Source organism: Pseudomonas sp. (assembly GCF_048265905.1).
Classification (GTDB): domain Bacteria; phylum Pseudomonadota; class Gammaproteobacteria; order Pseudomonadales; family Pseudomonadaceae; genus Aquipseudomonas.
The window spans coordinates 1-115,343 of the sequence record NZ_JBLXAP010000010.1; the positions used below are offsets into that span (position 1 = coordinate 1).

Annotated in this window: 97 protein-coding genes and 1 tRNA gene (1 of these 98 running past the window's edge); 64 read left to right on the top strand and 34 right to left on the bottom strand. The window is 54.1% G+C overall.

Annotated elements, in window-relative coordinates; translation table 11 throughout:
- The first annotated feature begins 178 nt into the window (after nt 1–178).
- Nucleotides 179–255: transfer RNA gene (locus tag ACN0UH_RS13985), tRNA-Asp, on the top strand.
- 260 nt (nt 256–515) lie between these two features.
- On the opposite strand, the gene ACN0UH_RS13990 is transcribed toward ACN0UH_RS13985, so the two are convergent.
- Both ACN0UH_RS13990 and ACN0UH_RS13995 read right to left on the bottom strand, forming a co-directional pair.
- Entirely contained in the window at nt 516–1,559 is a 1,044-nt protein-coding gene (locus tag ACN0UH_RS13990; protein ID WP_417662629.1) for an AraC family transcriptional regulator, read from the bottom strand.
- Nucleotides 1,550–2,683 carry a nitrilase-related carbon-nitrogen hydrolase gene (locus ACN0UH_RS13995; RefSeq protein WP_417662630.1) on the bottom strand — a complete coding sequence of 378 codons (1,134 nt, stop codon included), beginning with the start codon at nt 2,681–2,683 and terminating at the stop codon, nt 1,550–1,552. The genes ACN0UH_RS13990 and ACN0UH_RS13995 overlap by 10 nt, the downstream gene beginning before the upstream one ends.
- 266 nt (nt 2,684–2,949) lie before the next feature.
- On the opposite strand from ACN0UH_RS13995, the gene ACN0UH_RS14000 reads away from it, so the two are divergent.
- From ACN0UH_RS14000 to ACN0UH_RS14020, 5 genes are all read left to right on the top strand, one after another.
- Nucleotides 2,950–4,983: an FAD-dependent oxidoreductase gene (locus ACN0UH_RS14000; RefSeq protein WP_417662631.1), complete on the top strand. Its 2,034-nt coding sequence runs from the start codon at nt 2,950–2,952 to the stop codon at nt 4,981–4,983.
- A 27-nt stretch (nt 4,984–5,010) separates the two neighbouring features.
- Nucleotides 5,011–5,424 carry a nuclear transport factor 2 family protein gene (locus ACN0UH_RS14005; protein ID WP_417662632.1) on the top strand — a complete coding sequence of 138 codons (414 nt, stop codon included), beginning with the start codon at nt 5,011–5,013 and terminating at the stop codon, nt 5,422–5,424.
- A 370-nt stretch (nt 5,425–5,794) separates the two neighbouring features.
- Nucleotides 5,795–7,165 (top strand): chromosome partitioning protein ParA, encoded by a 1,371-nt coding sequence (locus ACN0UH_RS14010; protein ID WP_417662633.1) that lies wholly within the window; start codon nt 5,795–5,797, stop codon nt 7,163–7,165.
- A gap of 6 nt (nt 7,166–7,171) precedes the next feature.
- Nucleotides 7,172–8,095: a 1-aminocyclopropane-1-carboxylate deaminase/D-cysteine desulfhydrase gene (locus ACN0UH_RS14015; protein ID WP_417662634.1), complete on the top strand. Its 924-nt coding sequence runs from the start codon at nt 7,172–7,174 to the stop codon at nt 8,093–8,095.
- An 87-nt stretch (nt 8,096–8,182) separates the two neighbouring features.
- The gene (locus ACN0UH_RS14020; protein ID WP_417662635.1) at nt 8,183–9,379 is read left to right on the top strand and encodes a lytic murein transglycosylase; all 1,197 of its coding nucleotides are present in this window, start codon (nt 8,183–8,185) and stop codon (nt 9,377–9,379) included.
- A gap of 109 nt (nt 9,380–9,488) precedes the next feature.
- Here ACN0UH_RS14020 and ACN0UH_RS14025 read toward each other — a convergent pair whose 3' ends face one another.
- Nucleotides 9,489–10,448 (bottom strand): DUF1853 family protein, encoded by a 960-nt coding sequence (locus ACN0UH_RS14025; RefSeq protein WP_417662636.1) that lies wholly within the window; start codon nt 10,446–10,448, stop codon nt 9,489–9,491.
- Nucleotides 10,449–10,656: 208 nt separating this feature from the next.
- On the opposite strand from ACN0UH_RS14025, the gene ACN0UH_RS14030 reads away from it, so the two are divergent.
- The 10 genes from ACN0UH_RS14030 to ACN0UH_RS14075 all read left to right on the top strand — a co-directional run bounded on the left by ACN0UH_RS14030 (nt 10,657) and on the right by ACN0UH_RS14075 (nt 25,116).
- The gene (locus ACN0UH_RS14030; RefSeq protein WP_010483042.1) at nt 10,657–11,547 is read left to right on the top strand and encodes an NAD(+) kinase; all 891 of its coding nucleotides are present in this window, start codon (nt 10,657–10,659) and stop codon (nt 11,545–11,547) included.
- Nucleotides 11,548–12,522, top strand: coding sequence for a metallophosphoesterase (locus ACN0UH_RS14035; protein WP_417662637.1), 975 nt, complete (start codon nt 11,548–11,550; stop codon nt 12,520–12,522).
- Entirely contained in the window at nt 12,519–13,385 is an 867-nt protein-coding gene (locus tag ACN0UH_RS14040) for a rhomboid family intramembrane serine protease (protein ID WP_417662638.1), read from the top strand. The genes ACN0UH_RS14035 and ACN0UH_RS14040 overlap by 4 nt, the downstream gene beginning before the upstream one ends.
- 182 nt (nt 13,386–13,567) lie before the next feature.
- Nucleotides 13,568–13,831, top strand: a complete 264-nt coding sequence (locus ACN0UH_RS14045) for a YeaC family protein (RefSeq protein WP_010483048.1) — start codon at nt 13,568–13,570, stop codon at nt 13,829–13,831.
- Between the two features lie 21 nt (nt 13,832–13,852).
- On the top strand, nt 13,853–14,683 hold the full coding sequence (locus tag ACN0UH_RS14050; RefSeq protein ID WP_417662639.1) for a DUF2797 domain-containing protein: 831 nt from the start codon (nt 13,853–13,855) through the stop codon (nt 14,681–14,683).
- A 97-nt stretch (nt 14,684–14,780) separates the two neighbouring features.
- Nucleotides 14,781–17,441, top strand: a complete 2,661-nt coding sequence (gene pepN / locus ACN0UH_RS14055; protein ID WP_417662640.1) for an aminopeptidase N — start codon at nt 14,781–14,783, stop codon at nt 17,439–17,441.
- 544 nt (nt 17,442–17,985) lie between these two features.
- Nucleotides 17,986–19,947: a DUF1302 domain-containing protein gene (locus tag ACN0UH_RS14060; protein WP_417662641.1), complete on the top strand. Its 1,962-nt coding sequence runs from the start codon at nt 17,986–17,988 to the stop codon at nt 19,945–19,947.
- 107 nt (nt 19,948–20,054) lie between these two features.
- Complete coding sequence (locus ACN0UH_RS14065; protein ID WP_417662642.1) at nt 20,055–21,425, top strand: DUF1329 domain-containing protein; 1,371 nt, start codon at nt 20,055–20,057, stop codon at nt 21,423–21,425.
- 223 nt (nt 21,426–21,648) lie between these two features.
- Nucleotides 21,649–22,737 carry a WD40/YVTN/BNR-like repeat-containing protein gene (locus ACN0UH_RS14070; protein ID WP_417662643.1) on the top strand — a complete coding sequence of 363 codons (1,089 nt, stop codon included), beginning with the start codon at nt 21,649–21,651 and terminating at the stop codon, nt 22,735–22,737.
- A gap of 18 nt (nt 22,738–22,755) precedes the next feature.
- Nucleotides 22,756–25,116: an efflux RND transporter permease subunit gene (locus ACN0UH_RS14075; protein WP_417662644.1), complete on the top strand. Its 2,361-nt coding sequence runs from the start codon at nt 22,756–22,758 to the stop codon at nt 25,114–25,116.
- A 124-nt stretch (nt 25,117–25,240) separates the two neighbouring features.
- Here the strand turns inward: ACN0UH_RS14075 and ACN0UH_RS14080 are convergent, their stop codons facing one another.
- The 7 genes from ACN0UH_RS14080 to ACN0UH_RS14110 all read right to left on the bottom strand — a co-directional run bounded on the left by ACN0UH_RS14080 (nt 25,241) and on the right by ACN0UH_RS14110 (nt 32,790).
- Nucleotides 25,241–25,774 (bottom strand): DUF2780 domain-containing protein, encoded by a 534-nt coding sequence (locus ACN0UH_RS14080; RefSeq protein ID WP_417662645.1) that lies wholly within the window; start codon nt 25,772–25,774, stop codon nt 25,241–25,243.
- A 126-nt stretch (nt 25,775–25,900) separates the two neighbouring features.
- On the bottom strand, nt 25,901–27,544 hold the full coding sequence (locus ACN0UH_RS14085) for a BatD family protein (RefSeq protein WP_417662646.1): 1,644 nt from the start codon (nt 27,542–27,544) through the stop codon (nt 25,901–25,903).
- Complete coding sequence (locus ACN0UH_RS14090; protein ID WP_417662647.1) at nt 27,541–29,346, bottom strand: VWA domain-containing protein; 1,806 nt, start codon at nt 29,344–29,346, stop codon at nt 27,541–27,543. The genes ACN0UH_RS14085 and ACN0UH_RS14090 overlap by 4 nt, the downstream gene beginning before the upstream one ends.
- Nucleotides 29,343–30,374 (bottom strand): vWA domain-containing protein, encoded by a 1,032-nt coding sequence (locus ACN0UH_RS14095; protein ID WP_417662648.1) that lies wholly within the window; start codon nt 30,372–30,374, stop codon nt 29,343–29,345. Before ACN0UH_RS14095 ends, ACN0UH_RS14090 begins: the two co-directional genes overlap by 4 nt.
- Nucleotides 30,367–30,861, bottom strand: coding sequence for a DUF4381 domain-containing protein (locus tag ACN0UH_RS14100; protein WP_417662649.1), 495 nt, complete (start codon nt 30,859–30,861; stop codon nt 30,367–30,369). The genes ACN0UH_RS14095 and ACN0UH_RS14100 overlap by 8 nt, the downstream gene beginning before the upstream one ends.
- Nucleotides 30,858–31,799 (bottom strand): DUF58 domain-containing protein, encoded by a 942-nt coding sequence (locus tag ACN0UH_RS14105; RefSeq protein ID WP_417662650.1) that lies wholly within the window; start codon nt 31,797–31,799, stop codon nt 30,858–30,860. Before ACN0UH_RS14105 ends, ACN0UH_RS14100 begins: the two co-directional genes overlap by 4 nt.
- A 4-nt stretch (nt 31,800–31,803) precedes the next feature.
- On the bottom strand, nt 31,804–32,790 hold the full coding sequence (locus ACN0UH_RS14110) for an AAA family ATPase (RefSeq protein WP_417662651.1): 987 nt from the start codon (nt 32,788–32,790) through the stop codon (nt 31,804–31,806).
- A 741-nt stretch (nt 32,791–33,531) separates the two neighbouring features.
- On the opposite strand from ACN0UH_RS14110, the gene ACN0UH_RS14115 reads away from it, so the two are divergent.
- On the top strand, nt 33,532–38,382 hold the full coding sequence (locus tag ACN0UH_RS14115) for an NAD-glutamate dehydrogenase (protein WP_417662652.1): 4,851 nt from the start codon (nt 33,532–33,534) through the stop codon (nt 38,380–38,382).
- Nucleotides 38,383–38,467: 85 nt separating this feature from the next.
- On the opposite strand, the gene ACN0UH_RS14120 is transcribed toward ACN0UH_RS14115, so the two are convergent.
- Complete coding sequence (locus tag ACN0UH_RS14120) at nt 38,468–39,349, bottom strand: DUF6685 family protein (RefSeq protein ID WP_417662653.1); 882 nt, start codon at nt 39,347–39,349, stop codon at nt 38,468–38,470.
- Nucleotides 39,350–39,489: 140 nt separating this feature from the next.
- On the opposite strand from ACN0UH_RS14120, the gene ACN0UH_RS14125 reads away from it, so the two are divergent.
- Entirely contained in the window at nt 39,490–39,711 is a 222-nt protein-coding gene (locus ACN0UH_RS14125; RefSeq protein WP_417662654.1) for a DUF2835 domain-containing protein, read from the top strand.
- A gap of 146 nt (nt 39,712–39,857) precedes the next feature.
- On the top strand, nt 39,858–40,886 hold the full coding sequence (locus tag ACN0UH_RS14130; protein WP_417662655.1) for a quinone-dependent dihydroorotate dehydrogenase: 1,029 nt from the start codon (nt 39,858–39,860) through the stop codon (nt 40,884–40,886).
- Nucleotides 40,887–40,979: 93 nt separating this feature from the next.
- Here ACN0UH_RS14130 and rmf read toward each other — a convergent pair whose 3' ends face one another.
- Nucleotides 40,980–41,195 (bottom strand): ribosome modulation factor, encoded by a 216-nt coding sequence (rmf, locus tag ACN0UH_RS14135; RefSeq protein WP_010483083.1) that lies wholly within the window; start codon nt 41,193–41,195, stop codon nt 40,980–40,982.
- Between the two features lie 429 nt (nt 41,196–41,624).
- Between rmf and rlmKL the strand changes: the two genes are divergently transcribed.
- Nucleotides 41,625–43,871, top strand: coding sequence for a bifunctional 23S rRNA (guanine(2069)-N(7))-methyltransferase RlmK/23S rRNA (guanine(2445)-N(2))-methyltransferase RlmL (gene rlmKL, locus ACN0UH_RS14140; RefSeq protein WP_417662656.1), 2,247 nt, complete (start codon nt 41,625–41,627; stop codon nt 43,869–43,871).
- Between the two features lie 74 nt (nt 43,872–43,945).
- On the opposite strand, the gene dacB is transcribed toward rlmKL, so the two are convergent.
- Nucleotides 43,946–45,388, bottom strand: a complete 1,443-nt coding sequence (gene dacB, locus ACN0UH_RS14145) for a D-alanyl-D-alanine carboxypeptidase/D-alanyl-D-alanine-endopeptidase (protein ID WP_417662657.1) — start codon at nt 45,386–45,388, stop codon at nt 43,946–43,948.
- A gap of 242 nt (nt 45,389–45,630) precedes the next feature.
- On the opposite strand from dacB, the gene ACN0UH_RS14150 reads away from it, so the two are divergent.
- Entirely contained in the window at nt 45,631–45,972 is a 342-nt protein-coding gene (locus tag ACN0UH_RS14150) for a YggL family protein (protein WP_417662658.1), read from the top strand.
- A 108-nt stretch (nt 45,973–46,080) separates the two neighbouring features.
- Here ACN0UH_RS14150 and ACN0UH_RS14155 read toward each other — a convergent pair whose 3' ends face one another.
- The 6 genes from ACN0UH_RS14155 to ACN0UH_RS14180 form a co-directional block, all read right to left on the bottom strand.
- Nucleotides 46,081–49,038 (bottom strand): HD domain-containing phosphohydrolase, encoded by a 2,958-nt coding sequence (locus ACN0UH_RS14155; RefSeq protein ID WP_417662659.1) that lies wholly within the window; start codon nt 49,036–49,038, stop codon nt 46,081–46,083.
- Nucleotides 49,039–49,132: 94 nt separating this feature from the next.
- Nucleotides 49,133–50,188, bottom strand: a complete 1,056-nt coding sequence (locus tag ACN0UH_RS14160) for an FUSC family protein (protein ID WP_417662660.1) — start codon at nt 50,186–50,188, stop codon at nt 49,133–49,135.
- A gap of 2 nt (nt 50,189–50,190) precedes the next feature.
- Nucleotides 50,191–51,522, bottom strand: coding sequence for a deoxyguanosinetriphosphate triphosphohydrolase (locus ACN0UH_RS14165; protein ID WP_417662661.1), 1,332 nt, complete (start codon nt 51,520–51,522; stop codon nt 50,191–50,193).
- A gap of 116 nt (nt 51,523–51,638) precedes the next feature.
- The gene (locus ACN0UH_RS14170; RefSeq protein ID WP_417662662.1) at nt 51,639–51,968 is read right to left on the bottom strand and encodes a hypothetical protein; all 330 of its coding nucleotides are present in this window, start codon (nt 51,966–51,968) and stop codon (nt 51,639–51,641) included.
- The gene (locus tag ACN0UH_RS14175) at nt 51,965–52,348 is read right to left on the bottom strand and encodes a phage holin family protein (protein WP_417662663.1); all 384 of its coding nucleotides are present in this window, start codon (nt 52,346–52,348) and stop codon (nt 51,965–51,967) included. Before ACN0UH_RS14175 ends, ACN0UH_RS14170 begins: the two co-directional genes overlap by 4 nt.
- 17 nt (nt 52,349–52,365) lie before the next feature.
- Nucleotides 52,366–52,680, bottom strand: a complete 315-nt coding sequence (locus ACN0UH_RS14180; RefSeq protein ID WP_339510316.1) for a YqjD family protein — start codon at nt 52,678–52,680, stop codon at nt 52,366–52,368.
- A 371-nt stretch (nt 52,681–53,051) separates the two neighbouring features.
- Between ACN0UH_RS14180 and ACN0UH_RS14185 the strand changes: the two genes are divergently transcribed.
- Nucleotides 53,052–54,260: an ammonium transporter gene (locus ACN0UH_RS14185; protein ID WP_417662664.1), complete on the top strand. Its 1,209-nt coding sequence runs from the start codon at nt 53,052–53,054 to the stop codon at nt 54,258–54,260.
- 56 nt (nt 54,261–54,316) lie between these two features.
- Here the strand turns inward: ACN0UH_RS14185 and ACN0UH_RS14190 are convergent, their stop codons facing one another.
- Nucleotides 54,317–55,585: an OprD family porin gene (locus ACN0UH_RS14190; RefSeq protein ID WP_417662665.1), complete on the bottom strand. Its 1,269-nt coding sequence runs from the start codon at nt 55,583–55,585 to the stop codon at nt 54,317–54,319.
- 379 nt (nt 55,586–55,964) lie between these two features.
- Here ACN0UH_RS14190 and ACN0UH_RS14195 point away from each other — a divergent pair, with 379 nt between their 5' ends.
- Nucleotides 55,965–56,201, top strand: coding sequence for a glutaredoxin family protein (locus ACN0UH_RS14195; protein ID WP_010483096.1), 237 nt, complete (start codon nt 55,965–55,967; stop codon nt 56,199–56,201).
- Nucleotides 56,202–56,244: 43 nt separating this feature from the next.
- Nucleotides 56,245–57,129, top strand: coding sequence for a chemotaxis protein (locus ACN0UH_RS14200; RefSeq protein WP_339510308.1), 885 nt, complete (start codon nt 56,245–56,247; stop codon nt 57,127–57,129).
- 51 nt (nt 57,130–57,180) lie between these two features.
- Here ACN0UH_RS14200 and ACN0UH_RS14205 read toward each other — a convergent pair whose 3' ends face one another.
- Both ACN0UH_RS14205 and mobA read right to left on the bottom strand, forming a co-directional pair.
- Complete coding sequence (locus tag ACN0UH_RS14205) at nt 57,181–57,402, bottom strand: YgdI/YgdR family lipoprotein (protein WP_339485713.1); 222 nt, start codon at nt 57,400–57,402, stop codon at nt 57,181–57,183.
- A gap of 87 nt (nt 57,403–57,489) precedes the next feature.
- Nucleotides 57,490–58,074 carry a molybdenum cofactor guanylyltransferase MobA gene (gene mobA / locus ACN0UH_RS14210; RefSeq protein ID WP_417662666.1) on the bottom strand — a complete coding sequence of 195 codons (585 nt, stop codon included), beginning with the start codon at nt 58,072–58,074 and terminating at the stop codon, nt 57,490–57,492.
- A 68-nt stretch (nt 58,075–58,142) separates the two neighbouring features.
- Between mobA and moaB the strand changes: the two genes are divergently transcribed.
- Together moaB and glp are read left to right on the top strand one after the other, a co-directional pair.
- Entirely contained in the window at nt 58,143–58,682 is a 540-nt protein-coding gene (gene moaB, locus ACN0UH_RS14215; RefSeq protein WP_417662667.1) for a molybdenum cofactor biosynthesis protein B, read from the top strand.
- Nucleotides 58,679–59,893, top strand: coding sequence for a gephyrin-like molybdotransferase Glp (gene glp, locus ACN0UH_RS14220; protein ID WP_417662668.1), 1,215 nt, complete (start codon nt 58,679–58,681; stop codon nt 59,891–59,893). Before moaB ends, glp begins: the two co-directional genes overlap by 4 nt.
- Here glp and ACN0UH_RS14225 read toward each other — a convergent pair.
- Together ACN0UH_RS14225 and ACN0UH_RS14230 are read right to left on the bottom strand one after the other, a co-directional pair.
- Nucleotides 59,890–60,915: an AraC family transcriptional regulator gene (locus tag ACN0UH_RS14225; protein ID WP_417662669.1), complete on the bottom strand. Its 1,026-nt coding sequence runs from the start codon at nt 60,913–60,915 to the stop codon at nt 59,890–59,892. The two genes, glp and ACN0UH_RS14225, sit on opposite strands and share 4 nt — an antisense overlap.
- Before the next feature lie 119 nt (nt 60,916–61,034).
- Nucleotides 61,035–61,733, bottom strand: coding sequence for a pirin family protein (locus ACN0UH_RS14230; RefSeq protein WP_417662670.1), 699 nt, complete (start codon nt 61,731–61,733; stop codon nt 61,035–61,037).
- Nucleotides 61,734–62,036: 303 nt separating this feature from the next.
- Here ACN0UH_RS14230 and yegS point away from each other — a divergent pair, with 303 nt between their 5' ends.
- Both yegS and ACN0UH_RS14240 read left to right on the top strand, forming a co-directional pair.
- Nucleotides 62,037–62,933 (top strand): lipid kinase YegS, encoded by an 897-nt coding sequence (gene yegS, locus ACN0UH_RS14235; protein ID WP_417662671.1) that lies wholly within the window; start codon nt 62,037–62,039, stop codon nt 62,931–62,933.
- A 139-nt stretch (nt 62,934–63,072) separates the two neighbouring features.
- Nucleotides 63,073–63,999, top strand: coding sequence for a chemotaxis protein CheV (locus ACN0UH_RS14240; RefSeq protein ID WP_417662672.1), 927 nt, complete (start codon nt 63,073–63,075; stop codon nt 63,997–63,999).
- Between the two features lie 22 nt (nt 64,000–64,021).
- Here the strand turns inward: ACN0UH_RS14240 and ACN0UH_RS14245 are convergent, their stop codons facing one another.
- Complete coding sequence (locus ACN0UH_RS14245; protein ID WP_417662673.1) at nt 64,022–64,507, bottom strand: DUF1499 domain-containing protein; 486 nt, start codon at nt 64,505–64,507, stop codon at nt 64,022–64,024.
- On the opposite strand from ACN0UH_RS14245, the gene ACN0UH_RS14250 reads away from it, so the two are divergent.
- Nucleotides 64,506–65,312, top strand: coding sequence for an MOSC domain-containing protein (locus ACN0UH_RS14250; protein WP_417662674.1), 807 nt, complete (start codon nt 64,506–64,508; stop codon nt 65,310–65,312). The two genes, ACN0UH_RS14245 and ACN0UH_RS14250, sit on opposite strands and share 2 nt — an antisense overlap.
- A gap of 63 nt (nt 65,313–65,375) precedes the next feature.
- On the opposite strand, the gene ACN0UH_RS14255 is transcribed toward ACN0UH_RS14250, so the two are convergent.
- Complete coding sequence (locus ACN0UH_RS14255; protein ID WP_417662675.1) at nt 65,376–67,304, bottom strand: transglycosylase SLT domain-containing protein; 1,929 nt, start codon at nt 67,302–67,304, stop codon at nt 65,376–65,378.
- A 317-nt stretch (nt 67,305–67,621) separates the two neighbouring features.
- On the opposite strand from ACN0UH_RS14255, the gene ACN0UH_RS14260 reads away from it, so the two are divergent.
- Entirely contained in the window at nt 67,622–69,544 is a 1,923-nt protein-coding gene (locus tag ACN0UH_RS14260) for an ATP-binding cassette domain-containing protein (RefSeq protein WP_417662676.1), read from the top strand.
- A gap of 108 nt (nt 69,545–69,652) precedes the next feature.
- Nucleotides 69,653–70,339 carry a DUF6901 family protein gene (locus ACN0UH_RS14265; protein ID WP_417662677.1) on the top strand — a complete coding sequence of 229 codons (687 nt, stop codon included), beginning with the start codon at nt 69,653–69,655 and terminating at the stop codon, nt 70,337–70,339.
- Between the two features lie 54 nt (nt 70,340–70,393).
- Here the strand turns inward: ACN0UH_RS14265 and ACN0UH_RS14270 are convergent, their stop codons facing one another.
- Nucleotides 70,394–70,834 (bottom strand): universal stress protein, encoded by a 441-nt coding sequence (locus ACN0UH_RS14270; RefSeq protein WP_417662678.1) that lies wholly within the window; start codon nt 70,832–70,834, stop codon nt 70,394–70,396.
- 88 nt (nt 70,835–70,922) lie between these two features.
- Between ACN0UH_RS14270 and ACN0UH_RS14275 the strand changes: the two genes are divergently transcribed.
- A complete protein-coding gene (locus ACN0UH_RS14275; RefSeq protein ID WP_417662679.1) occupies nt 70,923–71,360 on the top strand; it encodes a hypothetical protein in 438 nt (145 codons plus the stop codon).
- 110 nt (nt 71,361–71,470) lie between these two features.
- Here the strand turns inward: ACN0UH_RS14275 and ACN0UH_RS14280 are convergent, their stop codons facing one another.
- Nucleotides 71,471–72,292, bottom strand: a complete 822-nt coding sequence (locus ACN0UH_RS14280) for a hypothetical protein (protein WP_417662680.1) — start codon at nt 72,290–72,292, stop codon at nt 71,471–71,473.
- Between the two features lie 478 nt (nt 72,293–72,770).
- On the opposite strand from ACN0UH_RS14280, the gene fadB reads away from it, so the two are divergent.
- The 6 genes from fadB to ACN0UH_RS14310 all read left to right on the top strand — a co-directional run bounded on the left by fadB (nt 72,771) and on the right by ACN0UH_RS14310 (nt 80,177).
- A complete protein-coding gene (fadB, locus tag ACN0UH_RS14285) occupies nt 72,771–74,918 on the top strand; it encodes a fatty acid oxidation complex subunit alpha FadB (RefSeq protein ID WP_417662681.1) in 2,148 nt (715 codons plus the stop codon).
- Nucleotides 74,919–74,947: 29 nt separating this feature from the next.
- Entirely contained in the window at nt 74,948–76,123 is a 1,176-nt protein-coding gene (gene fadA, locus ACN0UH_RS14290; protein WP_417662682.1) for an acetyl-CoA C-acyltransferase FadA, read from the top strand.
- A 130-nt stretch (nt 76,124–76,253) separates the two neighbouring features.
- Nucleotides 76,254–76,490 (top strand): DUF1653 domain-containing protein, encoded by a 237-nt coding sequence (locus ACN0UH_RS14295; protein ID WP_417662683.1) that lies wholly within the window; start codon nt 76,254–76,256, stop codon nt 76,488–76,490.
- 115 nt (nt 76,491–76,605) lie between these two features.
- The gene (topA, locus tag ACN0UH_RS14300) at nt 76,606–79,218 is read left to right on the top strand and encodes a type I DNA topoisomerase (protein ID WP_417662684.1); all 2,613 of its coding nucleotides are present in this window, start codon (nt 76,606–76,608) and stop codon (nt 79,216–79,218) included.
- 129 nt (nt 79,219–79,347) lie between these two features.
- Nucleotides 79,348–79,866: a DUF6586 family protein gene (locus tag ACN0UH_RS14305; protein ID WP_417662685.1), complete on the top strand. Its 519-nt coding sequence runs from the start codon at nt 79,348–79,350 to the stop codon at nt 79,864–79,866.
- A gap of 77 nt (nt 79,867–79,943) precedes the next feature.
- Complete coding sequence (locus ACN0UH_RS14310; protein WP_087517423.1) at nt 79,944–80,177, top strand: hypothetical protein; 234 nt, start codon at nt 79,944–79,946, stop codon at nt 80,175–80,177.
- Nucleotides 80,178–80,223: 46 nt separating this feature from the next.
- Here the strand turns inward: ACN0UH_RS14310 and sulA are convergent, their stop codons facing one another.
- Nucleotides 80,224–80,697 (bottom strand): SOS-induced cell division inhibitor SulA, encoded by a 474-nt coding sequence (gene sulA / locus ACN0UH_RS14315; protein ID WP_417662686.1) that lies wholly within the window; start codon nt 80,695–80,697, stop codon nt 80,224–80,226.
- A gap of 10 nt (nt 80,698–80,707) precedes the next feature.
- On the bottom strand, nt 80,708–81,316 hold the full coding sequence (gene lexA, locus ACN0UH_RS14320; RefSeq protein ID WP_417662687.1) for a transcriptional repressor LexA: 609 nt from the start codon (nt 81,314–81,316) through the stop codon (nt 80,708–80,710).
- 269 nt (nt 81,317–81,585) lie between these two features.
- On the opposite strand from lexA, the gene ACN0UH_RS14325 reads away from it, so the two are divergent.
- From ACN0UH_RS14325 to ACN0UH_RS14340, 4 genes are read left to right on the top strand one after another with little or no spacing between them, the layout of a single operon-like run.
- A complete protein-coding gene (locus ACN0UH_RS14325) occupies nt 81,586–82,293 on the top strand; it encodes a TetR family transcriptional regulator (protein ID WP_417662688.1) in 708 nt (235 codons plus the stop codon).
- A gap of 48 nt (nt 82,294–82,341) precedes the next feature.
- Nucleotides 82,342–82,866: a L,D-transpeptidase family protein gene (locus tag ACN0UH_RS14330; protein ID WP_417662689.1), complete on the top strand. Its 525-nt coding sequence runs from the start codon at nt 82,342–82,344 to the stop codon at nt 82,864–82,866.
- A gap of 21 nt (nt 82,867–82,887) precedes the next feature.
- On the top strand, nt 82,888–83,886 hold the full coding sequence (gene nagZ / locus ACN0UH_RS14335) for a beta-N-acetylhexosaminidase (RefSeq protein ID WP_417662757.1): 999 nt from the start codon (nt 82,888–82,890) through the stop codon (nt 83,884–83,886).
- A gap of 8 nt (nt 83,887–83,894) precedes the next feature.
- Complete coding sequence (locus ACN0UH_RS14340; protein WP_417662690.1) at nt 83,895–84,632, top strand: S-methyl-5'-thioinosine phosphorylase; 738 nt, start codon at nt 83,895–83,897, stop codon at nt 84,630–84,632.
- 80 nt (nt 84,633–84,712) lie between these two features.
- Here the strand turns inward: ACN0UH_RS14340 and ACN0UH_RS14345 are convergent, their stop codons facing one another.
- Together ACN0UH_RS14345 and mfd are read right to left on the bottom strand one after the other, a co-directional pair.
- A complete protein-coding gene (locus ACN0UH_RS14345) occupies nt 84,713–85,240 on the bottom strand; it encodes a CsiV family protein (protein WP_417662691.1) in 528 nt (175 codons plus the stop codon).
- A gap of 17 nt (nt 85,241–85,257) precedes the next feature.
- A complete protein-coding gene (gene mfd, locus ACN0UH_RS14350; protein WP_417662758.1) occupies nt 85,258–88,695 on the bottom strand; it encodes a transcription-repair coupling factor in 3,438 nt (1,145 codons plus the stop codon).
- Nucleotides 88,696–88,827: 132 nt separating this feature from the next.
- Here mfd and ACN0UH_RS14355 point away from each other — a divergent pair, with 132 nt between their 5' ends.
- From ACN0UH_RS14355 to sthA, 10 genes are all read left to right on the top strand, one after another.
- Nucleotides 88,828–90,294 carry a glyceraldehyde-3-phosphate dehydrogenase gene (locus ACN0UH_RS14355; protein WP_417662692.1) on the top strand — a complete coding sequence of 489 codons (1,467 nt, stop codon included), beginning with the start codon at nt 88,828–88,830 and terminating at the stop codon, nt 90,292–90,294.
- A 412-nt stretch (nt 90,295–90,706) separates the two neighbouring features.
- Entirely contained in the window at nt 90,707–92,044 is a 1,338-nt protein-coding gene (locus tag ACN0UH_RS14360) for a Na(+)-translocating NADH-quinone reductase subunit A (RefSeq protein WP_417662693.1), read from the top strand.
- A 2-nt stretch (nt 92,045–92,046) separates the two neighbouring features.
- On the top strand, nt 92,047–93,258 hold the full coding sequence (locus tag ACN0UH_RS14365) for an NADH:ubiquinone reductase (Na(+)-transporting) subunit B (RefSeq protein ID WP_417662694.1): 1,212 nt from the start codon (nt 92,047–92,049) through the stop codon (nt 93,256–93,258).
- The gene (locus ACN0UH_RS14370; protein ID WP_417662695.1) at nt 93,251–94,039 is read left to right on the top strand and encodes a Na(+)-translocating NADH-quinone reductase subunit C; all 789 of its coding nucleotides are present in this window, start codon (nt 93,251–93,253) and stop codon (nt 94,037–94,039) included. Before ACN0UH_RS14365 ends, ACN0UH_RS14370 begins: the two co-directional genes overlap by 8 nt.
- Nucleotides 94,036–94,710 carry an NADH:ubiquinone reductase (Na(+)-transporting) subunit D gene (locus ACN0UH_RS14375; protein WP_177313036.1) on the top strand — a complete coding sequence of 225 codons (675 nt, stop codon included), beginning with the start codon at nt 94,036–94,038 and terminating at the stop codon, nt 94,708–94,710. The genes ACN0UH_RS14370 and ACN0UH_RS14375 overlap by 4 nt, the downstream gene beginning before the upstream one ends.
- Nucleotides 94,710–95,318 (top strand): NADH:ubiquinone reductase (Na(+)-transporting) subunit E, encoded by a 609-nt coding sequence (gene nqrE, locus ACN0UH_RS14380; RefSeq protein ID WP_087517411.1) that lies wholly within the window; start codon nt 94,710–94,712, stop codon nt 95,316–95,318. The genes ACN0UH_RS14375 and nqrE overlap by 1 nt, the downstream gene beginning before the upstream one ends.
- Before the next feature lie 12 nt (nt 95,319–95,330).
- Complete coding sequence (gene nqrF, locus ACN0UH_RS14385) at nt 95,331–96,557, top strand: NADH:ubiquinone reductase (Na(+)-transporting) subunit F (protein WP_417662759.1); 1,227 nt, start codon at nt 95,331–95,333, stop codon at nt 96,555–96,557.
- 2 nt (nt 96,558–96,559) lie between these two features.
- Nucleotides 96,560–97,585 (top strand): FAD:protein FMN transferase, encoded by a 1,026-nt coding sequence (locus ACN0UH_RS14390; RefSeq protein WP_417662696.1) that lies wholly within the window; start codon nt 96,560–96,562, stop codon nt 97,583–97,585.
- A complete protein-coding gene (gene nqrM, locus ACN0UH_RS14395; RefSeq protein ID WP_339485670.1) occupies nt 97,582–97,809 on the top strand; it encodes a (Na+)-NQR maturation NqrM in 228 nt (75 codons plus the stop codon). The genes ACN0UH_RS14390 and nqrM overlap by 4 nt, the downstream gene beginning before the upstream one ends.
- Before the next feature lie 106 nt (nt 97,810–97,915).
- Nucleotides 97,916–99,310, top strand: a complete 1,395-nt coding sequence (gene sthA / locus ACN0UH_RS14400; protein WP_417662697.1) for a Si-specific NAD(P)(+) transhydrogenase — start codon at nt 97,916–97,918, stop codon at nt 99,308–99,310.
- A 149-nt stretch (nt 99,311–99,459) separates the two neighbouring features.
- Here sthA and ACN0UH_RS14405 read toward each other — a convergent pair whose 3' ends face one another.
- Complete coding sequence (locus ACN0UH_RS14405; protein WP_417662698.1) at nt 99,460–101,055, bottom strand: GMC family oxidoreductase; 1,596 nt, start codon at nt 101,053–101,055, stop codon at nt 99,460–99,462.
- Nucleotides 101,056–101,188: 133 nt separating this feature from the next.
- Between ACN0UH_RS14405 and ACN0UH_RS14410 the strand changes: the two genes are divergently transcribed.
- From ACN0UH_RS14410 to argR, 9 genes are all read left to right on the top strand, one after another.
- A complete protein-coding gene (locus ACN0UH_RS14410) occupies nt 101,189–102,196 on the top strand; it encodes an AraC family transcriptional regulator (RefSeq protein WP_417662699.1) in 1,008 nt (335 codons plus the stop codon).
- 215 nt (nt 102,197–102,411) lie between these two features.
- Nucleotides 102,412–103,293: a DMT family transporter gene (locus tag ACN0UH_RS14415; RefSeq protein ID WP_417662700.1), complete on the top strand. Its 882-nt coding sequence runs from the start codon at nt 102,412–102,414 to the stop codon at nt 103,291–103,293.
- Nucleotides 103,294–103,493: 200 nt separating this feature from the next.
- Entirely contained in the window at nt 103,494–105,455 is a 1,962-nt protein-coding gene (gene acs, locus ACN0UH_RS14420) for an acetate--CoA ligase (protein ID WP_417662701.1), read from the top strand.
- 557 nt (nt 105,456–106,012) lie between these two features.
- Nucleotides 106,013–106,792 carry an ABC transporter substrate-binding protein gene (locus tag ACN0UH_RS14425; protein WP_417662702.1) on the top strand — a complete coding sequence of 260 codons (780 nt, stop codon included), beginning with the start codon at nt 106,013–106,015 and terminating at the stop codon, nt 106,790–106,792.
- A gap of 151 nt (nt 106,793–106,943) precedes the next feature.
- Nucleotides 106,944–107,633, top strand: a complete 690-nt coding sequence (locus tag ACN0UH_RS14430; protein ID WP_087517401.1) for an ABC transporter permease — start codon at nt 106,944–106,946, stop codon at nt 107,631–107,633.
- A 16-nt stretch (nt 107,634–107,649) separates the two neighbouring features.
- The gene (locus tag ACN0UH_RS14435; protein WP_417662703.1) at nt 107,650–108,348 is read left to right on the top strand and encodes an ABC transporter permease; all 699 of its coding nucleotides are present in this window, start codon (nt 107,650–107,652) and stop codon (nt 108,346–108,348) included.
- A 10-nt stretch (nt 108,349–108,358) separates the two neighbouring features.
- Nucleotides 108,359–109,471 (top strand): succinylglutamate desuccinylase/aspartoacylase family protein, encoded by a 1,113-nt coding sequence (locus ACN0UH_RS14440; RefSeq protein ID WP_417662704.1) that lies wholly within the window; start codon nt 108,359–108,361, stop codon nt 109,469–109,471.
- 26 nt (nt 109,472–109,497) lie between these two features.
- A complete protein-coding gene (locus ACN0UH_RS14445) occupies nt 109,498–110,262 on the top strand; it encodes an ABC transporter ATP-binding protein (RefSeq protein WP_417662705.1) in 765 nt (254 codons plus the stop codon).
- Nucleotides 110,263–110,332: 70 nt separating this feature from the next.
- Nucleotides 110,333–111,322: a transcriptional regulator ArgR gene (gene argR / locus ACN0UH_RS14450; RefSeq protein WP_417662706.1), complete on the top strand. Its 990-nt coding sequence runs from the start codon at nt 110,333–110,335 to the stop codon at nt 111,320–111,322.
- A 67-nt stretch (nt 111,323–111,389) separates the two neighbouring features.
- On the opposite strand, the gene ACN0UH_RS14455 is transcribed toward argR, so the two are convergent.
- Nucleotides 111,390–111,929 (bottom strand): DUF1523 family protein, encoded by a 540-nt coding sequence (locus tag ACN0UH_RS14455; RefSeq protein WP_417662707.1) that lies wholly within the window; start codon nt 111,927–111,929, stop codon nt 111,390–111,392.
- A 625-nt stretch (nt 111,930–112,554) separates the two neighbouring features.
- On the opposite strand from ACN0UH_RS14455, the gene ACN0UH_RS14460 reads away from it, so the two are divergent.
- The 3 genes from ACN0UH_RS14460 to ACN0UH_RS14470 all read left to right on the top strand — a co-directional run.
- The gene (locus tag ACN0UH_RS14460; RefSeq protein ID WP_417662708.1) at nt 112,555–113,550 is read left to right on the top strand and encodes an ATP-grasp domain-containing protein; all 996 of its coding nucleotides are present in this window, start codon (nt 112,555–112,557) and stop codon (nt 113,548–113,550) included.
- A gap of 92 nt (nt 113,551–113,642) precedes the next feature.
- Nucleotides 113,643–114,782: a trypsin-like peptidase domain-containing protein gene (locus ACN0UH_RS14465; protein ID WP_417662709.1), complete on the top strand. Its 1,140-nt coding sequence runs from the start codon at nt 113,643–113,645 to the stop codon at nt 114,780–114,782.
- Nucleotides 114,783–114,853: 71 nt separating this feature from the next.
- Nucleotides 114,854–115,343 carry the 5' end (the start) of a phosphoribosyltransferase domain-containing protein gene (locus tag ACN0UH_RS14470; RefSeq protein WP_417662710.1) on the top strand. 638 nt of this gene lie beyond the right edge of the window, so only the first 490 of its 1,128 coding nucleotides appear in the window; the start codon lies at nt 114,854–114,856; the stop codon falls past the right edge of the window.

A 115,343-nucleotide genomic window follows, 5' to 3' on the forward strand; every position in this document is an offset into this window, starting at 1 on the left:
CAGCGGTAGTTCAGTTGGTTAGAATACCGGCCTGTCACGCCGGGGGTCGCGGGTTCGAGTCCCGTCCGCTGCGCCATATTTTCCATGACGAGTTTACTCGGCATGAGGTAAGCACAAGCCAACGCGGTTGTACTACCAGATGAAGTAACGTGTTTTAGGGTGCAAGCCCAAATAACATGCAGCGGTAGTTCAGTTGGTTAGAATACCGGCCTGTCACGCCGGGGGTCGCGGGTTCGAGTCCCGTCCGCTGCGCCAAATACGAAACCCTCAGATAGCAATGTCTGAGGGTTTTTTATTGCCCGCGATTTGCTGTCATCCAAGCGTCATCTTGGCTTTTTAAACTGCGCCTACGCGGTGGTTACGCGTCAATAAGTGTAGTGGAGGGTAAGGCTATGGAAGACTATCAAGAAGAGTTGCTGGAAGCGCAGGCCGTCGAGCTGGATGTCCCCGAGCTGGCGGAAGATGCAACAGAGCTGTAACGCAGTCTACGGGTTGGCGTGGTCCCGTAGTCTCGCTCAACTGTTCAGCCGCTGCGCTCGGCGAAATTCGCCAGGGGTTTGCTGGTTCCAGCGTTTGAATGCGCGCTGAAAGGCTTCCGCAGAGGCAAAACCAAGCAGGTAGGCAATCTCACCAAAAGCCAGTTCGGTGTCGCGAATATAAGCGACAGCCAGATCATGGCGTGTCTCGTTGAGAATGGCGCGAAACTGCGTGCCTTCCTCGGCCAATTTGCGGCGCAAGGTCCAGGTTGGCATTTTTAGGTGTGCGGCCACTTCCTGCAAGTCTGGCTCGCGACCATGTAGCAGCGGCCCTAATAATTGAATAATGCGCTCACGCAAGCTGCGCGTGCGGGTCAATTGTTCCAGTTCACGCTCACACAGCTCTTGTAAATGCAGCCACGTGCTTGGGCAATGCTGTGGGTTGCGCAGGTTGAGCGTGGCTTGGCTTAGGCGCAGTTGATTGTGCTCTGCGGCAAACTCAACAGGGCAAGCCAGTGCGGGAGAATATTCATCGCTGTAGCTCGGCGCAGGGAACTCAATGTGCGCGCGTTCGGGGGCGAGCAGCTGTTGGGCGACGTGGCCGAGTTGCTGAGCCCAGCCTGCGAGTACTGAATCGATTACAAAGCGGTTGTAGCCGTTGTAAGGGCTGATCGAGTAAAAACGCAGCCACGCGCCTTGATTGTCCTCGATGAAGTTGGCGTGGCCGCGATAGTTCGATGCGTACAGCGGTTCATACCGAATCAGGCTGCGTGCTGCTTCACGCACTGTAGGCGCTTGGGCTGCGGTCACCCCGGCGAGTCCGAGTTGGCCAAGACGGCTGAGTTTACCCATCATCAGGCCAAGGCCCGGTTGTTTGGTTTGTTCAATGGCTGCGTGGCCCAGGCGCATATAACGCGGAATCGAAAGGCGTGCGCGGGGTGTAGCCAGGCGAACAGAGTCGAGCCCGTAGCCTTCGAGCAGTGCCACTGGATCTTGGCCGTAGCTGCGCATGGCCTCGGCGAGGCTGTCAACAAAGCCTACAGATAAATCGCCAAGGCGGATGCGCGGGCTTTTTACAGCCATAGATTGACGAGTTGAGCGCTGCGCGAATCACTGGCAATGGCATGTTTTTGACCGTCGCTTACCACGCTGCGTCCATCAATGCCCATGCGCCACAATTGCCCGCGCATAAACACCATGGCGCCAGCGCGCGCGCCACTTTTTTGCAGTTGGTTGGGTATTGCCAACTGCTGCCAGGCTTCGCCTTCGCTGACGCTTTTATCAGCCAGTGTTGGTGTCTGCGGCTTGGTTGCGTGCTTGTAACCTTTCCACGGTTCGTTCCACTGCATCTTGCCTTTGACAAAACCGGGAACAGCCAGCAGTTCGGTGTTGAGTTTGGCCAGCGCCGTGTAGCTGGCCGGATACCAGCTGTCTGTGCCGATGAGTACGGCGAGATTTCCGGCGGGTGTGGCGAATGTGTGTAACTGCTCAAGGGGCGCGGCGGCGATAATGCTGCGCTCGCGGCTCGATGGATAGACTTTGCGCTGTGGCTGGCCAAGCGCTTTACCGTCGGCGCCATAGACCACGCTGATGTTGTACAGAGGCCCCTCGCCAATCTGCAGAACGCCATTCTCGTTGCGCGGCTCTGGCAGCACAATCGAGCCTGCAACCAAGGTGATGCCAAAGTCCCTGGCTAAACCGCTGAACAGATTTTGGTAGTCGTCGGCCATTTGCGCAGCCTTCAAGCGAAACAATGCATCGCTGAAATCTTTGTTGCTTGGCGTGCTGAGCAGAGCCTGTGGCACGCTCAGCGGGTGGCTCGCGGCGAGCCATTTGACGGCTTCTTGCAGGCTGTCGCTTTTATAGAACTCGGGTTTTTCACCAGCAGCGACCAGCCAGGTGCCAATGTGCTCGGGCAGGATGGCGATGGTTTTGGCGTTGAGCAGGTCTTCGTCGCGGGCTTTTTCAAAGTAGGCCGCAAGCTTTAGGTGCAGCGTCTCGCGGCTCTGATAATCACTGGCAAACAACAGCGGCTGGACGCCGAGAAGATTGCCGCGATCAGAAGGCTGGCCCTGGTTGACGCTGATTTCGCTGCTCAGGTCAGACAGGATAATGCCGACATCGGGGCGTTGTTGCGCCCAATAGACATAACCACCGGCGCTGCCAAGCAGGATGATAAGAATACTGATCGTAATAAATAGGCGCATGGTCATTCGGTGTTGAGGGTTTGTTGCTCAGGGTAGGTGAGCTAACGCCTGTTGCCAAGGGCTGCTGCGCATTTCGATCAATAAGTTGTTAGTTAGGGTCATTGAGCTGTGCGCTTGGGCTATTTATCTTGGTTCGCATACCGATCGTGATTCAGATGCAGGTGGCTGACCTGACGCACTGGCAATTTGTAGCGCAGCCAATAGTCATCCCTGTTTATAGAAATCGCGACATACCGTGAATGTTATTGCTTGATGTGGAGACTTCCATGACCGCTCTGTACCCGAATCTGCTGGCCCCGCTGGATCTTGGTTTTACCACGTTGAAAAACCGTACTCTGATGGGGTCGATGCACACAGGTCTGGAAGAGAAGCCGGGTGGATTTGAGCGCATGGCTGCTTATTTCGCCGAGCGTGCCCGCGGCGGTGTTGGCTTGATGGTTACCGGCGGTATTGGTCCGAACGTTGAAGGTGGGGTTTATTCCGGTGCGGCTAAGCTGACCACGGTTGAAGAGGCCGAACAGCACAAGATTGTGACCCGCGCCGTGCATGAGGCCGACGGCAAGATCTGCATGCAGATTCTCCACGCTGGCCGTTATGCCTACAGCCCCAAATCAGTGGCGCCGAGCGCGATTCAAGCGCCGATCAACCCCTTTAAACCCACCGAGTTGGATGAAGAGGGCATCGAAAAGCAGATTCAAGATTTCGTCACCTGCTCAATGCTGGCGCAACAGGCCGAGTATGACGGTGTTGAGATCATGGGCTCCGAAGGCTATTTCATTAACCAGTTCCTGGCTGCCCACACCAACCAGCGCGCCGACCGTTGGGGTGGCAGCTACGAAAACCGCATGCGTTTGCCGGTAGAAATCGTCAGTCGCGTGCGTCAGGCCGTTGGTCCTAACTTCATCATTATCTATCGTTTGTCGATGCTCGATCTGGTCGAAGGCGGCAGCACTTGGGAAGAAATTGTGCAGTTGGCCAAGGCCATCGAGCAAGCCGGCGCAACGCTGATCAATACCGGTATTGGCTGGCACGAAGCGCGTATTCCAACGATCGCGACCAAGGTTCCGCGTGCGGCGTTCACCAAGGTCACGGCCAAGCTGCGTGGTTCGGTGTCGATTCCGCTGATCACCACTAACCGTATCAACACCCCGGAAATCGCCGAGCAAGTGTTAGCTGAAGGCGATGCTGATATGGTTTCGATGGCACGTCCATTCCTGGCTGACCCTGACTTTGTCAACAAGGCTGCTGAAGGCCGCGCTGATGAAATCAACACCTGTATCGGTTGTAACCAAGCCTGTTTGGATCACACCTTCGGCGGTAAGTTGACCAGTTGCCTGGTCAACCCGCGTGCTTGTCACGAAACCGAATTGAATTACATTCCTAGCACCCAGGTTAAGAAAATTGCCGTGGTTGGCGCAGGGCCAGCAGGCCTTGCGGCAGCGACTGTTGCCGCCGAGCGCGGACATCAGGTCACGTTGTTTGACAGCGCAGCCGAGATCGGCGGCCAGTTCAACGTTGCCAAGCGTGTACCAGGCAAAGAAGAGTTCTTTGAAACCCTGCGTTACTTCAAGCGCAAGCTGGAAACCACTGGGGTTAACCTGCAGCTGAATACTCGGGTTGATGTTGATGAGTTGGTGGCTGGTGGCTTTGATGAGGTGATTCTGGCAACAGGTATTGCGCCGCGTACACCGGATATTCCAGGTATCGATAACGCCAAAGTGATCAACTACCTCGACGCAATTCTGCAGCGCAAGCCTGTCGGCGAGAAGGTCGCAGTGATTGGTGCGGGTGGGATCGGCTTTGACGTTTCTGAATTCATCACCCATGCCGGTACGGCAACCAGCCTTGATCGCGACGCGTTCTGGAAAGAGTGGGGCATTGACGGCCAGTTAGAAGCACGCGGCGGTGTCGCGGGTATTACTGCTGAGCCGCATGCGCCAGCGCGCCAGGTTTTCCTGTTGCAACGTAAAAAGACCAAGGTGGGTGATGGTTTGGGTAAAACCACTGGCTGGATTCACCGTGCGGGGCTGAAAAACAAGCAGGTGCAGATGCTCAATAATGTGCAGTACCTGAAAGTCGACGATGCAGGTTTGCATATCAGCATTGCCGACGCCGAAGCGCAGGTATTGCCAGTCGACACCATTATTGTCTGTGCTGGGCAGGATCCGCTGCGTGAGCTGCACGAGGGATTGCAGGCGGCGGGTCAAAGCGTGCATTTGATCGGTGGTGCAGATGTCGCCGCTGAACTGGATGCCAAGCGTGCAATCAATCAGGGTTCGCGACTGGCTGCTGAAATTTAATCGATAAACCCTCAGCGAGGTAGAGTAATGACAGCGTTAGCGGTTAAGCCGAATATTGCCCCAGCCATGCAGCAGTGGCATGCGATGATTGCCAGCAAGGACCTTAGTGGTCTACCTGCATTACTCCACCCGGATGCTGTGTTTCGTTCTCCGATGGCGTTCAAACCCTATGCTGGCGCAGGTATGGTAGCGATGATCCTCAATACCGTAATCAAGGTGTTTGAGGATTTTACCTATCACCGCGAGTTGGTGTCGGCAGACGGCTTGAATGTGGTGTTGGAGTTCAGCGCAAAGGTGGCTGATCGCGAGTTGAAGGGTATCGATATGGTGCGCTTCAATGAGCACGGCCAAATCATTGAGTTTGAAGTCATGATCCGCCCGATGAGTGGCCTGCAAGCATTGGGCGATGAAATGGGTAAGCGCCTGCGCGGCGCGGTTTAGTGCGTCACAGTGCCTGAGCTGATCAGGCGCTGGTAATGACCGCTTGGTTGCAGCATAAGTCGCCGCCGCAACTGACATAAAATGTCTGATGCTGACGTTTTGTACCAATCCCATCACACTTTTGCTGTGCAGTTGCATCGGATTGTTCCTACTGAAAGACGACTGCCAACCCAGTCACATTGCTGGGCTTGGCTTTTCCCCTAGACTTGCTCAAACGGTCGCTATGCGTCTGACTGCCGGTGCGCGTCAATTACTGGCCTGTATTTACACCTGTAAACATCGTTCTAAAGTATTCGATCCTTCTGGTTGGAGGTTCGTCGCCAGAGGCGAGCTCGGGTGGGTGCCGTTAATCTAGTTTTGAGGGAATCGGATGAGCATGCAGAACAAGCCGCAGATGACCGATGCCGTGATGTTCTTCAGTGAACACGGTGGTGTCTGCAAGCAAATGTTCTTCACTGAGTTTGAGGCCCTGCTCGATGGCATGGTCAATATGCCTGAGTTCGCTGACCAGCAAGTGCGGGCGGCATATGTGATGATCAACCCACGGTTGATGATCCGCTCCGTGGTGTTTTTCTACCTCGACTTCGATGAAAAGGGCGCGCCGGACAACGGTTGGAATATCCCGTTGCAGCATTTGGCCGAGAAATCAGGGCGCGGCCCTGACATGGGAGCCGGACCGATTCGCTTGGCATGCCGCAGCCAGTGTCCGGTTTCATGGCACCAAATGCATCTGTGGGACCCGAACCTTGCGCCGGGGCAGAATGATCTGGTTATCCTGCGTGAAGTGGTTAAAGCCAATCATCTCGGCTTGCTGATTGAGGATGAGAGCGTTCAGTCTGTAGCTCCAGAGCGCTTGCAGATGGTTTCTGATGACAAGTGGTATTCCGCTGATCCTGCAGCCGAAGATGCGGAAAAGGCTACAGAAAAGCTGAATCAGGAGCAGCGCCTCAAAGCTGCTCAATTGATCAAGCAGCAGCGTTTGCGTATCGGTAGTCTGACGCTTCAGCACGAAGAAGAGTTGGCAAAGCTCAAACTGGCCAGTGAGCAACACAGCAAGACGCTTGAAGCAAAAATTGCGCTTATTCAGAAATCCTTGGCTCAGCAACAAGCACTCAATGCTGATCTGAAAAAGCAGCTGGCAGAACAAGCGGCAAGCTTCCAGTCGTCGCGCGAGAAAATGACCGAGCAACTGCGCACTCTGCAAAGCAGCGGGCGCAGTGAGATTGATCTTATGCGTGCGCAGTTCGACGGTGAAATGCAGGCGAAAATTGCCTCGGCTGTGGTTGAGTACAAAGAACAGATCGCCATTCGTGATGTTGAGCTGGCCTATCGCCAAGAGCTCGACGGCAAGCTCCAGCAGGAGATTGAGCGGCTGAGCAGCGAGCGCGAGCAGTTGACTGGGCAAAGTGGGGACCAGATACTTGAGCGCCTGTCCAACTTGGGTATGGTCTTTGTGGTTTATCACCCAGGCGCTGGGCACTTGACCGTCGCGCTACAAGACATCGCTCGCTATCAGGAAAATCCGTTTGCCTATGCAGCGTCCAAATGCTTTGTTTCTGAGGAACAATACACACAGTGGCTGGCGCACTACCAGCAACCCAGCTGTGAAGCATTGCTGGCCAATGGTCAGCGCTGTGCGATTCCAATTGATCGAATTGATGCCCCAAGCCGTTTCAAACTTAATGACTCCAACTGCTGCGCCCGTCATAAAGAAGCTCTGCGGGTACGCACCGTCGGTTAGCTTGCATTGATTTTTACCGATTGGGCGCCAACTGCTCCTTTGCAGTTGCTAAACCTGTATTGGTTGACCAACTCAGGGGTTGAAGTGGCTGTTTTGCGCCTCGATCTGATTGATCAGCAAGTCAGTGGCAATAAATGGTTCAAGTTGGCGCCCTACATCAAAGTCGCAAACGAGCAAGGTGCTCAAGGACTCATCAGCCTCGGCGGCGCCCACTCCAATCACTTGCATGCTTTGGCCGCCGCTGGAAATCGCTTTGGTTTTCAAACAGTCGGTTTAATGCGCGGAAACTCGCAGTCGACGCCGACTGCGCTCGAACTCGAACAACTCGGTATGCGCTTACATTGGCTGGGTTACGGCGGCTACCGAGCGCGTAACCTTCCAGGCTTTTGGCAGCCTTGGCGATTGCTTTATCCTCATCTACAACCAGTTCCTGAAGGTGGTGGCGGCTTGCTCGGCGCGCAAGGCTGCCAGCCTTTGGTCGAATTGGTGCGCAGTCAGCTTAAACAGATCAACTGGTCCGACTATCACGCTTGGTGGCTGGCGGTGGGCACGGGCACGACTCTGGCCGGTTTGGTCTTGGCCGAGGCAGGCGCGCACCCGGTTTATGGTGCGTTAGCCGTTCCGGCACAACACGGAGCCGAAAAGCAGATTTCCAGTGTGTTGGCTCAGGCGCAACAGACCGACCAAGGTTATCGGCTGCTGGATGCGGCGCGTGGTGGTTTTGCCAAACTTGATGCGCAACTGCTGGACTTCATGCAGGCCTGCGAGGCCGAGTCCGGCATGCTGTTTGAGCCGCTGTACACGGCTAAAGCGCTATTGGCGTTGCGTGAGCAAGTCGAGCAGGGCGCGTTTCCCCGCGGAACACGGCTGATTTTTGTCCATACGGGCGGTTTGCAGGGCCGTGCAGCTGCATTGGCTAAAGGCTTGTAACGGAACTGCTGCGACTAACCCGTCTCTGATCATTACACTGTCTGTATTTCAGGCTGTGCGGACTGTTTCAGTATCAGGGAATATGCGATGAATAAAATGATCACCCGTTTAGGTGCAGTTCTGCTCGGTGTAGGCGCGTTGGCCCTGCAGGCAGAGGCTGCCTCGTTCCACCAGTGCCTCGCAGGTTTGCGCGGCAAAGCTGCGGCCAAGGGCGTATCTGGTGCGACCTTTGACCGTTACACGCAAACGCTTGAGCCTGATATGAGCGTGCTCGAATTACTCAACTCGCAACCAGAATTCAGCACACCTATCTGGGATTACCTGGCTGCGCTGGTTGATCAACAGCGCGTTGATGAAGGTCAGCAGATGCTTAAACAGCACGCCGATACCCTGGCCAAGGTATCGCGCACCTATGGTGTTGACCCTGCAACGGTGGTGGCGGTCTGGGGTGTTGAGAGCGATTACGGTAAAACCTTCGGCAAGCGTCCATTGCTTACCTCACTCGGTACATTGTCTTGTTATGGCAGACGTCAGGCGTTCTTCCAAGGCGAGTTCTTTGCGACCTTGAAACTACTGCAATCCGGCGATATTCAGGCGCAAGAGCTGAACGGTTCGTGGGCGGGCGCGTTTGGTCATACTCAGTTTATGCCTTCGACCTATCAGCGTATCGCCGTGGATGGCGACGGTGATGGCCGTCGCGACTTGGTGGCGAGTATCCCCGATGCGCTGGCATCAACCGCCAACTACCTTAAACGTTCGGGGTGGCGCACCGGTCAGCCTTGGGGTTACGAGGTCAAGCTGCCCGCCGGGTTCAACACCTCGGCTAGCGGACGTAAGAACAAGCGCCCGTTGAAAGACTGGGTCGCCCGTGGCGTGGTCAAGGTCGATGGCTCGGCGATCACGCCAAGTGATACGCCCGCCGGTATCTTGCTGCCCGCCGGGGCCAAAGGCCCAGCGTTTATCGTGATGCGCAATTTCGATGCAATCTATTCCTACAACGCGGCTGAAAGTTATGCACTGGCGATTGCACATTTGTCCGATCGCCTACGCGGGGGTGACGAGATCGTCACGCCGTGGCCAACGGATGATCCGGGCCTCAGTCGTATTGAACGCAAACAGTTGCAGGAGTTATTGCTCGCCCGTGGCTACGACATTGGCGAGGCGGATGGCTTGATTGGTACCAATACCCGCAAAGCCATTGTCGAGGAGCAAAAACGTCTGGGCCTGCAGCCGTATGACGGCCGTGCGGGCAAGAAAATCCTCAAGGCGATGCAGGCCCAGTAAGGCGCTGTATAAACAATTGGTAAGGCGGATAACGCATTTTTAACCGCCACTGAACGTCATGCTGTAGCGCGATGCTGGACAAGCTTCGCGTTGTCGCACCCTACGGCCTTTAGCGATAGGGCCTGAGTGTTTCCGGCCAGCTATCACTGACCAGAAATACGCGCTGTTGCTCGAGCCAATAGCCGTCTGGGCTTTGTTCCAGACGGACTAGTAATTGCGCATTGGTATTGGCTTCGAGGGTGGCGAACCAAATTTGCAACTGGTCGTTGGGCCAGTGATTGGCTTGGCTGATTCGCGCAGGTGCCAGCCAGTCATGACGCGGCAATATTTGCCAGCTGGCAGATGGGTATTCAGCAAGCAGTGCTGGCCAGTCGCGTTGATGTACCCAACTGCCTCGTAAATGCTCGGGGTGAGCACCCGCAGGGGGTAAGCAACCATTTGGCCATGGGTAAAACAAATAACCGGCGACCCACATCGAGGCTTGTACCGTGTGACTGTTGATCCCTTCCTGGGCCAAAGCACTGAGTGCTTGTTCGGTTTTTGACAGGGGCAACTGGTGCTCAGTGATATGGCTGAGCTTCAAGTCCAGTCGGTCACGGCTACCCGGGCCAAGCCAGTGCTGATTAGCGGTTCCGCTGGAAGATTGCTCGCCGAGGTAGAGCTTGATTGCCAGCTCAAGGTGATGCAGGCCTTCATCGTCATTGAGGATTAAATCCAGCTCACCGAGGGTATGTCCTTCGTGGCGAATTGGCAGGTTGGCGGCAAGAATCGCCACATCGGGCGCTGCATTCAGGGCGAATTGCCAGAGCCGTTCGTAATATAAGCCCAGCCGACGTACCGAGCGCTCGGCCAGCCAGTGAGTCAAGCTTGAGCAGTCTTTATCCAGTTGTAACAACCAGTCAGCCAGCAACTGCGGCTCCGTACTCCAGCGACTAGCCGTTAAAGGGTGGCGTTGGGTTGTCGGTGTATCGCTCAGTAGCGGCGGGGCAAGTATGACCCACGCCAAGTCGCGCACCGCAGGTTGGCGCAGGCGCTGAGGGAGATCATTTAGTGAGCGCAATGAGTTCATGCGACGAGCATAGCGTTATTTACCCCGTAGCAAGCAAGCGCTGTAACCTGTCAAGCGCTTGAAATTGGCGCAAATGCACCCATCTGTATTGTTAGGTCAGTTTGTTTAACGGTTGCCCGGTTAACTGTGTTTACCCGCTCAAGTTTGCTGCACTTGCAGGCTTTCGACCATAATCTAATTCTCTAAAGATTCAGCCTGCGGGAGCACCATGGAGCAATTTCGGAATATCGGCATCATAGGTCGCCTCGGCAGCACGCAGGTGCTCGACACTATTCGTCGACTCAAGAAGTTTCTGCTCGACCGCCACACCCATGTCATTCTCGAAGACTCAATCGCTGAAGTCCTGCCGGGCCACGGCCTGCAGACCTCTTCACGGAAGAATCTCGGGGAAATCTGTGACTTGGTGATTGTTGTCGGTGGCGATGGCAGCTTGCTTGGCGCTGCCCGTGCATTGGCGCGCCACAAGATCCCGGTGCTTGGGGTTAACCGTGGCAGTTTGGGTTTTCTGACGGATATCCGCCCTGACGAACTTGAAGTCAAAGTCGCTGAAGTGCTGGATGGCAACTATTTGACTGAAAATCGATTTTTACTCGAAACCGAAGTACGGCGGAACGCGGAAGCCATTGGCCAGGGTGATGCGCTTAACGACGTGGTTCTGCATCCGGGTAAGTCGACGCGGATGATTGAGTTTGAGCTGTTTATCGATGGGCAGTTTGTTTGCAGTCAGAAAGCTGATGGCTTGATTGTCTCAACCCCAACCGGCTCAACGGCTTATGCCTTGTCAGCTGGTGGTCCGATCATGCATCCCAAGCTTGATGCAATCGTAATCGTTCCCATGTATCCGCACACCTTGTCGAGCCGGCCGATTGTGGTCGATGGCAACAGCGAGTTGAAAATTGTCGTGTCCAAGGATCTGCAGATTTATCCGCAGGTTTCCTGTGACGGTCAGAATCACTTCACCTGTGCGCCTGGTGATACCGTCACCATTCGCAAAAAGCCGCAAAAGTTATGTTTGATCCATCCGCTGGATCACAATTATTACGAGGTCTGTCGCACCAAGCTAGGGTGGGGCAGCCGCCTTGGTGGCGGGGGCGAGTAAATGCGCCTGGACCCTGAGCGAAGTTACGATCTGATTGGCGATATCCATGGCTGTGCGCGCACGCTTGCGCGATTGTTGGATAAGTTGGGTTATCGGCAGGAGGCAGGCGTCTGGCGTCACCCGACGCGTATGGCCATCTTTCTTGGCGACTTGGTTGACCGTGGCCCGCGCATTCGCGAAGCCGTCAACCTGGTGCGCGCCATGGTCGATGCTGGGTCTGCGGTGTGCATCATGGGTAACCATGAATTTAATGCGCTGGCGTGGACGACACCGGCAAACCCGGGCAGTGGTCGTCAGTTTGTCCGTGAGCACAACGCCCGGCACGCGCGCATGATCGAGGAAACCCTCGAGCAATACGCTGCGTATCCGACAGAGTGGCGTGAGAGCCTTGAGTGGTTCTATCAGCTGCCGCTGTTTGTGGATGGCGGACGTTTTCGCGCAGTGCATGCCTGTTGGGATGATGAGTTAATCACCCCTTTACGTGCGCAGTTCCCAGATGGGCGGATCAACCAAGCGTTCGTTAAGGCGGCTGCGGAGCACGGCAGCTTTGCCAATACCGCGTTCAACCGCTTGCTGCGTGGCACCGACATGCGCCTGCCGCACGGTATGACGCTGACCAGCGATGACGGCTTCACCCGCTCTTTCTTCCGCACTAAATTCTGGGAAGAAAATCCGCAAACATACGGCGACATCGTGTTTCAGCCTGATGCGTTACCCGAGTTGGCGGCGCAAACACCCTTGTCAGAAATGCAAAAGAACGAACTGCTCAGATACGGCGCAGATCAACCCATACTATTTGTCGGCCACTATTGGCGCAGCGGCAAGCCTTCACCTATTCGCGCTAACCTGGCGTGCCTGGACTACAGCGCCGTGATGTACGGCCGCTTGGTCGCTTATCGCCTTGATCAGGAGCATCGTTTGGATTCGAGTAAATTTGTCTGGGTCGAAGTTGAAAAGCCGGAGGCACCGAAATGAGTGCTGTGGCGGTTTTACGCTTACCAACGCAAACCAATCTGAGCGGCTTCATTGCGTTACTGCAGCGCCTGGAAGTACCGCATCGAGTCAGTGAAGAAGCGGGTCAGCAAGTATTGTGGGTGCCCGGCGAGTCGTTAGCAGAACAGGTGCGAGAGCTCTATAGCCGCTATCCAGAGGGTAATGATGACGCACAGCTTGAGACCTCGGCTGTGCCAACCGCAACACGTCCCGGGTTTGTCCAGCAGATCAAAAACAACCCGATGACCAGCGCAGTAATGCTCCTGACCTTTATTGTCGCGGCGGTTACTTTGTTGGGAGATAACTTTTCGGCGATTCGCTGGCTGAGCTTTGTCGACTTCAAAATTCAAGGCCAGTACATCTATTTCAGCTCGGCGGAACAAACGCTACAGGGCGGCCAGTGGTGGCGCCTTATCACACCAATGCTGATTCACTTTGGCTGGTTGCATCTGGCGATGAACAGCCTGTGGTACTGGGAGTTAGGGCGGCGCATTGAGTCGTATCAAGGCGCGTTGGCGCTGTTGGGCTTAACCTTGGTGTTCAGCCTGGCATCGAACGTGGCGCAATACAGCTTTTCCGGGCCGTCACTGTTTGGTGGGTTGTCAGGCGTGCTTTACGGGTTGTTGGGCCATTGCTGGATTTACCAGCGACTTGCGCCAAACGCTGCATACCGTCTTCCGCCAGGCGTGCTGGTAATGATGCTGGCCTGGCTGCTGATATGCATGACCGGCGTCTTTGAGTTACTGCAATTTGGCTCCATTGCCAATGCCGCTCATGTTGGCGGTTTGGTGGCAGGTTGCCTGACTGGGTTGTGTAGTGGGTTGTGGCAGCGCGCCCGTCACTAACAGGCCGTTGAAAAACTACCTACGTTGCCATCGCGGCGTTAAAAACAGGCTCAAAATGCTCATTTACAACACGTAAACTCCGCTTTTTCGCCTGTTTTTGCCTTGCGCTGGCTGCCTCGCCTACATTTTTCAACGGTCTGCTAACAGCCTGTTAAAATATTGGTTTTATGTGGAGGCGGGTTATGTCGTCGTTTTTGCAAACTATTGAAAACATCACCCCCGAGATCTATCAGAGCCTGAAACTGGCGGTAGAAATTGGCAAATGGCCAGATGGCCGCAAGCTGACTCAAGAGCAAAAAGAGTTGAGCTTGCAGGCGCTGATTGCCTGGGAAATCAAAAATCTACCGGAAGACCAACGCATTGGTTACATGGGGCCGCAAGAGTGCAGCTCCAAGTCTGAGCCGGTGCCGAACCTGTTGTTCAAGTCTTCCGATACCTTGCACTGAATTTGAGAGTAGCAGTTGTTAATGAATGAGTTGGGGCGCGGTGCGCTGAGCAAAATGTCGGCGCGGTTGGAAAGCCCGGTGCAGTATTCCTTTCGTCTGGATGATCAGTTGATTGCAGTCAATCCGCTGATCGGCAAGACCCTGCGTTTGGAGTTTTTGGGGGCAATTCATTGCAGCCATTGCGGACGCAAGACCAAAACCAGTTTTAGTCAGGGGTATTGCTATCCGTGCATGCAGAAGCTCGCCCAATGCGATATCTGCATCATGAGCCCGGAGCGCTGCCACTATGACGCGGGCACCTGCCGTGAACCGAGTTGGGGTGAGCAGTTCTGCATGACTGACCACGTGGTCTATCTGGCCAATTCGTCCGGGGTGAAAGTGGGTATTACCCGCGCCACGCAAGTGCCAACACGCTGGATTGACCAGGGCGCAACGCAAGCGCTGCCGATAGTACGTGTTGCAACGCGTCAGCAGTCGGGGTTTGTCGAAGACCTGCTGCGCAGCCAGGTTGCTGACAAGACTAACTGGCGTGCGCTGCTCAAAGGCGATGCCGTGCCAGTTGATCTGGAGGCCGTGCGCAATGACATTCTCAGCTCTTGCGCCGAAGGCATGCAGCAATTGCAACAACGCTTTGGTATTCAGGCGATTCAGCCGTTGAGTGACGCGCAAGCGCTGCAGATTGGTTATCCGATTGAAGCCTATCCGCCAAAGATCACCAGCTTCAATCTGGACAAAAATCCAATCGCCGAAGGTACGTTAACCGGTATCAAGGGCCAGTATTTGCTGTTTGATACCGGCGTTATCAATATTCGTAAATACACGGCTTATCAGTTGTCTGTGAGCAGTAGCTGAGGCTGTAGCCGATACAAACCGTGCAAGCCTGGCTGTATTAACCCGGGCTTTGGCACAATCAAATTCTTTGCAAGCGGCTCAATCAAGAGAGGCGACCATGCGCACCGAACAACCGAAGATGATCTACCTGAAAGACTACAAGGCGCCGGATTATCTAATCGATGAAACGCACCTGACCTTCGAGCTGTTTGAAGACCACAGTCTGGTGCACGCCCAGTTGGTGATGCGTCGCAACCCGGCCTTGAGTCCAGAGCTCCCGGCACTCGAGCTTGACGGCCAAGAACTTGAGTTGATCTCGATTGCGCTCAATGACCGCCAGCTCACGGCTGCGGACTATCAATTGACTGATGTATCACTGACCCTGCAGCCAGACAGCGCCAGTTTTGTGATCGATACCACGGTCAAGATTCACCCGGAAAGCAACACCGCGCTGGAAGGCTTGTACAAGTCCAGCGGCATGTTCTGCACCCAGTGCGAGGCCGAAGGTTTCCGCAAGATCACCTATTACCTCGATCGCCCGGATGTGATGAGCAAGTTCACCACTACGCTGAGCGCACAGCAGCATGATTATCCGGTGTTGCTCTCGAACGGCAACCCGATTGCCAGCGGCAGTGAGGAAGATGGTCGTCACTGGGCGACGTGGGAAGATCCATTCATGAAGCCTGCGTATCTGTTTGCCTTGGTTGCTGGCGACCTGTGGTGCATCGAAGATACCTTCACCACCATGAGCCAGCGTGAAGTGGCGCTGCGCATTTATGTCGAGCCTGAAAATGTCGACAAGTGCCAGCACGCTATGGACAGCCTGAAGAAGTCGATGCGCTGGGATGAACAAACCTATGGCCGTGAGTACGATCTCGACATATTTATGATTGTCGCGGTTAACGACTTCAACATGGGCGCAATGGAAAACAAGGGGCTGAATATCTTCAACTCCAGCGCCGTTCTGGCCCGAGCTGAAACAGCGACAGATGCGGCCCACCAGCGCGTTGAAGCGATTGTTGCACACGAATACTTCCACAACTGGTCGGGTAACCGGGTGACTTGTCGTGACTGGTTCCAGCTGTCGCTGAAAGAAGGTTTCACGGTTTTCCGTGATTCCCAGTTCAGTGCCGATATGAACTCGGCCACAGTCAAGCGCATTGAAGATGTTGCCTACCTGCGCACCCATCAATTTGCCGAAGACGCTGGCCCGTTGGCGCATTCGGTACGCCCAGACGCATTTATTGAAATCTCCAACTTCTACACCCTGACCGTTTATGAAAAGGGTTCAGAAGTGGTGCGCATGATTCGCACGCTGCTCGGCGCTGAAAACTTCCGTAAAGGCAGTGACCTGTACTTTGAGCGCCACGATGGTCAAGCGGTTACCTGTGACGACTTCATCAAAGCCATGGAAGATGCCAGCGGCGTCGACCTGACTCAGTTCAAACGCTGGTACAGCCAAGCTGGCACGCCACGTTTGGCGGTCAGCGAGTCTTACGATGCAGCCAATAAGCGTTACCGCTTGAGCTTCAAGCAAAGCTGCCCGGCAACGCCAGGACAAACTGAAAAGCTGCCATTTGTTATTCCTGTTGAATTGGGTCTGCTGGACGCTAAAGGTCAGCCTTTGGCGTTACAGCTTGAGGGCGAGCAGGGCGCTGGTGATTCAGATAGCCGGGTGTTCTCGATTGATCAAGCCGAGCAGACGCTGACCTTTATCAATGTTGCTGAGCAGCCATTGCCATCATTGTTACGCGGTTTCTCGGCGCCAGTGAAACTGAACTTTCCCTATAGCCGCGACCAACTGATGTTTCTGATGCAGCACGACAGCGATGGCTTTAATCGCTGGGAGGCGGGTCAGCAATTGTCGGTACAAGTGCTGCAGGAGCTGATTGCGCAGTATCAGCGCAGTGAACCACTGGTTATGGATCAGCGGTTGATCAGTGCACTGCGCACGGTACTCGATGATACGCGTCTGGATCAGGCCATGGTTGCGGAAATGCTCTCTCTGCCAGGCGAAGCCTATCTGACCGAAATCAGTGAAGTGGCAGACGTAGAGGCGATTCACCATGCCCGTGAATTTGCTCGTAAACAGCTGGCTGAAGCGCTGCATAATGCACTTTGGACGCGCTACCAGAGCAATCGCGAAATTTCGCGCAGCTGTGAATACGTTGCCGAAGCAGAGCACTTTGCTCGCCGTAGTTTGCAGAATATTGCCCTGTCTTACTTGATGCTAAACGCGACGCCAGAGGTATTGGCGGCGTGTATGGATCAGTTTGAAAACAGCGACAACATGACCGAGCAATTGACCGCGCTGGCGGTGCTGGTCAACTCACCGTTTGTTGACGAACGGGCGAGGGTGTTGGCGAGCTTTGCCGAGCACTTCAAGGACAATGCTCTGGTTATGGATCAATGGTTCAGTGTGCAGGCGGCCAGTGGTTTGCCGGGCGGCTTGGAGCGGGTGAAAGCGTTGATGGAACACCCAGCGTTTACCCTGAAAAACCCAAACAAGATTCGAGCACTGATCGGCGCGTTTGCCGGGCAAAACCTGATCAACTTCCACAAGGCTGATGGCAGCGGATATCGCTTCCTGGCGGATCAGGTTATTACGCTAAATGCGCTCAACCCGCAGATCGCTTCGCGCTTGCTGGCACCGTTGACGCGCTGGCGTAAGTATGCGCCTGCTCGTCAGGCGCAGATGAAAGCTGAGTTGGAACGCATTGTTGCCTCTGGCGAACTGTCGAGCGATGTGTATGAGGTGGTTAGCAAAAGCCTTGCATAAACTGTCGAAGCCCGGTTTAGAGCAATTCTAACGGGTCCAATGCCGTGCTCACACGGTATTACATGAGTCAATCTGGAAGTGTTACCGGCGCAAGCTGGTAACACTTTTTTGTTACTCAAAGGAATGAAAATCCCACTTTTTATATTCGGTGGTTAATAAAACGACCTGTTTTGAAATTTTCCAGCAGATACTTCTTTTTAATTCGATACGTCTAGATCGGTGCTTTAGTGACTATTCGGGCCAGATTGTAGGACGCGACTGAAAAATAGCGCCTTAAATCTGACGATTCACGAAGTGGCTATGTAGTCACGAATCGAAACAGGATGGCAATGTGCTTTTAAATAATACGACTGTTTGAATTGGCATCATGGTTGCACTGGTCGTAAAGATTTGGCCGCGCAATCGAATTTCTTGCGAATTGCGGGCGTGAAAACAGATTGAGGCATTGAGCTTTTCCGGTTTTACAAAAGCCGTCATCAGTACGGCTAAACCTCGCCCTGAAGCGGGCGTAATAAAAAGAATGATCTGCCAGGAGTAATTTTCGATGGATATCAAGTCTCGCCATCCACGGGTGTGCTTTGCACCGGTGAAGGCTGGTTTTGCCTTTGCTGGAATTCTGCCGCTGCTCGTAGCCGCTCAAGCGCAGGCTGTTGAGTTCAGTTTTGCCGATAACGAAATCAACGGCTCCATCGACACCACAGTGTCTTACGGCCAGTTGTGGCGTGTTCAAGGTCAAGACAAGAGCAACGACGATATCAACGGTAACGACGGCAACCGAAATTTCGACACCGGCCTGGTTTCGGAAGTTTATAAAGTCACCTCGGATCTCGGTGCTACTTATAAGAATTATGGTTTGTTCGTCCGTGGTACGGCGTTCTATGACACCCAGATCATGGATAAGCGTAACGATTTCTACGATGCGAGCGGCCCTGCTCAACCTAGCCAAAACTTTCCGCGTGACGATAGCTTTACCTATGAAACACGGCACAAGGCTGGCCGTGATGCGCAAATTCTCGACGCCTACGTGTATGGCGATTGGGATGTTGCCGAGATGCCGGTCACTGCGCGTTTGGGTAAGCAAGTATTTAACTGGGGTGAGGCGCTGTTCTATCGCGGCGGTGTTAACACCACTAACCCGGTCGACGCGGCGAAGTTCCGGTTGCCAGGCGCGGAGCTGAAAGAAGTGCTGGTGCCGGTCGAAGCGCTGAACTTCAGTGTTGGCTTGACGGACAACCTGTCGCTGGAAACCTTCTACCAGTTCAACTGGAAAGAAACCGCGATTGATCCTGCCGGCACCTTTTACTCTGAGACGGACCTGTTCGCCGATGGCGGTAATACTGCTTACAGCACGCAATCAGCTTTGGCACCAGTGCGTGGCCTGTATCAGCAGTTGAGCGCGGGTAACTTTGCCGGCTTGCAGGGCAATGACTATTTCGACGAAAACGGCGTGATCAAGGTGGCCAACATTGGCTCTGACATCAATGCTAGAAACGACGGTCAGTTTGGTGCTGCGCTGCGTTATATCGCGGAAGACTTCAATAGCACCGAATTCGGGTTCTATTTCGTCAACTATCACTCGAAAGAGCCACTGATCAATGCTGACCTGAACAGCACCTACGCAGGTCTTGATATTGATCAACTTGCCGGTCTCGGTGGTTTCGCCAGTTACAACGACCTGCAAAATGCTGCCGCCAGCGGTAACGCCGGAGCAGGGCAGATTCTCGGTTTGGTTAACGGTGCTGCCGCGGTCGATGTGGCTAACCAGGTTAATGCGCGTCGTGAGTATGTTGAAGACATTCGCATGTACGGCTTGAGCTTCAACACCACTGTGGGTCTGGCTTCGGTATTCGGTGAGTTGTCCTATCGTCCGAACCTGCCGATTGGTATTTCGACCACCAACGACCTGCTCGGTGACCTGCTGACTCAAGCGGCGCCATTGGCCGGTGGCCAGAAAATCAATATCGCCGGTCAACAAGTTGGCCTGGAAGATGAGATTCACAACTACGAGCGTGTTGAGGCATTCAATACTTCGCTTGGGACTATCTACAACTTCGGCCCGTCGCTGGGTTTTGACTCGCTGTTTGGCGTGGCCGAGTTGGCTTCCGAGCACCTGCGCGGCAGTGACCTGCAATACACCGCTCGTGACGGATCAACCCGTTATTACTCGGGACGCGGTAACAGCGCCTATATCGATGACAACGACCGTAATGATCAGGTCAATAAAAACGCCTACGGCTACACCCTGGTGCTTTCCGGCACCTGGAACGACGTTTACGCAGGCGTGAACCTTTCGCCATACGCGGTTTACCGTGAAGACTTCGAAGGTAACTCTTACCAGACCGGTAACTTCATCGAGGGTCGCAAAGCTTACACCCTGGGCGTCAAAGCCAATTACCTCAACAGTCTTGAAGCGGAGCTTGCCTACACCGAGTTCTATGGTGCTGGCGGCAACAACTCGTCCCGCGACCGCGACAACATTGGCCTCAACGTTAAGTACTCGTTCTGATAGCCGTGCCTTGTTGCAGTGCGCTGCAACAAGGCGGCTGCGGCTCTAAAGACAACTGAGCTGAGCGCTCAAGAGCGCTCAGTCACGAATTACCATGGAGAGATATGATGCTGAAGAAGCACTCGTTGATAGGTGCAGCAATTGCGCTGGTGCTGTTTACCGGTAGCACATGGGCAGCCGTTTCTGCTGAGGAAGTAGCCAAGCTGGGCACTACTCTGACCCCGTTTGGCGCTGAAAAAGCCGGTAACGCTGCCGGGACTATTCCCGCCTGGACCGGTGGTATTACTAAAGTACCAGCAGACTACAAAACCCCGAGCCAGCATCACACCGACCCGTTTGCCAGTGACAAGCCGCTGTTCACTATTACCAAGGCTAACCTGGACCAGTACAAGGCCAACCTGACGCCTGGTCAGATTGCTTTGTTCAATACCTATCCAGAAACCTATCAGATGCCGGTTTACCAGACTCGTCGCTCAGGCTCGGCGCCGCAGTGGGTATATGACAACACCCGCAAGAATGCGGCAACTGCCAAGCTGCTCGATGGTGGCAACGGTTTCTCTGATGCGTTTGGCGGGATTCCGTTTCCAATCCCTCAGAACGGTGTCGAAGCATTGTGGAACCACATTGCTCGTTATCGCGGCACCTATATCGTGCGTCGCGCTTCGGAAGTAGCGGTGCAGCGCAACGGCAGTTACTCGCTGGTCACCTCGCAGCAAGAAGCCCTGTTCAAGTACTACGACCCAAAGGGGTCGTTCGCTGATCTGAACAACATCATGTTCTATTACCTGTCGTTCACCAAAAGCCCTGCGCGTTTAGCGGGTGGTGCGGTGCTGGTGCATGAAACGCTCGATCAGGTCAAAGAGCAGCGTCAGGCTTGGGGTTACAACGCGGGTCAGCGTCGCGTGCGCCGCGCACCAAACCTGGCTTACGACACGCCAATTTCTGCGGCTGATGGGCTGCGCACCGCCGATGACACCGATATGTTCAACGGCGCGCCAGATCGTTACGACTGGAAGTTGCTGGGTAAAAAGGAAATTTACATTCCTTACAACAACTACAAAGTTACCAGCCCGGACGTGAAATACGATGATCTGCTCAAAGAAGGTCATCTCAACCCGGTATACACCCGCAATGAGTTGCACCGCGTATGGGTTGTCGAAGGCACGCTGAAGAGCAGCGCGCGGCACATCTACTCCAAGCGTACCCTGTACCTTGATGAAGATAGCTGGCAGGCAGCAGTGGTTGATCAATACGACGGCCGTGGCGAGCTGTGGCGCGTATCGGTGGCTTATCTGAAGAACTATTATGAGTTGCCGACCACCTGGTCTGCATTGGATGTATTCCACGATCTGCAGGCGCGTCGTTATTACGTGCAGAATTTGGACAACGAAGAGTCGAGCACTATCGACTTCAGTCAGCCGATTCCAGATGACGGTTACTTCAAGCCGGCAGCCTTGCGCCGCCGCGGCACACGTTGATTCTCGTGTAGTCTTATTCAAAAGCCGCTACAGTCGTAGCGGCTTTTGTACATTGGTGAAACCTATAGAGCGTCAATCACGCGGGTTTGCTTTAACAAAACATAACGTCATGCTCATTGTCAGCGCCTTCAAAAGCTAAGTAGCATAGGCAAACTGCTAAGGGCCTTAGTTTTACGAGGTTCCTTAAATTGCAGGAACTATAAAAATAAAAGGGGGAAGGTTTATGAGTGAGCCCATCATGCGGCGCACCATGTCCGGTGGTTTTGTGACGTCTAGTCGCACACCGGTGTCGCGCATTAATTCGCCGCTGGGTAAAGCGCTCTCGCTGTGCAGTCTGCTGTCGGTACTCGCGTTATCTATTGCGCCACTGACTGTTCAGGCCGTTGAGCCGGCCAGCCTCTCTTCAATCGAATCAACTCAAGCACAAAGCTCGCTGTTGATTGATATCACCGCAGCCGGTAAACGCTTAGTTAGTGTCGGCGAACGCGGTCATATCCTTTATTCCGATGACAATGGTTCTACTTGGACTCAAGCCAAGGTGCCTACTCGCCAGTTACTAACGGCTGTGTATTTTGTCGATGACAAGCACGGCTGGGCAGTGGGGCACGATGCTCAAATCATTGCCACCACTGATGGCGGTCAGACTTGGGTCAAGCAATTTGAAGATCTGTCGCGCGAAGCTCCGTTGCTGGACATCTGGTTTAAAGACGTTCAAACAGGTTTTGCGGTTGGCGCCTATGGTGCTCTGCTCGCGACAACCGATGGTGGCGCTAACTGGGAAGATATTAGCGAACGGATGAACAACGAAGACGGCTATCACCTCAACGCAATTGTCGCGGTGAAAGACTCGGGCTTGTTTGTTGTGGGTGAGCTAGGCGTGATGTTTCGCTCAGCCGACTGGGGTCAGACATGGGAAACCGTAGAAAGCCCTTACGATGGTTCGCTGTTCGGTGCTGTGGCAACTAAAGAACCAGCAGCCTTGTTGGCTTACGGTCTGCGCGGTCACTTGTTCCGCTCCACCGATTTTGGCACCACTTGGCAACAAATCGAGATCAATACCCCCAATAACGGTCCTCTGGAGTTCGGTCTGGCTGACGGCGAGTTACTGGCTGATGGCTCGATTGTAGTGGTTGGGCATGGCGGCACTGTGCTGAAAAGTACTGATGATGGCCGCACTTTTAGTCTAGTAAATCGCGCTGATCGGGTATCCCTGAGCGGTGCTGCAACTACGGATAACGGCAAGCTGATTCTGGTCGGGCAAGGCGGTATACACGTCGCTTCGCCAACAGGCGCCGATCTGGGCCAACAATAATAAGCCGGGAGAGTTTGCATGAGTAAGCATCAACAAAAACCTGCGTCTTTTCTCGAGCGCTTGATTTTTAATAACCGTCCAGCCGTTATCGTGCTGTGCGTTCTGATCAGTGCTTTTTTGTTTTACCAGGCTGCGCAGGTTCGCCCGCAAACCAGCTTTGAGAAAATGATTCCACTGGGGCACCCTTACATCCAGAAGATGCTTGAGCATCGCAACGACCTCGCCAACCTCGGCAACACGGTGCGGATCTCGGTTGAAGCGGTTGATGGCGACATCTTCAACAAAGAGTACATGGAGACTCTGCGTCAGATTAACGATGAGGTGTTCTACATCTCCGGGGTTGATCGTTCTGGTCTGAAGTCATTGTGGAGTCCAAGCGTACGCTGGACCGAAGTGACCGAGCAGGGATTTAGTGGCGGTGAAGTGATTCCGCAAACCTACGATGGCTCGCTTGCCAGTCTTGAAGAGTTGCGCGATAACGTGCTCAAGTCAGGCCAGATTGGCCGCTTGGTGGGTAACAACTTCAAGTCGAGTATCATCGACGTTCCGCTGCTTGAGTCGTATCCAGACCCGCAAGACCAGGGCAAATTGGTGCCGCTGGACTACCAGAAGTTCTCCCACGAACTTGAAGAAAAGATTCGCGAAAAGTACGAAGCGCAAAATCCTAATGTGAAAATTCACATTATTGGTTTCGCCAAGAAAGTCGGCGATTTGATCGATGGCTTGGTCGGTGTTGCGTTGTTCTTTGCCGTGGCGATTGGCATCACCTTTGTCTTGCTGCTGTGGTTTACACGCTGCTTTAAAAGCACCTTGGCGGTTGTATGCACCACGCTGATCGCGGTGATCTGGCAGCTCGGCCTGCTGAAAACCCTCGGCTTTGGTCTTGATCCGTACTCGATGCTGGTACCGTTTTTGGTGTTCGCCATCGGTATTTCACACGGTGTGCAGAAGATCAACGGGATCGCAATTGCGTCCGGTGAGGCAACTGACTCACTGTCGGCTGCGCGTATGGCTTTCCGTCAGCTGTTTATTCCGGGGCTTGTGGCACTGTTGTCCGACGCAGTCGGTTTCGTCACCTTGCTGCTAATCGATATCGGGGTTATCCGCGAACTGGCCATCGGTGCATCGATGGGTGTTGCGGTGATTATTCTGACCAACCTGATTCTGCTGCCGGTGATGATCTCTTACATCGGTATCAGCAAGAAGGCCGTGCAGATCAGTCGTGAAGATGCGGTGCGTGATCATCCGTTCTGGCGCCTGATTTCCAACTTCGCTCACCCAGTGGTTGCGCCTATTTCGATCGTGGTTGCTATCGTCGCGTTGGCGGGTGGTGTGTGGTACGGCCAAAACCTGAAAATCGGCGACCTTGATCAAGGTGCGCCTGAACTGCGTCCCGATTCACGCTACAACCTGGATAACGACTTCGTCATTCGCAATTACTCAACCAGCTCCGATGTATTGGTGATCATGGTCAAGACAGCGGCGGAAGGCTGCTCGACATACCAGACCCTGTCGGCGATGGATCAGTTGTCGTGGACGATGGAGAATACGCCGGGTGTGCAGTCGGCCATTTCAATGGTCACTGTTTCGCGTCAGGTGATCAAGGGCATGAACGAGGGCAGCCTTAAATGGGAAACCCTGTCGCGCAACCAGGACGTGCTGAATAACTCAATCGCCCGTGCCGATGGCCTGTATAACGCAGACTGCTCGGTGGCACCGTTGTTGGTGTTCCTCAATGATCACAAAGCCGAAACGCTGAACCGTGTGGTTGCTGAAGCTGAAACCTTTATCAAGGAAAACAACAAAGAAGGCCTTGAGTTTATTCTCGCTGCAGGTAACGCAGGCATCGAAGCTGCGACCAATGAAGTGATTGATCAGTCCGAAACCACCATGCTGCTGGCTGTTTACGCAGCGGTTGGGATGATGTGTCTGATTACCTTCCGCTCGATTGCAGCGACGCTTTGCGTAATGCTGCCGCTGGTGCTGACCTCGGTGCTGGGTAACGCGCTGATGGCTTATATGGGCATCGGGGTCAAAGTTGCGACCTTGCCGGTAATCGCCTTGGGTGTGGGCATTGGTGTCGACTACGGCATCTATATCTACAGTCGATTGGAGACTTACCTGCGTCAAGGTTTCTCGTTGCAGGAAGCCTACTTCGAGACGCTCAAGTCGACTGGTAAAGCCGTGCTTTTCACTGGCGTGTGTCTGGCTATTGGTGTCGCCACTTGGATCTTCTCGGCGATCAAGTTCCAGGCGGATATGGGCCTGATGCTGACCTTCATGTTCCTGTGGAATATGTTCGGTGCCATCTGGCTGCTACCGGCCTTGGCTCGCTTCCTGATTAATCCAGAGAAGCTGCGTAACAAGGCTAACGCCTGATACACCTCATGCACGCTGCTGGATAAGCAGCGTGCAGGTACAAAAAAACCGCGACCTGAATGGTCGCGGTTTTTTATTGTCGCTGATTTGCGTCAGCCTGCTTGTGCGGGTGACAGCAGCGGGTTTAGACGCCCCAGAGACTGGTGAGCGAAGACATCAATGGCTGGCTCAGGCCTTGCTTGCCCATGTATTCGAGCAGCGTTGGAGCAAACTTGTTCAGGGTTTCTGCGTTCATGCCCAGGTTGTTGAACGCGCTGGTGACATCGCCCATGTCCTTGGTGTTGTTCAGCAGCGAGGTGATGCTGGTCGACTCTGAGCCTGAACCTTTGCCCAATAGCTTGCTGGCCTGGTCAAGCAAGTCGCTGTTTTGAGTCAGTTGTTCAAGGCCTGGAACAGACTTGGTTAATTCTGAGAATTGGCTGGGTTCAAGGTTGTTTTTCGCCAAGCCGAGCAGTGCCGCAGTACCGCCTGTGGCTTGCGGCTGAGTAACCCCGAGTTGGCTGGACAGTGCCTTGAGCATTTGTCCTGTTTCGCCTGTTGCTTGGGAGTTTCCGGTTACGCTAGACACGCTGTTGACGGCATCACCTAAGTTGAATGCAAACGCTGGGGCAGCCGCTAGAGTCAGGCTCAGCAGCAACAGCTTGGAAGGTTTTAACATGGGGATCGGTCCTCTAATGATTGATATGCCATGGCTTGGACTGCACAGGCAGGCCAAGGTATCTATTGTACGAATAGACTCGTGTTGCACGGGCAGGTTCCAGACCTGCCTCGGGCGAAGGGTGTTTTAGCGCGGGTAAAGCGCAGGCAAGGCATTGTTTTCGGCGCTGGTTGCCGCCTCGCTCGGCGCGAGTGCTGGTAAGGAACGCACCGCCTGCCACAAAGCTTCACCTTGCCACTGCTGGTCTGTCTCGCTATACAACACGCCATTAAGGTTGTGCAGCTCAGCAGAAAGCGGCTCGTAACGTGCCGCCATGTCAGCCAGCGTTTCCGGCTGCTGGCGCGCCCAGGCATCGAGCGCCGCTCGGCTTGTTTGGGCGTCGTTAGCGAGGCAGGCACGCTTGATGTCATCCAACAGTGTACGCGGGCTTGGCCCCGTTGCGGCTATGCGAGTGATTGCCGGTTGACGGCGCGCATACCACCACAAAGCCAGGCTAATCACTGTGCTTAGGCTCAATAAAAAGCAAGCCAGCTGCCATGGCCAAACAGCCTGTCCGGTTTGAGCCGTGGCGGGCAGTGCGGTCACTGGGGCGGGGTCATTACTGATCTCGCTATTAACCGCAATCTCAAACGTGCGTGCTGGTACTGCGGTGCGCTCAAGTTGGTCTTTGTCGGTGTTCCACCACACCACTTCAACCGGCGCCAGTTCAACTTTGCCCGATTGTTTGGCAACTAAGGCTTCGCGCTCTTCGCGACTGCCTATGACTCCGCGTTCGCTGGTTTCATTGCTCAGCTGGGGTTGGTCAGGGTAACGCTTCAGATCTGTGGCCTGGGTTTGTGGTAGCGCAGGTAGTTGTGCGCTGGATAACCCTTCGGCTTTAAGCAGCAAGGTGCGCGTCAGTGAATCACCGACTTTTGCGTTTGTTGGCTCAGGTGACCAGGACTCGGCCAGACTCAGTGCGCTGGCGGGTAACCAAGGCGCGTCACTTGGGTAGCTGGCCGGTTTGGGTTTGACTGTTAGCGTAATAACCGATGACTTAACCCGTGCGACTTTGCCTGGACGTGGCCCAAACGGGTTGAATTCGTTTGCGCTTGCACGGCCAACAGTGGTGGCGGTAAAGGTTTGTGCAGGGATGTCCAAAGTGCCGCTTTTTTGCGGGAAAATTGCGTAACGCAGTTCAATTACACCGTGGCGTACACCATTAATCTGTTTCTCGTATGTACGCGGTTTACCCAGCGATTCCACCCGTGCATCGGCTATTTCAAGCGGCGTCAGGCTGCTGTCATCGTAAAGCGAAACAGAGTGATAGATACGCAGGGTGAGAATCGTCTGAGCCTGTACGTAGACACTTTCTTTATCGATACTTGCGTCAATGAACACCGGGGCCATTTTACCCTTTTGGTCGTTCGCCGAGGCCTCTTGTACGTGCAGCGTGATCGGCTCAGTGGTTTTATCGGCCAGGGTGATTGGCGGGATAACCACGTAGCCACTGTGCTTGGGAGAAATGGTCACAATCCAGCGAGTGGTGGCGTGTGATGCGCCATCCACGCTAGTCAGGCGATTGACCTGACGCGTGCCATATACATCAAACAACTCATTTAGCGGGCTCAAGTCAGGCTTGCCAAACAAGGTGGTTTCATCTGACTCCAGCGTCAGTTCAACCATTTCTCCGCTGTCGATCTGGGTACGATCTACGCTGGCAGTAAAGTTCTCAGCATGGGCAGTGAATGCCAGCAAGCAGAGGAGAAAAATGCAAAACAGGCGGTTCATCGTTTAGTTTCCTGACGCTGTTGCCGTTCGTACCAAAATTTGCGGCGCAGTAATTCACCCGGATCATCGGGTATCTGCCGCAACCATTGCTCCATCTCTTGGCGGCGCTCGGCGTCTATTGTGCTGGTTGATTCGTCAGCCTGCTGGCCTTGAGCCTTTTTGTCGGCCGTTTGTTCTGCAGCCTTGGCCGCGGCGTCTTGCTGTTGTTTGGCCTGTTCAGCTTGAGCTTTATCTGCCGCTTGTTGTTTGGCTTTTTCTGCGTCGGACGGTTGTTTTGAGTCGGCGTCCTTCGGTTTAGCGTCCGGCTGCGCTGGGGTGTTTGATTGCTGGCTAGAGCTTTCCGCCGAGTCAGACTGCTGGTTCTGGTTCTGGTTCTGCTGCTCTTGGTTTCGCTGATCTTGCTGATCATTTTGCTCTGGCTGTTGCTGTTTTTGCTTGAGCATTTGCTCGACCAGCGCTTTGTTTTTCTGTGCTTGCGTTAACCCAGGTTGCAACTCAAGGGCCTGATTGTAGGCGTCAATTGCGGCTTCTAACTCATTGCTACGGGCCAATGCGTTGCCACGGTTGTAGTGTGCGGCAGCATTGTCACTGCTAGCAAAACGCTCGGCAGCGGCGGGGTAGTTGCCTGCTTGATACAGCGCTTGGGCTTGCCACTGCGGGTCAGTGAAGTGCTTTGCCGCCTCTTCCGGTTGGTTCTGTTGCAGCAACTGTTGGCCTTGTTGGTCTGGGCGCAGCCATAAGTCGTCGAATGAAAAAGCATAGCTAGGCTGCGGGACGCACAGCAGTAAAAGTGGTAGGCACATTAACCAGCCACGCCGACCGGCAAAAGCGGCAAGCAGTAGCAGCGGTAAAAGCAGCCAGTGACCTTGATCCGCCCAAGCTTGCAAGCGGGTTTGATTGCCGGTGTCGCGCATCTGGCTCGGGCCATCGAGTAAGCCTAGGCGATCAATGTCGTTATCATTGATGGTGCTCAGTTGATAACCGGCGCCGATTTGTCGCGCAAACTGGTTGAGACCTTGGTTGTCCAGGCGTGGTATCAAAATTGCGCCATTGGCATTCTTGAGAAAGCTGCCGTCTTCCTGAGTGATAGGCGCACCTTGCGAAGTACCAATGGCGAGAATGCTTAACTGACTGGCGGAGCCGCGCATGGCGCTACCAATGCCATCCTGTTCTTGACTGCTCAAGCCACTGGTGATCAGCAGCAGTCGACCATGCCCCTGACCACCTTGTTTGAGCAGATCGAGTGCTTTGCTCACCGCCAAGTCGGCGCGGTGGCCCGGTTCAGGCATGATTGATGGTTTGAGGGCTTCGAGCAGGTTGCGCGAGGTGGCGAGGTCATCTGACAGCGGCACTACGGTGTGTGCGCTGCCGGCATACACCACGATTGCGGTCTGCGCATCACGGCGTGCTTCGAGCAGATCAATGATTTTACGTTTGGCATGCTCGAGTCGATCAGGTGCGAGGTCGGCTGCGAGCATCTGTGGCGACAGCTCAAGCATCACAATCAGTGGGTCGGCTGGCTTCAAGCTGCTCTGTTCAACCTGTTGCCAACTTGGGCCTACTAACGCAACCATCGCCAGCAGCCATGCACCAGCGAGTAGCACCCATGGCAGCCTACTGCGGCGCCCGTCGCCGCCACTGAGCAATGCCGCATGGAAGGCTGGTGGTAGGATTTGTTGCCAGCTACCGGCGCGTTTTTCGCGACGCCAAAGTAGCCATAACAAGCCACTTAACACCGGTGCCAGCAATAACCAGTAGGGGCGCAACCAGTGTGGCCAAGTCTGTTGCAATAACTCAATCATGGCTGCTCCCGGCGCACGCGCTGTAGCAAGCGGCTACTGCTCGAGCGAACTTGTTGCCAGACTTCACGCAAAACCAGCAGCAGGCTCAGAAGCATGGCCACGCCCAGTGGCCAGGCATAAAGTGCTTTGGCAGGGCGGGCCAAGGTTGGTTTTTGTTCCACTGGCTCCAGTTTGTCGAGCGTGGTTTCGATGCGTTGCAATTCGTCAGCGTCGCGCGCGCGAAAATACTCGCCGCCTGTTAAATCAGCGATGCTTTGCAGGGTTGGTTCATCCAAGTCTAATCCCGGATTTAAGCCGAACATGCCCATGATTCCACTTTGTTGCGGGTCCGCACCAATACCGATGGTGTAGATGGTTACGCCTGCCTCAGCTGCCAGTCGCGCTGCCTGCACCGGCTCAATCTCACCGCCGGTATTGGCACCATCGGTGACTAGAACCAATACACGGCTGGTTGCTGGGCGATCGCGTAGGCGCTTCACTGCAAGACCAATGGCATCACCGATGGCGGTATTTTTACCGGCAATGCCGATCACTGCTTCATCGAGCCATGTGTGAACGGTGTGCCGGTCAAAGGTAAGCGGGGCCTGCAGATAAGCTTGGGTGCCGAACAGGATCAAACCCACGCGGTCGCCAACCCGGCCGTCAATAAACTCGCCCATTAAATGTTTGACCAGTGTCAGGCGGCTAACGTCATTGCCGTCCATCTGCATGTCGGCGTATTCCATCGAACCGGAAATATCCACAGCAACCAGCAGATCGCGCCCACTGGCGGGCAATGGCAGTGGTTCACCAACCCATTCGGGGCGCGCGGCAGCGCAGAGCAGGCAAATCCATAGCAGGGCAAAGGGTGCTTGCTGACGCCATTTGGACAAATTGGCCCGAGCCTTGCGACCGCTAAGGCCTTCAAGTTCGCTTAGATAGCTGACGTTCAGCGCTGCTTCGCCGCTGTCAGCAACCGGTAATACTGCCCGTAGCAGCCACGGCAACGGTGCCAGCAAGAAAATCCAGGCCCAGGTGAACTCAAACATGTTTACGAATCCAGGTCTCAACAGCGCTGGTGAGACCGTCAATAGCTTTATCGTCGAGCATGCAATTTGGCTTGTAGTTGCCCTCGACTAAAACCATCCAGCGCGTTAGCCCCGCTGCAGGACAGCGATTGTCGAGAAATGCCAGCCAGGCGCGACCATTTAGAACATGGCTGTTGCTGTCTGGGTAACGATGGCGACACAGGCGTTTGAGCAATGCGTTTAATTCTTGCAGCCAAGGCCCGGCTGCCACGTCGTAATAGGGCTTCTGTAGCTGATTGAGTTCAGCCAACGCAGCGAGCCGGACCGGGTCCAATGAGGGATCAGTGTCGACCTTTTTGAGCTTGCGGGGGCGGCGTTTATACGCACGTATGCTCCAAACCACTGCCGTCAACAAGACCAGTAGCAGCAACCACCAGCCCGGTGCGGGTGGCCACCAGCTGATTGCTGGGGGGGCTATCAAAGGTTCGAGTTGGTCAAGCGGGTTCATGGCTGCTTCCTGCTGCGTTGGCCGTTCAGATGGTCACGTAGCTGGTCAAGCATCTCGCGTTCGGTGTTGAGTGGCAGCAAAGGTACGCCCAACTTTTGTGAGAGCCGCTGCCAGCGTGCTGCCCGCGATTCACTTTGCGCTTGGTAGGCTTTACGCAGTTCGTTGTTGTGGCTGTCCAGCTCCAGTTGTGCGCCGTGCTGGGCGAAGCGCAGCCGACCGACATCAGGCAATTGTTGGTCAAGTGGATCTGAAATGGGTAGCAGCAGAATTTCGGAGTGGCGGGCGAGGAGGCTAAGCTGCTGCTCGCTGGCGTCGTTTAATGTACGTTCATCGCAGATCACCGCAACCAAACTGCCCGGGCGCAGCACTTCACGCGCGCGGCGCAAGGCCAGGCCAAAGGAGTCGCGGTTGCTTTGTATGTCACCGGGCAGGGCCTGGTTTGCGCGGGCCAGTCGGCTAAGTAATTGCAGCAGGCTTTGTTTGCTGCGTCGTGGTTTGATTTCGTGGTGCTCGTTGTTACCAAATACCAAGCCGCCAACCCGGTCGTTATGATCCAGCGCCGCCCAGCCAATCAAACTGGCAACTTGTGCGGCCAGCACCGATTTGAAGATCAGCCTGGAGCTGAAAAACAGACGCTGGCTCTGCTCGACCAGAATGTAAATCGGTCGTTCACGTTCTTCATGGAATAGCTTGGTGTGTGGTTCCTGAGTGCGCGCTGTTACTCGCCAGTCAATTGTGCGTACATCATCGCCCGGCTGGTAAACCCGCACCTGGTCGAAATCCACACCGCGCCCGCGCAGTTTTGAGTGATGCAAGCCAATGAGCGGGCTTCGTCGGGATGCCGAGGAGAACAACTGGATTTCTCGCACGCGATGACGCATCTCGATCAGTTCGGCGAGATTAACGCGAATGCCGGGCTGGCTCGGGAGTTCGTGCATATCGTCAGGCGACTGCCACTACGTCGAGAATACGCTGGATGACGCGATCCTGATCAATACCGCTGGCCTCGGCCTCAAACGACAGGATGATGCGATGGCGCAGCACGTCGAACAGCACTGCCTGTACATCCTCCGGGCTGACAAAGTCACGGCCAGCAAGCCATGCATGGGCACGGGCGCAACGATCGAGTGAAATGGTGCCGCGCGGACTGGCGCCGTAGGCGATCCACTCAGCCAGCTCCGCGTCGAATTTGGCGGGCGTGCGTGAGGCCATAACCAACTGCACCAGGTATTCCTCAACAGCTTCGGCCATGTACAGGCCGAGAATCTCAGTGCGGGCGGCAAAAATAGCTTGCTGGCTCACGCGATGTTCAGGTTTGGCCTCGCCGTTGAGTGCTTCGCCACGGGCTTGCTGGAGAATCTTGCGCTCAACAGCGGCATCCGGGAAACCAATCTTTACGTGCATCAGAAACCGGTCAAGCTGGGCTTCGGGCAGTGGATAAGTGCCTTCCTGCTCAATCGGGTTCTGTGTGGCCATCACCAAGAACAGCGGTGATAAATCATAGGTGCTGCGACCAACGCTGACCTGACGCTCAGCCATCGCCTCAAGCAAGGCTGACTGAACTTTGGCTGGCGCCCGGTTAATTTCGTCTGCCAGTACCAGATTGTGGAAGATCGGTCCCTGCTGGAAGACAAAGCTACCGGTTTCCGGGCGATAAATTTCGGTGCCGGTGATGTCGGCAGGAAGGAGATCTGGGGTGAATTGTATGCGGTGGAATTGCGCTTCGATGCCTTCGGCAAGCTCTTTGATCGCTTTGGTCTTGGCCAGACCGGGCGCGCCTTCAACCAGCATGTGGCCATCGGCGAGGAGGGCAATTAGCAGCCGCTCGACGAGTTTTTCCTGGCCAAGGATCTGGCTGGAAAGAAACTGCCGCAGTTCATTCAACGCAGCTCGGTGATTCGGGCCTTTCGGGGTTTCTGTGTTTTCCAAAATACCAATCCTGTACCAATTTAGGTGTTACAGCTTGCTCAAATCGGCCCGCGTCAGTGCGAGGGCAGAACAATTTGGTAAAAGTCGCCAGCAGTGTCACCCATCCTGAATTCGAAACAACCGACGCATAATCGCATAAGAGTGCTTGGCGGCAGCGGTTGATTTTGAGCGATTCAACTCGAAACCGGAAGTAAGTTTTGCTTATCTGGTACATGGGGGCGGTTGCAGCGAAAAACAGCCCTGGATGCAGAAAAAACTGCCAGCTGACGCTTGCGACTATTAGCTGTCCAGCTGCGATTTAAGGGCTTACTCGTTGCACAGGTTTACATGTAGTGACAATTCGCCATGCCGACGTCAGGCTCTTCAATACTGTTTTCATGCGTCAGGCTTACAGAGACAAGGCTTTGAGCCAGGCTTCGCTCCGGTTCTGACAATAGCAATCCGTTTGTGAAGTCTATGTAAAACAGGGTGATTGTGGACGCAGAAGGCTGTTGGTAACCGTTCTATGGGAAAGTACGCATGCTTAGTGAAAGAAAATGTCGCAGCGTGGCAAGCGCTTTGCGGTGGTCCATCGGTAAGCTGGTCCGGAAAATGTGACCCGCGAGTCTCGACGGTCGCCAGATAAAAGGGGTGCCACCGTAATGCAACAGGCACTTCGTAGACTAACGTTACTACGTTAGGGCACTAAACCTTACTGACACTGCCTTAGTCATTTTACAAGCCAAACGGAGCATAAAAGCCATGGCGTTCTTTACGGCGGCCAGCAAAGCCGACTTTCAGCATCAACTGCAAGCGGCGTTGGCTCAGCACGTTGGTGAACAGGGGCTACCACAAATGGCCCTGTTCGCTGAGCAATTTTTCGGAATTATCGCACTTGATGAGCTGATCCAGCGTCGATTGTCTGACCTGGTTGGCTGTACATTGTCGTCCTGGCGATTGCTTGAACGTTTTGACCCTAGCGAGCCACAGGTTCGCGTCTTCAACCCTGATTATGAAAAGCACGGCTGGCAATCGACCCACACTGCCGTGGAAATTCTGCATGCTGATATCCCGTTCCTGGTTGATTCAGTGCGCATGGAATTTAACCGTCGCGGTTACAACATCCATACCCTGCAGAACAGTGTGTTCAACGTTCGCCGCAACAAGAAAGGTGAACTGCTTGAAGTCTTGCCAAAAGGCACGACCGGTTCGGATGTTACCCAAGAAGCGTTGATGTTCCTGGAGATCGATCGCTGCGCTAATAACGCAGAAATGCAGGCGCTGGCTAAATCGCTTCACGAAGTATTTGCTGAGGTACGTGCCAGCGTTAATGACTTCTTGCCGATGAAAGCCAAAGCGCAAGAGCTGCTGGGTTGGTTGAGCAAAACCAAGCTCAAGGTCGAGCCGGCAGAGCTTGAAGAAATCAAAGTATTCATGAGCTGGTTGCTCGACGATAACTTCACCTTTCTCGGCTATGAAGAGTTCACCGTTGCCGATGTTCCGGGTGGCGGTCAGATTGTGTATGACGAGAAGTCTCTGCTGGGGCTGTCCAAGGGCCTGCGCACCGGCCTGAAAAGCCAGGAACTGCACATCGAAGACGAGGCCGTAAGCTACTTGCGCGAGCCTAAGTTACTGTCGTTTGCCAAAGCCGCCGTACCAAGTCGTGTTCACCGCCCGGCTTATCCGGACTTTGTCTCTATTCGCGAGCTTGATAGCAAAGGCAAGGTGGCTAAAGAGTACCGTTTCATGGGGTTGTACACCTCTTCGGTGTACTCCGAGAGCGTGTGGGAAATTCCCTATATCCGCCGCAAAATTACCGAAATCGAGCAACGTTCGGGCTTCGACAGCAAGGCTCATCTGGGCAAAGAGCTGGCGCAAGTTCTGGAAGTGCTGCCGCGTGATGATCTGTTCCAAACTCCGGTCGATGAGCTGTTCTGTACGGCAATGTCGATCGTGCAGATCCAGGAACGCAACAAGATCCGCGTATTCTTGCGCCGCGACCCTTATGGCCGTTTCTGTTATTGCCTGGCTTATGTGCCGCGCGATGTCTACTCGACTGAAACCCGGGTGAAGATTCAGCAAGTATTGATGGAACGCCTGAACGCAACTGACTGCGAGTTCTGGACCTTCTTCTCTGAGTCCGTGCTGGCCCGTGTACAGTTTATTTTGCGGGTAGACCCGAAAAACAAATCGACCATTGATCCGGCTCGTCTTGAACAAGAAGTGATTCAAGCCTGTCGCTCGTGGAAAGACGATTACGCCAGTTTGATGATTGAGAGCCTCGGCGAAGCCCATGGCACCAACGTGCTGGCTGAGTTCCCCAAAGGATTCCCGGCCGGTTATCGCGAGCGTTTTGCGCCCCATTCGGCTGTCGTCGATATGCAGCACCTGCTTAGCCTGAGCGATGAGCGCCCATTGGTCATGAGCTTCTATCAGCCATTGGCTCACGGCGACAACCTGCTGCACTGCAAGCTTTACCATGCTGACACGCCGCTGCCGTTGTCTGATGTGCTGCCGATTCTGGAAAACCTCGGACTACGGGTGCTGGGTGAGTTCCCGTATCGGATGTTCCGCAGCGACGGTAAGGAATACTGGATTCACGACTTCGCCTTCACCTATGCCGAAGGCCTCGCCGTTGATATTCAGCAACTCAACGACACGCTGCAAGACGCTTTCGTCAATATCGTCAGCGGCAATGCCGAGAACGATGCGTTCAACCGCTTGGTGCTGACCGCAGCGATGCCGTGGCGCGATGTAGCGCTGCTGCGTGCATACGCTCGTTATCAAAAGCAAATTCGCCTGGGCTTTTCACTGAGCTATGTGGCCGCAACTCTGGTGAATCATGCGGACATTGCCAAAGAGCTGGTGCGTTTGTTCAAGACCCGCTTTTACTTGGCGCGCAAACTTACCGCTGATGATCTGGAAGAAAAGCAGCAGAAGCTTGAGCACGCCATTATCAGCGCGCTGGACAATGTTGCGGTGCTTAACGAAGACCGCATCCTGCGTCGCTACCTTGACCTGATCAAGGCAACCTTGCGCACCAACTTCTACCAGACAGATGCAAATGGTCAGAACAAGTCCTACTTCAGCTTCAAGTTGAATCCACGGGCTGTTCCGGAAATTCCTAAGCCAGTGCCAATGTTTGAAGTGTTCGTCTACTCGCCAAGGGTTGAAGGTGTGCATCTGCGCGGCGGCAAAGTCGCTCGTGGGGGCTTGCGCTGGTCCGACCGCGAGGAAGACTATCGCACCGAAGTGCTGGGTCTGGTCAAAGCTCAGCAGGTGAAGAATGCGGTCATCGTGCCGGTTGGCGCCAAAGGTGGTTTCGTACCACGTCGCCTGCCGCTACATGGAACGCGCGATGATATTCAGGCCGAGGGTATTGCCTGCTACCGCATCTTTATCAGTGGTTTGCTCGATATCACCGACAACCTCAAAGACGGTGAAGTTGTCCCGCCGCTCAATGTTGTGCGTCATGACGAAGATGATCCATATCTGGTGGTTGCGGCTGACAAAGGCACGGCCACCTTTTCCGACATCGCAAACGGCATTGCTGCCGAGTACGACTTCTGGCTGGGTGATGCCTTTGCCTCGGGCGGCTCTGCAGGTTATGACCACAAAGGGATGGGTATTACTGCTAAGGGCGCGTGGGTCTCGGTGCAGCGTCACTTTAGTGAGCGTGGCATTGATGTGCAGACCGATCCAACAACGGTAATTGGTATCGGTGACATGGCCGGTGACGTATTCGGCAACGGGATGTTGCTTTCGGATAAGTTGCAGGTTGTGGCGGCATTCAACCATTTGCACATCTTTATCGATCCAAACCCGGATGCAGCAAAAAGCTTTATCGAGCGCCGTCGCATGTTTGATCTGCCACGCTCAAGCTGGACGGACTACGACACCTCGCTGATTTCTAAGGGCGGCGGCATCTTCATGCGCAGCGCCAAGAGCATCGACATCAGCCCGGAGATGAAAGAACGCTTTGACATCAGCGCAGACAAGCTGGCACCAACCGAGTTGCTCAATGCGCTGCTTAAAGCGCCGGTTGACTTGATCTGGAACGGCGGGATTGGCACCTACGTTAAGTCGAGCAAAGAAAGCCACGCCGATGTCGGTGATAAAGCGAATGACGTGTTGCGGGTTGACGGCCGTGAGCTACGCGCCAAGGTTGTGGGCGAGGGTGGCAATCTCGGGATGACCCAACTGGGTCGTGTCGAGTTCGGCCTGCATGGCGGCTCGAGCAACACAGACTTTATTGATAACGCCGGTGGTGTGGATTGCTCCGACCACGAAGTGAATATCAAAATTCTGCTCAACGAAACCGTGACTGCAGGCGACATGACTGGCAAGCAGCGTAACAAGCTGCTAGCAGAAATGACTGACGCTGTAGGCGCGCTGGTGCTGGGTAACAACTACAAGCAGACGCAGGCACTGTCTGTGGCTGCTCGTCGTGCCCGTGAAAACGTCGGTGAGTACAAGCGCTTGATGCTGGTGCTTGAAGCGGCCGGCAAGCTGGATCGTGCGCTGGAGTTCTTGCCTTCTGATGACGAACTCAATGAGCGGACTGCCAACGGTCTGGGGCTGACTCGCCCTGAACTGTCGGTATTGATCTCTTACAGCAAGATCGACTTGAAAGAGTCGCTGCTGCTTTCGCAAGTGCCGGATGATGAGTATCTGGCGCGTGAAATGGAGAGTGCTTTCCCAGCATTGCTGGCCGACAAGTTTGGCGAGTCTATGCGTCGTCACCGTCTCAAGCGTGAAATTGTCAGCACGCAGATTGCCAACGACTTGGTCAACCACATGGGGATCACCTTCGTTCAGCGTCTGAAGGACTCCACGGGCATGAGTTCGGCCAATGTGGCGGGTGCTTATGTGATCGTACGTGATGTGTTCCATCTGCCGCGCTGGTGGAAGCAGATCGAAGCGCTTGATCATAAAGTTCCGGCAGAGCTGCAATTGCAGATGATGGACGAGCTGATGCGTCTGGGCCGTCGTGCGACTCGCTGGTTCTTGCGTAGCCGTCGTAACGATCTAGATGCTGCGCGTGATGTTGCTCACTTTGCACCACGTGTAGAGGCCTTGGCCTTGAGCTTGGACGATCTGCTTGAGGGGCCTGCTCGTGAGCAATGGTTAGCGCGCTTCCAGTCTTATGTAGAGGCGGGTGTACCAGAGGAATTGGCGCGTGTTGTTGCTGGCACAAGCCAGCTTTACACCCTGTTGCCAATCATTGAGGCTTCGGATGTGACCGGGCAAGATCCGGCGCGGGTTGCCGAGGCTTACTTTGCCATTGGTGATAGCTTGGAGCTTTCATGGTACTTGCAGCAGATCAACGGTTTGCCAGTTGAAACTAACTGGCAAGGACTGGCCCGTGAAGCCTTCCGTGATGACCTCGACTGGCAGCAGCGTGCGATCACCGTATCGGTACTGCAAATGACTAATGCACCTGCCGAAATCGAGGCGCGTGTCCAGGTCTGGGTAGAGGAACATCGCCGTATGGTCGAGCGTTGGAAGTTTATGCTGGCCGAGCTGCGTGCCGCGACCACAACCGATTACGCAATGTATGCCGTAGCTAATCGTGAGTTGATGGACCTGGCGCAAACCAGTAGCACTAGCTAAGCCATTGCTGATGTGAATAAAAAACCCGCCAAGTGCGGGTTTTTTATTGGCTGAAACCAGAGGTGTTGAAACCAGAGAGGTTCAGTCAGTTTTGAGGATGGCTAAGCTTCTGTAGATGCGCCGCCACGTCAGTGGCCCCGGCGATGAGCAAGCCTTCACCCAGCGCTGTGGCTTCAGCGGACTGTTTGGGTAACAGGAGTATTTCGGTGGCGCCAGAACGGCCGCTGAATGCGAGTCGTGAATAGGGCGCTTCGAGCAATAGCGCCATAAACCCTGCATCGCTCCACGCCGCAGCGGGCATCGCCAGCGCATGATAGTGCTGGTTCAGCTCGTTCAAACCTTCGCTGCTCAACTGATAACTCGTCATGTGCGCTGGAAGGCTGACTTCCAGTTCGCGTCGTCTGGCATAAGCAATAGCACTGGCAAATGCATCGCCATTGGCGTCGCCTGCCCAGAATATCCGGTCGCCCTGCCAACTGGCCTGTTGCAGGTTTACGATTTCGCCAGCGAGGAAGCGCGGCAAAGCGAGGCTGATGGTTTTGACGAAGTCTTTGTAGCTGATAATGCGCGCTTGGCGGCAATAGTCAGTGGCGGCCAATTGTTCGAAGCTGTTCAGCAGGGCGTGTTTGGGTGGGCAGTTGGCAAGGCCATCAACCATGCGCAGGTCAAAAGTACTTAGCGCTTGCTGCTCAACTTTAACCACTTTGAGGAGCATTGATCGTGCATGGGCTTTGTCTTCTTGCACGGGGCCGGATAAGGCGCTTCGCGGCAGGTCGAGCAGATAATGCCAAGGGATGCCTTGCTCCCAGCTAATGGTGTATTCACGCTTGGGAATATCATTGAAAGGAAGTTGCAAGGCACTGGCGCGCTCAAGGATTTGTCGTGGTCCACGACCTATAAGACCCAATCGCTGAGCGAGGGCTGTGAGACGAGAGCTGATTGTGCTGTTGGGGTCGTGCAGGGTCATAGCCAGTTACATACTCTGTGTGCGCCAGAGCAAGTGTGGCAGAGTCGCAGGCTTGCTGCACGGGGTTTACAGCCTAAAACGCCGGGCAGCTCAGGTGCGTTAAACTCTGTGTGTGTCGAAACCATCAGAAAGGGGCCTCCATGCCTAGCTTGCTACTGGATATTGCGCTATCTAGGCAGTCGCTTCAGTTGTATTACCAAGGTGATGCAAGTCGTCTGCTGCTGACCAGTCGCGAGGGGCGACGCGTTAACCTACCGATCCATCACTTGCGCCCGTTCGTAACTCACTTGGGGGTTAATGGCGTATTTGAAATCGAGTTCAATGAATTCGGCAAGCTGCTTAGTTTACGCCGATTGAGCTGACCGCCCAACCCGGCAGGCCCTACTACGTGCTTTCAATGGGCATCCCGCAGAGCTGCTGCGGTTAGAGGTTTTTGGGTCGCTAGCTGTGCGTATGGCCTGTATAATCACCGCCTTTCAAACTCTGACCAATCGAGCTGAGCCTGCCCATGTATAACTTGGCCCGCGAGCTGCTGTTTAAGCTTTCCGCTGAAACCTCCCACGAATTGTCTATTGATCTGATCGGTTCTGGTGGCCGTTTGGGCCTCAATGGCCTGTTGACCAAGGCGCCAACGAGCCTGCCGGTCAATGTCATGGGACTGCAGTTCGCTAATCCTGTAGGTCTGGCGGCGGGGCTGGATAAAAATGGCGATGCCATTGATGGTTTCGCCCAGCTGGGTTTTGGCTTTGTCGAGATTGGCACCGTGACGCCGCGTCCTCAGCCAGGTAACCCGAAGCCGCGTTTGTTTCGTCTGCCAGAGGCCGAGGGCATCATCAACCGCATGGGCTTTAACAACCATGGCGTTGATCACTTGCTGGCCCGTGTGCAAGCGGCTAAGTACAAAGGTGTGTTGGGTATCAATATCGGCAAGAATTTCGATACCCCGGTTGAGCGTGCAGTGGATGATTATCTGCTTTGCCTGGACAAGGTTTATCGCCACGCCAGTTATGTCACCGTTAATGTCAGTTCCCCAAACACGCCGGGTCTGCGCAGTCTCCAGTTCGGTGATTCGCTCAAGCAGTTGCTCGAAGCGCTGCGCCAGCGTCAGGAAGATCTGGCCCAAGTTCACGCTAAACGTGTGCCGCTGGCGATCAAAATCGCTCCAGACATGACTGATGAAGAAACTGTGGAAGTGGCCAAGGCGCTGATTGACACTGGAATGGATGCGGTCATCGCAACTAATACCACGCTCTCGCGCGATGGTATTAAAGGCCTTGAGCATGCCGATGAGGCTGGCGGATTGTCTGGCGCACCCGTACGTGAGCAAAGCACGCACATCGTTAAGGTGTTAGCCAGTGAGTTGGCAGGGCGTTTGCCGATTATTGCGGTGGGTGGCATCACTGAAGGCAAGCATGCTGCCGAGAAAATCGCGGCCGGTGCCAGCTTGGTGCAAATTTACTCAGGCTTTATTTACAAAGGCCCCGCATTGATTCGCGAAGCGGTCGATGCGATTGCTGGGTTGCCGAAAAAAGTCTGAGCCAATTAAAGGGGGGCTCCTTAAAAGGAGCCCCTTGGGCTTAGCCCGCCGCCCGATTAGGGCGTGCTTGGTTGAGTCGGTTATGTCCTGGTGTTAGCCGACAGCATGAAGTTCGTTGAGGCGATGGATTCCGGCAGTGCCTGTTAAACCGTCCCAGTTGTCTCCGCGGCCCTCTCGCCAGCCGTTTAACCAAGCTTGGCGAACTGATGCAAGGGTGAATGGACAAAGCTCTCGTGATTTACCATGAATACCGTATTGATAGCCGCGTAAAAAGGCTTTTTCTAAAGGATCACGCTTAAGTCTTCTCATAGGGTGTTGCCCTCACTTGTTGACTGTTTATGTCCTGTAGATCTCATGGTGAGATCAGGCAGAAATGGTCTGCCGTTGGAGTCCGCTGCCGGCGTCGCGAGCCTCCTGTGTTATCACCGTTGCGGAGATAACCTAGGTAGATTTCTAACCAATGCGTGAAGCCATGGGAATGATCGTTTTGTCATAAGGGCGTAACAGTTTTGATGGTATGGCCATAAGGCATCTTGACCAGACCATTCACGGATTGATTCAGCTCAGGCCACACGGGGCTTTGCTGATGCTTTACTAGTAATTTGCCATCGCGAACCAATCGCGATTGCAACTGTAATTTATTCAGACGAAGGGTCGCGCTGCGACTTTTTGTCACTTATTTTGGTTGCGCAATATTTGCTTGCCTGCCACTAACGGCGTTAGCCACTGGAAATTCTCATGTCGGATCGTTACGAACTCTTCCTTACGTGCCCAAAAGGTCTTGAAGGGTTACTCCTTGAAGAGGCCAGCACACTTGGTCTCGAAGAGGTGCGTGAACATACTTCTGCGGTGCGCGGTTTTGCTCAAATCGAGACTGCATATCGCTTGTGCCTGTGGTCTCGGTTGGCTAACCGGGTGCTGCTGGTGCTTAAGCGGTTTCCAGTGAAAGATGCCGAAAGCATGTATGAAGGCGTGCTTGAAGTTGACTGGTACGAGCACATGGAGCCCAACGGCAGCCTGGCAGTCGAGTTCAGTGGTAATGGTTCGGGCATTGATAACACCCACTTCGGCGCGCTGAAGGTCAAGGATGCGATCGTCGATAAGCTGCGCCAGAAGGACGGCACACGTCCTTCGGTGGATAAACTCAACCCTGATTTACGGATTCATCTGCGTCTTGATCGCGGCGAAGCAATTCTCTCGCTTGATCTGTCAGGGCATAGCTTGCACCAGCGCGGTTATCGTCTGCAGCAAGGTGCCGCACCACTTAAGGAAAACCTTGCAGCAGCGGTGTTGATCCGCGCTGGCTGGCCGCGTATTGCTGCTGAAGGCGGTGCGCTGGCTGACCCAATGTGTGGTGTCGGCACCTTCTTGGTCGAAGCGGCCATGATGGCGGCCGACGTGGCTCCAAACCTGACTCGCGAACAGTGGGGCTTTAGCCAATGGCTGGGCCACGTGCCAGCGATCTGGAAGAAATTGCAGACTGAAGCGCAAGAACGTGCGGACATTGGTATGGCCAAGCCGCCGCTGTGGATTCGTGGTTACGAGGCGGATCCACGTTTGATCCAGCCAGCCAAGAACAACATCGATCGTGCGGGTTTGAGCCACTGGATCAAGGTTTATCAGGGCGAGGTTGCCACCTTCGAACCGCGTCCGGATCAGAACCAAAAAGGTTTGGTCATCTGTAACCCGCCGTACGGCGAGCGTCTGGGTGACGAAGCCAGCTTGTTGTATCTCTATCAGAATCTTGGCGAGCGTCTGCGTCAGGCCTGCATGGGCTGGGAGGCAGCGGTATTTACCGGGGCGCCAGATCTGGGCAAGCGCATGGGTATCCGCAGTCACAAGCAATACGCGTTCTGGAACGGTGCCTTGCCCTGCAAGTTGCTGTTGATCAAGGTTCAGCCAGAGCAGTTTGTTACCGGTGAACGGCGTACACCTGAACAGCGCGAACGCGAGCGAGAGCAAAGTGAGCTGGAGGCCAGGGTAACCCCAGTGGTTGCGGCCAAATCCGCAACGCCTGCACCGGCTCCAGTCGAGCAGGCTCGTTTGAGCGAAGGCGGGCAGATGTTTGCCAACCGCCTGCAAAAGAATCTCAAGCAATTGAGCAAGTGGGCGCGTAAAGAAGGCATCCAATGCTATCGGTTGTATGACGCAGATATGCCTGAGTACGCGCTGGCTATCGATCTCTATGCTGACTGGGTGCATGTGCAGGAATATGCTGCGCCGCGCTCCATCGATCCCGAGAAGGCTCAGGCGCGACTGTTTGATGCGCTGGCGGCGATTCCGCAGGCGTTAAACGTCGACAAGAGCAAAGTTGTGATCAAGCGGCGTGAGCGACAGAGCGGGACCAAGCAGTACCAGCGCCAGAGCGCTCAAGGTCAGTTCATGGAAGTTACCGAGGGCGACGTTAAGCTCTTGGTCAACCTGACGGACTACCTCGATACCGGTTTGTTTCTCGATCACCGTCCACTGCGCCTGCGGATTCAACGTGAGGCGGCTGGCAAGCGTTTCCTCAACCTGTATTGCTACACCGCCACGGCTTCTGTTCATGCAGCCAAAGGCGGTGCACGCAGCACCACCAGCGTTGATTTGTCGAAGACCTATCTGGATTGGGCGCGGCGCAACCTGTCACTCAACGGCTTCTCTGACAAGAATAAGCTGGAGCAGGGCGATGTCATGGCTTGGCTGGAGGAAGATCGTAACGAATACGAACTGATCTTCATTGATCCGCCGACGTTCTCCAACTCCAAGCGTATGGAAGGTATCTTTGATATCCAGCGTGACCACGTTGCCTTGCTTGATCTGGCAATGGCGCGCCTGGCCAGTGGCGGGGTGTTGTATTTCTCCAACAACTTCCGCAAGTTCATCCTCGATGAAACATTGTCTGCGCGCTACAACGTGGAAGAGATCACGGCCTCGACCTTGGACCCGGACTTTGCCCGCAACAGCAAAATCCACCGCGCTTGGCGTATCACCGCCCGCGGCTAAGTGCTTGACTGCCTAAACCACGTAAAAGGCCACGCTAAGCGTGGCCTTTTTATTGTCGCGGGGCTAAGCGTTGTTTAGCGCGCTGGCTGCTTTTGCAGTTCCAACAGTACTCGGTCGAGCACTGATGATGCACCCCAGGGTTTTGGATCATTGATGATCGCAACGACTGCCCAAGTTTTGCCTTTATTGTCACGACTGAAGCCAGCAATCGCGCGTACGTTGTTTAGCGTACCGGTTTTGATATGTGCCTCTCCAGCCATCGGCGTGTTACGCAGGCGCCTACGCATGGTTCCGTCTTTGCCTGCCAATGGCATCGAGCTGATGAACTCAGCTGAATAAGGGCTGTTCCAGGCGGCCTGCAGAATTTTCGACATCTCGCGGGCGCTGATGCGTTCGGCACGCGACAGTCCAGAACCATTCTCCATCACCAACTGTGAGGCCGTAATGCCTTTGCGTGAGAGCCATGCACGGATTACCCGCTGGGCGGCTTTAGCATCGTCTGGGTCTGCACTGGTGCGGAACTTGGCACCAATACTCAGGAACAACTGGCGAGCCATGGTGTTGTTACTGTATTTATTGATGTCACGGATGATTTCAGTCAGATCAGGTGAATAAGCACGGCTGAGCAGACGGGCTTTGCTCGGCACCGGCGCTTGGCGATCTTTGCCATCAATGCTGCCACCTAACTCCTTCCACAGAGCGCGCACGGTGCCAGCGGCATAGTTAGGTTGGTCGAGCAGTGAGATGTAGCTCTGGGTGGTGCAACCCTCAGCTAGCTTGCCTTCAGCCGTTACTGTAAAGCCGGTTGCAGTTGGCGTTGGGGTGAAGCGAATGCCGTCGCGCCAGGAAGGGCACTTGCCGGACTTAAGCGCCGTTACCCGGTTTTCAACACGCACACCCGCAATCGGTGGCTCAGTGGTGATCTGTACCCGGCCGCTTTCGGAGTGAGCAATAAAGCGCAGTGCCTTGAAGTTGATGAGCAGCGCATCAGGCGCAACCAGATAAGGCTTATATCTGTCGCCGGAATCATCATTGAACGGCGGGAGCTGCGGCTGGATGAAATAGCTTCGGTCGAGCACCAGATCACCCGTAACGCGTTTTACACCGTTGGCCCGTAGGTCACGTAGAAGCAGCCACAGCTTCTCCATGTTCATCTTCGGGTCGCCGCCGCCTTTGAAATATAAGTTGCCCTTGAGTACGCCGTTGCTCAGCGTGCCGTCGGTGTAAAAACTGGTCGCCCACTGGTAATTGGGACCGAGCAGTTCCAGTGCGGCAAAGGTGGTGATCAACTTCATTGTGGACGCTGGGTTGACCGAAATATCAGCGTTGAAATAGGTGCTGTTGCCCGGGCCATTGAGCGGAATAGTGACTAAAGAAAGTGATTTTGGACTGACCTTGTTCGCTTTAAGTGCCTGTTCAACTTTGGTTGGAACACTGGAGTTGACGGCGGCGTACAGAGGTAAAGAAAGCGGTAATAACAAACTGACAATGGCTAACTGGCGCAGTTGTTTGAGCATGATTTACGCCCCCTGGGCGTAGCTTGAAGAGTGACTTGTAACGTGCGAGAAACCGCTACGATGTACGTTTCATACACGGTGCATTATGCAGCAAGCATGGGTTTATGCGAAATATGTGATCTGCCTTGCAGATCAATGTAGCGTTTTAAGGTAAGCCCATCATTCAATATTGCGCAGAGTTCGGGCATAAATATGCTGAAACTGCTAAAGTGCGCGGCGATATCACTTTTGAGGATTGTTTCATGGCTACTAATCGTTCCCGCCGCCTGCGCAAAAAACTCTGCGTAGATGAATTTCAGGAGCTGGGTTTTGAGCTGAACCTGAATTTTAAAGACGATTTGACCGATGAAGTCATTGACGCTTTCCTTGATCAGTTTCTGAGCCAGGCGATGGAAGGCAATGGCCTTGGTTATGTTGGCGGCGATGACTACGGTCTGGTTTGCCTTGACGAGCGCGGCTCGGTCAGCGAAGAGCAGCGCGCCAGTGTTGAAGCTTGGTTGAAAGGCCGTGATGAACTGGCTGATTTCAATGTTAGCCCATTGCTCGACGTTTGGTACCCGGAAACCCCAATCAACAAGGCCTGATGCCTTTCAGTTGGGTGCGCGCAATGCGTGCCCAATGAGTTGATTGCGGTAAGCATCGTTTAGACGGTTGCAATGCAATGCTTTGCAACTGTCTGGCTAGCTGGCCTGTTAAGCGGTGATTCCAGCTTTAGTCAGTACTTCAGCCTCATCCACCTTATCGATTTGCTCAGGGCGCATAAAGCGGTCTGCGTAGCGCTTATAGATTTTGTCATGAATAAACAGACCGAACAGATCTGGGTCGATGTGCGCGCCTTTGCACATGCCAGCCATGATGTCGATTGCTTCAGAGAGTAACTTGCCTTTCTTGTAAGGTCGGTCGACGGCAGTCAGCGCCTCGAAAATATCAGCAATCGCCATCATTCTCGCGGGCAGGCTCATCTCTTCGCGGTGTAAGCGTTTTGGATAGCCGCTGCCGTCCATTTTTTCGTGATGTCCGCCAGCGATTTCAGCTACGTCTTTCAGGTGTTTAGGGAAGGGCAAGTGATCGAGCATGAGTATGGTTTGGACGATATGGTGGTTAATGATGTAGCGCTCTTCTGCGGTCAAAGTGCCGCGCGTAATGCTCAGGTTATACAGCTCACCACGGTTGAACTTGTATTGCGGCACTTCAAGTTTGAAGCCCCAGCGATTGTTTTCAGGAAGCAATTCACTGCTTGGGCGCTCAAACAAATGTTGAGGACGATCCGCAAGCAAGCTTTCTAAAGCAGGTAAAACAGGGGCAGGGTTACGTTCCATCCGTTTGCTTTCTTCCCAAGACAGGCCGAGACGATCATCCAGGGTGCGCCACCATTTTCGCTCGGCAATGTGTTGTAAACGTTGAATATCGTCTTCGGCCATCGCTTCGCCGCCAAGGTTGCAACGCGCTACAAAACTGAATTCATCATCGAGTTTTGCCAGCGACTGATCACGCTTAGCTTCCAAAGCCGCATCGTCACAACCCAGTGCACGCGCTTGCCAATAATTGACCCAAACATCGCGTTTGAGAACCTCGAAGCGGGTACGGATCTCATGGATACGGTCGTACAGGGTTTCTAGCTTGGTCGCCTTATCAACCACGTATTCGGGGGTCGTGACCTTGCCGCAGTCATGTAGCCACGCCGCGATATGCAGGGTTTCCCATTCTTCGTCATTGGGGTTGTAATCGCGAAAGGCTGGCGCATGACTTTTGGCTGCGGCTTTAGCCAGCAGCATGGTGATTTCCGGCACGCGTTGGCAGTGACCTCCGGTGTAAGGACTTTTGGCATCGATTGCGCCAGCGATCAGTTGAATAAAGGAGTCAAGTAGCTGCTTTTGTCGGTTCAACAGGCGTTGGCTTTCAATGCACAATGCAGCGACGCCGGACACAGCTTCGACGAAAGCCACCCGTGCAGGACTTTGGAAGGCGTCATCTGCTTCGGTGCCACTGTCTTTGTGTAGCAGCACCAGTACGCCAACAGTGTCACCCTGGCGATTATGCAGGCCAGTAGCAACGATATGCGTACGGGGTGAGTTCATCGCCTGTAGCAAGTTCTGGTAATCACCCGCTTGATCGTAGCCGATTGTTGCAATGCTGCTCGAGCCGCCAGCTACCGGCTGTTTGAGCCATTCAGGCATGCTCGTATCATCGATTGCAAAACTCGCAATTTTCAAATCTTCAAGGGTCACGGGCGGGCCATCGAGGTAAAAGCCCTTGGCTTCCAAGTGCTTGCCATCTGCGTCGTTGAGGTAGATCAAGCCCGCGTGGGCTTGGCTGATCCCGGCTGTTTCTTCAAGTACACGTTCGAGTAGATTCTCAAAGCGCGTTTCAGCTGAGAGGCTGGCGGTGATCTCGAGGAAACTGAAAATGGTTTCCTTCATCCGCGCCATCGCTACAGCAAGCAAATCAATTTCCAGTACTGGAGAGTTACCGCTGGATGGATGTTTGAAGTCGAAACGGCGGATCGCTTCCGCTTCACTGACCAAGCTGCGCAGCGGTCTGACTAACAGGCGAGACAGTGCCCAGCCGAGCGGAATGCACAGTAATAAAATCCCCAGGGTGATCACCGCGCTTATCCAGCGCACCCGATGGGCATCTGCAAGTAGTTCGTCTTCTGGGGCCAGAATGGCTAAGCGCAGACCTTTGGGGCCACCCATGTCCAGCCTGATCTGAGAGACCTGCCAACTGCGATTATTGAGTTCAATAGAGCCATTATGTAAGCCTTCTGGATCGGTTTTGCTGAGGCTGGCCATCACCGGGCTGAGTTCTGCAAGATTGGCCAAGTGAGCGTTGTCGTGACCAATAATAAGTTTTGTAGTGTCTGGGTAAGCGACTGCCGAACCGTCGGGACTGTATAAAGCGACTTCGGTTGACGGTGTGATTTTATGTTTGGCCAGTGTCTGCGAAAGGTCATCGAGGGTGATATCCGCGCCAAGAACGCTGCGCTGCATGCTCATGCGTGAAACCGTGGTTCCAACATCGCCGGTGGAGAAGAACACATAAGGCTCGGTGGTGAACAACTCGTTGCTATGCATTGCTTCTTGGAACCACGGGCGTGTGCGAGCGTCGTAGGATTCGTCAGCAATATCGCGGTTGCCCAGTTGATTAAGCTTGGCATCAAAGTAGAGGTGTTCAGCTTTGGTCGCATCACCTTTGTTGCGTTCAATGCTCCAGACTTGGAATGCCGCGTTGTCTGGTGCGTTAAATATTTTCTTGAGCTTCTCACTGCGCAGTGGTCGCACCATAAAGAAGTCGCCGTCGGTATAACCTAAATACAACGAGGCAAGTTTAGGGTGATCATTCAGGGCTTGAGCAAAGACCGGCAGCATCGACAGGCGTGCGTCACGAGTTTCACCCATGTTGCGCTCATCAAGCGCTAGCAGGTTGAGCAGGTTATCAACAGGAATGTAGGTTTCTCTTAGGTCGCGATCAACTTGGTCGCTAATGCGCTCGAACAGTTGGGTGCTGCTGGAAAGAATAATGCGACTGGTTTGCTGGTAATTAAAAATGCCCAGCACGATGCCCGTACTAAGCAGCAGCAAGGTAAATAACAGGCTGATATGAACGTGGAGCGGAAAGCGCCTGTTTCCGGTGATATCACTAACTGTCATGCAGAGTTGCTCCCAACTGCGGTGATAGCAGATTGAAAGCATAGTGAACAATGAACGCTGCGCTAATAGATTTTGTAGCTATTTATCTAGCGCTTCACAAATGAGCCGAGGCTTTATTTTTTATTTTGATCACGCTCTGGCTTAGCGCATAAATCAGAATTGCCACGCCCAGCGAGATTGCTACGCCAAACATGCTATTAAACAGCCGTTGTGGTGCTAGCTGCCAGTCAAGCGAAAGGCTCTCTACGAGAACGATAAAACACATTAATAGCTGTAGCACATAAAGCCCGTAATGATGGGCTTGGAAGGTGCGACAGAAAACAATTAACGATAATGTCCCCGCGACCATCAGTATGGGGTCCTGCAAGCTGTAGCCGATCACAATCATGATTGCCGCGAGGATCAGGCTGACCAAATAAGGTATCAGCAAGCGCTTAAAGTTGTTGGGCAGCCCAAGCTGCAAGGTGCCAATCACGATCATGGTTACCCAATAACCGTGTGGCAGGTTTTCCAGGCTAACAAGTAAACCCGCCAAGCCAAATGCAAGGGTGCAGCGCAGTGCATGTAGGCGCCAGCGCTGCTCTGGCAGGCGTTTGGCGTAGCGCTTGAGTACTTTAATAATACTGATCACGCGCGGTGCTTGCGGCCACATGCGTAAGCCGTGCAAACCGCGCAGGCCAAACGCGAGCAGGGTGACCCAAAGTCCGCCAAGGATAAACAGCGTGGCAATGGCGTAGGGGTTATTCAGGTGGCTACCCGCCGTTTCACCCTGACCAAGGCACATGCACACGGCCAGGCTGGCGCCGAGTTTTCCGGCTTCGGTGCCGAAGCGCTGTAGCCAGGCCAAGATAAAACCAAATGCTGCAAACATCGCAAAACTGAGGCTTGGGTAAGCCGCGACCCAAAAACCCCAGCCAGCGCACACCGAACCGAGGAAGGTGATCAGCAGCATGCGCAACATTCCCAGCCGGTGCAGTGGGTTGATTTGCGCTGCCTGAAAGGCGCCAGCGGTTGCCCACAGAAAACCAGGATGTCCGCTGAACAAGCCCAACAGCAGTGGCAACGTACAACCCATGCCTGCGATTACCGCAGGCCCGATTGTTGGCGGCCCTGTTAGCCTTTGACGGGGGGATTTAGCTTCATCTGCCATGATTACACCGGACTTGAGCGTCCCGTCATTTCACGGGCCATTTCAGTAGCATAGCTGTCGGTCATGCCGCCGATGAAATCAATCATGCGTAAAAATGATGCGTACAGTGGTCCCTGTGGGTCAGGTGCATTATTGCCCAGTAAATCAAGAATGCGCCGATGCTTGAATGAAGGTGTGCGTCCTCCATGTTGCTCAAGTGCTGCGCCGCAAAAGGCATTGAGCAGGATTTCCAGAGTGGTGTAGGCGCCAATCTCATGCAGGGTTTTGCGTTTATCCTGAAAGATTTTTTTACGCGCCATATCTTTTGCACTTTGCACGCAACGTTTCGCCGGGCCATGCATGTGCTCGACCAGATCGCCTTGCAAGGTGCCGGCGAGCAATGCGTCGTGCTGCTCAACAAATGCGTGGGCGGCGGCATTGGTCAGGTGTTCGATGGCTTTACCGCGCAGAATTGCCAACTTGCGACGACGCGAGTCCTTCGGCCCCAGTTGGCGATAAGTCTGAGGTAAGTCGTCACCAACCAGGTCGAGTAACACGGCTTCAACTTCGCTGTATTCGAGCAGCTCCATTTCCAAGCCATCTTCGAGGTCAATCAAGCCGTAGCAGATATCATCTGCAGCCTCCATCAGGTACACCAATGGATGACGCGCCCAGCGCTGTTCTTCGATTTGCGGTAATTCTAGTTTATTGGCAATTTGCTCAAGCAGCCCAAGCTCGCTCTGGTAGCAGCCGAATTTGTGTTTCTTGTAGCCCTGCGCTTCGGCGTGGCGGGCGGTCCAGGGATACTTCAGGTAAGTGCCAAGCGTCGCGTAGGTCAGCCGGGTGCCGCCGTCGAACTGGTGGTACTCCAGTTGAGTGAGTACGCGAAAACCCTGGGCGTTGCCCTCAAAACTGAGGAAGTCACTGCGCTCTGCATCACTCATGGAGTCTAGCCAGCCACGTCCGGCTGCTTGTTGGAACCAGTGGCGAATGGCGTCTTCACCGGAGTGGCCAAACGGAGGGTTACCGATGTCGTGAGCCAAACACGCGGATTGCACGACCATGCCCAAGTCGCTGGGCTCGCACCAGTCGGGTAACTTATCGCGGATCATTTCTGCTACCCGCATACCCAACGACCGGCCGACACAGCTGACCTCAAGCGAGTGAGTCAGGCGAGTGTGAATATGATCGTTGCTCGATACCGGGTGAACTTGAGTTTTGCGGCCTAAGCGGCGGAATGCGCCTGAGAAAATTATCCGGTCATGATCCTTGTGGAATGGGCTGCGGCCGAGCTCTTCAGCGCTGTGGGAAGGTTTGCCCAATCGTTCACGGTTTAACAGTGTCTGCCAGTCCAAGGCTGCTCCTCGCCATTACGTGGCTAATGCTGCTAGCTTCAGGGTAATAGCGTCTTGCTGCAAGGGGTTAGTCAGATAAAGAGCGCTTAAAAGCCAGCAGCATCCATTGTGGCTGGCTATTGAGGTTTATCCTTTGGCGGGACACGACGCAACAACGGGAGACTGATCAGTGCAATTCTGATCCAGCGCCGCCAGTTGGTCTTTTTCAGGCCCAGGCCTGCCAAGAGCAGTGCGCCGCCCGTGATCCACAGAGATGAGCCGCCAGATAACTGTTCGCGCCATTGATTGCCAAAGCTCTTGGCTTTACGCAGCGGCTCTAACATCACTAGCGTTTCGTGACGCAATTCCTGACGATGCATTTCAAGGCGCATGCGCAGCATGGCTTTGCGCAGTTCACGGCGTGAAGCATTTACCGGCAGTTGCGGTAATGGTGGGGTCTGGTTCATGGCATCAGTTGCTCACGGTCGCGAGCAAGCTCTTCAAGACTTGCGCTGAAAGGGCTGGGTGCGTTGCGTAGATAGTTAATCAAGGTCACCAAGCTAACGATGAGTGCGACTGAGTAAAACACACACAAACCGATAATCACTGGGATGCGGTAGTCATCCCAGAAGCAGATCAACAGGGTTGCCGACAATCCTATTACCAGCAGCAAGCCAAAAACCAAGCTCAAGCTGGTGAGCAGCAGAAGGCGAACTGCGTGAGTCTGCTGCTCCTTGAGCTCTTCTCCGAACAGGGCCACATGGCCCTGCAGGAGCCCTAACAGGGCACCTGCAAATCTGCGGGGTGAAGGACTGTTCCCGGTACTGGGCTGTGATCTGGCTTCCATGTAATAGAGATGTCCGTTTAGCGTTTGGTTATCAACATACCCAGTAGCATACCAACACCGGCAGCGATACTAATAGATTGCCATGGGTGGGTTTGTACGTAGCCTTCGGTTGCGTCGACGGCAGCTTTACCGCGCTCTATAACGGCTTCTTCAGCTGAGTGCAGGGTGGAGCGTGCGCGATTCAAGCTGTTGCGAATCTGATCACGCAGTTCTTCGCCTTGATCGCCTGCGAGGTTGGCCGATTGCTGGAGCAGTGACTCAGTGTCACGTACCAGTGCCTGGAATTCGTTTAGCAGTTCATCTTGGTTCGAAGCGGTTTTTTTACGTGCCATTTCTACTCTCCTTGATGTTTTAGAACGCCTGTGTAGTTCGAGTGGCGTTTGCTGGAAGGGTTCAATCTGATATCACCCCGAGTCGGCAGGGGTTGTTTGGTATAGCGATTGCATTGTCGTGGTGCGTGGCCATGTGCTCACGCGCTTAATTGGGGCTTTCAGGCTGTCCCGCTTGGTACGTTGGTGCGAAGCTAACCCATTAATAAATAAAGACTAAGTTCGATTTAGCCAGATTCGGGCGGCGCGAAAATGAAGCCTCTGGTGAGGTTGCTTTCATGAGCAAGCAATGCTTTGTGCTTCTTGTTGGTGCGCGCATTAATAAAAAGATCCGAATTGGTGCTCTTGGTCTGTAGACGGAGTGTCACTTGCCGATGGAAAACATCAACAGTGCTGTAGAAACGCTGATTCATGGATCCAACACCCTTTTTATTCTGTTGGGTGCTGTAATGGTTTTGGCGATGCATGCCGGATTTGCCTTCCTTGAGGTGGGTACGGTACGCCAGAAAAACCAGGTTAATGCCTTATCGAAAATCCTCTCGGACTTTGCGGTTTCTGCCTTGGCCTATTTCTTTATAGGTTATTGGGTCGCCTATGGCGTGACTTTTTTTCAACCAGCAGCAGTTCTGACTGAAGGCAATGGCTATGCTTTGGTCAAATTCTTCTTTCTATTGACCTTTGCTGCGGCCATCCCGGCGATTATTTCTGGTGGCATTGCTGAGCGCGCCAAATTCGGGCCACAACTATGTGCGACTGTGTTGATTGTTGCCTTCATCTACCCGTTTTTTGAGGGCCTGATCTGGAACGGCAACTTTGGTTTTCAAGCCTGGCTTGAGGCGCAGTTTGGAGCAGCTTTTCATGATTTCGCCGGGTCCGTTGTCGTGCATGCAATGGGTGGCTGGTTAGCCTTTGGCGCGGTGATTTTATTGGGTCGCCGTGACGGTCGTTATCGCGATGGACGCTTGGTTGCGTTTGCGCCCTCCAACATCCCATTTCTAGCCTTGGGTTCCTGGGTTTTGATTATTGGCTGGTTTGGTTTCAATGTGATGAGCGCGCAAACCCTTGGCAGCGTAAGTGGCTTGGTTGCGGTTAACACCTTGATGGCGATGGTCGGCGGCACTGTTGCTGCGTTATTCGTTGGGCGCAATGACCCCGGCTTTTTGCATAACGGCCCTCTGGCTGGATTGGTTGCCGTGTGCGCAGGGTCCGACTTGATGCACCCGGTTGGGGCTTTGATGACTGGAGCTATTGCGGGAGCTTTCTTCGTCTGGGCCTTCACCGCGGCGCAGGCAAACTGGAAGATTGATGACGTGTTGGGTGTCTGGCCTTTGCATGGTTTATGCGGCGTCTGGGGCGGGATTGCTTGCGGTATATTTGGTCAGCAAGCCTTGGGCGGGCTGGGCGGTGTGAGTATGGTCAGTCAGTTGATCGGCACTGGACTTGGAGTCGCAGTGGCGTTAATTGGCGGCTTTATGGTTTACGGGTTACTGAAAACCACGATGGGCATTCGCTTGAGTCAGGAAGAGGAATATTACGGTGCTGATTTATCGATTCATAAGATCGGTGCGGTGAGTCAGGATTAGTGATTTCAAGCAATAAAAAACCCGGTTAACCCGGGTTTTTTATTGCCTGTCGCAGCTTACTGCAAGGCCAGTGTGTAGCTGAGAATCAGGCGGTTTTCATCGAGGTCGTTAGCAAAGTTATTGCGGACCGTGGCGTTGCGCCACTTGATTCCCAAGTCCTTCAACGGACCATCTTGGAAGACGTAGGCGATGTCAGTATTGCGTTCCCACTCTTTGCCGTCTTCATTAGTCGTTGCACTCAGTTGGTCGATATTGTCACCGCTGAGATAGCGCGTCATGAAGGTCAGACCGGGAATGCCCACGCCAGCGAAGTTATAGTCAAAGCGTGCCTGCCAGGATTTCTCGTCCTTGTTGGCAAAATCACCAATTTGTACGTAGTTGACCAAGAATGGATCGGTGCTGTTGATGTAGGCGTAGCCGGTATCGCCACTCATTGACTGATAACCCAGACCGAAGCTACTGGAGCCCAAGGCATAGGTGAACATGGCGCCGAATGCGTTGTTGTCGACGTTGGTGTTGCCGTCGTCCGTGGAGCGCGCATAACGCAAGTCAGTTTTGAGGCTTTGCTTGTCGCCAATCGGCAATACGTGGACCAGGTTGACGATATGTTGCTTGTAGATTTCTTCCAGCTCACCGTAGTTGTAGCCAGTGGTGAGGTTATCGGTCCATTTGTAGGAAACCCCGGCAAAATTGAAGTCGTCGGCCTCGCTGCCGCCGAGGTCAAAATTGCGCTTGCCGCCGCCGTTGATGCTCAAGTCTTCAAAGTTGGATGAGTCGCGTTGGTTCTGTTCTTTGATCACACCGCCATCAATATTCAAGCCGGCAATTTCTTGGGAATTGAGGTGCCCGCCGAGGAAGGTTTGCGGCAGTAGGCGTGAGTCGTTTGCCGAGATGGTGGGTAGTTTTGGCGTTAATCCGCCAAACTTGCCGACAGTCTTGGATATTCTCACTTTGGCGGTGGCGGTGGCTTCGGAGTAATCATCTGGTGCTTCATTACCGAAGCTTCCGGGTAGCAGGCCGCTGCCTGTGCGGTCGGCCGATGAATCAAGCTTTAAGCCAAGTCCTGCGTAGGCATCGAGGCCAAAGCCAACGGTTCCTTCCGTAAAGCCAGATTCGGCTTTAACGATAAATCCTTGTGCCCATTCTTCGCGTTTTGATTGCTGGGCTGATGTGGTGTCACGCAGGTCGCGGTTGAAGTAAAAATTACGGGCCTCAATGGTTGCTTTGCTGTCTTTGAAAAACTCGGCATGGGCAACCGTCGGCAGTGCGCAGCAAGCGCCTAGCGTGGCTACAGCCACAGCACGGGCAAGGGGAGTTCGAATCATTATTGTTTTCTCCTCAAGTGGGTGCGGGACCATCTGGTACGGCGCTGTTGAATAAAGCATGAGATTTGGCGGTCTGCTTTTAGACTTTAGTCGGCGTGCCCCTTGCCCAGTATTTACGGTGCTTGCCAGCAGGTTATTTGCAGGCATTTAGCAGTTCGTCGGGTTGGCGGCAGAGCGCTGCGGCTTTGCCGTTAAAGTTTTCCGTTAAGCAGCCGTCAACGTTATTTAGAGCGCTAGGGGAAAGTTCAAAACCCCGGTTTTGCACTGTCTGGCCGGGTGTATTGATTGGGCGGGCGATAGCAGGTTCCTGGATGTATTGGGCGGTAGCTGTGTTTAAACTGCTGGCTTCAAAGCCTGAACTGAAACAGGAGATCCTCAAATGCTGCCCGAATGCCAACTCTTTGGCACCCTAGGATGCCACCTGTGTGAGGTGGCCGAAGCATTGCTGATGCCTTTTGTTGAGCACGGTCTGCTGGTCGAGCTGGTCGATATTGCCGAAGACGAGGTATGGGTCGAGCGCTACGGTTTGCGCATTCCAGTACTACGCCGGTGTGATACCGGGGCTGAACTGGATTGGCCATTCGAGGCTGAACAGGTGGTCGCATTTCTGAGCTGAATATTCCGCTCAGCATTATTTAAGGACCAAGGGGAGTGACGCGGTGAGTGCAGTTTTAGGAGATTCCTTATCGCTGCTGTTGTTTCGTCTGCACAGTGGTCGTTTATTGGGGATTAACCTGCTTAAGGTTAATGAAATTATTGCCTGCCCGACGTTGACCAAGTTGCCTAACCGGCATCCGCATGTGCGGGGCATTGCCAGTTTACGCGGCGCCTCACTGACCGTTATTGATCTGGCCCGAGCCATAGGCGAGCGCGGTAATAACGCAAGCCAAGAAGGCTGCCTGATCGTGACCGAGCTCAGTCGTTCACGCCAGGGCCTGCATGTGCAGAATGTAGAGCGCATCGTGCAGTGCTCGACCCGGGATGTTAAGCCGCCTCCCGCCGGGTCCGGGAGCCGTGCCTTTATCACCGGGGTCACCCAGATCGACGGTGCAATAGTGCAGGTGCTCGATATCGAAAAAGTGCTGCATGACATCGCCCCGGCTGAACCCGAGGAAATTGATGATTCGCTGATCTCCAGTGCTGATCTGCAAATGCTGGAAGGACGGCGGGTACTTGTGGTCGATGACTCGCACGTGGCGTTGCATCAAACGGTCAATACCTTGCGCAAACTGGGTCTTGATTGCCAGTCAGTGCGCAGCGCTGGTAGTGCATTTGCAGTATTGCAGGAGCAACACCAAGCGGGCACGCCGATAGAGGTTTTGGTTTCAGATATTGAAATGCCAGAGATGGATGGCTACAGCCTGGTGCGTGAGATTCGCAAGACCGCTGACATCGGCCACACCTATGTGTTGTTGCACACATCGCTCGATAGCACGATGAACACTGAGAAAGCGCGTTCTGTCGGGGCAAACGATATGTTGACTAAATTCTCAACGGTAGACTTGAGCAATGCACTGGTCAGGGCATTCCAGGCGCTCAGTTAGGCGGGAAACCCAACCGCCTGCTGGCTTGGCAACAGGCGGTTGGGGTGAAACTTACAGCTCTTTAACGGTGCGAACTTCGTCTTTGTTGACGCGTGCGCGCTTGCCATCAAGTTGCTCGAATTCGTAGAAGCCTGTGTCGTCATCAAAATCAGGCTCGTCAACAGTCTGAATTTCACGACCGTCGTTGAGGGTGATTACCGTCGGTGAAGCGCAGCCTGCCAGAGTTGCAAGGCCCAGGGTCAGAAATAGTGCTGCGATTGTCCGTTGGCTCATGGTGGATCTCCTCATGGGTTTGAAATTACGTACCAAACTTAAGATAGGTCGTTGGCGCCAAAGTTCCGTCAACTTCCGCGATATTGCTCACTTAATAGTGGTGTTGAGGAGTTCCGGAGTATTGATGTTGGCCAGCCGCGGATCCTGATCAAGGCAGTCCAGGGTGTGTGGATCGAGGCTGCGCAACCAACGCTGCGGGCTGCGTTCACCGGCCAGCCATGCATTTTCCAACTGATTGCTAAGCTGGCCTGGAATCACGCTAAATAATGGCTCCAGGTATTGCCCTTGGCGCACCACCGCAGGCGCATCCCCGGCAAGCGCCATCAGATCCGTTAGCAGCTTTTGATCGAGCATCGGCGCATCACAGGGCAGCACCAGCATATGTGTGTGGCGTGCCACTTTCAGCCCTGCGCGGATACCTGCCAGCGGTCCTTGGAAATCGTTGTCGTCATCCGCCACGATCTGGTCGGCATAGGCTGTGTACTCGGCGTTATTGCGATTACAGGAGATGATCAGGTCATCGCTCAGCGGGCGCACCAGGTCATGTAGCCAAGCAATCAGTGGTCGCTCATGCCAGAGCACCAGTCCTTTATCACGGCCACCCATGCGTTGACCTCGACCACCTGCCAGCAGCAATATCGAGCAGGCGTTGATTGGGGGTTGGGTTGACATAGCGCAATCTCTCAAAGTGAGCCTGTGATATAACATTGCCCCATTATTTGAACAACCGGAAGTCTGTTATGGGCCATAAACTCGACACCGCCTTTGTCCCGTTGAACATTGCAGTATTGACTGTTAGCGACACCCGCAGCCTGGATTCGGACACCTCGGGTCAGACCTTGATTGATCGCCTTGAGGCTGCTGGCCACACCCTGGCTTGCCGCGTGTTACTTAAGGACGATCTGTACAAGATTCGCGCCCAAGTCGCGACATGGATTGCCGAAGATGTGGTGCAAGTTGTGCTGATTACCGGAGGTACGGGATTCACCGGGCGCGATAGTACACCCGAAGCCGTGAGCTGTTTGCTGGACAAGCACGTTGATGGTTTTGGTGAGCTGTTCCGGCAGATTTCTGTGCCTGATATTGGCACCTCGACCATTCAATCCAGAGCTTTGGCTGGCTTGGCTAACGGCACGTTGGTGTGCTGCTTGCCGGGTTCGACAAATGCTTGTCGTACCGCTTGGGATGGGATTCTTGCTGAGCAACTGGACGCCAGCCATCGCCCCTGCAATTTTGTCCCGCACCTGAAACAAGCCGCCGCGTGCGAGAGCCGTGGATGAGCAGCTGTGATCAACCCGGATTATTGCCGGTAGAAGTTGCTCTAGAGCGTTTGATGGCGTTGGCCGATGCTACGCCGATTGAGCAGACTGAGACGGTCAAACTGGCTGAGGCTGATGGTCGAGTGTTGGCTGAGGCGCTCGTTTCATCATTGGATTTGCCGCCATGGGCAAACAGTGCAATGGATGGTTATGCACTGCGTTTGGCCGATTGGCAGGGCGAACCGTTGCGAGTCAGTCAGCGGATTCTTGCTGGCACATTACCGCAACCGCTTGAGCCTGGCACCTGTGCCCGGATTTTTACCGGCGCGCCATTGCCAGCGGGCGCGGATGTAGTCGAAATGCAAGAGAATGTGCAGCTTGGCGACGATCAGCGCGTCAGTTTCAGCCAGAGCATGCGCTTCGGTCAGAACGTTCGTGCGCAAGGCCAGGAAACCAAAGTCGGCGACTGCGTTTTGCCTGCTGGTACTCGGTTGGGGCCGATTGAACTGGGTTTGGCCGCATCTCTCGGAGCGGGCAGCTTGCAGGTTGTTAAGCGTGCTCGGGTTGCAGTGCTGTCGACTGGAGATGAGTTGATAGAGCCAGGGCAAGCACTTGGCCCAGGACAGATCTACAACAGTAATCGCCGCTTGCTCTGCACTTGGTTGCAGCGTTTAGGTTGTGAGGTGATTGACGCCGGCATACTCGCCGATGATCTGCAACTGACGCGAGATGCGCTTGCCGCGCTCAGTGATGTGGATTTGATTCTCTCAACCGGAGGCGTGTCGGTTGGTGAAGCTGACTTTCTCGGCGCTGCATTGCGTGAAGAGGGTGAGTTGGCACTTTGGAAGCTGGCGATCAAACCAGGAAAACCGCTGACCTTTGGTGCTTTTCATAGCGTGCCGGTATTGGGTTTGCCGGGTAATCCCGCTTCGACGCTGGTGACCTTCGGTCTGCTGGCGCGTCCGTATTTGCTGCGGCGCATGGGCGTGACCAAGGTTGAGCCTTTAGGCTTTCCAATGCCTGCCGGGTTCGTCTGGACCAAGGTTGGTAACCGTCGTGAGTACGTGCGCGCGCGAATTGAAAATGGCCGAGTGGTGATGCATCCGAATCAAAGCTCGGGCGTGCTGCGCAGCGCTGCGTGGGCTGAAGGGTTGGCGGAGGTGCTCGAGGGCAAAACCTTGGCTGAAGGTGATAGCGTACGATTTATTCCAATGAGTGAAATTCTCGGTTAACCGGCCGGGCGATGAGTCAGTCGATACTCGCCCGGTGTTTGCCCTGTCCAGATTTTAAAACTGCGGTGAAACGATCTCGACTCACTGAAGCCAAGGTAGCTGGCAATGTCTTGCACGGGTAAGTCGCTGCGCAGTAAATAATGCTCAGCAAGCTCTTGGCGCAACTCATCGAGTATCAGTTGATAGCTTGTGCCTGCTTGCTGCAGATGCCGTTGCAAGGTGCGCACGGTCATGTCGAAACGTTCTGCAACTCGCTCTTTACGGGGTAAGCCATCTTTGAGCAGTAAGCGCAGAGCGCCTTTGACCCGCGTAGCGAGTGGCTGGTCATCATCCAGTTTTGCCATCAACTCCAGCGCGTGTTCTTCCAGCGTGCGCAGCAGGTTCGGGTCTGCCTGGCGCAGTTCAATGGCAAGTAATTGATTGGGGATTATCAATGCATTGCAGGGTTGCTCAAATAATACTGGGCAGCCAAATGCAGCTTGGTAGGCTTCATTGTGTACGCCATCTGGCCGGGGATGCTCAAACCATACTGCGTCCGGCGAATAGTCCTTATCGGCTATCCAGCGTGCGTATAACAGCCAGGACGCCAGAACATTTTCAACCATGTGCCGACGTATCAGCGGTTCATCATGGCGGCAGCTCCAGATCAATCGGGTTTGCTCTGTGTCGCTTTCTACCCGGCTGACGCCCATGTCGCCGACCAGTTTTTCGTAGGGTACGATTCGGCTAATCGCTTCACCTAAGGTCGCACAGTTCAGGGTGATGTAACCGAGCACACTCCAGGAACCCGGCTGCACATAGCGCGCACTGTGCAGGCCGAATAGCAGGTCATCGGAGTGCATGAGAAAATACTTGAGTAAGCGCTCATGGCTGTCACTGGGGATGCGCTTGGCGTTGTCACTGATGTCTTCGCGTGACAAGTTTGCAGCCTGCAATGCCTGATCAGCATCAAGGCCTAAGAACTCTGCGTGGCGCAGGTATTTAAGCAGGGCGGGCGCGGCGGTGAAACCAAGACTGTTCATGTTGTTCTTATAGGCTGATTAACCAAGCCCATTGTACGTTTAAAAAACTGACTAGGCGTTCAAAACGCACGACAAAAGCCCCCAACTCTGAGTAAGTAGGGGGCTAGTACAGTCTTTGCTTATGCAACGTCTACTAAGACAATTTCAGCGTCTTCGCTAGCGGTTACAGTCAGTACTTCAACGTCACGAATAGCAACGCCATCGCGGGTCTTAGCGGCGACGCCGTTGACCTCAAAGGCGCCAGTAGAAGCAACCAGATAGGCTTTACGGTCAGTGCCGAGTACATATTCAGTGGTTTGACCGGCTTTCAGGGTCGCAGCTGCAACTCTTGCATTTGCCCGGATAGGCAGCGCGTCTTTATCGTCAGTGTTACCACTTGCCAATGTCACGAAACTGCCAGCGCGGTCGCCTTTAGGAAACGGTTTGGCGCCCCATGATGGTGGTGAGTCAAACTGATTAGGAGTGATCCAAATCTGGAAGATTTTGGTGGTTGTGTCCTCTAGGTTGAATTCGCTGTGAGCGATACCGGTGCCCGCACTCATTACCTGCACATCACCAGCTTCAGTGCGACCATGATTACCCAAGTTATCCTTGTGGGTAATCGCGCCTTGGCGAACGTAAGTGATAATTTCCATGTCACGGTGTGGGTGCGGAGGAAATCCTGATTGCGCAGCAATTTCATCATCGTTCCAAACGCGCAGGTCGCCCCAGGACATCCGCTGCGGGTCGTAATACTCAGCGAAAGAAAAGTGGTGACGTGCATTCAACCAACCATGCTCGGCGCCGCCGAGGTCCGCAAAAGCTCGAACTTCAATCATTTCGATATCCTCAGTGAGTGATACGCAACCTGTGGTCGGTAAGCGCTATCAAGTGGTAATGAGGTGATTTTCTATCAGTTTAATTGTTATAAAAAGCGCTATTTGTGAATTGTATGTATCTAATTAGTTGATTTATTGCTTAAGGTGTTTGAGTTGTTATTCGGCAGCAGTTTGCTGATTCAGCCCCTAGACTCAAGTCTCTTGGCTAGCGCGCGACAAATGCATTGTGTTGTGGTCTGTTAACCAGAGCGAAAAACTTTCGCCCATCATCCAGTGAGCCGTAGGTCCTACAAGGAGCATTCAATGAGTGAACGCAAAGCGCTGTTGATTTTGCATGGCAAGCAGGCGTCGAACGAGCTGTTGCGCGCTGCCATCTACGCCAAACGCAAGCAGGGCTGGGAGATTGCAGTGAGGGTTACCTGGGAAGCGGGTGACGCTCAACGATTGGCCAATGAAGCGCTTGCCGAGGGCTATCCGACGCTGATTGCCGGTGGTGGCGATGGCACCTTGCGTGCGGTTGCCGAGGCAATTGCACTTTCCGACAGCGATGCCAGTTTGCTTTTGCTGGGGCTGGGCACCGCCAACGACTTCGCTACGGCGGCCAGCGTGCCTGTGGATCTGGATGAGGCGCTTGATTTACTCGATCAGGAACCTAAAGCCATTGATCTGGGTGAAGTCAATGGCCAGTTGTTCCTGAACATGGCTACCGGCGGCTTCGGCACCAGCGTGACGACTAACACCCCGGAAGACTTGAAGAAACTGCTTGGTGGCGCGGCCTATTTTCTGACTGGACTGAGCCGTTTTGCCGAGGTCCATTCAGCCTTTGGGCGGTTTAAAGGGCCGGATTTCAGTTGGGAAGGCGAGTTTCTGGCATTAGGTATTGGCAATGGTTCCCAGGCGGGCGGAGGCCATGTGTTATGCCCGAAGGCACGGATTGATGATGGTTTACTGGATGTCTGCATCGTGCCTGCTGCGCAGGACATGGTCGGCACGCTTGGCACTATGTTGTCGGGCTCGATGAACGGGGTTGAAACTGTGTCGCAGATGACGCGTGTTGCCTGGCTGGAAGTAGAAGCGCCGGAGGGGCTTGACCTCAATCTTGATGGTGAGCCAATGAGCGCCACCAAGTTGCATTTCAAAGCGCGCGCCAAAGCGCTCCGTGTTCATTTGCCTGCATATTCTCCGCTGTTGAGTCACTGAACTGCTGTTGGATTTCGGTAAACACTGCGTTTCAGAAAGGGTCAGGGATAGATTCTTCTGGCCCAAGCTCCAGTTATGTACATACCTGCCGATATACCGGGTGTAGTCGGTGTTGATGCCTATATAACAGGAGCTCGCAGTGGCCGGAATTCTAGATTCGGTAGACCAACGTACGCAGTTGGTGGGTGAAAATCGTCTGGAAATTCTGATGTTCCGTTTGAACGGGCGTCAGCTGTTTGCGATTAACGTTTTCAAAGTGCAGGAAGTTCTGCACATGCCCAAATTAACCTTGATGCCAAACCGTCATCGGTGTGTCTGCGGGGTGGTCAATCTACGTGGTAAAACCTTGCCAGTGATCGACCTGTCGCAGGCGATCGGTATGCGTCCGATTGTGCCGACCGAGCAGAGCACCATCATCGTCACAGAATACAATCGCTCGGTTCAGGCGTTTCTGGTAGGTGGGGTCGAGCGCATCATCAACCTTAATTGGGAAGCTGTTCTGCCACCGCCGGGCGGAGCAGGGCGTCAGCATTACTTGACGGCAATAACCAAGGTTGAGGAACAACTGGTTGAAATCATCGACGTTGAGATGGTCTTGGCTGAGATTGTCCCTTACAGCGCGAAAATCTCCAGCGAACGCCTGAGTGACCCGCTGTTACACAAAGCTCAGGGTCGCGAAGTACTGCTGGTCGATGACTCCAGTGTGGCGTTATCTCAGTTGCGTGAAACCCTAGGCCAACTCGGCGTGAAGATGCATGTTGCCAGCGACGGTTTAAAGGCGTTGAACATGCTCAAAGGCTGGGCAGACGCAGGTGAGGTGCTCACTGATAAATTGCTGATGGTGTTCACCGATGCCGAGATGCCAGAGATGGACGGCTATCGCCTTACCACAGAAATCCGCCAGGACCCGCGCATGGCCGGTTTGTATATCGTATTGCACACCTCGCTATCGGGGAGCTTTAACGATGCCATGGTGAAGAAGGTTGGCTGCGACAACTTCTTGTCGAAATTCCAACCTGACAAGTTAGTGGATGTCGTGCGTCAGCGTCTTGAGCTAGACGTTTAAACCCTGCATGCCAAGCGGTCGTTCAAGGCTGCTTGGCTAAGGCCACGCGGATGGTCTCAATCCGTTTTCGATTGACGCCCATGTCGGAGTAACCCAGACGCGAAGCTGAGCGCACTTCGACGGATTGGCTGCCGACCAGAAACTCAACGTCGTCGACAAAACGCATCAGCGCACTGGTGAACTCAAACCGCAGATAATTACCCTCGGCTTTGGTAAGCGTTGCGCGCGGCTGCTCGGCAATGACTTTCAGTAGCCGTGCTTGGGTTTCAGCTGGGCTGCCATTGAATGCCAGTGGTGCGATTTTATGTTCGCTGTCTGTAGCTTGGCTGTTTACGCAATTCGGTGAACTGGAACATGGCTCAAAACGTCCCGCATGCACGCCCAGAGTCGCCGGTGGGCTAGCACTACACGCATTGAGTAGCAAAATAACGGTAAGGCTTAACGTGGGCTTGTGAGCGCTGGCGCATGCTCGTATAACAACGTTTTGAGTTTTGGAGTGCTGGCTCATGTTTCGTCTCTCTGGTCTGTATTGTTATCCGCTTAAATCTGGCGCTGCACAATCGCTGCAAAGCACTCAGCTCGACTCTTTAGGTGTGCAAGGTGATCGCCGTTGGATGGTAGTCGATGCGCAGAGTGGGCGCTTTATTACCCAGCGTCTTTTAGGCCAAATGAATCAGATAAAAGCTCTCTGGCAAAGTCCTGATGAGTTGCTTCTCAGCGCGCCAGGCATGCCTGATTTACGGGTTGCAGTGCCGCAGGACAGCGACAATTTGCGCGGTGTGCATATCTGGCGCGACAGTTTACGTGTGCCGGATGCCGGTGATAACGCGGCGCAGTGGTTGAGCCAGTTTCTGCAGCGTGATTGCCGGTTGGTGTACGTCGCGTCAGAACGGGCCAGACAGATTGATCCGGTGTACGCTGAGATTGGCCAGAAAGTGGCTTTCCCTGATGGTTTCCCATTGTTGCTGATCGGTCAGGCATCGCTGGATGATTTGTCGAGGCGGGTGGGGCGTGATTTGGAAATGCTGCGTTTTCGTCCCAACCTGGTGGTCGAAGGCAGCGAGCCTTACGCCGAAGACAGTTGGAAACGGATTGCAATCGGTGGCATTGAGTTCAAGGTCGCCAAAGGTTGCTCGCGTTGCATTATGACTACCCTTGACCCGGCCACAGGTGAGCGCAGTGCGGACCGTGAGCCGTTGACCACACTAAAAACCTATCGCCAGATAGAAGGTGATGTGTACTTCGGGCAAAATCTGATTGCTTTGTCCTCGGGAGCGCTTGATTTGGGTATGCCGGTTGAAGTGCTTGAATAACCACTGGACGCTGGTTGCATTGAAAAAGGGGCCATAAGGCCCCTTTTTGCTGTTGATCAAGAATTATTGATCATCAAAGTAACGCTCATGCCAGGCAATCAATGGCTGCGGCGCGTTAAGTTTTTCACCGTAGATGACGGCATATGACAGCACGTTTTGCACGTATTGGCGGGTTTCATCGTATGGGATGTTTTCAACCCAGACATCGTACGGCAGGTGGTCAGCCCCGCGCAGCCACTGACGAACGCGACCAGGGCCTGCGTTATAAGCCGCAGTCGCAAGTACTCTGTTGCCATTGAACTGCGCGTAAACCTGGCTCAGGTAAGCCGTGCCCAATTGAATGTTGACCGAAGGTATCAACACATTGTTCGGGTTGCTCAGCGGAATATCGTAACGACGTGCGGTTTCCTTGGCCGTGGCAGGCATCAACTGCATCAGGCCCATGGCCCCAGCTGGGGATTTTGCATCGGCCATGAAGGCGCTTTCCTGGCGCGTAATGGCAAACACCCAGCTGGAATGAAGACCACGCTTTTTGGCTTCATTGTTGAGTGATGAGCGATGAGTTACCGGGAAGCGTACGTCAAGGTCATCCCAGTATTTGGCCAGGCTAATGGTGCGAATTGCGGGGAAATACCATTGCAGCTCATAACCGAGACGCGCTTGAGCGACCAGTTCGTCGCGGCTGAACTGGCGGCTGACGTGGTACCACTCACGGCGGCCATCAACAATCTGGCCGCGGTCGTGAAACTCAATGGCGCGACGAATACCCGGCGTATTGCGTACTTTTTTCACAACATTGGGGTCGAGACTCAGCGGTTTGTTATTGAACTTGTATGGAACCTTGACCTGGTCTGCGGCCATAAAACCGTAGAAGTCACGTTCAGTAGCCAGACTGCGGTAGAGCTTTGTCGCTTCTGCGCTGTTTGGATCGGCCAGCTGCAGGCTGCGGGCGGTCCAATAACGCCAGCGGCTGGTGTGTGCCAATTCAGCGGGCATTTGTTGGGTCAGCTTATAGGTTTCCTCCCAACGGCCCAGGCGCATTAATAGACGGGCACGCCATTCACTGACAGTGTCGTTTTGCAGTTTAGGGTCGTACTTGGCCATAACGGCCAGCGCTCGTGGGTCAAAGTTTTTGGCGAGGGATAAGCCGACTTCACGAGCGATCGAGAGTTTCTCCGCATCAGAGAAGTGCATGCGCTCGGCATAGCTATCGAGCAGGGCCAAGGTTTTCTCTGGGTCCTGGCGGGCGAGGCGGCGCAAGCCTAGGCTGACAATGTCAGCCATTGGCCCATCAACTGGGGTGAAACGGGCAGGATTGCTCAGCAGTTGCGGCTTTTGTGCGACATCAATCAGTAGCTTGCCTTCTTCGCTGAGTGTCGGCGTGTCTTTGGTCAGGTAACTGGTGAGGCTGTAGTTGCGCGCTTCGGCCGCCAATTTGGCGCGCTGCCAGCGTTTGTTTTCGGTGAGTTGGCCGGCCGCTGCCCAAGCGTCGAATAATCGATCACAGGCTTCCGGTTGCGATTTACCTACCAGCCATAGTTTTTCTGCGGTGGCGTAGCCCTCGGCCACTTTACCGTGGTTCATTTGATAGCGGCCGTTGAGGCAATCGAGCTCGGTGAAATTCAGCGCAGGGTCGTAATATTTTGCAAAGGTTGCCCAGTCGCCGCGCTCAGCCAGCCAGCGCAACCAGCGCAATTTCATCCAGCTGGCTTGAGGTAAATCACCGTGGTCAGCAAGAAAACGCTCGATTTCAGCATTGCTGGCAGATTTTAGTCGCGCAGTCAGCTCGGTATAGGCCAGGTACGGCTCTAACGGGTAATCGCTGAGCGCGCTCGCATAACGCCGGTACGGGCCGCTGTCGCCTTTATCAAGGGCGCGCTTGGCTTCATCGTAATATTGGCGTTGCTGGCTCAAGCTCGCGGCCTGTGCGGCGGAGAGAGCAGTGGCCGAGATGATTAAGCAAGAAAACAGTTTTAACAGTCGGCGGGACATGACACTTCCATGCGTGGGATCTGATTGAGCGCTGTGCAGCTCGGCGCTTGATGTCCCTAGCTTAGCTGTTTGCTTGGGGTGGGCGAAAGCCAGCTGGCGCCTTGCATGCGTTAATAATGAAAAATGCCCGCAATACCGAGGCTCAACTCGGTTAGAATGCGCGCCCAGTTTTTTATCGGAGCATTAACGCTCCGCTAATCAAATTTCGCGATGCGAACACTGTATTTAAAGGGTTTGGCCGCAGTTGCTGACTAACTTGCGGCTTTTCTCCGAAGAATATTGCTAGCGCATTCGCTGCATAAATGTTGAGGCGTACCATGACCCTGCTTAAGTTCACCGATGTTTCCCTGGCGTACGGCGCCATGCCGCTGCTGGACAAGGTGTCTTGGCAGATAGCCCGAGGCGAGCGCGTTTGCATTATTGGCCGCAATGGCACAGGCAAATCGAGCATGCTGAAGTTGGTCAAGGGCGACCAAAAGCCGGATGAAGGCGCCGTGTGGCGCGCTCCCGGTCTTAAAATAGGTGAGTTGCCGCAAGAATTGCCGCGTGCCGATGAACGTACCGTGTTTGACGTTGTGGCTGAAGGTCTGGATGGCGTCGGCGCGTTGCTGGCTGAATACCATCACCTGAGCCAGAACATTCATAACGAGGCTGACCTCGATAAACTGATGCACGTGCAGCAAGACCTTGAAGCCCGTGATGGCTGGCGCTTGCAGCAGTTGGTCGACAGTACCTTGAGCCGTTTGCAATTGCCTGCCGACAAAACTCTGGCTGAGCTGTCCGGTGGTTGGCGCCGCCGCGTGTTGTTGGCTCAGGCATTGGTTTCTGAACCTGATTTGCTGCTGCTTGATGAGCCAACCAACCACTTGGATATCGGTGCCATTGCCTGGTTGGAAGAAGCGCTGATTGGCTTTCAGGGCGCGGTGCTGTTTATTACCCACGACCGTTCATTCCTGCAAAATCTGGCAACCCGTATTCTGGAGCTGGACCGTGGCGGTCTGATCGATTGGAACGGCGATTACGCAAGCTTTCTGGTGCATAAAGAAGCGACGCTTGCCGCTGAAGAAACCGCTAACGCACTGTTCGACAAGCGCCTGGCGCAAGAGGAAGTGTGGATTCGTCAGGGTATCAAAGCCCGCCGCACCCGTAACGAAGGCCGTGTTCGTGCCCTCAAGGCGCTGCGTGTTGAACGCAGCGAACGTCGCGAGCGCACCGGTAAAGCCAATATTCAGCTGGAGACTGCCGAAAAGTCTGGCAAGCAGGTAATGGTGCTTGAACATGTCAGCTTCGCCCATCCTGATGGACCGATGCTGGTTAAAGATTTTTCGATGGTGCTGCAGCGCGGTGACCGTATTGGTCTGCTAGGCGCTAACGGTACCGGTAAAACCACGTTGCTCAAGTTGATGCTTGGTGGCCTGCAACCTACCAGCGGTAGTGTCGATGAAGGTACACGCATTGATGTGGCTTATTTTGACCAGTTACGTCATCAGTTGGATCTGGAAAAAACCGTTATCGACAACGTTGCCGAAGGGCGTGACTTTATCGAGATCGACGGCCAGAGCCGGCATGTGCTGAGTTACCTTGGCGACTTCCTGTTCAGCCCGCAGCGCGCGCGTACGCCAGTTAAAGCCCTGTCAGGCGGTGAGCGTGCGCGTTTGCTGCTCGCCAAGCTGTTCAGCAAGCCAGCCAATCTGCTGGTGCTGGACGAACCGACCAATGACCTCGACGTTGAAACCCTCGAATTGCTTGAAGAGGTTTTGCTGACGTTCCCAGGCACTGTATTGATGGTCAGCCACGACCGGGCATTTCTTGACAACGTGGTGACCAGCACCTTGGTGTTTGAGGGCGAAGGTCGCGTGCGTGAATACGTCGGTGGCTACCAGGACTGGATTCGTCAAGGCGGTTCGGCACGTCTGTTGGGGGTGGGTGAGACCAAAGCGGGTAAAGCCGAGCTGGCTTCGGCAGTGGTCACCGCACCTGAGCCAGTGGCAACGCCTGCGGTTGAACAGAATGCTCCAGCCAAGAAAAAGCTCAGCTATAAACTGCAGCGTGAGTTAGAAGCCTTGCCTGCGCAGATTGATGCGGTCGAGCAAAAAATGGCCGAGGTTCAGACGCAAATCGCTGATCCGGCCTTCTACCAGCAACCTGTTGAAGTCACTGCAGAGGTCTTGGCTAAATTGCCGGTGCTGCAAGAGGAACTGGATCACTTGCTGGAGCGTTGGGCAGAGCTGGAAGGCTAGTTATAAGGTAGCCTGAGCAGTCTAAATATAAGGCCCCAACCCTCGCCGTAGAGGGTTGGGCATGTATGCAGTCATAGACTGCCGCGCTTACGCTTGCTGGAGAGCTCAATGTCTATCGAGTACCGCATTACTCTCGACGACAGTCATCAGTTTAATTACCGCATCGAGTTGGATCGTGAATACGATCCGTTAGAAGCTAGCAGTGCACCGGCATGGACGCGCCTGAGCAATCAACAATGCAGTAATTGCCCATTAAGCAAAGACAGTTTTAGTCATTGCCCTGCAGCGGTTGACTTGCACCGCGTGATTGAAGACTTTCAGGGCTTACCTGCATTCGCTAAGGCCATGGTCTGGGTGCGTACGCCTGAGCGTGAATACACCAAGCACGCAGGGCTTGAAGAGGGGTTGCGTGCGCTGCTCGGGGTGATTATGGCAACCAGCGCTTGTCCGGTGCTGGGCAAGCTAAAGCCTATGGCGCAGCAGCATTTGCCGTTTGCCAGTAATCAGGAGTTTATCTTGCGCGCGTTCTCGCTCTATTTGTCGCGCCAGTATTTTAATTCGCGAGAAGGGCGGCATGCCGATTGGGAGTTGAAAGGGTTGGTACGAATGTTCCAGCAATTGCAGCTGGTTAATCAGGCGTTCTGGCAGCGGATTCACGACACCTGCAAAGGCGATTCTAATTTGAAAGCATTTCTAACCTTCTTTTCGATGTCATCAAGCATGACTTATTCGCTGGAAACCCAGTTGCAGAAAGTCCGGCCAATGGTGATGAGTGCGGGAGAAGGTTTGGAATGACAATGCCTGAGCCTGCCGGCAAAAAGCTGGCAGGCTTGAGCGCAGTAGTGATCTTTATTCAGGCTTTTTCAAGCGCACGGCGAGCACGTCGCAGGGAGCGCCGTGAAGCACGTCATTTGCGGTCGAACCAAGCAGCAGGGCTAGGCCGTGGCGGCCATGGCTGCCGACAATGATCAGGTCGCAACCCTGTTCTTCAGCGAGGCGGTGGATTTCTTGGCGAGGTTGACCGTAGGTCAGGTGACGTTGATCAGCGGCCAGTTCGTTGTATTTCACTGCAAATGCATCAAGGCGCTCACGGGCTTGATCAAATTGCTGTTGTTGCAGCATCGACAAATCCATGGGCACATCACCACCAAATGCCATGGCCATTGGTTCGACAACATGTACTACCGACAGCTTAGCTTCGTTGTTGCGTGCCAGGATTTGCGCGCGGCTCATGACCGGGTCGCATTCTTCGGTTAGGTCTACAGCGACCAAGATATGTGTGTAGGACATGAGAGACTCCTTGAATGGATAGTCGATGAATCTAAGTATGAACGTTAATTAGCGCTTGCGGCAGGCTTTTACAGTAGAGATATACCTTATGACCACTTGGATTGTATTGGCATTGCTTTTTTGTGTGCTCAGCCCCTTGGCGATGCTGATGCCTTCGCGGCGTTTGCGTGGGCGTATGGATGTGCGTATGCAGGCCAGGCGACTTGGTTTGACCATGAATATATCGCAGCAAGAGTGGCCACACTGGATTCAGCGCGGACAGCCCGCCACCTGTCCGCAGTATCACCTGGCGCGCCGTCGCGGGCATCAGGACAGCTGGTGTTATTGGCAGGCTGAGCCGGGGCAGTGGCTCAATCAATGGCGTGAGCCATGCGCGAACCCTGGGCTTGCTGAGCAGTTGGCGAGTTTGCCAGCAGATGTCTACAAGGCTGAACTTAGTCCGCAAATGGTCGCTGTGTGCTGGGGCGAGAGCGCTAAAGCGCAAGACCTGGAAGCGATCAGCATTTTTCTCAAAAGCTATTTCTAGCAGGCAAAGAAAAGCCCGATGCAAGCAGCGGGCTGGAAGGTTGGCCAGGCAGGCCGGTAAATTCTGTGTACCCATGTCGACGTAGCTGATAGGCATTGTGGCTTGAGCGCTTAGGTCGATGCAGCGGCATATTGCGAGGATAGCTGTTCCAGCTCCTCAATGATGCTGTCGGAGTACTTGCTGACTAGGAAGGGTACACTGTTTTCATTGTAATTTTTCAATGACTTTTCAATGTAGTTCCATTTTGTGCCTACATTGCTCAGCGTTTTACTGGTCTGGGCTGTATTTTCAGGCGCTTGGCTGAGTTGCTCCAAAGTGCTGGCGAACTCGCTGACCAGCTCCTCGATGCTTTGACTATTGCCGCCACCCATAAAGGTTGCACCTACTGATGCGCTGCGCGATGAGTAGTCGACCGCAATGGCTTGCATTACCAGGCTTTGCTTGCGGCTTAGTTGTATCAGTGGTGGCACGCTGTAGCCCGTTTCCTGCTCGATCTTGCTGTAAAGCTCCTGGCTCAGCTGCATGATTTTTTGATTGTGTTCGGCCAAGTCTGCAACAGGCTGCAAGTCGGTATAGCCCTGGGTTTTAAGGGTGCTAACCAATTGTTTGAGGTTGCTTTCGTAGTTGCTCCAGAGCGCAACCAATTGCGCGTTGAGGGCTTTCGAGCTGTCGCCGTTTAAGTCTTGCAAGCCTGCCAAGGCCTGATTGGCTTGGCTGATAGCCTCATCGATCATCCGCGCGTAACGCTGGTCACCTTCCATGTTGTTGTACATGTAGAAGCTGCTGAGGCTCTTCTGGGTATCAAGACGCATTTGGTGAAGCTTTAGCAGGCTTTCAGCCGGGGTAGTTGCAGCAGGGCTAAGCGTGCTGATCAGGAGCATAGCGATAACTAAGAAAGTACGTAGAGAAATGGCAAGCATTCGGCTTGTCATACAGTGCTCCATAGACCCTTTAGTAGGGTTCGTTGTTGTTTTGATTGGCAAGTCGTAGCAAGTCTGTAACTGCCATCTGTCTGTAAATGTACCGGGCTGCGGACTGATTTACTAGCGTGTTATTACGTTGCTTTTGCGGCCAACTGTTGCTGAATTACAGGTCAAAAGATTTGCTAATAATCCTTTGCAGGCCGCACTGCATATGGCTTTGACTGGTATTTTCGGAGTTTTAACCGGCTTTCATTCACCGATCGACAATTGACAAGTTAGGTCTTTTCCCTGAATGTGTGCCGACCCAAATCAAACGGGCGTATGAATTGAGCGTTTGTTTGTAATAAGCAGCGCCTTTACTGCTCGAATATCGCGTCAGTGGGTGTGCCAGGCTTTTAAACGCTACTCTTGACGGCTCAGCCGCGGAGCAGCTTGCTGGTTGGCTCTGATGTGTACTGTTTAGCTTCCATATCGTGGAGATCAGTTGATGATTTACGAAGGTAAAGCCATCACGGTTAAAGCTCTTGAGGGTGGTATCGTCGAATTGAATTTCGACCTCAAGGGTGAATCCGTCAACAAGTTCAACCGTCTTACCCTGAACGAATTGCGTCAGTCCGTAGATGCAATTAAGGCCGATGGTTCGATCAAGGGCGTGATTGTTACCAGCGGCAAAGACGTATTTATCGTCGGTGCCGACATCACCGAATTCGTTGAGAATTTCAAGCTGCCTGACGAAGAGTTGGTCGCAGGTAACCTTGAAGCCAACAAAATCTTCAGCGACTTTGAAGACCTTGCGGTGCCAACCGTAGCCGTTATCAACGGTATTGCGTTGGGCGGTGGTTTCGAAATGTGCCTGGCCGCGGATTACCGCATCATGGCCACCAGCGCCAAAGTTGGCCTGCCAGAAGTTAAACTGGGTATCTATCCGGGCTTCGGCGGCACTGTACGTTTGCCGCGTGTAATCGGTACCGACAACGCTGTTGAGTGGATTGCCGCCGGTAAAGAAAACCGTGCTGAAGATGCACTGAAAGCTGGCGCTGTTGATGTTGTCGTTGAGGCTGACAAGCTGCAAGCTGCTGCGTTGGACCTGATCAAGCGTGCCATCAGCGGCGAGCTGGATTACAAAGCCAAGCGTCAGCCTAAGCTGGAAAAACTCAAGCTCAACGCAATTGAGCAGATGATGTGCTTTGAAACCGCCAAAGGTTTCGTTGCAGGTCAGGCTGGCCCGAACTACCCGGCGCCAGTTGAAGCGATCAAAACCATTCAGAAAGCTGCAAATTTCGGTCGCGACAAAGCGCTGGAAGTTGAAGCGAAAGGTTTTGTTAAACTGGCCAAGACGCCCGTTGCAGCAAGCCTGATTGGTCTGTTCCTGAACGACCAGGAGCTGAAGAAAAAAGCCAAGCATTACGACGAAGTCGCCAAAGAAGTGAAGCTGGCAGCCGTACTCGGCGCTGGCATCATGGGTGGCGGTATCGCCTACCAGTCGGCTGTCAAAGGCACACCGATCATGATGAAGGATATCCGTGAAGAGGGTATCCAGATGGGCTTGAACGAGGCTTCCAAGCTGCTCGGCAAGCGTGTCGAAAAGGGTCGTCTGACCCCGGCTAAAATGGCTGAGGCGCTCAACGCCATCCGCCCAACCATGTCATACGGTGACTTCGGTAACGTTGATATCGTGGTTGAAGCCGTGGTTGAAAATCCTAAGGTCAAGCAAGCTGTGTTGGCTGAGGTTGAAGGCGTGGTTCGTGAAGATGCGATCCTGACTTCCAACACCTCGACCATTTCTATCAGCTTGTTGGCCAAAGCACTGAAGCGCCCGGAAAATTTTTGCGGCATGCACTTCTTCAACCCAGTACACATGATGCCGCTGGTTGAAGTGATCCGTGGTGAGAAGTCTGGCGAAACCGCGATTGCAACTACAGTTGCATACGCCAAGAAGATGGGTAAAACCCCGGTAGTGGTTAACGATTGCCCGGGCTTCCTGGTCAATCGCGTGTTGTTCCCTTACTTCGGTGGTTTCTCCAAGCTGCTTGAGTTTGGTGTTGATTTCACCCGTATCGACAAAGTCATGGAAAAGTTCGGCTGGCCGATGGGCCCGGCGTACCTGTCTGACGTTGTTGGTATCGACACTGGCCACCACGGCCGTGATGTGATGGCTGAAGGCTTCCCGGACCGTATGGCTGTTGAAGGCCGTACTGCGGTTGACGTGATGTACGACGCGGATCGCCTGGGCCAGAAAAATGGCAAAGGCTTCTACGCCTACGAGACCGACAAGCGCGGTAAGCCGAAGAAGGTCGTTGACCCTAAAGCTTACGAACTGCTTAAAGAAATCGTGCGCGAAGAGCGTGAGTTGACCGATGAAGACATCGTCAACTTCATGATGATCCCGCTGTGCATGGAAACCGTTCGTTGCCTCGAAGATGGCATCGTTGAAACCGCTGCAGAGGCCGATATGGGCCTGATCTACGGTATTGGCTTCCCGCCGTTCCGTGGTGGTGCGCTGCGTTACATCGATAGCATTGGTGTGGCCGAATTTGTAGCCCTGGCCGATAAGTACGCCGATCTGGGCGCGTTGTACCAGCCAACTGAAAAACTGCGTGAAATGGCCAAAAACGGCCAGACGTTTTTCGGTTAATCGCGCAACGATTTAGCGAGGGTAAATTTATGAGCTTGAACCCAAGAGATGCAGTGATTGTCGACTTCGGTCGCACCCCGATGGGGCGCTCCAAAGGCGGCATGCACCGTAACACCCGTGCCGAGACTATGTCGGCAAACCTGATTCGCGGCGTCCTGGACCGTAACTCGAAGATCGATCCGGCTGAAGTCGAAGACGTGATCTGGGGTTGTGTAAACCAGACGTTGGAGCAGGGCTGGAACATCGCACGCATGGCGTCGCTGATGACTCAGATCCCGCACACCAGTGCCGGTCAGACAGTTAGCCGTCTGTGTGGTTCTTCCATGAGCGCCCTGCACACTGCTGTGCAGGCGATTCAGACCGGTAACGGCGATGTATTCGTGGTTGGCGGCGTTGAGCACATGGGCCATGTTGGCATGATGCACGGTGTTGATCCAAACCCGCACCTGTCGCTGTACGCGGCCAAGGCGTCGGGCATGATGGGTCTGACTGCTGAAATGCTCGGTAAAATGCACGGTATTACCCGTGAGCAGCAGGACGCGTTCGGCGAGCGTTCGCACCGTTTGGCGCATAAAGCCACAGTTGCAGGCAACTTCAAGGATGAAATCATCCCGATGGAAGGCTACGACGAGAATGGCTTCCTCAAGGTTTTCGACTACGACGAAACCATTCGTCCGGAAACAACCCTTGAGAGCCTGGCTACGCTTCGTCCTGCGTTCAACCCGAAAGGCGGCACCGTCACCGCGGGGACTTCCTCGCAGATCACTGACGGCGCTTCATGCATGATCGTGATGTCCGCCCAGCGGGCTCAGGATCTGGGCATCCAGCCGATGGCTGTAGTGCGTGCAATGGCTGTTGCAGGTGTTGATCCGGCAATCATGGGTTACGGTCCTGTGCCGTCGACTCAGAAGGCGCTGAAGCGTGCCGGCTTGACCATGGCCGACATCAATTTTATGGAGCTCAACGAAGCCTTCGCTGCACAGGCGTTGCCTGTACTAAAGGACCTCAAAGTGCTCGATAAGATGGACGAAATGGTCAACTTGCACGGTGGTGCGATTGCTTTGGGCCACCCGTTCGGTTGTTCCGGTGCACGTATCTCCGGTACCCTGCTCAACGTAATGAAGCAAAACAATGGCACTTTGGGTGTCGCGACTATGTGCGTGGGCCTCGGTCAGGGCATCACCACCATCTTCGAACGAGTTTAATCGTTCAGGGATGCGAAACCGGGGCCTCGTGCCCCGGTTTTTGTTTGTTGGGGAGTTGCTGAAAAAACATCAAGTTAGTTTTTCAGAAATTCATTTGCGATAAATTTTTATTTTTTTAAGGAAGTGTGTGATGCAGATAAAACCCGGTCTTTACCGCCATTACAAAGGCCCTGAATACCGTGTTTTTGGTGTTGCGCAACATTCCGAAACTGAGCAGCAGGTCGTGGTTTATCAGGCTCTGTACGGTGATTATGGGCTTTGGGTTCGTCCGCTTGAGATGTTTTGTGAGCGTGTCGATGTTGACGGCGAAAGCGTTCCGCGCTTCGCTTTGATCGAGTCTGAAACGCCGCTTTTTGGCAAACCTTGAAGCGCTTAGTCGAATACCTAAACTTGACCTTGCCTTGAGCGCCACTATATATAGCGGTGCCAGACAAGGCGTCTCCTGCCTTTTCTTTTCTTCACATTCAGGAATTTTCTGATCCATGGGTAAATCGCTGGTCATCGTGGAATCCCCGGCCAAGGCCAAGACAATCAACAAGTACTTGGGCAACGAGTACGTGGTGAAGTCGAGCATCGGCCACATCCGTGACCTGCCTACTAGTGGTTCGGCAAGTGCGGCCAAAGAACCGGCCAAACGCGGAAAAGCTGCTGCAGGCGAAGCTCCGGCTCTGTCGCCAAAGGAAAAAGCCAAGCGCCAACTGGTTGCGCGCATGGGAGTTGATCCCGAGCATGGCTGGAAGGCCAAGTACGAGATCCTTCCGGGCAAAGAGAAAGTCGTTGATGAATTGCGCCGCTTGGCCAAAGACGCCGACACTATCTATCTCGCAACCGACTTGGATCGCGAGGGGGAGGCCATCGCCTGGCACCTGCGCGAATCCATTGGTGGTGATGACAGTCGTTACAAGCGCGTAGTGTTTAACGAGATCACCAAGAAAGCCATTCAAGAGGCATTCTCCAAGCCAGGCGAACTCGATATCAATCGAGTTAACGCCCAGCAAGCCCGACGCTTTCTCGACCGTGTAGTGGGTTACATGGTTTCGCCGCTGCTGTGGTCGAAGATCGCTCGCGGTCTGTCAGCGGGTCGCGTTCAGTCGGTAGCGGTCAAGCTGGTGGTTGAGCGTGAAAAAGAGATTCGTGCCTTTGTCCCAGAAGAGTACTGGGAAGTGCATGCGGATCTTGCCACTGGCAAAAAAGACACCGTGCGTTTTGAAGTGGCCCGTGAGAACGGCGCAGCATTCAAACCACTTAACGAAGCGCAGGCCATGGCTGCGCTGGAGACGCTTAAAGCATCCAGCTACAGCGTCGCCAAGCGTGAAGACAAACCGACCAGCAGCAAGCCTTCTGCGCCGTTTATTACTTCTACTCTGCAACAGGCTGCAAGCAATCGCCTGGGCTTCGGCGTGAAAAAGACCATGATGATGGCGCAGCGTCTGTACGAAGCTGGCTACATCACTTATATGCGTACCGACTCGACAAATCTGTCGGCCGATGCCGTAAGCATGGTGCGCAGCTTTATTGAAGACGAATTCGGCAAGAAGTACCTGCCGGAAACGCCGAATATGTACAGCAGCAAAGAAGGCGCGCAAGAGGCTCACGAAGCGATTCGTCCCTCAGATGTCAACACCAAGCCGACTCAATTGAGCGGTATGGAACGTGATGCTGAGCGTCTGTATGAGCTGATCTGGCGCCAGTTCGTTGCATGCCAGATGCCACCGGCGCAATACCTGTCGACAACTGTGACGGTCACGGCTGCGCAGTTCGAGTTGCGCGCCAAGGGCCGTATCCTCAAGTTTGATGGTTACACCCGGGCGTTGCCACAGTTGAGCAAGCCGGGCGACGACGCCGTGCTGCCAGAAATGAACCAGGGTGAAGCTCTCAAACTGATCAAGCTTGATCCGAGCCAGCACTTCACCAAGCCGCCAGCGCGTTATTCCGAAGCCAGTCTGGTTAAAGAGATGGAAAAACGTGGTATTGGTCGTCCGTCGACCTATGCTGCAATCATCTCTACGATTCAGGATCGCGGCTACGTTGCGCTGCACAACCGTCGTTTCTATTCGGAAAAGATGGGCGACATCGTTACTGAACGACTATCTGAAAGTTTCTCCAATCTCATGGATTACGGTTTCACCGCCGGCATGGAAGAGCATCTCGATGATGTTGCTCAGGGCGAGCGTGAGTGGAAAAACGTGCTCGATGAGTTCTACGGTGATTTCAAGAAAAAACTTGAAGTAGCCGCAGACGGTGACACCGGCATGCGTGCCAATACGCCAACGCTGACTGATATTGCGTGTCGCGAGTGTGGTCGTCCGATGATGATCCGCACCGCCTCGACCGGCGTGTTCCTCGGCTGCTCAGGCTACAGCTTGCCACCCAAAGAGCGCTGCAAGTCGACCATCAACCTGGTACCGGGTGATGAAATCGCTGCGGACGACGAGGGCGAGTCGGAATCCTTGGTGCTGCTCGGCAAGCATCGCTGCAAGATTTGCGACACCGCGATGGATGCTTATCTGCTGGACGAAACGCGCAAGCTACATATCTGCGGTAACAACCCGGATTGTGCTGGCTACGAGATTGAAACCGGTCAATACCGGATCAAGGGTTACGAAGGCCCGAGTCTTGAGTGCGATAAGTGCGGCAGCGAGATGCAACTGAAAACTGGCCGTTTCGGCAAGTTCTTTGGTTGCACCAATAGCGAGTGCAAAAACACCCGTAAATTGCTGCGTAGCGGTGAGCCTGCACCACCGAAAATGGACGCGGTTAAAATGCCGGAACTGAAGTGCGAGAAGGTTAATGACACGTACGTGCTGCGCGATGGCGCATCGGGTCTGTTCTTGGCCGCCAGTCAGTTTCCAAAGAATCGCGAGACCCGTGCTCCACTGGTGATCGAGATTCTGCCGCACAAAGACGAGATCGACCCGAAGTACGAGTTCCTGTTCAGCGCGCCACAGAAAGATCCAGAAGGCCGTCCAGCAGTTATTCGTTACAGCCGTAAAACCAAAGAGCAATATGTACAGACTGAGGTTGAAGGTAAGCCTACAGGCTGGAAAGCATTCTTTGACGGCGGTAAATGGAAGGTCGAAGACAAGAAGCGTTGATTGGAGCCGCCGCGCAGGCCTGATGCCCGCGCGGATGGGCCTCTAGCTAGCCAAGCTTAAAATCAGCTTGGCTGGCGCAAACCAGTCTGCTCAAGTTTTGATCGTTGATCTGTCGAGGAGTGGTTGGCCATGGCTAACGAGTTGTACACCCGCACCAATCAAAAAATCTTTTACGCTGGATTGTCGCTGGAGTCATGGCGCAAGGCACAAGAGTCGCAAGCAATGAACGTTCAGGGGCTGGTTCAGGCCGAGCGTGAGGCGACGCTGTTTCATTTATATGGCGCCGTACTTGGCCTGTGTCACGAAATAGCGGGTTACTACCGCTTGCCTAACAGCCAGTCGCCACAGATTGAGGTCCTGCTTGATACGTCAATGCTCGAAGCCGCGCCAAGCCCCGAGTTTTCGGAGTTGGTTGAATTGGCTGGTCACTCTGAAACCTGGCTAGCGCAGTTGTTAGTGGCGTATAAGGCGCTGTATAAGCCGCCACAGATGCAGCAAAAAGCTAAAGTCGATCCGACTACGCCGTTGATTGAGGCGATTAGCATTGATCAGGAGCCTGAGTTACTTGAGCGTGAAACGCTTGAGGCTTGGCGCAAAGAAATAACTGCTCTGGCGCGACGTTTCCGGGAATCACTCAGCGAGTGGTGAGCTGTTATTGATCAGCGGGCTAGGGCGAGGCTCTAGTCGGCTGTTACAATGAGCGGCTAACGTGGAGACTCAAACCTATGCCTACTTCGTTTTTAGAAATCGTAGAACTACCTGATGGCCGTATCGCCTTGCGCCGCGCAGACGATGAGGAGGCGCTTGTAGTGCTGGATTTCTCCTCGGATGCGAAGTCATTCCTGCAGGGGCAACATGTTGAAGTGGCCAAAGCCATGCTCAATGTGGGCGTGCAGATGGCTGGCCGTTTAGCCGAAAACGACTTTCAACATGAAGGCGAAGAGCGCGTTCTGCACTAACCAACCCCTGAAAACTCTGCCTCTCGCGACTGACATGTAAGCCATATCAGCCCAAACTGATATTCAGGCTTTGTGCACTGCCTTTGCGCGCAGCACTTTCAAGGCTTTGGCGAGCTGCACGTTCAAGCGGGTGAAGCCAGCTTACTACGGTGTGGCTACGACCCAGTTTCAGTGCTTCCTCTGCCAGTTGCAGTGCGCTTTGTTCGCCACGCGGGTGCAGCAGCAAGATACGTTCACGATTGAGGCCGGCATCGCGCAGCCAGCTTTGCGTCAGGTTGCCAGGTGGTGCAATTAGCGTCAGCCAGCGTTCGCTGTCATTTTCGCTCAGCTCGCGAAGGATTGGGGCGAGCAGGGTTAGGCAGTGTCTCGCAGCGCCTCTGAGCGACAACTCGCTAAATGCCTGCGGCTGATCTTGCCAGGCATCGTTGAGTGCTTCTTGCGGCAGTGCAGGCGCGCTGACAGCCATAAAAGCCTCGAATAGTGGAAGTTGTGTCTGATTTAGCGGTTGAGACAGCTGCATAAATACTCCATTAGCGGCGAATAACGCCGACACTTAACCCTTCAATGACCAAGTCCTGCTCTTCAAGGTTGACTTCAATTGGCGCAAATTCAGGATTTTCGGCAATCAACCAGACTTTGCTGCCTTCGCGCTTGAAGCGTTTGACCGTGACTTCATCATCAATTCGTGCCACGACTACCTGACCATTACGCACTTCTCTAGTGGTGTGCACGGCCAGTAGGTCGCCATCTAATATGCCGATGTCTTTCATGCTCATGCCGCGCACACGCAGTAGATAGTCGGCTTTGGGGTGAAAGAATTCGGGGTTGATCCGGCAGGAGTCTTCGATGTGCTGTTGCGCCAGGATCGGTTCACCTGCAGCCACTCGGCCGATGACGGGCAAGCCGTCTTCTTCTGCATTAGGCTCGAAGCCTGGAATGCGAATGCCGCGGGAGGCGCCTGGGGTCATTTCAATCGCGCCTTTGCGGGCGAGCGCTTTGAGGTGTTCCTCGGCAGCGTTGGGCGATTTGAAGCCTAGCTTCTGAGCGATTTCTGCGCGGGTAGGCGGGAAGCCGTTGTCTTCAAGGCATTGCTTGATGAAGGCGAGAATCTCAGCTTGGCGTGGCGTCAGCTTTATCATTGGGTTAGCTCTGTTTTTATATACAGTGACTGGGATTATATACAGTGGATCGAGCTTGGCAATCATCCTTTTGCAATTGCCGCTATTTAATCGTGTTATTTTCTCGCGGTATTTGTGTTACTTGGTTGTCTTGGTGAGCGTCTTGGTTTTAGTTGTCCGGCATAGTGAGTAGGCTAATTAAGGATGATGCAAAAGACCGCGTTGCGAAGCTTGACAATGCATAGAGCCGAAACGTATGTTTCAAACAAGTGTTTGTCAGGTAAAGAATAATGGCCCAGTCGGAAACTGTTGAACGCATTCTGGATGCTGCAGAGCAACTGTTTGCCGAAAAAGGTTTTGCGGAAACCTCGTTGCGCTTGATTACCAGCAAGGCTGGAGTCAATCTTGCTGCGGTGAACTATCATTTCGGTTCGAAAAAAGCCCTGATTCAAGCGGTTTTTTCGCGGTTTCTAGGCCCATTCTGCGCCAGCCTCGAGCGTGAACTGGATCGCCGTCAGGCCAAACCAGAGGCTCGACTCTCACTTGAAGAACTTCTCGAGTTGCTGGTCGAGCATGCGCTTGCGGTTAAGCCGCGTAGCGGCAACGATCTATCAATATTCATGCGTTTGCTCGGTTTGGCGTTCAGTCAAAGCCAAGGCCATCTGCGCAAGTACCTTGAAGAGGTCTATGGCAAAGTATTCCGACGTTACATGATGCTGGTTCACGATGCCGCCCCCCGTATCCCGCCACTCGAGTTATTCTGGCGCGTGCACTTTATGCTTGGCGCGGCTGCATTCAGCATGTCGGGTATCAAGGCTTTGCGGGCGATGTCGGAGACTGATTTCGGGGTTAACACCTCGATTGAACAAGTTATGCGCCTGATGGTGCCGTTTCTGGCGGCGGGCATGCGTTCAGAGTCAGGGTTAAGTGACCCGGCTTTGGCGGCTGCGCAATTGCGCCCCCGGGTAAAAAATCCTCCGCTTACCGCCAAGGTTTAATAGCTAATGGGTGGGCGTAGTGGAGTTGATCCGCTAAGCTAGCCGCCCATGGCTACTCTCGATTTATTACACATCTCTATTGCCGATCAGTGCCTCTATGGTTTTGCTGAAGGCAGGCTATTGCTGCGTTTGCCGGTTTCCACTGCGCTTAATGGTGTTGGTGAACAAAACGGTTCTGGCTGCACGCCGCGTGGACGGCATATCGTGCGCGCTAAAGTCGGCGATGGTTTGCCCTTGGCTGCTGTGTTGCGCGGGCGACGCTGGACTGGTGAAGTCTGGTCAGCTGAATTGGCAGAAGCCTTTCCCGGGCGAGACTGGATTCTGACCCGGATTCTCTGGCTCAGCGGCTGCGAAATTGGGCGTAACCGCTTGGGCAGTGTCGATACATTCCGGCGCTATATCTATTTGCATGGCACGCCGGAGACCGAGCCGATGGGTGTGGCGCTTTCCCACGGCTGCATCCGTTTGCGCAACGCCGATCTGCTGCAACTGTTTCCGCAGGTGCCGGTCAATTGCGCGGTGGTTATAGATGAAGCGGCACGTCCTGACTGGGCCGCAATACCTCTTGATTAAGGATTTCCTGTGAGCTCACCTCTGCAAGGCTCATTGATGCTCGACATCGATGGCACCTGGCTTACTGCTGAAGACCGGCAGATTCTGCGTCAACCGCAAGTTGGCGGTTTGATTTTGTTTGCGCGCAATATTGAAGACCCGCGCCAAGTGCGCGAGCTAAGCGCGGCTATTCGCCAAGTTCGTCCAGATTTATTGCTTGCTGTAGATCAAGAGGGCGGTCGCGTTCAGCGTTTGCGTCAAGGCTTTGTCCGCTTGCCGGCCATGCGTGCGCTTGCTGACAACCCAAATGCCGAGCAGCTTGCTGAGCATTGCGGCTGGATTATGGCAATTGAGGTTTTAGCTGTCGGCTTGGATTTAAGCTTTGCCCCAGTATTGGATCTCGATCATCAGCGCAGCGCAGTAGTCGGCAGTCGCGCTTTTGAGGGTGATGCGCAGCGCGCCACGCAACTGGCGAGTGCCTTTATTCGTGGCATGAACCAGGCGGGTATGGCTGCAACGGGCAAGCACTTTCCAGGACATGGTTGGGCTGAAGCCGATTCGCACGTAGCGATTCCAGTGGACGAGCGCAGTCTTGAGCAGATTCGCGGCCAAGACATGCAGCCTTTTATGCAGTTGGGTAATCAATTGGCTGCGGTGATGCCTGCGCACGTTATCTATCCGAAAGTGGATGATCAGCCTGCTGGATTCTCGCGCCGCTGGCTGCAGGATATTCTGCGCGGCGAACTTGGCTTTAAAGGGGTGATCTTCAGTGATGACCTGTCGATGGCCGGGGCCCATGTGGTGGGTGATGCTGCGTGCCGAATTGAAGCGGCGTTGAACGCTGGCTGCGACATGGGCTTGGTTTGTAATGATCGCGCCGCTGCAGAGCTGGCGTTGAGCGCAGCGCAGCGCCTCAAGGTAGTTGCTCCCGATGGTTTGGCGCGTATGCGGCGTCAGGCCTTTCCGGGCATTGAATACCGCCAGAGCCCGCGTTGGCTTGAAGCAACTCGCGCTTTGCGCGCTGCTCAGCTTATTGAATAGGAATAATGATGACTGTCTACGCGATTATTGGTGGTACTGGTCTGACCCAACTTGAAGGTCTGACTATTACCGCTGCGCTGAATATCGATACACCATTTGGTGCGCCATCCGCAGCAGTACTGCGTGGCGAGTATGCAGGGCGTGAGGTGCTGTTTTTGGCGCGCCATGGCCATCCGCACCGCATCCCACCGCATCAGGTTAATTACCGGGCGAACTTGTGGGCGTTGAAAGAGGCGGGCGCGCAAGCGATTCTTGCGGTCAACGCGGTTGGTGGTATTCACATGGCCATGGGCACCGGCCATTTCTGCGTGCCGCATCAGGTGATTGATTACACCAGCGGTCGCGAGCATACCTATTTTGCCGGTGAGTTGGATCACGTCACCCATGTCGATTTTAGTCATCCGTATGATGAAGCCTTGCGTAGTAAGCTTTGCACTGCACTGACTGCTGAGCACTGTGCGTTCAGCAGTCATGGTGTTTATGGTGCAACACAGGGGCCGCGCCTTGAAACCGTAGCCGAGATAGCCCGTATGGAGCGTGATGGCTGCGATATCGTCGGTATGACCGGTATGCCTGAAGCGGTGTTGGCGCGTGAATTGGCGCTGCCTTATGCCTGCTTGTCGTTGGTGGTTAACCCGGCAGCCGGCAAGAGCAACGAGCTGATTACCATGGCGCAGATTGAACAGGCGCTGGTCGATGGTATGGATAAGGTCAAGGCTGTTCTGGCGCGGGTGTTGAGCGCCTGAATACCGGCGCGGACCACCAGCGTCTATTGTTGGTCGTGTAGGGTGTGACAACGCGTAGCTTGTCCACCATGTAGGTGAGTTTATTCAGGGCGAACTCGAATCAGCATGCCCAGATTGCTGTGATCGATATAGTTGAGTTTGCGCGTTTGCAAGCTGCTCGACTGTTGCAAGTGCTCACTGCGCGAAACCAGGCCGCCAGGTTCAAACTGGTTGATCCACATGTCCACTTTGACTTGTAGCGAACGCTCTTGCTTGAGGCTTAAAGTGCCTTCAATCGGCGCGTGGCCAAGGCGCTCGTCGCCTGTGCTGATGGCCACGGTTTCATCGCTGGCTTGAGTCCAGGCCTTATGCAGCAGAACCTGATAATCGCCGCCATCGTTGAGTTTTTCGGCCTCATCGTTAAGTGCAGTTGCATGCTCTTGGCCGGTGTCGATCAGGCGTGCGCCTTGGCGCCAGTCATCCGGTGCGCGTTTGCCTGAAATCAGGAGTTCACCGGGTTGGCGAAATACAATTACCTCAATTTGATAGCTGTCGGCCGCCTGTGCTGTCTGGCTTAGGGCGCCAAACGCCAACAAAGGCAGCAGGGCAAGGCTGCGAAGTGCACGCATATTCACAAATTGATCCTTCAAGATGAGGGTTTCAGGCGCTCAAACAGCGCTTCAAGTGTATTGAATCGTTCTTCAGGCCGCTCCATTGGAACCTGGAATTTGAACAGCGTAGCGCCTTCGAATTTATAGCGGTTGGGCTGGCCCTGAATCAACTTGATCAGGGTCAGCGGGTCAACGCAGGTGTCCGCAGCAAACTCGATGCGACCACCTTGTGGGCCAGCGTCGACCTTTTTGATGCCCAGGGTTTCAGCTTGCAGTTTAAGCAAGGTGATGCGGACCAGATTCTTGGTCGGCTCAGGCAGCAGGCCAAAGCGATCAATCATTTCCACCTGCAGTTCTTTCAAGCCGTCTTCATCGACCGCTGAGGCAATGCGTTTATACAGGATCAGGCGTGCATGCACATCGGGTAGATAATCGTCAGGGATCAGTGCCGCCACTCGCAGGTTGATTTCCGGGCCGCCACCCAAAGGTTGGTCCAGGTTCGGCTGTTCGCCTTTGCGAATGGCTTTGACCGCACGTTCGAGCATTTCCATGTACAGGGTAAAGCCAACTGCTTGAATTTGACCGCTCTGGCCATCGCCCAGCAGTTCGCCTGCGCCGCGAATCTCAAGGTCGTGGGTTGCCAGAACAAAGCCCGCACCGAGGTCTTGTGCGTTGGCGATGGCTTCAAGGCGTTTCTGCGCGTCGTCGGTGAGTTGTTTGCGCGGCGGCGTCAACAGGTACGCATAGGCTTGGTGGTGGCTGCGTCCCACACGCCCGCGCAATTGATGCAGCTGGGCCAGGCCAAATTTGTCGGCGCGCTCGATAATAATGGTGTTGGCGCTCGGCACGTCAATACCGGTTTCGATAATGGTCGAGGCGATCAGCACATTAAAACGCTTGTGGTAGAAGTCGCCCATCACCTGTTCCAGTTCACGCTCACGCATCTGCCCGTGACCGATACCAATGCGCGCCTCTGGAACCAATTGTGCGATGTCGGCGGCACATTTTTCGATGGTTTTCACATCATTGTGCAAATAGTAAACCTGACCGCCACGCAATAGTTCACGCAGCAGCGCCTCTTTGATCACGGTGTTTTGCTGTTCCATGACAAAGGTGCGCACTGACAAGCGCCGAGCCGGAGGCGTGGCAATAATCGACAAGTCACGCATACCTGCGACTGCCATGTTCAGCGTGCGCGGGATCGGTGTGGCGGTGAGGGTGAGGATATCGACCTCGCTGCGCAGCGCTTTAAGTTGTTCTTTCTGACGCACGCCAAACCGGTGTTCTTCGTCGATGATCACCAGGCCCAGGTTGTTGAACTTGACGTCGTCTTGCAGCAGTTTGTGGGTGCCGATGACGATGTCGACTTTGCCTTGCGCCAGCTGCTGCATGGCTTCGCCAACTTCCTTGGCACTTTTAAAGCGACTCATTACCTCGACTTTTACTGGCCAGTCGGCAAAGCGGTCGCGGAAACTGTTGTAGTGCTGCTGGGCGAGCAGGGTGGTTGGTACCAGAATCGCCACTTGCTTGCCGCCATGCACTGCAATGAATGCTGCGCGCATGGCTACTTCGGTCTTGCCGAAGCCGACATCGCCACAGACCAGGCGGTCCATCGGTTTCGGGGCGAGCATGTCATCACGCACAGCATCAATTGCGGTTTGTTGATCGGGCGTTTCTTCGAACGGGAAGCCCGCACTGAACGTGGCGTAATCAACTTGCGGGTCGGCAAAGGCATAACCTTCACGCGCGGCGCGGCGTGCGTAGATATCCAGTAACTCTGCAGCAACGTCACGGACCTGTTCGGCGGCTTTGCGTTTGGCTTTCTGCCAGATTTCCGAACCCAGGCGGTGTAGCGGGGCAAGGGCATCGTCGCTGCCGGTGTAGCGGGCAATCAGATGCAGGTTGGCAACTGGCACGTAAAGCTTGGCTTCTTCGGCGTACTGCAACGACAAAAACTCAGCGTTCTGACCGTCAATCTCCAATGTGATCAAGCCTTGATAGCGACCAACACCGTGGTCGATATGCACCACGGGCGACCCCTCACGCAGCTCGGTGAGGTTCTTGATGACGTTTTCGCCGGTATCACGGGTTTTTTCGCGGCGACGGCGTTGCATCACGCGTTGGCCGAATAACGGGCTTTCGGCAATCAACGCGACATCGTCGAGCTGCAAACCATCATCAAGTGGGGCGATGGTGATGCCTAAGCGCTCTTTGCCGGCGATAAATTCTGGCCAGCCATCGACTTCATTCGGTTTGAGTTTCAGTCGTGCCAGCAGTTCGAGCAGCACTTCACGGCGCCCGGCAGACTCGGCACAGAACAGTATGCGGCCTTGATATTCTTCGATAAAGCGCCGCAGCGCGGCTAATGGCTCGCTGGCCTTGGCTTCAATTGCCAGGTCAGGCAAGGGCTGCGCGTTGAAGCGCATACGGCCAACGCCGTCCTCGATATCATCCTGGCTAACCACCACGCGCGGCCAGTTTTTCAGGCGGGCGAAGCAGTCTTCAACCGGTAAAAAGATATCCGCTGGCGGTAGCAGTGGGCGCTCAGGGTCAACCCTGCGTTCTTCATAACGGTTGCGGGCGTCATTCCAGAATTGGTCAGCGGCTTTTTCGATGCCGGGCAGCGAAAATACTTGGGTGTCTTGCGGCAGGTAGTCGAATAAGGTCGCGGTTTCTTCGAAAAACAGCGGAATGTAATACTCGATGCCTGCCGGGGTAATGCCCGTGGAAAGATCCTGATAGATTGGGCAGCGGCGGAAGTCGACATCAAAGCGCTCGCGAAAACGCCCGCGGAAATCGGTGATGGCTTTCTTTTCCAGCGGAAACTCACGGGCTGGAAGTAGCTTTATGGATTCAACCTTGTCGATCGAACGCTGGGTTTCCGGGTCAAAGGTGCGCAGGGTTTCAATTTCGTCATCGAACAAGTCAATCCGATACGGTTGCTTGCTGCCCATGGGGAATAGATCAATCAGCGCGCCGCGCACGGCAAACTCGCCGTGCTCATAAACCGTGTCGACGCAACGATAACCTGTGGCTTCAAGGCGGCTGCGCATGTCGTTGACATCAAGTGTCTGGCCAACATCAAGAACCAGGCTGCTGCCGAGCAGGAAGCGCGTCGGGGCGAGTCGATGTAGGGCGGTGGTTATCGGTACTACCAAAACGCCATGTTTTAGTTCTGGCAGGCGATAAAGTGCGGAAATACGCTGTGAAATGATGTCTTGATGTGGCGAAAAAAGATCGTAAGGCAAGGTTTCCCAGTCGGGGAAATGCAAGACCGGCAATTGCGGGGCAAAGAAACTCAACTCCTGTTCGAGCCGTTCGGCGCTTTGGCTGTCGGCGGTCAGGAGTAAAGTGAAGCGATTCGCAGCGCTTGCAGCCTCAGCAATTGCTAGGCTTAGCGCAGCACCGGGAAGGTTGCCCCAGTGTTGTTTGCCGGCAGCAGCGGGCAGGGACGGAAGGCGCAGTACGGACACAGGCGGCTCACGGTCAAGATACAAGGCTGGCGATTGTAACGGGCGAAAGTGTCTGCTGTCAGTTTCGACAGGCGACATTGCCCCCGCGCTCACGGATCGGCATAATGTAGCCCCTTTTTTCAGCCCCTACATATGTGGAAGGTACTGCCTGTGAATCAGAAGCCCGACCAGTGTCTTGGTGAGTGGATCGATCGAGAAGCCCTTGCGGAAGCGATGATTCCGATGATCGGCCAGCTCTATCGCAATAACAACGTGGTCACATCGATCTATGGTCGTAGCCTGATCAACCGTTCCGTTATTCAGATACTCAAAGCTCACCGTTATGCTCGCCACCGTCTTGATGGTGATGTTGAGCTGTCGGTGCATGACACGTTCCAGGTTCTCAAAACCATGGGCGAGCTCAAGCTGGGCGCTGCATCGATTGATCTCGGCCGCATGATGGCCAAGTTCGGAAAAGAAGCCAACGGTCGTAATCTTGAGCAGTTTGTCCGCGAAGAGCTTGAAGCGGTTACCGGTCAGCAGAGCGTCTCAGCCCGTAAGGGTACCGACGTCGTGCTTTACGGCTTTGGTCGTATCGGTCGCCTGTTGGCGCGCATCCTGATCGAAAAAACTGGTGGTGGCGACGGTCTGCGTCTGCGCGCCATTGTTGTGCGTAAAGGTGCGGACAATGACCTGGATAAACGTGCCAGCCTGCTGCGCCGCGACTCGGTACATGGTCCGTTCAATGGCACCATCACTGTCGATGAAGCCAACAATACCCTGAGCGCCAACGGTAACCTGATCCAGGTTATTTACTCGAATGATCCTGCATCGATCGACTACACCGCTTACGGCATCGAAAACGCTTTGTTGGTGGATAACACCGGTAAATGGCGTGATGCTGAAGGCTTGGGTCAGCACCTTAAGTGCCCAGGCATCAACCGTGTCGTTCTGACTGCGCCGGGTAAAGGCGAGCTGAAGAATATCGTTCACGGTATCAACCATGCTGACATCAGCCCGGATGACAAGATCATCTCTGCTGCATCTTGCACCACCAATGCCATCGTGCCGGTGCTCAAGGCTGTCGATGACAAATACGGCATCGTCAACGGTCACGTTGAAACCGTTCACTCGTACACCAACGACCAGAACCTGATCGATAACTTCCATAAAGGCAGTCGTCGTGGTCGTTCGGCTGCGCTGAACATGGTAATCACCGAAACCGGCGCGGCTACTGCTGCGGCCAAGGCTCTGCCTGTGCTGAAGGGCAAGCTGACCGGTAACGCGATCCGTGTTCCAACGCCAAACGTGTCGATGGCCATTCTCAACCTCAATCTTGAGAAGTCGACCACTCGCGAAGAAATCAACGAGTACCTGCGCTACATGGCGCTGCACTCGGATCTGCACAAACAGATCGATTACGTTAATTCGCAAGAAGTGGTTTCGACTGACTTCGTCGGTTCGCGTCACGCCGGTGTGGTTGATGCCGAAGCGACCATCAGCAACGACAACCGCGTTGTGCTGTACGTTTGGTACGACAACGAGTTCGGTTACAGCTGCCAGGTCGTGCGTGTAATGGAAGACATGGTCGGGGTTAACCCACCAGCGTTTCCTCGCTAAGACGCCTTAGCAGTATAAGAACGGGAGCTCAGGCTCCCGTTTTTTTATGCCCTGATTTTGCGCGGGTAATAGCGGGCAGGTGACTGTCTGGTCGCGAAATTTAGCCGGTTGAGTGATAATGGGCGAATTGCGTTTTGATATAGGTGTGGCTGTATAGGTGCTTTTAGTCGTATTCACGGCTTGTATAGATTGATTCAAACTATCGCCTTGTCGCCTCTTGTTACGTATCACCCAAAAAAAGCCAAAGCTTGGGTGGTCAGTGGCAGGGCCCATCTTTATAATCAAGCGGATTTTTTACCCGCGACCGACGCCGTCCATCATGCTGATTTATCTCAGTGTGTGTATGCCTATTGGCTTTCTGGCGTCGTCCGTATTCTAAGAAGATTTCTAATATCAGTGGTTAGGCAAACCTATGATCAAAATTAAAAATGGGCTTGATTTGCCCATAACTGGCGTGCCGACGCAGCGTATAGAGGCCGCAAGGCCGGTGCGTAGCGTCGCCGTCATAGGCTACGACTATCATGGTATGAAGCCTACGATGGAAGTCCAGGTGGGGGATCGGGTCAAGCTTGGACAAGTATTGTTCGCTGACAAGAAAACGCCAGGCGTGGTCTATACCGCACCTGGTGCCGGTGTGATCAGCGCGATTCATCGCGGTGAGCGGCGGGTGTTGCAGTCCGTTGTGATCGATCTTGAAGGCGATGAGCAAGTGACTTTTGCTCAGTATCCTGCCGGTGATCTGGCAGGGCTGAGTCATGAAAAAGTCCGCGAAAACCTACAGCAGTCAGGTTTGTGGACAGCCTTGCGGACCCGTCCTTTCAGCAAGGTTCCTGCAGTTGATGCAGTACCTAGCTCGATCTTCGTAACGGCTATCGATACTCATCCTTTGGCTGCCGACCCAGCAGTTGTGATCGCTGAGCATGCCACTGACTTTGAAAACGGTCTTAAAGTACTCAGTACTTTAAGCAAAGTGTTCCTGTGCAAAGCCGACGGCGCCAATATTCCGGGCGAGCAGTTGGACAAGGTTCAGGCTGAAGCATTTGCCGGTCCGCACCCTGCGGGTTTGGCTGGCACCCATATTCACTTCCTTGACCCGGTTACCGCGACCAAAAGCGTGTGGTCGATTGGTTATCAGGATGTGATTGCGGTCGGCAAGCTGTTCACTACTGGCCAACTCTGGACTGAGCGCGTTGTCTCGTTAGCTGGCCCAGTGGTTGAAAATCCACGCCTGCTGCGTACACGCCTTGGTGCAAGTCTTGAAGAAATCACCGCCGGTGAGTTGCAGTCTGGCGAGAATCGTGTGGTTTCCGGCTCGCTGCTTGGTGGCCGAACCGCGTACGGTGCCTTTGCTTTTCTGGGGCGCTACCACCAGCAGGTTTCTTGCCTGGCTGAGGGTAATGACCGTGAGATGTTGCACTACCTGCGTGCGGGTGTGAACAAGCACTCGGTGCTGAATATTTTCGTGTCCAAGTTGGCCGCGGCGAAGAAGTTTGCTTTCTCGACAACTACCAACGGCAGTCCGCGGGCGATGGTTCCGGTGGGTAACTACGAGGCAGTGATGCCCTTGGATATCCTGCCAACGCAGTTGCTGCGCTACCTGATCGTTGGTGACACTGAGATGGCCCAGAAGCTGGGTTGCCTGGAGCTCGACGAAGAAGATCTGGCGTTGTGCACTTATGTCTGTGCCGGTAAGTATGAATATGGCCCGATCCTGCGCGATAACCTCGCAAGCATCGAGAAGGAGGGTTAATCGTGGGTATCCGTGCTTTTCTCGATAAAATCGAGCACAACTTTGAATCCGGCGGTAAGTACGAAAAGTGGTACGCCTTGTATGAGGCCGTTGACACTTTCTTCTATCGCCCGGGCAGCGTTACCAAAACCACAGCTCACGTGCGTGACGGTATAGACCTCAAGCGCATGATGATCACCGTCTGGTTGTGTACCTTTCCGGCGATGTTCTTCGGCATGTGGAACACTGGCTACCAGGCCAACCTGATTTACGCTGCAAGCCCTGATCTGCTGGCTGCTCAAGAGGGCTGGCGCTTCGCGTTGATCAGCTCTTTGGCAGGCTTCGATCCGGCTAGCATCTGGGATAACTTCATCCAGGGCGCAGCCTACTTCCTGCCTATCTATGCAACTGCCTTTATTGTTGGCGGTTTCTGGGAAGTGCTGTTTGCCTCGATCCGCCGCCATGAAGTTAACGAAGGTTTCTTCGTGACCTCGGTGCTCTTTGCCTTGATCCTGCCGGCAAGCATCCCGTTGTGGCAAGTGGCACTGGGCATCAGCTTCGGCGTGGTAATCGGTAAGGAAGTATTCGGCGGTACTGGCAAAAACTTCCTTAACCCGGCACTCGCTGGTCGCGCATTCCTGTTCTTTGCCTATCCGGCGCAGATGTCTGGCGACACGGTATGGACATCGGTTGATGGCTTTTCCGGCGCGACTTCCCTGGGCTTGGCGGCAGCCGGTGGCATTGAAAACGTGATTGGCAATGGCATCAGTTGGATGGATGCGTTTGTCGGCACTATCAATGGCTCTATCGGTGAAACCAGCACTCTGGCACTGCTGATCGGTGGCGGCATCCTGGTCATGACCAAAATTGCTTCGTGGCGTATCGTCGCTGGGGTAATGCTCGGCATGATCGGTTTGAGCATGCTGTTCAATCTCATTGGTTCTGACACCAATCCTCTGTTCGCCATGCCGTGGTACTGGCATATGGTCGTGGGTGGTTTCGCCTTCGGTATGTTCTTCATGGCCACCGACCCTGTGTCGGCCTCCATGACCAACACCGGCAAGTGGATTTTCGGTGCTCTGATCGGCTTTATGGTGGTGTTGATCCGTGTGGTTAACCCAGCATTCCCGGAAGGCATGATGCTGGCGATCCTGTTTGCCAACCTGTTTTCACCGCTGATCGACCACTTCGTCGTTCAAGCCAATATCAAGCGGAGGCTGGCACGCAATGTCTAGTCAAAAAGAATCCACCGCACGTACCTTGCTGGTGGCCCTGCTGGTTTGCCTGGTGTGCTCGGTATTTGTTGCCGGTGCCGCGATTGCGCTGAAACCTGCGCAGCAGGACAACCGTCTGCTGGACAAGCAGCGCAGCATCCTGGCTATCGCCGGCTTGGGTAATCCGGGCATGAGCGGTAAAGAAGTCAAGTCACTGTTTGACGGCCGTATCACGGCAAAGATTGTCGACCTGCAAACCGGCACCTTCAGTGATGCCAAAGACCCGCTCAAGTACGAGCCGCTACAAGGTGCTAAAGATCCGAGCGAGTCGGTAGCTCTGACACCCGAGCAAGACCTTGCCAAGCTCAAGCGCCGCGAGCGCTACACCATCATCTATTTGGTTGAGACAGACGGCAAGCTTGATAAAGTGGTACTGCCAATCCGTGGCCAAGGCCTATGGTCAACCCTGTATGGCTTTATCGCCTTGCAAGCTGATCTGGACACTGTGAGTGGCTTTGGCTTCTACCAGCACGCCGAAACCCCAGGTTTGGGTGGTGAGGTCGATAACCCAAAATGGAAAGGCCTGTGGCCTGGCAAAACCGTTTACTCAGACGATGGCAAAGTGGCTATCTCTGTAGTTAAAGGTGGTGTTGACCCGAAGAGCCCGAAAGCCGTGCATCAGGTTGATGCTCTTGCCGGGGCAACACTGACCAGTAATGGCGTTGATCACCTATTGAAGTTCTGGATGGGTGAACAAGGTTTTGGTCCGTTTCTCACTAAATTACGCGCAGGGGAGGCTTGATCATGTCGCAGCCGACTATTAAAGAAGTCCTGCTCAATCCGATCTTCAACAACAACCCGATTGGTTTGCAAATTCTGGGTATCTGTTCCGCTCTGGCGGTGACCTCGAACCTGAAAACTGCATTGGTAATGTCGATCGCTTTGACCCTGGTAACCGGGTTTTCCAACCTGTTTATCTCGATGATCCGCAGTCAGATCCCAAGCTCGATCCGTATGATCGTGCAAATGGTGATCATTGCATCCCTGGTAATCCTGGTTGACCAGGTTCTCAAGGCTTTTGCCTTTAGCCTGTCGAAACAGCTGTCGGTATTTATCGGTTTGATCATCACCAACTGTATCGTGATGGGCCGTGCCGAAGCCTTTGCCATGCAGAACCCGCCAGTGCTGTCGTTCTTCGATGGTATCGGCAACGGTCTGGGTTACAGCGCCATGTTGATTGCGCTGGGTATCATTCGTGAGCTATTTGGTGCTGGTAAGTTGCTGGGCTTCGAAATCCTCCCGGTTATCAACGACGGCGGCTGGTATCAGCCTAACGGCATGTTGTTGCTGCCACCTTCGGCGTTCTTCCTGATCGGCCTGTTTATCTGGGGCATTCGTAGCTGGAAGAAGGATCAAGTGGAAAAGCCAAGCTTCAAAATGGCGCCACAGGTCTCGAATAAGGAGGCTTACTAATGGAACATTATCTGAGCCTTCTGGCTAAAGCGGTGTTCGTTGAGAACATGGCCTTGGCCTTCTTCCTGGGCATGTGCACCTTTATTGCGATCTCGAAGAAAGTAGAGACTGCGATTGGCTTGGGCATCGCTGTAATCGTGGTGCAGGTCATCACCGTTCCGGCCAACAACCTGATCTACACCTACCTGCTCAAAGACGGCGCACTGGCCTGGGCTGGACTGCCTGAAGTAGACCTGAGCTTCCTCGGCTTGCTCAGCTACATCGGTGTGATTGCGGCTATCGTGCAAATCCTTGAAATGCTTTTGGATAAGTACGTGCCTGCGCTGTACAACGCCCTAGGCGTGTTCTTGCCACTGATCACGGTTAACTGCGCGATCATGGGCGGCACCCTGTTCATGGTGCAGCGTGACTACAACCTGGCTGAAAGTACTGTTTACGGTTTCGGCTCAGGTTTGTCTTGGGCGCTGGCGATTGCCGCTCTGGCAGGGATTCGCGAGAAGCTCAAGTACAGTGACGTACCGGCGGGCTTGCAAGGTTTGGGTATTACCTTCATCACCATCGGCTTGATGTCTCTGGGCTTCATGTCCTTCTCTGGCGTGCAGTTGTAAGGACGGGATGAACTGATGAATTACGAAATTTTTCTCGCAATAGGCATGTTTACGGCCATCGTTCTGGCGTTGGTGGTGATTATTTTGATGGCGCGGGCCAAGCTGGTATCCAGCGGTGACGTGAGCATCGAGATCAATGGTGAAAAGACCATCGTAGTCCCGGCGGGCGGCAAGTTGCTGCAAACCCTGGCGGCCAACAATGTGTTCTTGTCGTCTGCTTGCGGTGGCGGCGGTACCTGCGCCCAATGCAAGTGTGTGATTTCTTCTGGTGGCGGCGAAATGCTTTCCACCGAAGAATCGCATTTCACTCGTCGTGAAGCCAAAGAAGGCTGGCGCTTGTCATGTCAGGCTGCGGTCAAGCAGGACATGAAGATCGAAGTGCCGGAGGAAGTCTTCGGTGTGAAGAAGTGGGAATGCACCGTTGAGTCCAATCCTAACGTGGCCACCTTCATCAAGGAATTGACCCTCAAATTGCCAGAAGGCGAGAGCGTTGATTTCCGTGCTGGCGGCTATGTGCAGCTTGAGTGCCCTCCGCACGAGGTGCATTACAAGGACTTCGATATTCAAGAGGAATATCGCGGCGATTGGGACAAGTTCAACCAGTGGAAGTATGTGTCCAAGGTTGAAGAGACGGTTATCCGTGCTTACTCGATGGCCAACTACCCGGAAGAAGTCGGTCTGGTCAAGTTCAATATCCGTATTGCATCGCCGCCACCGGGCAAAGATCACTTGCCACCAGGCCAGATGTCTTCGTATGTGTTCAGCCTCAAGCCGGGCGATAAAATCACTGTTTACGGACCATTTGGTGAGTTCTTTGCCAAGGAAACCGACGCAGAGATGGTGTTTATCGGTGGTGGTGCAGGTATGGCGCCAATGCGCTCGCACATCTTCGACCAACTCAAGCGTTTGAAGTCGACGCGCAAGATCAGCTTCTGGTACGGCGCGCGCTCTATGCGTGAGGCGTTCTACAACGAGGAGTACGATCAATTGCAGGCTGAAAACTCAAACTTTCAGTGGCACTTGGCGTTGTCTGATCCGCAACCGGAAGATAACTGGACTGGGCTGAAAGGCTTCATCCACAATGTGTTGTACGAGAACTATCTGAAGGACCACCCGGCTCCCGAGGATTGTGAGTTCTACATGTGCGGCCCACCAATGATGAACGCCGCAGTGATCAAGATGCTGGTTGATTTAGGTGTAGAGCAGGAAAATATCCTCCTCGACGACTTCGGCGGTTGATCATGAAACACGCTGTACTTCAGCCCGTTATTGCTGTCGCCTTGGCGGCAGCCCTAACGGGCTGCTGGTTTTCGGACCGGGTAGAAGAATTTGGCGGCCCAACCATGGGCAGCAGTTACAGTGTCAAGTACGTACATACTGACGCCACGCCTGACGTTGCCGAGGTCAAAGCACAAACCGAGGCGATTCTTGCTGAGGTCGATAAACAAATGTCGACCTACCGTGATGATTCCTTAGTATCCAAGTTCAACCAGGCTCCGGCCGGCAGTTGCATGCCGCTGCCAGCAGGCATGCTTGAGTTGGTTCAGGTTGGCGGCGAATTATCTGAGCAAAGTGACGGGGCGTTTGACCTGACCCTTGAGCCGTTGCTCAATCTCTGGGGGTTTGGCCCAAAGGCCAGGGCTGAGAAAGTCCCAACTCCTGAGCAGGTAACCGAGGCGCGTAAGCAAATTGGTCATCAGCACCTGCACATCGACGGGCAGTCGCTGTGTAAAGATGTCGACATTCAGCTCGACTTCAACAGCATTGCTGCAGGTTATACGGTCGATAAAATTATCAAGCGGCTAAACCAGCTGGGCATTACCAGCTATTTGGTCGAAGCGACAGGCGAGCTGAAGGCTGCCGGCAAGAAGCCCGATGGACAGCCTTGGCGTATTGCCATCGAGGCTCCGCGTGACGATGAGCGGGTGTCGCAAAAGGTCCTTGAGCTCGACGGTTACGGTATTTCTACCTCGGGCGATTACCGTAACTATTTTGAAGAGAATGGGGTGCGCTATTCACATACCATTGACCCGCAAACGGGCGCGCCTATCACCCATAAACTGGCCTCGGTAACTGTGGCAAATCGCTCAACCCTGATGGCGGATGGTTTATCGACCTTGCTGATGGTGCTTGGGCCTGAGCGCGGTATGACTTACGCTAGGAAGGCAGGGATAGCTGCATTTTTCGTGACCCGTGGAGCCGATGGCTTCGTCACACAGAGCAGCCCTGTATTCGAGCAGCTTTTTGCTGCAGGAGAAGAGCAATGACCTTTGTAATCGTTTTTTTAGTTATGTTGCTGGTGGTTTCGATGATGGCAGTTGGTGTCATCATGGGCCGTAAACCCATCGCCGGTTCGTGCGGCGGTATCGCTAATCTGGGCATCGAGAAAGAATGTTCGATTTGTGGTGGCAGCCGTGAGAAGTGCGAAGAAGTGAACAGTGTCGATCCTGCCAAGCAAACCACGCTGGCCTACGACGCAAGCAAGCTTTAATAGCGGTTTTGAAGTACGCGAGTTTCTGATTGCCGCGCTGCGCTTGGCAGTGTCGGCCCTGCCGCAAGCGTATCTATTGCGCCGCGGTGCGATCTGAGGAGTAAAAATGGCGGTCTACAACTACGATGTAGTGGTGTTGGGTTCCGGCCCTGCGGGTGAAGGCGCAGCAATGAACGCGGTAAAAGCCGGTCGCAAGGTTGCTGTGATCGACAGTCGTCGCGAAGTGGGTGGCAACAGCACTCACTTGGGGACCGTGCCCTCCAAGGCCTTGCGTCACTCGGTTCGTCAGATCATGCAGTTCAATACCAACCCGATGTTTCGCCAGATTGGCGAGCCGCGTTGGTTCTCTTTCCCGGACGTACTGAAAAGCGCAGAGCGGGTCATCTCCAAGCAGGTTTCTTCGCGCACCGGTTACTACGCCCGCAACCGTATTGACGTGTTTCATGGCACCGCAAGCTTTGCCGATGAGCATTCAATTGAAGTTGTTTGTGCAAATGGTGCAGTTGAGAAACTGGTCGCCAAAGACATCGTTATTGCTACCGGCTCGCGTCCATACCGTCCCGATGGTGTTGATTTCAACCACCCGCGGGTCTATGACAGCGACACCATCCTGACATTGAGCCACACGCCACGGCGCCTGATTATTTACGGAGCAGGGGTGATTGGTTGTGAGTACGCATCGATTTTCAGCGGTCTTGGTGTGTTGGTCGATCTGATCGACAACCGCGATCAGTTGCTCAGCTTCCTTGATCCTGAAATCTCCGATGCATTGAGTTATCACCTGCGCAACACCAACGTATTGATTCGCCATAACGAAGAATACGAACGCATCGAAGGTGTAGATAACGGCGTTGTCCTGCATCTGAAATCAGGCAAGAAAATCAAGGCCGATGCGCTGCTCTGGTGTAACGGTCGTACCGGTAACACCGACAAGCTGGCTCTGGAAAATGTTGGTCTCAAGGCCAATGGTCGTGGCCAATTGGATGTCGATGAGCATTACCGTACAACTGTGCCAAACATCTATGCAGCCGGAGATGTGATCGGTTGGCCAAGTTTGGCCAGCGCCGCATTTGACCAAGGCCGTTCGGCCTCTGGCAGTATTGTTGAGAACGATAGCTGGCGTTTCGTCAATGATGTGCCAACCGGCATTTACACCATTCCTGAAATTAGCTCGATCGGTAAGAACGAGCGGGAACTGACCCAGGATAAAATCCCCTACGAAGTCGGCAAAGCGTTTTTCAAAGGCATGGCCCGCGCACAGATTTCCAGTGAGCCGGTCGGCATGCTGAAGATTTTGTTCCACCGCGAAACCCTTGAGGTTCTCGGCGTGCATTGCTTTGGTTATCAGGCCTCGGAGATCGTGCACATCGGTCAGGCGATCATGAACCAGAAGGGTGAGGCCAATACGCTTAAGTATTTCGTCAATACCACCTTCAACTACCCGACCATGGCTGAAGCCTATCGGGTTGCTGCGTTCGATGGCCTAAACCGGCTTTTTTGAGCGGCTCCGACCGGTGGCCTGAGCCGGTTGGGGATGACCCGTTCAGTAACTCAAAGGATTGGCAGTGGCCGAATCGGGAGAGTTACTGATTAGGCTGAAATAAAAAAACCGGCAACTATTGCCGGTTTTTTATGGGTACAAGCATTGTCTCAAACGGAGGTTTCAGCCTGAGTTAGCCACTCAGCAGCTCGTTCTGCAATCATGATTGTGCCAGCGTTGGTGTTGCCACCAACCAGCGTCGGCATTACTGATGCATCGATGACGCGAAGGTTGTCGATACCATGCACACGTAAGTGGTTATCGACCACGGCGTTTTCATCATTACCCATTTTGCAGGTGCCAACCGGGTGATAAATACTGTCTGCGCGTGAACGGATGCTTTGCATCAGTTCTTCGTCTGTTAGCGTGTCGGTGCCGTATATATCTTTCAGTTGATAGGCAGCCATCGGCGCTTGCTTGATGATCTCCTGCGCCATGCGATAGCCCTTGAGTATGGTTTTGAGGTCATCTTCATGGCCGAGCAGGTTGGGGTCGATTTTGGGTGGCGCAGCCGGGTCGCTGGAGTTTAGGCTCACGCTCCCAACGCTCTTCGGGCGCAGCACACAAATGTGGCAACTGAAACCATGGCCCCAATGCAGCTTGCGATTGTGGTCATCAAGCAGCGCGATCACTGCGTGCAGCTGGACATCCGGGCGATCGAGTGTTGGGTCGGTCTTCAGGAAAGCGCCGCCCTCTGCGCAGTTACTGGCAAACGGTCCGGTTTTATTGCGCGCGTACTGCCAAAGCGCTTTACCCATTTTGGGCGAGCCGGTGATGGACACCCCCAGCAGCGAGGTGTCTGGACTGCTGAAGGAAATCACCACGTCAGGGTGATCTTGTAGCTGCTGACCAACGCCACGCAGTTCATGCAGCACTGCAATGCCGTGGGGCTCCAAGTCCTCTTTGCGGCCAATCCCGGAAAGCATCAACAGGTGCGGGCTACCAAATGCGCCAGCGCTTAGAAGCACCTCTTTACGCGCTTTGAGCTGCTGGCTTTTGCCTTTCAGGCGAATAGACACACCAACTGCTTTTTTGCCGTCGAGAATAATGCGCTCAGCCAACGCACCGGTGATCACCTTGAGGTTGCTGCGCTGATTGCGGATTGGCTTTAAAAAAGCGGTGGCGGTGCTCCAGCGACGGCCGTTATGAATGGTCACATCGTAGGCTCCAACGCCTTCTTGGTCTTCGCCGTTGAAGTCTGAGTTATGCTTATGACCGGCACTGATACCCGCTTCAATAAAGGCTTTGGTGACAGGGTGGTGCGCTAGTTTGTCAACAAACAGTTCGCCTTCACCGCCATGAAATTGATTGGCTCCGCCGTGATATGACTCACTTTTGCGAAAGTAGGGCAGTACATCGTCATAGCCCCAACCGTCGTTACCCAGTGCTTTCCAGTCCTCATAGTCACTGCGGTCACCACGAATATAGATCATGCCGTTGATCGAGCTACTGCCGCCCAGGGTTTTACCACGGGGTTGATAGCCGAGCCGGTTGCCGAGGCCTTTTTGAGCGATTGTGTCGAATGCCCAGTTGACATGGCGGGTTGGCAAAATAGCGGCAACCCCAACGGGAGTGTGAATCAGCGGAGAGGTGTCTTCAGAACCTGCCTCAAGCAGACACACGGACACTTCAGGGTCGGCGCTCAGTCGGTTGGCCAGTACACAACCTGCTGAACCGGCACCAATGATGATGTAGTCAAATTGCATGAGGAAGTCCCAATTTTAATTATTGTGGGCACATTGCATTGAATGCAATGCAGTCAGTGGATCTTGATTAATTGTTAGCCGCTGCGCCATAAAGTTATTGATCTTTGATGACTTTTAATTGATCTTTAGTGACATGACGGCACTCATCAGAACGACCTCATTTATTGGTTTCCGTGAATTGGTCACGAAGCTTGGCGGGGACCCTATACGGCTATTAGAGCAATTTAGGGTGCCAATAAATTTGCTTGATGAGGAAGATGCTTCAGTCCAGTTGCGTACCTTAATTGAGTTGCTTGAGTGTGCTGCTGAGGAACTGGATTGCCCTGACTTCGGTCTGCGTATGGCCGAGTATCAAGACATCCATGTTCTCGGGCCAGTGGCGATTATTGCGCGCAGCTCTGCGACAGCTGGGCAAGCATTGGCCGAGTTGGTGCGCTTTATCGGTTATCACAGCCCAGGGATAGTGTTGGATCTGGATTTAAGCGTCGCAGATGCGCCGCGAATGGCTGTTGATATTCGCTTGCCTGGTGTGCACATGCAGCGGCAGATGGTTGAACTGGCAATGGGGGTGGCGCATAACATCATGCGCTTATTGTTTGGCGGCTCGTTTGCGGCTCAGGCGGTACTGCTCAGCGGTCTGAGCCCACTTCCGCAAGCGCGCTATCGGCGCTATTTCAAAACCTCGGTTTATGATGCTCAGCCAGTGAATGCGTTTGTCCTTACCGCCGCGCAGTTAGATCACCGAATTGAACAGCAAGACCCAAGCCTGCATCGGGCAATGGTCCAGTACTTGAGTCATATCGGTGCGCAAAAGTCGACGAGCTTACTTGAGCAGGTCAATCGTTTGATTTTTCGACTACTGCCGACCAACCGCTGCCGTCTTGTGATTATTGCCGCTCAGCTAGGGATGCACCCGCGTTTGCTGCAGCGACGTCTCGCCGAAGAAGGTTCTCGTTTTGACGAGCTGGTTGAGCAGGTTCGACGTAACCGGGCCGAGCATTACTTGAGTGAACGGCATATGCCCATGTCGCAAGTGGCTGGCCTGCTTGGCTACAGCGAACAAAGTGTTTTCAACCGCTCGTGCAAGCGCTGGTTTTGTATGACTCCAAGTGAGTATCGTCGCCAGTTGCTGGCCCGCTAATCAAGACGGCGCGAGTATTGCTTTGGGCGCAAGGTAGGCGTTCTGACTGCTGATGCCTGAGAAGCTGTTAATGATGACCGTATCGAATTGATGGGCAGCGGCAGCCGTTGGATTTTATTAACCTTAAGCACTTGGTCAGCTCGGTGTGCTGGACTATAGTTAGCAGCCTATTCATCTATTGTAGGCTCTGACCTGCAGTTACCGACGAGACGTGCATGAGTGCCAGCAGCGCAACGCTGTCGAATTCTAGCCATCCCATCAAAGGGATTCTGCTCATACTGTTGGCAACGTTTTTGTTCGCCAGCCATGATGCGCTGTCTAAATACCTGTCTGGTTTCTACCCGGTAGTGATGGTGGTGTGGGCGCGGTATGTGGTGCATACCTTGCTCATGGCCGGAATATTCCTGCCGCAGTCGGGGTTGCGTGTTTTGCGCAGTAAGCGACCGGGGCTTCAGGCTCTACGTGCTAGTTGCTTACTGGGTACGAGCCTGTTCTTTACCAGCAGTTTGCTGTTTATCCCTTTGGCTGAGGCTACCGCGGTCAACTTTTTAGCGCCGCTGTTGGTGACGGCATTGTCAGTGCCCTTGCTTGGTGAGTCAGTGAGTCGACGCCAGTGGGCCGCCGTCTTGGTTGGTTTTGCCGGGGTGTTGGTGATTGTCCATCCGGGCGGTGAAATGTTTACCCTGGCGATTATCTTGCCGTTCTGCTCGGCAATGTGCTTTAGCTGCTACCAGATTCTGACTCGCAAGCTGAGTGGGATTGACTCGCCAACAACCAGTAACTTCTTTGCTGGGTTGTTTAATACATTGCTGGTTAGTGCACTGGTGCCGTTTTTCTGGGAGGTTCCCAGCCTTACTCATGGCCTGTTAATGCTGGCGCTGGGTACATGCGGCATGTCTGCGCATCTGTTTTTGACTCAAGCGTTTCGCAGTGCGCCACCGGCACTGCTGGCGCCCTTTGGCTACTGCCAGATCGTGTTTGCAGGTTTGCTCGGCTTTCTGGTCTTTTCCCACGTACCTGACAGCAGCACGTTGATCGGTATTGTGATCATTTGCCTGAGTGGTTTGGCGGCGGCCTGGCAGCAGGGCAGGCGCTAGGGCCGTTCGTTCGCGAATGCGCTTGGCACTGCTTTGGGCGGGTTAATGGCAAGCAAGCCAAGTCCGGCAGCTCAATTCCCCCCGTCGAAAGTACAGTATCACCACGCTAAGACCATGGTCGAATGGCCTGCAATGGGTCTGCTGGTCACACAATGGGCAATATAAAAATAACCAATCCCTTTGTGCTTGAGGAGTTGTTAATGAGTGCTGTCAACCTGTATCCCGTGAGCCCGGAGGCTGCGGCTAAGTCGCTGACCGATGAGGCAACCTACAAGGCCATGTACCAGCAGTCCGTGGTCAATCCGGATGGCTTCTGGCGTGAGCAAGCGCAGCGTCTTGATTGGATCAAGCCGTTCACCAAGGTTAAACAAACCTCATTTGACGACCATCATGTCGATATCAAATGGTTTGCTGACGGTACTCTCAATGTTTCGTATAACTGCCTTGATCGTCACCTTGAAGAGCGTGGTGATCAGGTCGCGATCATTTGGGAGGGCGATGACCCTTCTGAGCAGCGCAACATCACCTACCGTGAACTGCATGAAGACGTCTGCAAGTTCGCCAACGCATTGCGCGGCCAGGATATCCATCGCGGCGATGTGGTGACTATCTATATGCCAATGATCCCCGAGGCGGTCGTGGCAATGCTTGCGTGCACGCGCATCGGTGCAATCCACTCGGTGGTGTTCGGCGGCTTCTCGCCTGAGGCGTTGGCAGGGCGGATCATTGACTGCAACTCCAAAGTGGTGATCACCGCTGATGAAGGTCTGCGTGGCGGTAAGCGCATCGCCCTCAAGGCAAACGTTGATGACGCACTCACTAATCCTGAAACCGCCAGTGTGACGAAAATTATCGTCTGCAAGCGCACTGGCGGCGATATCAAGTGGAACCAGCATCGCGACGTCTGGTACGAAGACCTGATGAAGGTTGCGGGCAGCTACTGCGCACCGAAAGAAATGGGCGCCGAGGAAGCTTTGTTCATCCTCTACACCTCGGGTTCAACTGGCAAGCCTAAAGGTGTGCAGCACACCACGGGTGGTTACTTGGTCTACGCTGCGCTTACTCATGAGCGTGTGTTTGACTACAAGCCCGGCGATATCTACTGGTGTACAGCTGACGTAGGTTGGGTAACAGGCCATAGCTATATTGTTTATGGGCCGCTGGCCAATGGTGCGACCACCTTGCTGTTTGAAGGTGTGCCGAACTATCCAGACATTACCCGCGTGTCGAAAATCATCGACAAGCACAAGGTCAACATCCTCTACACCGCGCCGACCGCGATCCGCGCGATGATGGCTGAAGGTGAGGCTGCAATTAAGGATGCTGATGGCTCCAGCTTGCGCTTGCTGGGTTCGGTTGGTGAGCCAATCAACCCGGAAGCCTGGAACTGGTATTACAAAACCATCGGCAAAGAGAAATGCCCGATTGTCGATACTTGGTGGCAAACCGAGACTGGCGGCATCCTGATCAGCCCGTTACCGGGCGCAACGGCTCTTAAGCCAGGTTCGGCGACGCGTCCGTTCTTCGGCGTCCAGCCAGCATTGGTTGATAATCTGGGGAACCTGCTGGAAGGTGCAGTTGAGGGTAACCTGGTGATCATCGACTCATGGCCGGGCCAGGCGCGCACCCTGTATGGCGACCATGACCGCTTTGTCGATACCTACTTTAAAACCTTCCGCGGTATGTACTTCACCGGTGACGGTGCGCGACGCGACGAAGACGGCTACTTCTGGATCACCGGGCGTGTTGATGATGTGCTTAACGTCTCAGGTCACCGCATGGGGACTGCTGAAATCGAAAGCGCCATGGTTGCTCATCCGAAAGTGGCTGAGGCAGCCGTTGTCGGTGTGCCGCACGACATCAAGGGGCAGGGGATCTATGTTTACGTGACCCTCACCGGCGGCGTAGAAAGCTCTGAACAGCTGCGCCAGGAACTGAAAAACTGGGTGCGTAAAGAGATCGGTCCAATCGCCTCACCTGATGTGATTCAGTGGGCACCGGGGCTGCCGAAGACGCGCTCGGGTAAGATCATGCGCCGCATTTTGCGCAAGATCGCTACGGCTGAATACGATGGCTTGGGTGATATCTCGACGCTGGCAGATCCTGGCGTGGTCCAGCACCTTATTGATACGCACAAGGCGATGCAAAGTGCATGTGCGTGACCTTGCGTATGTCTGAATAAGGAATTGCGGTAACTTAAACGCCCGGCTCTATGAGTTGGGCGTCTTTTTTTGCACTGATTAATCTGCCTGATACCGAGATCGCGACAGGGTCGCGGCCCTGCAACGAGTTTTAAACCATCAAACAATGTGTAACACTGCTGCGCCTAACTGGGGCGCATGGGAACACTCTGCGCATTTTAAATGCTGAAAATACTTGGCTTTTGAAATAAAATTAGTCAATCAGGCCCGTGGAATAAGGGTCTTAAAATATTGGCGTCGATATTGCTTTTATAATGGGTTGGATTTCAATTCTTCCTATGCATTTTTTGCTTGGGATGTCAATCGCCTGCTAAGGCGCCTTAGGTGCATTTGTAATTACTTGTCGCATTGAAGAAATATACAGTTTCAGCCTCTCGCTAGAATGCCGCACACTCAGCCGAAGCCGTACATTGCCTGCGCACTGCGTAGTTTGATGGCGAGTTAACTACAATTCATATATGGCTGAATGCACTTATCCACTGCCATCCGATGCCATTCCCTCTCGAAGGAGTCACAAGATGAAGAAGATTGCACTTCTCGGCGCACTGGCGCTATCCGTTCTGTCGCCGCTGGCCATGGCTGATGATGCAAAACCACTGCGCATCGGCATTGAAGCCGCATTCCCACCGTTTGCCTTCAAAACTCCGGAAGGCCAGATCACTGGCTTTGATTACGACATCGGCAATGCTTTGTGCGAGCAAATGCAGGTTAAGTGTACGTGGATCGAGCAAGAGTTCGACGGTCTGATCCCCGCTCTGAAGGTTCGTAAGTTCGACGCTGTATTGTCTTCTCTGACCATTACCGAAGACCGTTTGAAGTCGGTGGATTTTTCCAAGAAGTACTATCACACCCCAGCCAAGCTGGCGATGAAGGCCGGTACTGTGATCAATGATCCAAAGGTTGATCTCAAAGGTAAAAAGGTAGGTGTTCAGCGCGCCTCGATCTACGACCGTTACGCCACCGATGTGTTGGCACCGGCTGGGGTTGAAGTGGTCCGCTACAGCTCGCAGAACGAAATTTTTCTTGATCTTACCGCAGGTCGCGTCGACGCAACCCTGGCTGACGCTGTCAACATCGATGATGGCTTCCTCAAGACTGACGCTGGCAAAGGCTACGAGTTGGTAGGTCCTGACTTGAACGATAAGAAGTATTTCGGCCAAGGTGCTGGCATCGCTGTGCGTAAAGGCGACACCGAGCTGGCGAACAAAATCAGCACTGCCATTGAAGACATCCGTGCTAACGGTAAGTACAAAGAAGTTCAGGACAAGTACTTCGACTTTGACGTCTACGGCGAATAATCGCCTCAAGTGAAAGTGGCACACACGGATAACGTGCACATCTCAATCCGTTGGTGAACGTAAGCCGTGCAGTGTTTTGCACTGCACGGTATGCGCCACTTTTCGATGTACTCTTCGGCGCCGCCCGGCGCCTGCATGAGGAAACAAGAGCATGCTCAATGGCTATGGTTCGACCATTCTTGACGGTGCTTGGCTAACCGTAATTTTGGCCCTGACCTCAATGGCAGTGGCGACTGTTCTCGGCTTGTTGGGTGCGGCTTTTCGTTTGTCGCCGATTAAATGGCTGGCAATACTGGGCGAAACCTACGCTACGGTTGTTCGCGGTATTCCCGATCTGGTACTGATCCTGCTGATTTTTTACGGCGGCCAGGACATGGTCAATCGTGTCGCGCCGATGCTCGGTTATGACGATTACATCGACATCAACCCGTTTGTAGCGGGTGTCTTCACCATGGGCTTTATCTTTGGCGCGTACCTGTCTGAAACCTTTCGTGGCGCTTTTATGGCGATCCCTAAAGGGCAGGCGGAGGCTGGCGTTGCTTATGGCATGAGCAATCTCAAGGTGTTCTTTCGCATTCTTGTGCCACAAATGATTCGTTTTGCAATTCCCGGTTTCACCAATAATTGGTTGGTGCTGACCAAAGCCACGGCGCTGATTTCGGTCGTGGGTCTGCAAGATATGATGTTCAAGGCTAAAAGCGCGGCAGATGCTACGCGTGAGCCTTTTACTTTTTATCTGGCAGTCGCAGCGCTTTACTTGGTGCTGACCAGCGTGTCACTGCTGGCTCTGCGTTTTCTCGAAAAACGTTACTCGGTCGGCACTAAAGCCGCTGATCTTTGAGTAGGGGAGCGCACTTATGATTTTCGATTACAACGTTATTTGGGACAGCCTGCCACTGTATTTCGGCGGCGTCTTGGTGACCCTGAAGTTACTGCTGATCTCTCTGTTTTTTGGTTTGATGCTGGCGATTCCGCTGGCATTGATGCGCATATCCAAATCGGTCTGGATTAACTTTCCGGCTTGGCTCTACACCTACGTCATTCGCGGTACGCCGATGCTGGTGCAGCTGTTTCTGATCTACTACGGTCTGGCGCAGTTCGAGGTTATTCGTCAAAGCGTTCTGTGGCCGTATTTCTCTAATGCAGCGTTCTGCGCCTGCGTGGCATTTGCGATTAACACCAGCGCTTATACCGCTGAGATTCTTGCTGGCAGCCTCAAGGCGACGCCGCATGGCGAAATCGAGGCGGCCAAAGCCATGGGCATGTCGCGGGCCAAGCTGTATCGCCGTATCTTGCTGCCGTCGGCTATCCGGCGTGCGTTGCCGCAGTACAGCAACGAAGTCATCATGATGTTGCACACCACAAGTCTGGCCTCGATCGTGACCCTGATCGACATTACGGGCGCTGCGCGCACGGTCAGTTCGCAGTATTACTTGCCGTTTGAAGCCTTTATTACCGCAGGTGTGTTCTATCTGTGCCTGACCTTCATTCTGGTGCGCCTGTTCAAGTTGGCCGAGCGTCGCTGGTTGGCTTACCTGGCTCCGCGTAAGCATTGAGGAGAGGCTGATGCAACGTATTGATCATCTATTGCCTTGGAGCACGCCCGGTACCGAGCGCCGCCTGTCGGTGTTCAGCTTTGGCAGCGGCGAGCGCAAAGTCTATATTCAGGCCTCACTGCACGCTGATGAACTACCCGGCATGCGTGTTGCGGTAGAGCTCAAGCGCCGCTTGCTTGAGCTTGAGCAGCAAGGCCAGCTCAATGCTGTGATCGAGCTGGTGCCAGCTGCCAATCCCATCGGTCTTGGGCAAATGGTTCAAGGTCAGCATCAAGGCCGTTTTGAGTTGAGCAGTGGGCATAATTTCAACCGTGACTTTGTTGATCTGGCCGATGTAATCGCACCTCAGCTCGAAGGCAAGTTGGGCGCCGATGTAGCGGTCAATACACAATTGATCCGCGCCGCGATGCGTGATGCGCTCAAGGCGTTAGCGCCAGTGCAGTCGCAACTCGAAGGCATGCAGCGCTTATTGCAGATGCACGCCTGTGATGCCGACGTGGTGCTTGATCTGCATTGTGACTTTGAGGCAGTTGTGCATCTGTATGCGATACCTCAGCACTGGACGCAATTACGTTCGCTCGCTGCTCGTCTGTATGCGGGGACTGTGTTGCTGGCTGAAGATTCTGGCGGTTCATCTTTTGATGAGGCTTGTTCGGGGCCTTGGCTACGTTTGGCCCAGCGCTTCCCAGAGGCAAAAATTGAACCGGCATGCATCGCAACGACCGTCGAGTTGGGTGGAATGGAGCGTACCGGGCGCGATCAGGCCTGTGCTGACGCTGAATCGATTTTAGCGTTTCTCGCAGAGCAAGGCTTAATCAGCGGGCAGTGGCCGGAAGCACCAGAAGATTGCTGCGATGCTGTGCCGTTTGCCGGTACTGAAATGCTTTATCCACCGCATTCGGGTGTGGTGAGTTTCCTGCAACCTGCTGGCGCTTATGTAGAGGCCGGAACTCCGGTATTTGAAGTAATCGATCCGCTCGACGACCAGCACAGTGTGGTTTGCGCAGGTACTTCAGGTGTGATCTTCGCGATTGAACGCATGCGTTTTGCCCAGCCGGGACGCTGGTTGGCCAAGGTGGCCGGACATCAATCTATACGTCAGGGCCGCTTACTCAGCGACTGATTTCACTGAATTCGAGAGTCGACACCATGTACAAACTTGAAGTCCAAGACTTGCACAAGCGCTACGGCAGCCATGAAGTGCTGAAGGGTGTATCGCTGGCAGCCAAAGCCGGTGATGTGATCAGTATTATTGGTTCCAGTGGTTCCGGTAAAAGTACTTTTCTGCGTTGCGTCAACATGCTTGAGCAGCCGTATGGCGGCAAGATTCTGCTCAACAATGAAGAGCTGAAACTGGTGCCTGGTAAAGACGGCGCGCTGAAAGCGGCAGACCCCAAGCAGTTGCAGCGTATGCGCTCGCGTCTGGCGATGGTATTTCAGCACTTCAATCTGTGGTCGCACATGAGCGCCTTGGAAAACGTCATCGAAGCGCCGATCCACGTGCTGGGCATGTCGAAGAAAGAAGCGCTTGAGAAAGCTGAGCATTACTTGAATCAGGTCGGCGTAGCTCATCGCAAAGAGGCGTATCCGGCGCATATGTCTGGCGGTGAGCAGCAGCGTGTGGCCATTGCTCGCGCGCTGGCCATGGAGCCCGAAGTGATGCTGTTTGATGAGCCTACTTCAGCGCTGGACCCGGAGTTAGTCGGTGAAGTGCTCAAAGTTATGCAAGACCTTGCCCAAGAGGGGCGTACCATGGTGGTTGTAACGCACGAAATGGGCTTTGCCCGTGAAGTGTCAAACCAACTTGTGTTTTTGCATAAAGGTGTAGTTGAAGAGCGCGGTTGCCCACGAGAAGTGCTGGCGAATCCGCAATCCGACCGCCTTAAGCAGTTTCTCTCCGGTAGCCTAAAATAAGCACCTTAATTGCGTGGGGTCACTGGCGAGTGTTGCTCAGTGACCCTATAACAGAGCTAAACTGCCCCGAATGAACTCCCACCGAATTGGCTTCCTGATCTGGCCCTCCACCAAGCCGCTAACCCTGGCAATGGCTGAGGAGGCGTTGCGCGTAGCGCAGCGTGTTCATCCTGAAGTGGTCTACGAACTGACCTTTCTGCAAGCCGAGCCGCAGCCTGAGGCGACAACGGGTGGCTGGACGCTACCGGGCGAGCCTTGGGCGGGTAAGCTTGAAGGCTTGCAGCGTCTGTTTTTGCTGGCAGATGAGCCGCCAGCAAGCATTGCGCCGGGGTTGTCGAGCGCGATTAAGCAGATGGTGCGTAGCGGTTGTGTAATCGGCTCAATCGCGGCTGGTGTCTATCCGCTGGCGCAAATAGGTTTGCTTGATGGCTATCGCGCCTCTGTGCACTGGCGCTGGCAGGATGACTTTACCGAGCGCTTTCCTAAAGTCATTGCCACCAGCCACTTGTTCGACTGGGATCGCGATCGCTTGACCGCCTGTGGCGGCATGGCGGTGATGGATCTGCTGCTGGCGTTGTTGGCACGTGACCACGGAGCCGAGCTTGCCGGTGCGGTCAGCGAGGAGTTGGTGGTTGAGCGTATTCGTGAGGGTGGTGAGCGTCAGCGGATTCCGCTGCAAAATCGCTTGGGTTCGAGCCATCCGAAGCTGACTCAAGCGGTGTTGCTGATGGAAGCTAATATCGAGGAGCCGCTGACCACTGATGAAATCGCCCAGCACGTTTGCGTCTCACGCCGTCAGTTGGAACGTATCTTTAAGCAGTATCTCAATCGGGTGCCGAGCCAGTATTACCTTGAGTTGCGCCTCAACAAGGCGCGCCAATTGCTGATGCAGACCAGTAAGTCGATTATTCAGATTGGCTTGTCGTGCGGTTTCTCATCTGGCCCGCACTTCTCCAGCGCCTACCGTAACTTCTTTGGCGCCACTCCGCGTGAAGACCGCAATCAGCGCCGTAGCAACAGTCCATTCGAACTGACCTCGACGCCAATCGAGCGCGGCTGATGGGGCAGGCGATTTCCTGTCGGGATTAAGCACCTGCGCCCTGACAGCTGTTTATCGCCTTGAGTTCTCAGCTTACAACGACTTGGTTGCGGCGCTTGTTGCGGCGCTTTACGCTAATGGTCACGACAATCGCCAGCAGCAAGAGCACGCTGAAGAAAATTGTATTGAACCAGGGAAAGGGTTCGGTGCGGCTGTTCGTTGCTTCGATATGGGTGATGTTTGGGAAAACCGACAGAATCTGGATTCGCCAACCGTAGTAACGGATCAGTGCCAATTGATCTGTATCACGGGAGTAGCCTTGAGCTTTGGCCTGTTCATCAGCCGAGTCAAACTTGAAGTACCAAGGGAAGCTCCAGCCGGTATCCTCGTTGCGATAGACCACAACTTTTTTGCTGTCTGGGTTCTCGGTATTAATAAAGTAGACATCCCGGGTTGGGCCGTCCGCAGGGTTTTCGGCATTGATCACGCCGTCATGGTCGACGCGTTTGACCTCGACGCCGGTGACCAGCACCACATCATGCTGAGGCAGTATGTAAAACAGTCCCAGAGCACTTGCGCCAACCACCAGAATGAGCGCGCCCAGTACCAGCCCTTTTAACCACTTCATGTAGACACTCCATTTGTAATTAACAGGATTTTGCCTCATTTTCCGGATCAAGGTCAGGTGTTTGCTTGTATATAAGTCAGATATCCGGCGATAGCAGTGGTTCAAACAACATCGCTTCAACATGGAGGTGGCAGTGAGGTTTTTGCCGGTTGGCCATGCTTGGGCGCGTCAACTCGACTCATTGGCAATTAGCAGGGGTTGTTGCACGCTGCTGAGGCCGTGTTCGCAGCGCACTTGAGTAGGCTTATTTGCATATCTTTTTGTTGTAACAGTCAATTGATACAAGGTTTTGCTAGTCGTTTTAGTCGCTAGGCAAGCTGATATTATTGACTGCTTGAATCAACTAAGCGGACACCTGTGCACGGACAGTGGACATCTCTTTTAACTAGGTCATGAGCCCATTCGCGAGCTGAGTGTGAAAAAGTTTTTAGAGCGTCGAGCTTCTTTTTTCAGCGCCAATCGTTCCGGCGTCGTAGCAGCTCTGACAAGTCGACACCGGCATTACGCGTCGCCCTAATGAGCGCTGAGATCGGATCATTTCCGTCCCTTTCCTCCATTGGAGACCCGCAACTGCTGCCTCACAAAGGTTAGCTGCTGCGCACGTGCACATATTTAGGAGCTCCAGATGATTTGGTTACTCGAAGGGCAGTCCAGTCAGCGCGACATCATCATTGGTGTGCGTGAGGCATTGCCTGCGGGTGTGAAAATCTTCGCCTCACACGGACAGGCCCGGCCAGAAATTACAGGGCTAGCTGACATCAGCCTTTTCGAGCCTGCGGACATTCAAGAGCGGATCGAGTGGATACTGCAAACGGCTCTTGACAACAACATCAAAGTCGTACTGGCTGGGCGCGAGGGTCGCTTGATTGAGTTTGCACGTGCTCAATTTGACGCTGCTGGCCTGACTTTGGTGACCGGCGGTCTGTCGATGGAGGCCCTCAATTGCGTCGACGACAAAAGCTTGTTCACGGCGCAGGCTGAGCAAGCTGGATTGGATTGTGTACCGGCAATCACGGTAACTGATGCTCTGGAGTTGGCCACGGCCTATGCAACGCTTGCGGCTCAGGGCGAGGTTTGCATCAAGCCTGTTGTCGGGATCTATGGCGAGGGTTTTTGGCGCTTTAACCCGCAAGCAGATGCTTTCAGCTGCTTTGCCAAAGGTGTGCGTGAAGTCAATTTCGATACTTATTTGCAGGCTTACGCTGCAACTGAGGCTAAACCAGCCATGTTGGTGATGCCGTACATGGCGGGCAGCGAGTGCTCGGTGGATATGGTTTGTGAGGCGGGTCGTGCTGTTGCATTTGTCGGTCGGCGCAAGCAAGGCCTCTATCAGACGTTCGAGCGCGATGGCGAGGCTGTTGAGTTGGCGGTCAAGGCCGCTCAGCACTTTGGCTGTGACGGTATCGTCAATATCCAGACGCGAGATGATTCGGACGGCAAACCGCATTTGCTGGAAATAAACCCACGCTACTCGGGTGGGATCGGTTATACCCGTGCGACTGGCATCAACTTGCCAGGCATCTTTGCTGCCCGTAGATTGGGTTTCAAAGAGCCTGAAAGTGATTGGCGCAAGGATGTCCGGGTGAAGGCTGTCACAGTTGCTATACCCTTGCCGGTGTGATTCTGAATGGCTATCGGTATGATCGTATATTGTTGCGGTTGGTCCAGTGAGCATCAGGGAGAGTGCATGAGCGGTCAGGGAGGGCGTTACGAATGATGGTACTAGCGCCTGGCGCAAACACCGCAGTATCGGGCTCTCAGAGCGAATGGACTCTGGAGTGCAGCGACGCCAGCGCGTTTGGCGAATACGCGGCCGTTGCGATATTGCCGGTTAATGAGAAGCGTCAGCCGAAAGGCCCGGCAGCGCTATTCCAAACCCCGCAAGGCTGGATGGAATGGAGCGGGGGGCCGGAAAAGGTCGGCTGTAGCCTCAACTTGGCAACGCTCCCGGATGGTGCTGAGCGCGTGCTTTTAGTCGTCTACAGTTACTCTGCCGCTGGCCCGGTTAGTGCGCTTAAAACCCTGCATCTGCAAATTGATGGTCAGATCGAGTGCAAGCTTGATCTGCAGGGCAACGGCGAGTCTGCGCTCATCATCGGTGAGTATTACCTGCGTGATAGTCTATGGAAGTTTCGCGCCTTGGCTGAAGGCTCTGCGTACGGTTTGGCCGCGCTGGGCCGTAGAATTGGGCTCGATATTGATGAGGCTCACCCAAAGGGCCGCACGATGCCTTCGGAATCTGGTCGAACAGGTAGCGGTGCAACGGGCACCGGTTTCGCTGTCTCAACCAATCACATTTTGACCTGTGCCCATGTTATTGAAGGCATGCAGGAAATTCACATCGCTTCTTTTGACGGGCGCTACCGTGCAGAGCCAGTGGTTGTCGACCGCAGTAATGATTTTGCACTGCTAAGAGTGCTGGAGTGCCCAAGTCTGAAAGCTGTTTCGTTCAAGCAAGGTTCTGGTTGTGATCTCGGTGAGTCGGTCGTTGCCTTGGGCTTCCCGCTCGCAGGTCTTGCTGGTGGTGGTGTGCATGTCACCCACGGCGGAGTGTCGGCCTTGTTTGGTCTTCATAACGACTCGAGTCTTCTGCAGTTTACGGCGCCGATTCAACCGGGCTCGAGCGGCAGCCCTTTGTTTGACTCCAGCGGTGCAGTGATCGCGATGGTGACCTCTACATGCCCTGACACGCAGAACATGAACTTTGCGGTAAAAGGTGCGCTGGTCCTGTCTTTTCTGGAGGCGTGCCGTATAGATGCAGATACAACACCCAGTACAAAAGCGCTAAGCACTGCTGAGTTGGCGCGTGAAGCCCAACCTTCATTATGGCGAATAGAGGCCCGAAATCTGTAACCCCACTTTGACTGAGGCCCACGGAAGCGGCGTTAGGTTTTTCATCGCCTGGCAAATTAGGAATGTTGTTAATGGATCGTAACACCGCAACACAAACGCTTAGCGCGCAACTTATGCGCGGCCTTCTCGAAGTTGAAGTCGAAGGTTCTGTAGGCGCACCTGACGCATTGTTTGGTTTCGCCGAGCGCCACAATCCTAAGCGTGCATTTCTATTCGTCTCCAAAGTATTGGGACGGCATATTCCTGCGCGCCCGTCGGTGATGAATACAAGTTACGACAGTTTGGCGGCTAAAATCCCGGCTGACTTGCCCGGCCCGGTATTGGTCATCGGAATGGCCGAGACCGCTGTTGGCCTTGGTGCGGGTGTTCACCGTGCATACAGCCGCACGCGTGCCGATACGATTTATATGGTCAGCACCCGCCACCCGACGGGCACCGGACTGTTTACTCGATTTGAAGAAGAGCATAGCCACGCCAGCGCTCACTTGATCCACATGCCGGTCGAGACGGATATACGGGACATGATGCTCAATGCCCGCTCGCTGGTGCTGGTTGACGACG

Coding starts and splice junctions, on each gene's coding strand:
- ACN0UH_RS13990 (WP_417662629.1), bottom strand. CDS start 1,559: ATGGCTGTAAAAAGCCCGCGCATCCGCCTTGGCGATTTATCTGTAGGC.
- ACN0UH_RS13995 (WP_417662630.1), bottom strand. CDS start 2,683: ATGCGCCTATTTATTACGATCAGTATTCTTATCATCCTGCTTGGCAGC.
- ACN0UH_RS14000 (WP_417662631.1), top strand. CDS start 2,950: ATGACCGCTCTGTACCCGAATCTGCTGGCCCCGCTGGATCTTGGTTTT.
- ACN0UH_RS14005 (WP_417662632.1), top strand. CDS start 5,011: ATGACAGCGTTAGCGGTTAAGCCGAATATTGCCCCAGCCATGCAGCAG.
- ACN0UH_RS14010 (WP_417662633.1), top strand. CDS start 5,795: ATGAGCATGCAGAACAAGCCGCAGATGACCGATGCCGTGATGTTCTTC.
- ACN0UH_RS14020 (WP_417662635.1), top strand. CDS start 8,183: ATGAATAAAATGATCACCCGTTTAGGTGCAGTTCTGCTCGGTGTAGGC.
- ACN0UH_RS14025 (WP_417662636.1), bottom strand. CDS start 10,448: ATGAACTCATTGCGCTCACTAAATGATCTCCCTCAGCGCCTGCGCCAA.
- ACN0UH_RS14030 (WP_010483042.1), top strand. CDS start 10,657: ATGGAGCAATTTCGGAATATCGGCATCATAGGTCGCCTCGGCAGCACG.
- ACN0UH_RS14035 (WP_417662637.1), top strand. CDS start 11,548: ATGCGCCTGGACCCTGAGCGAAGTTACGATCTGATTGGCGATATCCAT.
- ACN0UH_RS14040 (WP_417662638.1), top strand. CDS start 12,519: ATGAGTGCTGTGGCGGTTTTACGCTTACCAACGCAAACCAATCTGAGC.
- ACN0UH_RS14045 (WP_010483048.1), top strand. CDS start 13,568: ATGTCGTCGTTTTTGCAAACTATTGAAAACATCACCCCCGAGATCTAT.
- ACN0UH_RS14050 (WP_417662639.1), top strand. CDS start 13,853: ATGAATGAGTTGGGGCGCGGTGCGCTGAGCAAAATGTCGGCGCGGTTG.
- pepN (WP_417662640.1), top strand. CDS start 14,781: ATGCGCACCGAACAACCGAAGATGATCTACCTGAAAGACTACAAGGCG.
- ACN0UH_RS14060 (WP_417662641.1), top strand. CDS start 17,986: ATGGATATCAAGTCTCGCCATCCACGGGTGTGCTTTGCACCGGTGAAG.
- ACN0UH_RS14065 (WP_417662642.1), top strand. CDS start 20,055: ATGCTGAAGAAGCACTCGTTGATAGGTGCAGCAATTGCGCTGGTGCTG.
- ACN0UH_RS14070 (WP_417662643.1), top strand. CDS start 21,649: ATGAGTGAGCCCATCATGCGGCGCACCATGTCCGGTGGTTTTGTGACG.
- ACN0UH_RS14075 (WP_417662644.1), top strand. CDS start 22,756: ATGAGTAAGCATCAACAAAAACCTGCGTCTTTTCTCGAGCGCTTGATT.
- ACN0UH_RS14080 (WP_417662645.1), bottom strand. CDS start 25,774: ATGTTAAAACCTTCCAAGCTGTTGCTGCTGAGCCTGACTCTAGCGGCT.
- ACN0UH_RS14085 (WP_417662646.1), bottom strand. CDS start 27,544: ATGAACCGCCTGTTTTGCATTTTTCTCCTCTGCTTGCTGGCATTCACT.
- ACN0UH_RS14090 (WP_417662647.1), bottom strand. CDS start 29,346: ATGATTGAGTTATTGCAACAGACTTGGCCACACTGGTTGCGCCCCTAC.
- ACN0UH_RS14095 (WP_417662648.1), bottom strand. CDS start 30,374: ATGTTTGAGTTCACCTGGGCCTGGATTTTCTTGCTGGCACCGTTGCCG.
- ACN0UH_RS14100 (WP_417662649.1), bottom strand. CDS start 30,861: ATGAACCCGCTTGACCAACTCGAACCTTTGATAGCCCCCCCAGCAATC.
- ACN0UH_RS14105 (WP_417662650.1), bottom strand. CDS start 31,799: ATGCACGAACTCCCGAGCCAGCCCGGCATTCGCGTTAATCTCGCCGAA.
- ACN0UH_RS14115 (WP_417662652.1), top strand. CDS start 33,532: ATGGCGTTCTTTACGGCGGCCAGCAAAGCCGACTTTCAGCATCAACTG.
- ACN0UH_RS14120 (WP_417662653.1), bottom strand. CDS start 39,349: ATGACCCTGCACGACCCCAACAGCACAATCAGCTCTCGTCTCACAGCC.
- ACN0UH_RS14125 (WP_417662654.1), top strand. CDS start 39,490: ATGCCTAGCTTGCTACTGGATATTGCGCTATCTAGGCAGTCGCTTCAG.
- ACN0UH_RS14130 (WP_417662655.1), top strand. CDS start 39,858: ATGTATAACTTGGCCCGCGAGCTGCTGTTTAAGCTTTCCGCTGAAACC.
- rmf (WP_010483083.1), bottom strand. CDS start 41,195: ATGAGAAGACTTAAGCGTGATCCTTTAGAAAAAGCCTTTTTACGCGGC.
- rlmKL (WP_417662656.1), top strand. CDS start 41,625: ATGTCGGATCGTTACGAACTCTTCCTTACGTGCCCAAAAGGTCTTGAA.
- dacB (WP_417662657.1), bottom strand. CDS start 45,388: ATGCTCAAACAACTGCGCCAGTTAGCCATTGTCAGTTTGTTATTACCG.
- ACN0UH_RS14150 (WP_417662658.1), top strand. CDS start 45,631: ATGGCTACTAATCGTTCCCGCCGCCTGCGCAAAAAACTCTGCGTAGAT.
- ACN0UH_RS14155 (WP_417662659.1), bottom strand. CDS start 49,038: ATGACAGTTAGTGATATCACCGGAAACAGGCGCTTTCCGCTCCACGTT.
- ACN0UH_RS14160 (WP_417662660.1), bottom strand. CDS start 50,188: ATGGCAGATGAAGCTAAATCCCCCCGTCAAAGGCTAACAGGGCCGCCA.
- ACN0UH_RS14170 (WP_417662662.1), bottom strand. CDS start 51,968: ATGAACCAGACCCCACCATTACCGCAACTGCCGGTAAATGCTTCACGC.
- ACN0UH_RS14175 (WP_417662663.1), bottom strand. CDS start 52,348: ATGGAAGCCAGATCACAGCCCAGTACCGGGAACAGTCCTTCACCCCGC.
- ACN0UH_RS14180 (WP_339510316.1), bottom strand. CDS start 52,680: ATGGCACGTAAAAAAACCGCTTCGAACCAAGATGAACTGCTAAACGAA.
- ACN0UH_RS14185 (WP_417662664.1), top strand. CDS start 53,052: ATGGAAAACATCAACAGTGCTGTAGAAACGCTGATTCATGGATCCAAC.
- ACN0UH_RS14190 (WP_417662665.1), bottom strand. CDS start 55,585: ATGATTCGAACTCCCCTTGCCCGTGCTGTGGCTGTAGCCACGCTAGGC.
- ACN0UH_RS14195 (WP_010483096.1), top strand. CDS start 55,965: ATGCTGCCCGAATGCCAACTCTTTGGCACCCTAGGATGCCACCTGTGT.
- ACN0UH_RS14205 (WP_339485713.1), bottom strand. CDS start 57,402: ATGAGCCAACGGACAATCGCAGCACTATTTCTGACCCTGGGCCTTGCA.
- mobA (WP_417662666.1), bottom strand. CDS start 58,074: ATGTCAACCCAACCCCCAATCAACGCCTGCTCGATATTGCTGCTGGCA.
- moaB (WP_417662667.1), top strand. CDS start 58,143: ATGGGCCATAAACTCGACACCGCCTTTGTCCCGTTGAACATTGCAGTA.
- glp (WP_417662668.1), top strand. CDS start 58,679: ATGAGCAGCTGTGATCAACCCGGATTATTGCCGGTAGAAGTTGCTCTA.
- ACN0UH_RS14225 (WP_417662669.1), bottom strand. CDS start 60,915: ATGAACAGTCTTGGTTTCACCGCCGCGCCCGCCCTGCTTAAATACCTG.
- ACN0UH_RS14230 (WP_417662670.1), bottom strand. CDS start 61,733: ATGATTGAAGTTCGAGCTTTTGCGGACCTCGGCGGCGCCGAGCATGGT.
- yegS (WP_417662671.1), top strand. CDS start 62,037: ATGAGTGAACGCAAAGCGCTGTTGATTTTGCATGGCAAGCAGGCGTCG.
- ACN0UH_RS14250 (WP_417662674.1), top strand. CDS start 64,506: ATGTTTCGTCTCTCTGGTCTGTATTGTTATCCGCTTAAATCTGGCGCT.
- ACN0UH_RS14245 (WP_417662673.1), bottom strand. CDS start 64,507: ATGAGCCAGCACTCCAAAACTCAAAACGTTGTTATACGAGCATGCGCC.
- ACN0UH_RS14255 (WP_417662675.1), bottom strand. CDS start 67,304: ATGTCCCGCCGACTGTTAAAACTGTTTTCTTGCTTAATCATCTCGGCC.
- ACN0UH_RS14260 (WP_417662676.1), top strand. CDS start 67,622: ATGACCCTGCTTAAGTTCACCGATGTTTCCCTGGCGTACGGCGCCATG.
- ACN0UH_RS14265 (WP_417662677.1), top strand. CDS start 69,653: ATGTCTATCGAGTACCGCATTACTCTCGACGACAGTCATCAGTTTAAT.
- ACN0UH_RS14270 (WP_417662678.1), bottom strand. CDS start 70,834: ATGTCCTACACACATATCTTGGTCGCTGTAGACCTAACCGAAGAATGC.
- ACN0UH_RS14275 (WP_417662679.1), top strand. CDS start 70,923: ATGACCACTTGGATTGTATTGGCATTGCTTTTTTGTGTGCTCAGCCCC.
- ACN0UH_RS14280 (WP_417662680.1), bottom strand. CDS start 72,292: ATGACAAGCCGAATGCTTGCCATTTCTCTACGTACTTTCTTAGTTATC.
- fadB (WP_417662681.1), top strand. CDS start 72,771: ATGATTTACGAAGGTAAAGCCATCACGGTTAAAGCTCTTGAGGGTGGT.
- fadA (WP_417662682.1), top strand. CDS start 74,948: ATGAGCTTGAACCCAAGAGATGCAGTGATTGTCGACTTCGGTCGCACC.
- ACN0UH_RS14295 (WP_417662683.1), top strand. CDS start 76,254: ATGCAGATAAAACCCGGTCTTTACCGCCATTACAAAGGCCCTGAATAC.
- topA (WP_417662684.1), top strand. CDS start 76,606: ATGGGTAAATCGCTGGTCATCGTGGAATCCCCGGCCAAGGCCAAGACA.
- ACN0UH_RS14305 (WP_417662685.1), top strand. CDS start 79,348: ATGGCTAACGAGTTGTACACCCGCACCAATCAAAAAATCTTTTACGCT.
- ACN0UH_RS14310 (WP_087517423.1), top strand. CDS start 79,944: ATGCCTACTTCGTTTTTAGAAATCGTAGAACTACCTGATGGCCGTATC.
- sulA (WP_417662686.1), bottom strand. CDS start 80,697: ATGCAGCTGTCTCAACCGCTAAATCAGACACAACTTCCACTATTCGAG.
- lexA (WP_417662687.1), bottom strand. CDS start 81,316: ATGATAAAGCTGACGCCACGCCAAGCTGAGATTCTCGCCTTCATCAAG.
- ACN0UH_RS14325 (WP_417662688.1), top strand. CDS start 81,586: ATGGCCCAGTCGGAAACTGTTGAACGCATTCTGGATGCTGCAGAGCAA.
- ACN0UH_RS14330 (WP_417662689.1), top strand. CDS start 82,342: ATGGCTACTCTCGATTTATTACACATCTCTATTGCCGATCAGTGCCTC.
- ACN0UH_RS14340 (WP_417662690.1), top strand. CDS start 83,895: ATGACTGTCTACGCGATTATTGGTGGTACTGGTCTGACCCAACTTGAA.
- ACN0UH_RS14345 (WP_417662691.1), bottom strand. CDS start 85,240: ATGCGTGCACTTCGCAGCCTTGCCCTGCTGCCTTTGTTGGCGTTTGGC.
- ACN0UH_RS14355 (WP_417662692.1), top strand. CDS start 88,828: ATGTGGAAGGTACTGCCTGTGAATCAGAAGCCCGACCAGTGTCTTGGT.
- ACN0UH_RS14360 (WP_417662693.1), top strand. CDS start 90,707: ATGATCAAAATTAAAAATGGGCTTGATTTGCCCATAACTGGCGTGCCG.
- ACN0UH_RS14370 (WP_417662695.1), top strand. CDS start 93,251: ATGTCTAGTCAAAAAGAATCCACCGCACGTACCTTGCTGGTGGCCCTG.
- nqrE (WP_087517411.1), top strand. CDS start 94,710: ATGGAACATTATCTGAGCCTTCTGGCTAAAGCGGTGTTCGTTGAGAAC.
- ACN0UH_RS14390 (WP_417662696.1), top strand. CDS start 96,560: ATGAAACACGCTGTACTTCAGCCCGTTATTGCTGTCGCCTTGGCGGCA.
- nqrM (WP_339485670.1), top strand. CDS start 97,582: ATGACCTTTGTAATCGTTTTTTTAGTTATGTTGCTGGTGGTTTCGATG.
- sthA (WP_417662697.1), top strand. CDS start 97,916: ATGGCGGTCTACAACTACGATGTAGTGGTGTTGGGTTCCGGCCCTGCG.
- ACN0UH_RS14405 (WP_417662698.1), bottom strand. CDS start 101,055: ATGCAATTTGACTACATCATCATTGGTGCCGGTTCAGCAGGTTGTGTA.
- ACN0UH_RS14410 (WP_417662699.1), top strand. CDS start 101,189: ATGACGGCACTCATCAGAACGACCTCATTTATTGGTTTCCGTGAATTG.
- ACN0UH_RS14415 (WP_417662700.1), top strand. CDS start 102,412: ATGAGTGCCAGCAGCGCAACGCTGTCGAATTCTAGCCATCCCATCAAA.
- acs (WP_417662701.1), top strand. CDS start 103,494: ATGAGTGCTGTCAACCTGTATCCCGTGAGCCCGGAGGCTGCGGCTAAG.
- ACN0UH_RS14425 (WP_417662702.1), top strand. CDS start 106,013: ATGAAGAAGATTGCACTTCTCGGCGCACTGGCGCTATCCGTTCTGTCG.
- ACN0UH_RS14430 (WP_087517401.1), top strand. CDS start 106,944: ATGCTCAATGGCTATGGTTCGACCATTCTTGACGGTGCTTGGCTAACC.
- ACN0UH_RS14435 (WP_417662703.1), top strand. CDS start 107,650: ATGATTTTCGATTACAACGTTATTTGGGACAGCCTGCCACTGTATTTC.
- ACN0UH_RS14440 (WP_417662704.1), top strand. CDS start 108,359: ATGCAACGTATTGATCATCTATTGCCTTGGAGCACGCCCGGTACCGAG.
- ACN0UH_RS14445 (WP_417662705.1), top strand. CDS start 109,498: ATGTACAAACTTGAAGTCCAAGACTTGCACAAGCGCTACGGCAGCCAT.
- argR (WP_417662706.1), top strand. CDS start 110,333: ATGAACTCCCACCGAATTGGCTTCCTGATCTGGCCCTCCACCAAGCCG.
- ACN0UH_RS14455 (WP_417662707.1), bottom strand. CDS start 111,929: ATGAAGTGGTTAAAAGGGCTGGTACTGGGCGCGCTCATTCTGGTGGTT.
- ACN0UH_RS14460 (WP_417662708.1), top strand. CDS start 112,555: ATGATTTGGTTACTCGAAGGGCAGTCCAGTCAGCGCGACATCATCATT.
- ACN0UH_RS14465 (WP_417662709.1), top strand. CDS start 113,643: ATGATGGTACTAGCGCCTGGCGCAAACACCGCAGTATCGGGCTCTCAG.